This window comes from Serratia quinivorans (assembly GCF_946227985.1).
Lineage (GTDB): Bacteria > Pseudomonadota > Gammaproteobacteria > Enterobacterales > Enterobacteriaceae > Serratia > Serratia quinivorans_A.
The window spans coordinates 1-114,622 of the sequence record NZ_CAMKGL010000006.1; the positions used below are offsets into that span (position 1 = coordinate 1).

Annotated in this window: 108 protein-coding genes and 6 tRNA genes (2 of these 114 running past the window's edge); 74 read left to right on the forward strand and 40 right to left on the reverse strand. The window is 54.2% G+C overall.

The features are described from left to right. The first annotated feature begins 291 nt into the window (after positions 1–291). Positions 292–3,570, forward strand: coding sequence for a glucoamylase family protein (locus tag OCH02_RS15805; RefSeq protein ID WP_261432035.1), 3,279 nt, complete (start codon positions 292–294; stop codon positions 3,568–3,570). A 77-nt stretch (positions 3,571–3,647) separates the two neighbouring features. Here OCH02_RS15805 and actP read toward each other — a convergent pair whose 3' ends face one another. The 3 genes from actP to acs all read right to left on the reverse strand — a co-directional run bounded on the left by actP (position 3,648) and on the right by acs (position 7,659). Continuing rightward, the gene (gene actP / locus OCH02_RS15810) at positions 3,648–5,300 is read right to left on the reverse strand and encodes a cation/acetate symporter ActP (protein WP_153858318.1); all 1,653 of its coding nucleotides are present in this window, start codon (positions 5,298–5,300) and stop codon (positions 3,648–3,650) included. After that, a complete protein-coding gene (locus tag OCH02_RS15815) occupies positions 5,297–5,608 on the reverse strand; it encodes a DUF485 domain-containing protein (RefSeq protein ID WP_261432036.1) in 312 nt (103 codons plus the stop codon). Before OCH02_RS15815 ends, actP begins: the two co-directional genes overlap by 4 nt. A gap of 92 nt (positions 5,609–5,700) precedes the next feature. Next, positions 5,701–7,659 carry an acetate--CoA ligase gene (gene acs / locus OCH02_RS15820; RefSeq protein ID WP_261432037.1) on the reverse strand — a complete coding sequence of 653 codons (1,959 nt, stop codon included), beginning with the start codon at positions 7,657–7,659 and terminating at the stop codon, positions 5,701–5,703. A 792-nt stretch (positions 7,660–8,451) separates the two neighbouring features. Between acs and gltP the strand changes: the two genes are divergently transcribed. After that, on the forward strand, positions 8,452–9,768 hold the full coding sequence (gene gltP / locus OCH02_RS15825) for a glutamate/aspartate:proton symporter GltP (protein WP_261432039.1): 1,317 nt from the start codon (positions 8,452–8,454) through the stop codon (positions 9,766–9,768). Positions 9,769–9,836: 68 nt separating this feature from the next. Here gltP and actS read toward each other — a convergent pair whose 3' ends face one another. After that, positions 9,837–10,586, reverse strand: a complete 750-nt coding sequence (gene actS / locus OCH02_RS15830) for an amidase activator ActS (protein WP_261432040.1) — start codon at positions 10,584–10,586, stop codon at positions 9,837–9,839. Positions 10,587–10,750: 164 nt separating this feature from the next. Here actS and OCH02_RS15835 point away from each other — a divergent pair, with 164 nt between their 5' ends. Continuing rightward, positions 10,751–11,497, forward strand: coding sequence for a sulfite exporter TauE/SafE family protein (locus OCH02_RS15835; protein ID WP_261432041.1), 747 nt, complete (start codon positions 10,751–10,753; stop codon positions 11,495–11,497). A gap of 397 nt (positions 11,498–11,894) precedes the next feature. Here OCH02_RS15835 and OCH02_RS15840 read toward each other — a convergent pair. From OCH02_RS15840 to aspA, 6 genes are all read right to left on the reverse strand, one after another. Further along, positions 11,895–11,970 (reverse strand) — tRNA-Phe (locus OCH02_RS15840). Between the two features lie 160 nt (positions 11,971–12,130). Continuing rightward, complete coding sequence (locus OCH02_RS15845; RefSeq protein WP_261432042.1) at positions 12,131–12,706, reverse strand: transcriptional regulator; 576 nt, start codon at positions 12,704–12,706, stop codon at positions 12,131–12,133. Between the two features lie 40 nt (positions 12,707–12,746). Then, the gene (locus OCH02_RS15850) at positions 12,747–14,453 is read right to left on the reverse strand and encodes a protein-disulfide reductase DsbD (RefSeq protein ID WP_261432043.1); all 1,707 of its coding nucleotides are present in this window, start codon (positions 14,451–14,453) and stop codon (positions 12,747–12,749) included. After that, entirely contained in the window at positions 14,429–14,752 is a 324-nt protein-coding gene (gene cutA / locus OCH02_RS15855) for a divalent cation tolerance protein CutA (RefSeq protein ID WP_261432044.1), read from the reverse strand. The genes OCH02_RS15850 and cutA overlap by 25 nt, the downstream gene beginning before the upstream one ends. Before the next feature lie 119 nt (positions 14,753–14,871). Beyond that, complete coding sequence (locus OCH02_RS15860; RefSeq protein WP_261432045.1) at positions 14,872–16,173, reverse strand: anaerobic C4-dicarboxylate transporter; 1,302 nt, start codon at positions 16,171–16,173, stop codon at positions 14,872–14,874. A 125-nt stretch (positions 16,174–16,298) separates the two neighbouring features. Then, positions 16,299–17,735 (reverse strand): aspartate ammonia-lyase, encoded by a 1,437-nt coding sequence (gene aspA, locus OCH02_RS15865; RefSeq protein ID WP_261092176.1) that lies wholly within the window; start codon positions 17,733–17,735, stop codon positions 16,299–16,301. A gap of 345 nt (positions 17,736–18,080) precedes the next feature. Between aspA and OCH02_RS15870 the strand changes: the two genes are divergently transcribed. The 4 genes from OCH02_RS15870 to OCH02_RS15885 all read left to right on the forward strand — a co-directional run bounded on the left by OCH02_RS15870 (position 18,081) and on the right by OCH02_RS15885 (position 21,563). Beyond that, complete coding sequence (locus OCH02_RS15870) at positions 18,081–18,572, forward strand: FxsA family protein (RefSeq protein ID WP_261432046.1); 492 nt, start codon at positions 18,081–18,083, stop codon at positions 18,570–18,572. Between the two features lie 186 nt (positions 18,573–18,758). After that, positions 18,759–19,052: a co-chaperone GroES gene (locus OCH02_RS15875; RefSeq protein ID WP_135314811.1), complete on the forward strand. Its 294-nt coding sequence runs from the start codon at positions 18,759–18,761 to the stop codon at positions 19,050–19,052. A 44-nt stretch (positions 19,053–19,096) separates the two neighbouring features. Next, entirely contained in the window at positions 19,097–20,743 is a 1,647-nt protein-coding gene (gene groL, locus OCH02_RS15880; RefSeq protein ID WP_012004873.1) for a chaperonin GroEL, read from the forward strand. 475 nt (positions 20,744–21,218) lie between these two features. Then, positions 21,219–21,563: a DUF4156 domain-containing protein gene (locus OCH02_RS15885; RefSeq protein WP_012004874.1), complete on the forward strand. Its 345-nt coding sequence runs from the start codon at positions 21,219–21,221 to the stop codon at positions 21,561–21,563. 79 nt (positions 21,564–21,642) lie between these two features. Here OCH02_RS15885 and epmB read toward each other — a convergent pair whose 3' ends face one another. Beyond that, positions 21,643–22,671 (reverse strand): EF-P beta-lysylation protein EpmB, encoded by a 1,029-nt coding sequence (epmB, locus tag OCH02_RS15890; RefSeq protein ID WP_261432047.1) that lies wholly within the window; start codon positions 22,669–22,671, stop codon positions 21,643–21,645. Positions 22,672–22,713: 42 nt separating this feature from the next. Here epmB and efp point away from each other — a divergent pair, with 42 nt between their 5' ends. From efp to sugE, 4 genes are all read left to right on the forward strand, one after another. Next, positions 22,714–23,280, forward strand: coding sequence for an elongation factor P (gene efp / locus OCH02_RS15895; protein ID WP_004952647.1), 567 nt, complete (start codon positions 22,714–22,716; stop codon positions 23,278–23,280). 70 nt (positions 23,281–23,350) lie between these two features. Next, the gene (locus OCH02_RS15900; RefSeq protein ID WP_012004876.1) at positions 23,351–23,479 is read left to right on the forward strand and encodes an entericidin A/B family lipoprotein; all 129 of its coding nucleotides are present in this window, start codon (positions 23,351–23,353) and stop codon (positions 23,477–23,479) included. A gap of 122 nt (positions 23,480–23,601) precedes the next feature. Continuing rightward, a complete protein-coding gene (locus OCH02_RS15905) occupies positions 23,602–23,733 on the forward strand; it encodes an entericidin A/B family lipoprotein (RefSeq protein WP_135314814.1) in 132 nt (43 codons plus the stop codon). Positions 23,734–23,949: 216 nt separating this feature from the next. After that, a complete protein-coding gene (gene sugE, locus OCH02_RS15910; protein ID WP_017891350.1) occupies positions 23,950–24,267 on the forward strand; it encodes a quaternary ammonium compound efflux SMR transporter SugE in 318 nt (105 codons plus the stop codon). On the opposite strand, the gene blc is transcribed toward sugE, so the two are convergent. The 5 genes from blc to frdA all read right to left on the reverse strand — a co-directional run bounded on the left by blc (position 24,261) and on the right by frdA (position 28,183). Further along, on the reverse strand, positions 24,261–24,794 hold the full coding sequence (gene blc, locus OCH02_RS15915) for an outer membrane lipoprotein Blc (RefSeq protein ID WP_261432048.1): 534 nt from the start codon (positions 24,792–24,794) through the stop codon (positions 24,261–24,263). The two genes, sugE and blc, sit on opposite strands and share 7 nt — an antisense overlap. Before the next feature lie 86 nt (positions 24,795–24,880). After that, a complete protein-coding gene (gene frdD / locus OCH02_RS15920) occupies positions 24,881–25,240 on the reverse strand; it encodes a fumarate reductase subunit FrdD (protein WP_261432049.1) in 360 nt (119 codons plus the stop codon). A gap of 12 nt (positions 25,241–25,252) precedes the next feature. Beyond that, positions 25,253–25,645, reverse strand: a complete 393-nt coding sequence (frdC, locus tag OCH02_RS15925) for a fumarate reductase subunit FrdC (RefSeq protein WP_261432050.1) — start codon at positions 25,643–25,645, stop codon at positions 25,253–25,255. Between the two features lie 14 nt (positions 25,646–25,659). Further along, positions 25,660–26,394 carry a succinate dehydrogenase/fumarate reductase iron-sulfur subunit gene (locus OCH02_RS15930; protein WP_261432051.1) on the reverse strand — a complete coding sequence of 245 codons (735 nt, stop codon included), beginning with the start codon at positions 26,392–26,394 and terminating at the stop codon, positions 25,660–25,662. Further along, a complete protein-coding gene (gene frdA, locus OCH02_RS15935) occupies positions 26,387–28,183 on the reverse strand; it encodes a fumarate reductase (quinol) flavoprotein subunit (protein ID WP_261432052.1) in 1,797 nt (598 codons plus the stop codon). The genes OCH02_RS15930 and frdA overlap by 8 nt, the downstream gene beginning before the upstream one ends. Positions 28,184–28,569: 386 nt before the next feature. Here frdA and epmA point away from each other — a divergent pair, with 386 nt between their 5' ends. Further along, the gene (epmA, locus tag OCH02_RS15940) at positions 28,570–29,547 is read left to right on the forward strand and encodes an elongation factor P--(R)-beta-lysine ligase (RefSeq protein WP_012004883.1); all 978 of its coding nucleotides are present in this window, start codon (positions 28,570–28,572) and stop codon (positions 29,545–29,547) included. 69 nt (positions 29,548–29,616) lie between these two features. On the opposite strand, the gene mscM is transcribed toward epmA, so the two are convergent. The 3 genes from mscM to rsgA all read right to left on the reverse strand — a co-directional run bounded on the left by mscM (position 29,617) and on the right by rsgA (position 34,999). After that, the gene (mscM, locus tag OCH02_RS15945) at positions 29,617–32,964 is read right to left on the reverse strand and encodes a miniconductance mechanosensitive channel MscM (RefSeq protein ID WP_261432053.1); all 3,348 of its coding nucleotides are present in this window, start codon (positions 32,962–32,964) and stop codon (positions 29,617–29,619) included. A gap of 13 nt (positions 32,965–32,977) precedes the next feature. Continuing rightward, on the reverse strand, positions 32,978–33,874 hold the full coding sequence (gene asd / locus OCH02_RS15950; protein ID WP_261432054.1) for an archaetidylserine decarboxylase: 897 nt from the start codon (positions 33,872–33,874) through the stop codon (positions 32,978–32,980). A 75-nt stretch (positions 33,875–33,949) separates the two neighbouring features. After that, positions 33,950–34,999 (reverse strand): small ribosomal subunit biogenesis GTPase RsgA, encoded by a 1,050-nt coding sequence (rsgA, locus tag OCH02_RS15955; RefSeq protein WP_012004886.1) that lies wholly within the window; start codon positions 34,997–34,999, stop codon positions 33,950–33,952. A 183-nt stretch (positions 35,000–35,182) separates the two neighbouring features. On the opposite strand from rsgA, the gene orn reads away from it, so the two are divergent. From orn to OCH02_RS15975, 4 genes are all read left to right on the forward strand, one after another. After that, positions 35,183–35,728 carry an oligoribonuclease gene (orn, locus tag OCH02_RS15960; RefSeq protein ID WP_012004887.1) on the forward strand — a complete coding sequence of 182 codons (546 nt, stop codon included), beginning with the start codon at positions 35,183–35,185 and terminating at the stop codon, positions 35,726–35,728. 204 nt (positions 35,729–35,932) lie between these two features. Next, a tRNA-Gly gene (locus OCH02_RS15965) sits at positions 35,933–36,008 on the forward strand. 64 nt (positions 36,009–36,072) lie between these two features. Beyond that, a tRNA-Gly gene (locus OCH02_RS15970) sits at positions 36,073–36,148 on the forward strand. 55 nt (positions 36,149–36,203) lie between these two features. Beyond that, positions 36,204–36,279 (forward strand) — tRNA-Gly (locus OCH02_RS15975). A gap of 298 nt (positions 36,280–36,577) precedes the next feature. Here the strand turns inward: OCH02_RS15975 and queG are convergent. Continuing rightward, positions 36,578–37,717, reverse strand: coding sequence for a tRNA epoxyqueuosine(34) reductase QueG (gene queG / locus OCH02_RS15980; protein WP_261432055.1), 1,140 nt, complete (start codon positions 37,715–37,717; stop codon positions 36,578–36,580). On the opposite strand from queG, the gene nnr reads away from it, so the two are divergent. From nnr to OCH02_RS16060, 16 genes are all read left to right on the forward strand, one after another. Next, complete coding sequence (nnr, locus tag OCH02_RS15985) at positions 37,716–39,227, forward strand: bifunctional ADP-dependent NAD(P)H-hydrate dehydratase/NAD(P)H-hydrate epimerase (protein ID WP_261432056.1); 1,512 nt, start codon at positions 37,716–37,718, stop codon at positions 39,225–39,227. The genes queG and nnr overlap by 2 nt on opposite strands. Positions 39,228–39,241: 14 nt before the next feature. Next, a complete protein-coding gene (tsaE, locus tag OCH02_RS15990) occupies positions 39,242–39,712 on the forward strand; it encodes a tRNA (adenosine(37)-N6)-threonylcarbamoyltransferase complex ATPase subunit type 1 TsaE (RefSeq protein ID WP_261432057.1) in 471 nt (156 codons plus the stop codon). Between the two features lie 7 nt (positions 39,713–39,719). Then, complete coding sequence (amiB, locus tag OCH02_RS15995) at positions 39,720–41,522, forward strand: N-acetylmuramoyl-L-alanine amidase AmiB (RefSeq protein WP_261432058.1); 1,803 nt, start codon at positions 39,720–39,722, stop codon at positions 41,520–41,522. A 22-nt stretch (positions 41,523–41,544) separates the two neighbouring features. After that, complete coding sequence (mutL, locus tag OCH02_RS16000; RefSeq protein ID WP_261432059.1) at positions 41,545–43,419, forward strand: DNA mismatch repair endonuclease MutL; 1,875 nt, start codon at positions 41,545–41,547, stop codon at positions 43,417–43,419. After that, positions 43,412–44,353, forward strand: coding sequence for a tRNA (adenosine(37)-N6)-dimethylallyltransferase MiaA (gene miaA, locus OCH02_RS16005; protein WP_261432060.1), 942 nt, complete (start codon positions 43,412–43,414; stop codon positions 44,351–44,353). The genes mutL and miaA overlap by 8 nt, the downstream gene beginning before the upstream one ends. Before the next feature lie 113 nt (positions 44,354–44,466). Continuing rightward, complete coding sequence (hfq, locus tag OCH02_RS16010; RefSeq protein ID WP_153858294.1) at positions 44,467–44,775, forward strand: RNA chaperone Hfq; 309 nt, start codon at positions 44,467–44,469, stop codon at positions 44,773–44,775. Between the two features lie 95 nt (positions 44,776–44,870). Next, positions 44,871–46,151 carry a ribosome rescue GTPase HflX gene (gene hflX / locus OCH02_RS16015; RefSeq protein ID WP_012004895.1) on the forward strand — a complete coding sequence of 427 codons (1,281 nt, stop codon included), beginning with the start codon at positions 44,871–44,873 and terminating at the stop codon, positions 46,149–46,151. A gap of 68 nt (positions 46,152–46,219) precedes the next feature. Beyond that, a complete protein-coding gene (gene hflK / locus OCH02_RS16020) occupies positions 46,220–47,479 on the forward strand; it encodes an FtsH protease activity modulator HflK (RefSeq protein WP_017891359.1) in 1,260 nt (419 codons plus the stop codon). A gap of 3 nt (positions 47,480–47,482) precedes the next feature. Then, positions 47,483–48,490 carry a protease modulator HflC gene (hflC, locus tag OCH02_RS16025; protein WP_012004897.1) on the forward strand — a complete coding sequence of 336 codons (1,008 nt, stop codon included), beginning with the start codon at positions 47,483–47,485 and terminating at the stop codon, positions 48,488–48,490. A gap of 63 nt (positions 48,491–48,553) precedes the next feature. Then, the gene (locus OCH02_RS16030; protein ID WP_017891360.1) at positions 48,554–48,754 is read left to right on the forward strand and encodes a DUF2065 domain-containing protein; all 201 of its coding nucleotides are present in this window, start codon (positions 48,554–48,556) and stop codon (positions 48,752–48,754) included. Between the two features lie 97 nt (positions 48,755–48,851). Then, positions 48,852–50,150 (forward strand): adenylosuccinate synthase, encoded by a 1,299-nt coding sequence (locus OCH02_RS16035; RefSeq protein WP_012004899.1) that lies wholly within the window; start codon positions 48,852–48,854, stop codon positions 50,148–50,150. Positions 50,151–50,383: 233 nt separating this feature from the next. Beyond that, positions 50,384–50,809, forward strand: a complete 426-nt coding sequence (nsrR, locus tag OCH02_RS16040) for a nitric oxide-sensing transcriptional repressor NsrR (protein WP_012004900.1) — start codon at positions 50,384–50,386, stop codon at positions 50,807–50,809. A gap of 59 nt (positions 50,810–50,868) precedes the next feature. Beyond that, positions 50,869–53,355 (forward strand): ribonuclease R, encoded by a 2,487-nt coding sequence (rnr, locus tag OCH02_RS16045; protein WP_135314831.1) that lies wholly within the window; start codon positions 50,869–50,871, stop codon positions 53,353–53,355. Positions 53,356–53,414: 59 nt separating this feature from the next. Then, positions 53,415–54,146: a 23S rRNA (guanosine(2251)-2'-O)-methyltransferase RlmB gene (rlmB, locus tag OCH02_RS16050; RefSeq protein ID WP_012004902.1), complete on the forward strand. Its 732-nt coding sequence runs from the start codon at positions 53,415–53,417 to the stop codon at positions 54,144–54,146. Positions 54,147–54,275: 129 nt separating this feature from the next. Continuing rightward, a complete protein-coding gene (locus tag OCH02_RS16055) occupies positions 54,276–55,910 on the forward strand; it encodes an isovaleryl-CoA dehydrogenase (RefSeq protein ID WP_261432061.1) in 1,635 nt (544 codons plus the stop codon). Positions 55,911–55,997: 87 nt separating this feature from the next. Then, the gene (locus OCH02_RS16060; protein WP_012004904.1) at positions 55,998–56,396 is read left to right on the forward strand and encodes a DUF350 domain-containing protein; all 399 of its coding nucleotides are present in this window, start codon (positions 55,998–56,000) and stop codon (positions 56,394–56,396) included. Here the strand turns inward: OCH02_RS16060 and OCH02_RS16065 are convergent. Both OCH02_RS16065 and bsmA read right to left on the reverse strand, forming a co-directional pair. Beyond that, positions 56,393–56,668, reverse strand: a complete 276-nt coding sequence (locus OCH02_RS16065) for a DUF1471 domain-containing protein (RefSeq protein WP_261432062.1) — start codon at positions 56,666–56,668, stop codon at positions 56,393–56,395. The two genes, OCH02_RS16060 and OCH02_RS16065, sit on opposite strands and share 4 nt — an antisense overlap. Before the next feature lie 122 nt (positions 56,669–56,790). Beyond that, complete coding sequence (bsmA, locus tag OCH02_RS16070; RefSeq protein WP_261432063.1) at positions 56,791–57,099, reverse strand: biofilm peroxide resistance protein BsmA; 309 nt, start codon at positions 57,097–57,099, stop codon at positions 56,791–56,793. A 126-nt stretch (positions 57,100–57,225) separates the two neighbouring features. On the opposite strand from bsmA, the gene yjfP reads away from it, so the two are divergent. Next, positions 57,226–57,978 (forward strand): esterase, encoded by a 753-nt coding sequence (yjfP, locus tag OCH02_RS16075; RefSeq protein WP_261432064.1) that lies wholly within the window; start codon positions 57,226–57,228, stop codon positions 57,976–57,978. 92 nt (positions 57,979–58,070) lie between these two features. On the opposite strand, the gene OCH02_RS16080 is transcribed toward yjfP, so the two are convergent. Next, positions 58,071–58,337, reverse strand: coding sequence for a DUF1471 domain-containing protein (locus OCH02_RS16080; RefSeq protein WP_012004908.1), 267 nt, complete (start codon positions 58,335–58,337; stop codon positions 58,071–58,073). A 457-nt stretch (positions 58,338–58,794) separates the two neighbouring features. Between OCH02_RS16080 and rpsF the strand changes: the two genes are divergently transcribed. The 5 genes from rpsF (at position 58,795) to OCH02_RS16105 (ending at position 60,710) form a co-directional block, all read left to right on the forward strand. Further along, entirely contained in the window at positions 58,795–59,193 is a 399-nt protein-coding gene (gene rpsF / locus OCH02_RS16085) for a 30S ribosomal protein S6 (RefSeq protein WP_006317459.1), read from the forward strand. A 6-nt stretch (positions 59,194–59,199) separates the two neighbouring features. Further along, on the forward strand, positions 59,200–59,517 hold the full coding sequence (gene priB / locus OCH02_RS16090; RefSeq protein WP_261092195.1) for a primosomal replication protein N: 318 nt from the start codon (positions 59,200–59,202) through the stop codon (positions 59,515–59,517). A gap of 4 nt (positions 59,518–59,521) precedes the next feature. Further along, entirely contained in the window at positions 59,522–59,749 is a 228-nt protein-coding gene (gene rpsR, locus OCH02_RS16095) for a 30S ribosomal protein S18 (RefSeq protein WP_002210155.1), read from the forward strand. A gap of 39 nt (positions 59,750–59,788) precedes the next feature. After that, positions 59,789–60,241: a 50S ribosomal protein L9 gene (gene rplI / locus OCH02_RS16100; protein WP_012004910.1), complete on the forward strand. Its 453-nt coding sequence runs from the start codon at positions 59,789–59,791 to the stop codon at positions 60,239–60,241. A gap of 109 nt (positions 60,242–60,350) precedes the next feature. Then, entirely contained in the window at positions 60,351–60,710 is a 360-nt protein-coding gene (locus OCH02_RS16105) for a DUF488 domain-containing protein (RefSeq protein WP_261432066.1), read from the forward strand. Here OCH02_RS16105 and OCH02_RS16110 read toward each other — a convergent pair. Beyond that, positions 60,707–61,381, reverse strand: a complete 675-nt coding sequence (locus OCH02_RS16110; protein WP_261432067.1) for an OapA family protein — start codon at positions 61,379–61,381, stop codon at positions 60,707–60,709. The two genes, OCH02_RS16105 and OCH02_RS16110, sit on opposite strands and share 4 nt — an antisense overlap. A gap of 286 nt (positions 61,382–61,667) precedes the next feature. On the opposite strand from OCH02_RS16110, the gene fklB reads away from it, so the two are divergent. Next, on the forward strand, positions 61,668–62,288 hold the full coding sequence (gene fklB / locus OCH02_RS16115) for an FKBP-type peptidyl-prolyl cis-trans isomerase (RefSeq protein WP_012004913.1): 621 nt from the start codon (positions 61,668–61,670) through the stop codon (positions 62,286–62,288). A 46-nt stretch (positions 62,289–62,334) separates the two neighbouring features. Here fklB and OCH02_RS16120 read toward each other — a convergent pair whose 3' ends face one another. Continuing rightward, positions 62,335–64,287, reverse strand: a complete 1,953-nt coding sequence (locus OCH02_RS16120) for a bifunctional 2',3'-cyclic-nucleotide 2'-phosphodiesterase/3'-nucleotidase (protein ID WP_261432068.1) — start codon at positions 64,285–64,287, stop codon at positions 62,335–62,337. 381 nt (positions 64,288–64,668) lie between these two features. Here OCH02_RS16120 and cysQ point away from each other — a divergent pair, with 381 nt between their 5' ends. Continuing rightward, entirely contained in the window at positions 64,669–65,409 is a 741-nt protein-coding gene (gene cysQ / locus OCH02_RS16125) for a 3'(2'),5'-bisphosphate nucleotidase CysQ (protein ID WP_261432069.1), read from the forward strand. Between the two features lies 1 nt (position 65,410). Here cysQ and OCH02_RS16130 read toward each other — a convergent pair whose 3' ends face one another. Next, positions 65,411–65,968 (reverse strand): YtfJ family protein, encoded by a 558-nt coding sequence (locus OCH02_RS16130; RefSeq protein WP_261421457.1) that lies wholly within the window; start codon positions 65,966–65,968, stop codon positions 65,411–65,413. A 326-nt stretch (positions 65,969–66,294) separates the two neighbouring features. Between OCH02_RS16130 and OCH02_RS16135 the strand changes: the two genes are divergently transcribed. After that, a complete protein-coding gene (locus tag OCH02_RS16135; protein ID WP_012004917.1) occupies positions 66,295–66,501 on the forward strand; it encodes a DUF1107 domain-containing protein in 207 nt (68 codons plus the stop codon). 202 nt (positions 66,502–66,703) lie between these two features. On the opposite strand, the gene OCH02_RS16140 is transcribed toward OCH02_RS16135, so the two are convergent. Together OCH02_RS16140 and msrA are read right to left on the reverse strand one after the other, a co-directional pair. Next, entirely contained in the window at positions 66,704–68,035 is a 1,332-nt protein-coding gene (locus tag OCH02_RS16140) for a hemolysin family protein (protein WP_261432070.1), read from the reverse strand. Between the two features lie 176 nt (positions 68,036–68,211). Continuing rightward, the gene (gene msrA, locus OCH02_RS16145; RefSeq protein WP_410001262.1) at positions 68,212–68,853 is read right to left on the reverse strand and encodes a peptide-methionine (S)-S-oxide reductase MsrA; all 642 of its coding nucleotides are present in this window, start codon (positions 68,851–68,853) and stop codon (positions 68,212–68,214) included. Between the two features lie 291 nt (positions 68,854–69,144). Between msrA and OCH02_RS16150 the strand changes: the two genes are divergently transcribed. Genes OCH02_RS16150 through OCH02_RS16160 form a run of 3 tightly spaced genes read left to right on the forward strand, consistent with a single transcriptional unit; the run spans position 69,145 to position 75,046 of the window. Continuing rightward, positions 69,145–70,881, forward strand: a complete 1,737-nt coding sequence (locus OCH02_RS16150) for an autotransporter assembly complex protein TamA (protein WP_261432071.1) — start codon at positions 69,145–69,147, stop codon at positions 70,879–70,881. Further along, a complete protein-coding gene (locus OCH02_RS16155) occupies positions 70,878–74,696 on the forward strand; it encodes a translocation/assembly module TamB domain-containing protein (protein ID WP_261432072.1) in 3,819 nt (1,272 codons plus the stop codon). The genes OCH02_RS16150 and OCH02_RS16155 overlap by 4 nt, the downstream gene beginning before the upstream one ends. A gap of 2 nt (positions 74,697–74,698) precedes the next feature. Continuing rightward, entirely contained in the window at positions 74,699–75,046 is a 348-nt protein-coding gene (locus OCH02_RS16160) for a gamma-glutamylcyclotransferase (protein WP_061807503.1), read from the forward strand. A gap of 51 nt (positions 75,047–75,097) precedes the next feature. Here the strand turns inward: OCH02_RS16160 and ppa are convergent, their stop codons facing one another. Next, positions 75,098–75,628, reverse strand: coding sequence for an inorganic diphosphatase (ppa, locus tag OCH02_RS16165; protein WP_153858279.1), 531 nt, complete (start codon positions 75,626–75,628; stop codon positions 75,098–75,100). A gap of 256 nt (positions 75,629–75,884) precedes the next feature. On the opposite strand from ppa, the gene OCH02_RS16170 reads away from it, so the two are divergent. Continuing rightward, a complete protein-coding gene (locus OCH02_RS16170; RefSeq protein WP_261432073.1) occupies positions 75,885–77,438 on the forward strand; it encodes a methyl-accepting chemotaxis protein in 1,554 nt (517 codons plus the stop codon). Between the two features lie 37 nt (positions 77,439–77,475). Here the strand turns inward: OCH02_RS16170 and fbp are convergent, their stop codons facing one another. After that, complete coding sequence (gene fbp / locus OCH02_RS16175; RefSeq protein ID WP_012004925.1) at positions 77,476–78,480, reverse strand: class 1 fructose-bisphosphatase; 1,005 nt, start codon at positions 78,478–78,480, stop codon at positions 77,476–77,478. A gap of 168 nt (positions 78,481–78,648) precedes the next feature. On the opposite strand from fbp, the gene mpl reads away from it, so the two are divergent. After that, positions 78,649–80,028: a UDP-N-acetylmuramate:L-alanyl-gamma-D-glutamyl-meso-diaminopimelate ligase gene (mpl, locus tag OCH02_RS16180; protein WP_261432074.1), complete on the forward strand. Its 1,380-nt coding sequence runs from the start codon at positions 78,649–78,651 to the stop codon at positions 80,026–80,028. A gap of 296 nt (positions 80,029–80,324) precedes the next feature. Here mpl and yhcN (OCH02_RS16185) read toward each other — a convergent pair whose 3' ends face one another. The 3 genes from yhcN (OCH02_RS16185) to argR all read right to left on the reverse strand — a co-directional run bounded on the left by yhcN (OCH02_RS16185) (position 80,325) and on the right by argR (position 81,851). Then, the gene (gene yhcN / locus OCH02_RS16185; RefSeq protein WP_261432075.1) at positions 80,325–80,588 is read right to left on the reverse strand and encodes a peroxide/acid stress response protein YhcN; all 264 of its coding nucleotides are present in this window, start codon (positions 80,586–80,588) and stop codon (positions 80,325–80,327) included. A 123-nt stretch (positions 80,589–80,711) separates the two neighbouring features. Continuing rightward, positions 80,712–80,975: a peroxide/acid stress response protein YhcN gene (gene yhcN, locus OCH02_RS16190; protein ID WP_012004928.1), complete on the reverse strand. Its 264-nt coding sequence runs from the start codon at positions 80,973–80,975 to the stop codon at positions 80,712–80,714. 405 nt (positions 80,976–81,380) lie between these two features. Next, complete coding sequence (argR, locus tag OCH02_RS16195) at positions 81,381–81,851, reverse strand: transcriptional regulator ArgR (protein WP_004952803.1); 471 nt, start codon at positions 81,849–81,851, stop codon at positions 81,381–81,383. A 468-nt stretch (positions 81,852–82,319) separates the two neighbouring features. Here argR and mdh point away from each other — a divergent pair, with 468 nt between their 5' ends. Next, positions 82,320–83,258 (forward strand): malate dehydrogenase, encoded by a 939-nt coding sequence (mdh, locus tag OCH02_RS16200; RefSeq protein WP_261432076.1) that lies wholly within the window; start codon positions 82,320–82,322, stop codon positions 83,256–83,258. A gap of 68 nt (positions 83,259–83,326) precedes the next feature. On the opposite strand, the gene OCH02_RS16205 is transcribed toward mdh, so the two are convergent. Then, on the reverse strand, positions 83,327–83,587 hold the full coding sequence (locus OCH02_RS16205) for a helix-turn-helix domain-containing protein (RefSeq protein ID WP_261432077.1): 261 nt from the start codon (positions 83,585–83,587) through the stop codon (positions 83,327–83,329). A gap of 182 nt (positions 83,588–83,769) precedes the next feature. Between OCH02_RS16205 and OCH02_RS16210 the strand changes: the two genes are divergently transcribed. After that, positions 83,770–84,120: a DNA-binding protein gene (locus OCH02_RS16210; protein WP_261432078.1), complete on the forward strand. Its 351-nt coding sequence runs from the start codon at positions 83,770–83,772 to the stop codon at positions 84,118–84,120. Between the two features lie 49 nt (positions 84,121–84,169). Here OCH02_RS16210 and ispB read toward each other — a convergent pair whose 3' ends face one another. Then, the gene (gene ispB, locus OCH02_RS16215; protein ID WP_012004932.1) at positions 84,170–85,141 is read right to left on the reverse strand and encodes an octaprenyl diphosphate synthase; all 972 of its coding nucleotides are present in this window, start codon (positions 85,139–85,141) and stop codon (positions 84,170–84,172) included. Positions 85,142–85,410: 269 nt separating this feature from the next. On the opposite strand from ispB, the gene rplU reads away from it, so the two are divergent. From rplU to cgtA, 4 genes are all read left to right on the forward strand, one after another. Beyond that, positions 85,411–85,722, forward strand: coding sequence for a 50S ribosomal protein L21 (gene rplU, locus OCH02_RS16220; protein WP_012004933.1), 312 nt, complete (start codon positions 85,411–85,413; stop codon positions 85,720–85,722). 17 nt (positions 85,723–85,739) lie between these two features. Then, the gene (gene rpmA / locus OCH02_RS16225) at positions 85,740–85,997 is read left to right on the forward strand and encodes a 50S ribosomal protein L27 (protein WP_004933559.1); all 258 of its coding nucleotides are present in this window, start codon (positions 85,740–85,742) and stop codon (positions 85,995–85,997) included. 105 nt (positions 85,998–86,102) lie between these two features. Continuing rightward, positions 86,103–87,074, forward strand: coding sequence for a DMT family transporter (locus OCH02_RS16230; protein WP_017891378.1), 972 nt, complete (start codon positions 86,103–86,105; stop codon positions 87,072–87,074). 16 nt (positions 87,075–87,090) lie between these two features. Continuing rightward, a complete protein-coding gene (gene cgtA / locus OCH02_RS16235; protein ID WP_012004935.1) occupies positions 87,091–88,263 on the forward strand; it encodes an Obg family GTPase CgtA in 1,173 nt (390 codons plus the stop codon). Between the two features lie 41 nt (positions 88,264–88,304). Here cgtA and pmrB read toward each other — a convergent pair whose 3' ends face one another. Genes pmrB through dacB form a run of 3 tightly spaced genes read right to left on the reverse strand, consistent with a single transcriptional unit; the run spans position 88,305 to position 91,467 of the window. Then, entirely contained in the window at positions 88,305–89,366 is a 1,062-nt protein-coding gene (gene pmrB / locus OCH02_RS16240; protein WP_261432079.1) for a two-component system sensor histidine kinase PmrB, read from the reverse strand. Beyond that, complete coding sequence (pmrA, locus tag OCH02_RS16245; RefSeq protein ID WP_012004937.1) at positions 89,363–90,025, reverse strand: two-component system response regulator PmrA; 663 nt, start codon at positions 90,023–90,025, stop codon at positions 89,363–89,365. The genes pmrB and pmrA overlap by 4 nt, the downstream gene beginning before the upstream one ends. 8 nt (positions 90,026–90,033) lie before the next feature. Beyond that, a complete protein-coding gene (dacB, locus tag OCH02_RS16250; RefSeq protein ID WP_261092207.1) occupies positions 90,034–91,467 on the reverse strand; it encodes a serine-type D-Ala-D-Ala carboxypeptidase in 1,434 nt (477 codons plus the stop codon). 256 nt (positions 91,468–91,723) lie between these two features. Here dacB and greA point away from each other — a divergent pair, with 256 nt between their 5' ends. Beyond that, entirely contained in the window at positions 91,724–92,200 is a 477-nt protein-coding gene (gene greA / locus OCH02_RS16255) for a transcription elongation factor GreA (RefSeq protein ID WP_261432080.1), read from the forward strand. A 114-nt stretch (positions 92,201–92,314) separates the two neighbouring features. On the opposite strand, the gene yhbY is transcribed toward greA, so the two are convergent. Continuing rightward, a complete protein-coding gene (gene yhbY / locus OCH02_RS16260; protein ID WP_004933536.1) occupies positions 92,315–92,608 on the reverse strand; it encodes a ribosome assembly RNA-binding protein YhbY in 294 nt (97 codons plus the stop codon). Positions 92,609–92,752: 144 nt separating this feature from the next. On the opposite strand from yhbY, the gene rlmE reads away from it, so the two are divergent. The 19 genes from rlmE (at position 92,753) to yedF (ending at position 112,388) form a co-directional block, all read left to right on the forward strand. Next, positions 92,753–93,382, forward strand: a complete 630-nt coding sequence (gene rlmE, locus OCH02_RS16265; protein WP_012004940.1) for a 23S rRNA (uridine(2552)-2'-O)-methyltransferase RlmE — start codon at positions 92,753–92,755, stop codon at positions 93,380–93,382. Between the two features lie 56 nt (positions 93,383–93,438). Continuing rightward, on the forward strand, positions 93,439–95,370 hold the full coding sequence (gene ftsH / locus OCH02_RS16270; RefSeq protein ID WP_012004941.1) for an ATP-dependent zinc metalloprotease FtsH: 1,932 nt from the start codon (positions 93,439–93,441) through the stop codon (positions 95,368–95,370). A gap of 92 nt (positions 95,371–95,462) precedes the next feature. After that, a complete protein-coding gene (folP, locus tag OCH02_RS16275) occupies positions 95,463–96,296 on the forward strand; it encodes a dihydropteroate synthase (RefSeq protein ID WP_261432081.1) in 834 nt (277 codons plus the stop codon). Between the two features lie 7 nt (positions 96,297–96,303). Beyond that, the gene (gene glmM, locus OCH02_RS16280; protein WP_174354057.1) at positions 96,304–97,641 is read left to right on the forward strand and encodes a phosphoglucosamine mutase; all 1,338 of its coding nucleotides are present in this window, start codon (positions 96,304–96,306) and stop codon (positions 97,639–97,641) included. 251 nt (positions 97,642–97,892) lie between these two features. Then, positions 97,893–98,228, forward strand: coding sequence for a preprotein translocase subunit SecG (secG, locus tag OCH02_RS16285; RefSeq protein ID WP_012004944.1), 336 nt, complete (start codon positions 97,893–97,895; stop codon positions 98,226–98,228). Positions 98,229–98,305: 77 nt separating this feature from the next. Then, a tRNA-Leu gene (locus tag OCH02_RS16290) sits at positions 98,306–98,392 on the forward strand. A gap of 60 nt (positions 98,393–98,452) precedes the next feature. After that, positions 98,453–98,529, forward strand: a tRNA-Met gene (locus OCH02_RS16295). A 217-nt stretch (positions 98,530–98,746) separates the two neighbouring features. After that, positions 98,747–99,199, forward strand: a complete 453-nt coding sequence (gene rimP / locus OCH02_RS16300; RefSeq protein WP_012004945.1) for a ribosome maturation factor RimP — start codon at positions 98,747–98,749, stop codon at positions 99,197–99,199. 21 nt (positions 99,200–99,220) lie between these two features. Further along, complete coding sequence (gene nusA, locus OCH02_RS16305) at positions 99,221–100,729, forward strand: transcription termination factor NusA (RefSeq protein ID WP_012004946.1); 1,509 nt, start codon at positions 99,221–99,223, stop codon at positions 100,727–100,729. 24 nt (positions 100,730–100,753) lie between these two features. Then, positions 100,754–103,441, forward strand: coding sequence for a translation initiation factor IF-2 (gene infB / locus OCH02_RS16310; protein WP_261110114.1), 2,688 nt, complete (start codon positions 100,754–100,756; stop codon positions 103,439–103,441). 68 nt (positions 103,442–103,509) lie between these two features. After that, a complete protein-coding gene (gene rbfA, locus OCH02_RS16315; RefSeq protein WP_085119479.1) occupies positions 103,510–103,920 on the forward strand; it encodes a 30S ribosome-binding factor RbfA in 411 nt (136 codons plus the stop codon). After that, positions 103,920–104,864, forward strand: coding sequence for a tRNA pseudouridine(55) synthase TruB (gene truB / locus OCH02_RS16320; RefSeq protein WP_012004949.1), 945 nt, complete (start codon positions 103,920–103,922; stop codon positions 104,862–104,864). Before rbfA ends, truB begins: the two co-directional genes overlap by 1 nt. A gap of 123 nt (positions 104,865–104,987) precedes the next feature. Further along, positions 104,988–105,257, forward strand: coding sequence for a 30S ribosomal protein S15 (gene rpsO / locus OCH02_RS16325; RefSeq protein ID WP_012004950.1), 270 nt, complete (start codon positions 104,988–104,990; stop codon positions 105,255–105,257). 255 nt (positions 105,258–105,512) lie between these two features. After that, the gene (pnp, locus tag OCH02_RS16330) at positions 105,513–107,630 is read left to right on the forward strand and encodes a polyribonucleotide nucleotidyltransferase (RefSeq protein WP_261432082.1); all 2,118 of its coding nucleotides are present in this window, start codon (positions 105,513–105,515) and stop codon (positions 107,628–107,630) included. 128 nt (positions 107,631–107,758) lie between these two features. Continuing rightward, the gene (gene nlpI, locus OCH02_RS16335) at positions 107,759–108,643 is read left to right on the forward strand and encodes a lipoprotein NlpI (protein WP_012004952.1); all 885 of its coding nucleotides are present in this window, start codon (positions 107,759–107,761) and stop codon (positions 108,641–108,643) included. A gap of 122 nt (positions 108,644–108,765) precedes the next feature. Further along, a complete protein-coding gene (gene yrbN / locus OCH02_RS25495; protein ID WP_223499600.1) occupies positions 108,766–108,840 on the forward strand; it encodes a protein YrbN in 75 nt (24 codons plus the stop codon). Then, positions 108,830–110,791, forward strand: a complete 1,962-nt coding sequence (locus OCH02_RS16340) for a DEAD/DEAH family ATP-dependent RNA helicase (protein WP_261432083.1) — start codon at positions 108,830–108,832, stop codon at positions 110,789–110,791. The genes yrbN and OCH02_RS16340 overlap by 11 nt, the downstream gene beginning before the upstream one ends. Positions 110,792–110,937: 146 nt before the next feature. After that, positions 110,938–112,152 carry a selenium metabolism membrane protein YedE/FdhT gene (gene yedE, locus OCH02_RS16345; protein ID WP_261432084.1) on the forward strand — a complete coding sequence of 405 codons (1,215 nt, stop codon included), beginning with the start codon at positions 110,938–110,940 and terminating at the stop codon, positions 112,150–112,152. Beyond that, the gene (gene yedF / locus OCH02_RS16350) at positions 112,149–112,388 is read left to right on the forward strand and encodes a sulfurtransferase-like selenium metabolism protein YedF (protein WP_261432085.1); all 240 of its coding nucleotides are present in this window, start codon (positions 112,149–112,151) and stop codon (positions 112,386–112,388) included. The genes yedE and yedF overlap by 4 nt, the downstream gene beginning before the upstream one ends. Positions 112,389–112,422: 34 nt before the next feature. Here the strand turns inward: yedF and OCH02_RS16355 are convergent, their stop codons facing one another. Continuing rightward, a complete protein-coding gene (locus OCH02_RS16355) occupies positions 112,423–113,436 on the reverse strand; it encodes a luciferase-like monooxygenase (protein WP_261432086.1) in 1,014 nt (337 codons plus the stop codon). Between the two features lie 224 nt (positions 113,437–113,660). Here OCH02_RS16355 and OCH02_RS16360 point away from each other — a divergent pair, with 224 nt between their 5' ends. Further along, positions 113,661–114,622, forward strand: partial view of an HlyD family secretion protein gene (locus tag OCH02_RS16360; RefSeq protein ID WP_261432087.1) — the 5' portion only. Its footprint extends 10 nt past the window's final position; only the first 962 of its 972 coding nucleotides appear in the window; its start codon is at positions 113,661–113,663; the stop codon falls past the right edge of the window. Beyond that, a protein-coding gene (locus OCH02_RS16365; protein ID WP_261432088.1) for an ABC transporter permease crosses the window boundary here: on the forward strand, positions 114,614–114,622 show its 5' end (the start). It continues 1,146 nt past the right edge of the window; the window shows 9 of its 1,155 coding nt (coding positions 1–9); its start codon is at positions 114,614–114,616; its stop codon lies beyond the right edge, outside the window. The genes OCH02_RS16360 and OCH02_RS16365 overlap by 19 nt, the downstream gene beginning before the upstream one ends.

Genomic DNA, 114,622 nt, shown 5'->3' on the forward strand with positions numbered 1-114,622 from the left:
TCTTCGATTATGTAGAGATGTTTTATAATGCTAAACGCCGCCACAGTGCCTGTGAGGATCAACCCCCTGCAGTTTATGAAAGTGCCTGGTTCATGAGGCACGGAACCGTCTAGGAAATCCGGGTCTATTCACATCGCATAAATCACGCTATATTCTCGCCCGCTATTTTTCGGGTTGTTACATCGCTTCAGTTGTATGATTTATCACACTACATGGATAAAATTTTGCCTTGGCAAGCCCATGCTATTGTCCACCTGCTTTTAAATCTATTTAAAATTTAGGTGAATTAACATGTGCAGAGAATATAAAAAAATAGTTTTTTCAGGGAGTAAATATGATACGGCAGGCACTTTTTTTAAAAAAATAGACTTCAATTCAGACGTTGAATGTATATCGGGAAATAACAATAAAGATAAAGTTTCAGGTAATACTCTCCTGACTAAAAACTATATTGGTCAGGACGGTGACTTAGAGAATAGTACTATTTTTTTAGTAAAAGATAGTTTTCTAACTTCGGACTATCGTGATTTTAGTCTGTCATTCTGGATTAAAACGGGTACAGCGAGTAACGGGCTCATTATATCCAATAAAGACTGGTGGAATGATTCAAATATCGGTTGGTTGATTGGTGTCAATAAGGACTATCTGGTCTGCAACTGGAAAGACGAATCCAGGTCACGCCTGGATATTGGTGCCGAACAAAACATTAAGATTGCTGATAATCAATGGCACCATATTGCTATTACACAGGATAGACGTGGAGACGCTATTTTTTATCTGGATGGCAAGGAGCAAAAACGGATCTCCATCACTGGTAATGGTCATACCAAGACTCATCTGGATTTTAATATCGGCGCCAACGGGCTGGGTAAGTATAGCCTGGAAAATGCTTTACTCGACCGCGTTCAGATATCCAACAATATTATTCCCCCTCAGCAAGTTCAACAGGAATATGAAACCTATTACCAACAACTTGTTCCAGCGTTTAAAACTCGTCATTACTCGTTCGATGGCAGTTTGAATGAAAGCACAGATAAAGACTACCTTGTGATAGCTTATGGCAAAGAGGCGTACGCTGCCAGTTTTGCAGGCAGCGCATTCTCGTTTGACGACAAAACTTTCATCGCTGTTCCCAATGCAGAATTACAAAATGATTTAGCCAGTAATGTCTGTTTTTATAAGGACGGTGTAGACACCCAGAGGCACGGGGTAACCAATGGCGTTGCCGCTGAGGATTACTCCCCTGAGCACAGCGCCTATGCCAGCAATGAGCTCGGTTTACGCAGCATGTTTGTGTCGCAGGAGCGGTTATCAGATGCCAGCCTGGGGCAGGTATTATTTACCCTCAAAACGCGCAGGCATTTGCCCTTGCACGGTCTCCAGATTAAGGATGCGATGCTTGCTACCCGGCAAGGGCGTGAGATCTTGCCGAAATTGACAGAACAAACGCTGGTGCAAGAGGATCCATCAGGTATCACGCTAAATCAGGAGAGGGTTACGCTGGAAGTCGGCAAAGTCTTTACCTTGGTTGCCAGCATTAAAGCTGTGAATGCAGAGACACTAAACTGGGAAAATACGGATGCTGAAGTTGCCGGCTTGGAAGTCAAAGAAACGTCTTGCACTGTTAAAGCACTTCATCCGGGCAGGACGACAATTACGGTCACCAGCGCTGATGGTGCCTATTCCGCCTACTGTGACGTGACGGTGGTCGCGGCTTTCAGGCTGGAAAACCAGGGGTTCACCGATAAAAGCCGTTGGCTAATTGGGGCCGCAACACCGGGCAGCACGCTTGAGGTTTCCACTGACAGTGGGGTATCGCTGAGCGGTTTGGTGGCTGATGATGGACGTTTCAAGCTTGAACTGCCGCCATTGCTGGAACATTCCCAACTTTATATTCAGGAATGCTATCCGCATGGTATCCGCGGTGTTAAATATCAATTTGAAGTACGACCAAGCTATAACCTGCTGTGGGATATTAATGCCAAGGCCAGTGCCAGCAGCATATGGTTTAAACAGCCGCAGTATACGGCTGATAAATCCATCGATGGCGATAGTCAGAGCCGCTGGGCATCTCATAATGTTCCGCTTCCGGCATGGCTTACTGTGGATTTTGGGGCTGAGATTAATTTTGATCTGCTGCAGATCAACGAGTATAAGTCTCGGGTTAGCGCTTTTACCCTTGAAGTCCTGCAAAACGGGCAATGGCGACCGGTTTATCAGGGAACGACCATCGGCCCGAACGCCAAGCTTTATTTCCCTCGCGTTAAAGCATCGCAAATTCGGCTGAATATTACCGCGGCGAGTGACTTACCCTCGATCTACGAGCTACAAATTTTTGATACTGAAAAGCCGCCGGTTCGTGAGATAGGCGATTCCGCACTGATTGAGCTGGAAGCCAGAAAAAGTTTCGATTTCTTCTGGGAGATGGCAAATAGCGATCCTGCCAGCCCAGGCTACGGTCTGGTGAGTAACTCAGTGCAACCACGAGTCTGCAACGTGGCACAGGTCGGTTTTGCCCTGTCGGCGATTACGATTGGTATTGATAACGGCTGGATCACCAGAGAACAAGGCGCTGCCCGTACTCTGGGGACGTTGAATATGCTGTTAAATAATGCTGAGCAGCATAATGGCTTCTTCTACCATTTCCTGGATAAGTTGACTGCGAAACGAATCTGGACTTCCGAACTTTCAACTATTGATAGCACGCTGGCGCTAAACGGGGTGATTGTTGCGGGGGAATACTTTGGCGGCGAAATAAAAAAAATGGCCGACCAGATTTATCATAAGGTCGAGTGGCCATGGTTCCGTGATGAGAAGACCAATCGCTTTTATATGGCCTGGTTCCCGGAAAATGGCGGCGGGTTTCATGATAGCAAATGGGCAGGTCCTGTAGAGCAAGCCAGTATGTATGTGCTGGCGGCGGGTTCCCCGACGCATCCGGTCAACGGCGATATGTTCTACAGCATCGGCCGTGGCAAGCGATCCTATCGTGGCAGTAAGCCGGTATTTGATACTTACTTTGGCTCCAGTTTTACCAATCAGTTCTCAAATGCCTGGGTCGATTTCCGTGGCAAGGTTGATAAGGTGGGTGATGACTGGTTTAACGACGCGGTACTCAATTCGCAAATCAGTCGCCAATACAGCATTGATGAACAGGATAGCTTCAAGACCTTTGGTCCTGACTCATGGGGGCTGTCGGCGACCAAGGGTCCGGATGGTGACTACCATGGAGCCTATGGTGCACCACCGGCAATTGCCGCTAGTACCGATGGCACCATGGCGCTCTCCGGCGCGGTAGGGGCAATAGTGTTTACGCCAAAAGAATCACTGGCGGCAATGCAAAACTATTACCGGAATCACCCGTATACCTGGGGTAAATATGGATTTAACAGCAGTTATAACCTGGATGTTACACCGTACTGGTATGCGTCTTCGGTTAACGGACTGGAAAAAGGGATTAGTATCGTTATGCTTGAAAACTACCGTACCGGCATCATTTGGCGGTTGTATATGAACAATGAGGCAATTAAGCGCGGTATTGCCGCCATTGGCCTGATGGAAAAAGAATAACGTCAGCGGCAGTGAAGAACCTATTGGCTTGGATTCAGTAACAGTGGGTTCAGCATGCTGAACCCACTGGCTTATTTTTAATGCGAACTGCCCTGAGAAATCCCGAGTCCGGTTTGCGAACGAACAAACTGGGCACGGAAGCGTTCACGCTCCTGCTGCCCGGCCAGTGAGCTGTCGGTGACCGAGAACAGCCAGGTGCCGACAAAGGCAACCAGCATTGAGAACAGTGCCGGATACTCATAAGGGTAAATGGCTTTTTCGTGTCCCAGGATCTGTACCCAAATTGTCGGGCCAAGGATCATCAGGATCACCGCCGTCAACAGGCCTAACCAACCTCCAATCATGGCGCCGCGAGTGGTCAGGCGTGACCAGTACATCGAAAGAATGATAATCGGGAAGTTACAACTGGCAGCGATAGAGAAGGCCAGCCCGACCATAAAGGCGATATTCTGTTTCTCAAACAAAATCCCCAACGCAATGGCCACGATGCCCAGGATCACCACGGTAATTTTGGAAACCCGCAGTTCATCGCGTTCAGTTGCCTTACCGTTTTTAATCACGCTGGCGTACAAATCGTGAGATACCGCAGAGGCTCCCGCCAGCGTCAGGCCGGCAACCACCGCCAGAATGGTGGCGAAGGCGACCGCCGAAATAAAGCCGAGGAAGAAGTTACCGCCGACGGCGTTGGCCAAATGCACCGCTGCCATATTGGTGCCGCCCAACAGCGCTCCGGTAGCGTCTTTGAACGCCGGATTAGGGCCGACTAATAAAATTGCGCCGAAGCCGATAATAAAGGTCAGTATATAGAAGTAACCGATAAAACCGGTGGCATAGAACACACTCTTGCGGGCTTCTTTGGCATCGCTGACGGTAAAGAAACGCATCAGAATATGCGGCAGGCCGGCGGTACCAAACATCAGTGCCAACCCCAGCGAAAGCGCAGAAATAGGGTCCGAAACCAGGCCGCCCGGGCTCATGATTGCTATGCCTTTCGGATGCACCTTCACGGCTTCGGCAAACAGGGTATTGAAGTCAAAATTGACCGACTTCATCACCATCAGCGCCATAAAGCTGGCACCGGCCAGTAACAATACCGCTTTGATAATCTGTACCCAGGTGGTTGCCAGCATACCGCCGAACAAGACGTACAACACCATCAGGATACCGACCAGGATCACCGCCACATGGTAGTTGAGACCGAACAACAACTGAATGAGCTTACCGGCCCCAACCATCTGTGCAATCAGATACAGCGCGACTACCACCAGTGAACCGCAGGCCGAGAGTGTACGGATAGGTTTTTGCTTCAGGCGGTAGGAAGCCACGTCGGCAAAGGTATAGCGGCCCAGGTTGCGCAGGCGTTCCGCAATCAGGAACAAAATGATCGGCCAACCAATCAGGAAGCCGATGGAGTAAATCAGTCCGTCATAACCAGAGGTATACACCAGTGCGGAAATACCCAGGAAAGAAGCGGCTGACATAAAGTCGCCGGCAATCGCCAGACCGTTCTGCAGGCCGGTAATTTTGCCGCCGGCGGTGTAGTAATCCTGGCGTGAACGAGTGCGTTTGGAAGCCCAGTAAGTAATGTACAGCGTGGCGCCGACAAACAGCACGAACATCACGATCGCCTGAATGTTCAACGGCTGGCGATGTACTTCGCCACTAATAGCATCGGCAAAAGCCAGGCCCGGCAGCATCAACAGGGCGGCGACAGACAATAAAGGCTTCATTTATTCACCTCACGCAAAATTTCTGCAGTCAGGCGATCGAACTCGCCGTTGGCACGGAAGACGTAGATCCCGGTCAACACGAAAGAGATCACGATCAGGCCGACACCTACCGGGATCCCGCGGGTAATGGTCGATCCTTCAGCGATCGGCGTGCCCAGCCACTGTGGATCGAAGGCAATCAATAAAATAAAACTGACGTACAGCGCCAGTGTAATCAGTGAAAGCAGCCAGGCGAATCGGCTACGTTTTCGCACCAGTTCTATAAAGCGCGGGTTTTCCTCAATCCCTTGATAAATGGTGTCATTCATCAGAGCATCTCCAGTAGGTATTGATAGAGTACGCCGCGCTTGATGCCGATCACCGGGTTATTTTTCCGCTGATCGGCCTTAGGCGGCGGAAATTACGACGGAACTTTCATTGATTGTTTTTCTTCCAACAGCTTGTCGACTACGGCCGGATCCGCCAGCGTTGAGGTATCACCCAAATTGCTGGTATCACCGGCGGCAATTTTGCGCAGGATGCGACGCATGATCTTGCCTGAACGCGTTTTTGGCAGAGAGTCTGTCCAGTGCAGCACGTCCGGCGTGGCGATCGGTCCTATTTCTTTACGTACCCAGTTACGTACTTCGGTATATAGCTCAGGCGTTGGTTCTTCACCGTGGTTCAGCGTGATATAGGCGTAAATCGCCTGGCCCTTGATGTTATGTGGGATACCGACCACCGCCGCTTCGGCAATTTTCGGGTGGGAGACCAGGGCCGATTCGATCTCGGCGGTCCCCAAACGGTGGCCTGACACGTTAAGTACGTCATCGACACGGCCAGTGATCCAGTAATAGCCGTCTTCGTCACGGCGTGCGCCGTCACCGCTGAAATACATCCCTTTAAAGGTCGAGAAGTAGGTTTGCTCGAAACGATCGTGGTCGCCGAACAGCGTGCGAGCCTGGCCCGGCCAGGAGTCGGTGATCACCAGGTTGCCTTCACAGGCACCCTCTTGCACAGTGCCGATATTATCGACCAGCGCCGGTTGAACACCAAAGAACGGTCGCGTAGCGGAACCGGCTTTCAACTCGGTGGCACCGGGCAGCGGAGTGATCATAAAGCCGCCGGTTTCGGTCTGCCACCAGGTGTCGACGATCGGGCATTTGCCGTTGCCGATTTTATTGTAATACCACTCCCAGGCTTCCGGGTTGATCGGCTCGCCGACCGAGCCCATGATGCGCAGCGAGTCGCGTTTGGTGCCTTCAATAGCTTTGTCACCTTCGGCCATCAGGGCACGAATGGCGGTAGGGGCGGTATACAGGATATTGACCTGGTGCTTGTCGATCACCTGTGACAGACGGTTAACGCCAGGGTAGTTAGGCACCCCTTCAAACATCAGGGTTATGGCACCACAAGCCAGCGGGCCGTACAACAGATAGCTGTGGCCTGTGACCCAACCGACGTCGGCGGTACACCAGTACACGTCGCCGTCGTGGTAATCGAATACGTATTTAAAGGTCATGGCGGCATACACCAGATAACCGCCGGTGGTGTGCAACACGCCCTTGGGTTTACCGGTCGAACCGGAGGTATAAAGGATAAACAGCGGGTCTTCCGCATTCATCTCTTCAGGTGGACAGTCGGCTGAAACACCCTGGGTCAGTTCATGCCACCACAGATCGCGGCCTTCCTGCCAGTAACCCGGTTTGCCGGTACGCTGGAACACGACGACGTTGGTGACGCTTTTCACGCCTGGATTTTTCAGCGCGTCATCGACATTTTTCTTCAGCGGAACTGCGCGCCCGGCACGCAGGCCTTCGTCGGCGGTAATAACCAGTTTGGCGTTGGAGTCGATAATGCGCCCGGCCACGGCTTCCGGCGAGAAACCGCCAAAGATTACCGAATGTACGGCCCCGATGCGGGCGCAGGCCAGCATGGCGACCGCGGCTTCCGGCACCATTGGCATATAGATAGCCACGACGTCGCCTTTCTTGACGCCCAGTTTTTTCAGCACGTTGGCGAATTGGCAGACATCATGGTGCAGTTGTTTATAAGTCACCTGTTTTGACTGGGTGGGATCGTCACCTTCCCAGATAATGGCGGTTTGGTCGCCGCGTTCGGCCAGGTGGCGATCGAGGCAGTTGGCTGCCAGGTTCAGGGTGCCGTCTTCAAACCAGCGAATGCTGATATGGCCCGGATCGAATGAGGTGTTTTTTACCCGGGTATAAGGTTTTATCCAGTCCAGGATTTTTCCCTGCTCGCCCCAGAACGCTTCTGGGTCTTGCACAGATTGTTGATAATATTGTTGATATTGCGTTGGATTGATCAGGGCGTGTTCTGCAATTGCAGAAGGAATAGCGTGTTTATGCACTTGGCTCATGGCTTTTCTCCTTGAAGTTGTTAATGATATGTCAACTGAAGGTTAAGTATAGTTTGCTCCGATTCTTTGTTTCTTTTTTGGGCGGCAGATCACGCAACGAAGATATTGATTTGTAATAGTTCTGCCTCATTTGTGTGGGGCATCTGCCTGCTTGGCGGGAGAAAACGGTTAGATAGGAAGTTTTCGTCAGAAAACGCTATCTAAAGAACTAAAAAGAATAACCAACTCGGTCATTAATGTTCTTTTTATAGATAATAGTGAAGGTAAAAAAACGCATTAAATCGTTGTTAAACTCTTTACTAATACAGTTTGGCTAGCATTGCTATAAGTAAAGTGCCTGGGAGTTATTTTAATTAAATAGAGTATTGCTGCTCCAGACGATGACTATCATTATTTTTCATTTTAAAAACCTACGCGCAACATAATAGAAACATAATCATTAGACTAAATATGCAGGATTAACGAAAGTTAACGCACTTTTATCCGGTTTAAAACGCCGGATCTTGGGCGGTTCTGTGAGATATTCCACAGAAAATTATGCTTTTAATTACAATAAATTATGCCTTTTGCGCTTGATAATCAGATTTTGCATGGGTCGTGATTTACATAAAAGCCAGCTAAAACAAGGCTTGCAGACCATGCGGTCCAAATGGTACAGATTTAGGCAGCGTTGCACTAAGGGCAGGTGGGCGCCTCCTGGTTATTAACATAAGCCTGTATTAAATGATTAAGTATTCTTTTCGGTGCGTTATTATAAATGTGCCGAAAAGAGTCTTTGAGGACTTTTTTGGTATGAAGAGTGTAAAAATCAGTCTTGCCTGGCAAATTATGATTGCATTGGCGTTGGGTATTATCGTCGGGGCGGTGCTCCATAATCAAACTGAATCCCGAGAGTGGTTAGTCAGTAATATTCTTAGCCCGGCCGGTGATATATTTATCCGCCTGATTAAGATGATTGTAGTACCGATCGTTATTTCGACGCTGGTCGTTGGCATTGCCGGAGTGGGGGATGCGAAAAAGTTAGGCCGGCTCGGGTTGAAAACCATTATTTACTTCGAAGTAATCACCACTATCGCCATCGTGGTAGGGCTGACGTTGGCTAATGTTTTTCAACCCGGCCATGGCATCGATATGTCGACGCTGACAGCGGTGGATATCTCGCAGTATGAGAAAACCACGGAGCAGGTGCAAAGTGGCTCGCACAGCCTGGTTGCCACGATTCTGTCGTTGATCCCGTCAAATATCTTCGCCTCGATGGCGAAAGGCGACATGCTGCCGATTATCTTCTTCTCGGTGCTGTTTGGCCTGGGCCTGTCGTCACTGCCGAAAGAAACCAAAGAGCCACTGCTGAAGGTGTTTAAAGCGGTTTCCGAAAGCATGTTTAAAGTCACGCATATGATCATGCGTTATGCGCCGATTGGGGTGTTTGGTCTGATTGCAGTGACGGTTGCCAACTTTGGCTTCGCCTCGTTGTTACCCCTGGCTAAACTGGTACTGCTGGTGTACTTCGCGATTGTCTTCTTTGCGTTGGTGGTGCTGGGGGCGGTCGCCCGTCTTTGTAACCTGCGTATCTGGACGCTGATCCGTATCCTGAAGGATGAATTGATCCTGGCCTTTTCCACCGCCAGTTCGGAAACGGTGTTGCCGCGTATCATTGAAAAGATGGAGGCTTATGGCGCGCCGAAAGCGATCACCAGCTTTGTGGTACCGACCGGTTACTCCTTCAATCTGGACGGTTCAACGCTGTATCAGAGCATTGCCGCGATCTTTATTGCGCAGCTGTATGGGATTGAACTGTCCCTGGGCCAGGAGATTGTACTGGTGGTGACGCTGATGCTTACCTCCAAGGGGATTGCCGGCGTGCCCGGTGTTTCCTTTGTGGTGCTGTTGGCGACGCTCGGGAGCGTGGGGATCCCGTTGGAGGGCCTGGCGTTTATTGCCGGTGTAGATCGCATTCTGGATATGGCGCGTACCGCACTGAACGTGGTGGGCAATGCGCTGGCGGTGCTGGTGGTCGCTAAATGGGAGCATCAGTTCGACAGTAAAAAGGCGTTGGCCTTCGAGAAAGAGTTCTTGTCCGGCAAGGCCAGGCAGATGACAGACTCTTAACCGCTTTTGGGCGGGATTGATTTGACGTAAAAAACCCGCCTGATGGCGGGTTTTTTATCGTCTCGGGATCAGCAGGAGGGGGCAGAACCCTGAGCCGGCAGGAAGCGCAGCGGATCCAATGCGGTGGCACGATAACGGATCTGGAAGTGCAGCATCACCTTGTCGGTACCTGTGCTGCCCATGGTGGCAATCTTCTGCCCGGCTTTCACTTCCTGAGCGTTGCGAACCAACAGGGTATTGTTGTGGGCATAGGCACTGATGTACTCATCATTGTGTTTGATCATAATCAGGTTGCCATAGCCTCGCAGTTGGTTGCCGACATACACCACCCGTCCTTTGGCTGCGGCAAATACCGGTTGCCCGCGGTTACCGGCGATATCGATGCCTTTATTGCCCCCGTCGGCAGTGGAATACTTGCTGATAATGTTGCCCTGAGTCGGCCAGCGCCAACATTTGATACTGCTGCGGATCGGCGGTGCAACGGCTGCAATCTGACTGGTTGACTGTGTTTTACGTGTCTTGCCTTTCTTCACCGTCGCGTTATTTAACGCCAGCTTTTGGCCAATCTCGAGGTTGTAGGGTTTGGGGATTTTGTTGCGCCGTGCCAACTCGCTGACTTCGCTGTTGGTGATCCAGGCAATGTAGAACAGCGTATCGCCACGTTTAACGGTATAGGTGTTGCCGTTATAGCTGCCTCTGGCCAAGCGATCATAATCACGGTCATAGCTGTTTGATTTCTTTCCGGAGCCGCACCCCAGTAATCCCAGACTGATTAGGCACACGGCAATCAGCCGCCATACAGCGAATGTGCTTCCCATACTCAAATATCGTCCTTAAACGTCGTCGCGCTCTATTGTGATCTGCCTATAGTAACATCAACGCTCAGGTGGTCAAAAACGCCCCCGTGGACTAAATTTGCCGGGCCTAGGCCAAAGGTTTTGCCGTTTGGCTCAATAATGTTCATGGATTGGGAACTGCAAATATGCAAGAAACCTTAACGCTTTCCAGCTATTTGGTACTGGCAGCCACACTATTAGTGGCTTATGTGATCTTCGGTATCGCCGGTTTTGGTTCCGCGTTAGTTGCCAGTCCGATAATGGCGCTCTATATGCCGGTGGCGAAAATCGTCCCGTTGCTGGCACTGCTGGATATGTGCGCGGCTATTGTTAATGTCAGTCGCGACGGGCGGAACGCCCAATGGCCAGAATTAAAAAGACTAGTCCCACTGATGATTATCGGCAGCCTATTGGGGGCGGTGATCCTGCTGAAGACTCGACCAGAAATTCTGTTGCTGGCGCTGGGGATTTTTGTGGTGTTTTACGCGCTCTATTCACTCAGTGGTTTAAAGCCTGCTCGGCAATTCTCACCCAGGGCGGCGGTGCCCTTTGGTTTGGTTGGGGGGATATTCAGCGCGCTATTTGGCAGCGGTGGCTTTATTTATGCCATCTATCTCAGCGGCCGGATTGAGAAAAAAGAAGCTTTCCGCATAACCCAAACCACGTTGATTGGTATGAGTACCCTGACTCGGGTGGTCATTTTTGCTCTGGCCGGTGTTTATCTGGACGTTGACTTATTACTGCTGGCACTGGTGCTGGTGCCGGGCATGCTGGTGGGGATTACGCTGGGCCGTTACTTCACGTTGAAGATGTCGCGTGAGCAATTCCTCAAGCTCATCAATGTGATCTTGTTGGCTTCCGGCGCTATGTTGATTGTGAAGTACTTTAGTTAACGATGATGGAAGGCGAACGGGTTCGATGAAGAGTCCTACCCCTGAAAGCAAAAAAACCGCCATAGACGGGTTCTTCTAAATATGGTGCCCGGACTCGGACAACCGGCGTTTACGCCGGGTTGAACAACGCTTTAGCGTTGGCCCGCAGGGTGAGGCCTTTGGCCGAATAATCGAACGGGTTCGATGAAGAGTCCTATCTCTGAAAGCAAAAAACCCGCCATAGGCGGGTTCTTCTAAATATGGTGCCGGACTCGGACAACCGGCGTTTACGCCGGGTTGAACAACGCTTTAGCGTTGGCCCGCAGGGTGAGGCCTTTGGCCGAATAATCGAACGGGTTCGATGAAGAGTCCTATCCCTGAAAGCAAAAAACCCGCCATAGGCGGGTTCTTCTAAATATGGTGCCCGGACTCGGAATCGAACCAAGGACACGGGGATTTTCAATCCCCTGCTCTACCGACTGAGCTATCCGGGCAACGCGCAGCATTAAACCGTATTGGCCGAAGGCAGTCAACGGCTTTATGAGTGAAATCAGGTAAAACGCCTCTGGTTGCTGGCTTTTCGGTCAAAGGGCACAAAAAATGCGCCGGGTTGGCCAAAAATTCTGCGGCGGCAGTGCACCGCCGCACACTGAATTAACTTAACGCGCCGTTTCTGCGGCACTGAGCCACCTGCAAGATGTCTTCCGCGAGCCGCTTGGCCACGGATACGTCCTGTAGTTGGCGTTTTATCAGCAGTTTGCTCAGGCAACCTTCCTGAATCAGCTCCATCTGTTGTGCCACCATATCGGCGTCATCGGCATCCATTTCACGCAGCAAATCGCGGGTCAGATCCAGCGACGTCAGCTTCTGTTGCTCTGCCAACTGGTGGATCGGGTGATCCACCTCCGGGAAAAAGCTGCAGGCAGCGATAAACAAACAGCCGGGATAGCGATCGTGTTTGACGTACTCTGCCAAAACGTCATAGCGCGCCAACAGTTTTTGCTGTGGGCTCAGGGTCTCGTCCAGTAGCAACTGGCGACGCCAGGTATCAATTTGCTGACCATGATAGCGCAGGCAGTCATACAGCAGCGCTTCACGATCCGGCCAGAACCGTTTCAGGTCGCCCGGCTGTACATCGAGTTTCTCCGCCAGCATTTCCAGTGTGGTGGTCGCCAGGCCCTGTTGTTCCAACAGCCCCAGTGCCGTATCAAGGACGTGTTCACGTTGCACTTGTGCTTCCTCCAAATTCGGTTCCGATCCTCAGTGTTATTTATTGCACCGCTTTCTGCAAATGCGCGTTGAACGCCGCGGCATCCATAAATCCGGTAACCCGTTGGCTGGTTAATTCTTGCCCCGTATCGTTAAAGAACAGAATAGTTGGCAATCCCAGGACTTTCAGATGCTTAAGGAGCGCGACCTGCTCGTTATTGTTGGCCGTGACATCCGCCTGCAGCAGCACAGTGTTGGCAAGCGCCGCCTGAACGCGCGCATCGCTGAAGGTATACTTCTCGAACTCCTTACAGGCGACACACCAGTCGGCGTACAGATCCAGCATCACCGGCTTCCCCTGCGCCTGCTGTAATGCCGCATTGAGCTGTTCGACATTACTGATACGTGTGAAGTTCAGGTGTTGTACCGCTGCCTGCTGTGCGCTGCTGGTGCCAAAGGCCCAGTCTTGCAGCGGTCGCGCAGCAATGACGGCCGCCGCCAGCAGCAGTAATTGCAGTACCCGCACCCAGCCGCGGGAGGTCTTCAGGCTTAGCGCGAAGGCCCAGCCGAAGAACGCCAGGCCGAGGAGGCTCCATAACCGTAGCCCCCACACATCACCGATCACTCGTTCCAGCAGGAATACCGGCAGCGCCAGGATCACAAAGCCGAAAGCCTCTTTGACATACTGCATCCATGGGCCACTGCGTGGCAACAGACGGTTACCGAACAGGGTCACCAGCACCAGCGGGATGCCCATCCCCAGCGCATACAGATACAAGGTGCCGCCGCCGGCCCACATATTGCCGCTTTGGGCAATGTACAACAGAATGGCGCTAAGCGGCGCAGTGGTGCAAGGGGAGCAAATAAGCCCGGCCAGTGCACCCATCAGGAATACGCCAGGCAGCGAGCCGCCTTGTTGGCTATTGCTCCAGCCCGCCAGCCGGGTTTGCAGCGAAGAAGGTAACTGCAGCGAATACAAACCGAACATCGACAATGCCAGTGCGATAAACAGGACCGACAGGCCGATGAGCACATACGGATGCTGCAGCGCTGCCTGGAATTGCAAGCCGGCGGCGGCAACCACCAAACCCAGCAGGGTGTAGGTCAGCGCCATGCCCTGCACGTAAACCACCGCCAGTGCCAGGATACGGCCGCTGCTGTGCGGCTTTTCACGTCCAAGAATGATGCCCGAAATCAGCGGATACATCGGCAACACGCAGGGAGTGAAAGCAATGCCAATGCCAATCAGCAGTGCCCATAGGGGAGAGAACGGCAGACTGGCTGGCACCGGTTCTTCGGGTGCGCTGACTGGCAGTGCGGTTGTGGCACTTACTGCATCCAGCGGGATCACCCGCGTTTCCGGCGGATAACAAAAACCTGCTTCGGCGCAGCCCTGATAAGTCACGCTCAGGCTGGCGCCGCTGGCGGCCTGCTGCAGTGGGATTGGCAGATTAAGCCGTTGTTTGAAAATGGAGACTTCGCCGAAGAATTCATCCTTGTGGCTCAGCCCGGCCGGTAGCTCAAAGGAGCCTAACCTTGCCTGCTGCGGCACCAGTTTGATTTGCTGGCGATAGAGGTAATAACCGGGGCGAATTTGCCAGTTCAGCGTCAGCTGGTGGTCTTGCTGCTTAAAATCGAAGGCAAACGCCTGATCGACCGGCACGAATGCGTTGCCGCCGTTAGGGGCGAACAGCGATGCCTGAGCCGCCTGTGGTAACAAAAACAGGCTGCATAGCAGGAATATCAATTTAATGAGGCGTTGATCCATAACAGGTAGTCTTTATCTCCAGTCATCACCGGCAGCACCAGCAGCTCGGGCGTCTGATACGGGTGATGTTGTTTCAGGTAGTTGAGCAAGGCATCTTGATGGCGGCGTTCGCTTTTAAACAGCATCTGCACTTCGTATTCCTGTTCCAGTTTCCCTTCCCAGTAATATAGCGATGACGCGCCGGGCAGCAGCGTGACGCAGGCCGCCAGCTTTTCTCCCAAAACCCGGGCCGCCAGGTCTTGAGCCGTGGCTTCATCGGGTGCGGTGCAGAGTATGACGACAGCTTCGCAATCAGACATCTTCAGCCCTCTCATCGAGATTATCAGTGGGCACTATACCTTGAAGGAGGGTCGGCTAGAAGGCGAGTTTATCGCCAATGGGCGGGGGAGAAACCGGGGCCGCAGCCCCGGTGAAAGCATTACAGCATTAGGCTGCCCAGCAGGAAGCCGAACAGCACCGCCAATATCACCCCGATGGTGCCGGGAATAAAGAACGGGTGGTTAAACACAAAACGTCCGATGCGCGTGGTGCCGGTGTCATCCATCTGTACCGCGGCGACCAGCGTAGGGTAGGTCGGCAGGATGAACAGGCCGGAAACGGCGGCAAAGGACGCGACGGCGGTCAATGGCGAGACGTTCAGCGCCAGCGCCATTGGCATCAGTGCCTTGGCGGTAGCGGCCTGAGAGTACAGCAGTGCCGAGCAGAAGAAGAAAATCACCGCCAACAACCACGGGTGTGATTGGATCACGTTACCCGCGGTATCTTTGATCCAGTCGATGTTGGCCTGCACAAAGGTGTCACCCAGCCAGGCCACGCCCAAGATACAGATACAGGCGCTCATGCCGGCTTTAAAGGTGCTGGAGTTGAGTACCATATCGGTATCGACTTTGCACAGCAAGGTGGTCAGGGTGGCGACGCTCAGCATGATGATCAGAATCGCGTTGGTGGTGTTCATCAAGGGTTTTGCCACCAGGCCCAGACCCGGACTGTTGATAATGGCGTAGGCCACTACGCACAGCACACCCAGCAGGAACAGCAGTACCGAGACTTTGGCGCGAGGTTTGATTTCCACAAGCTTGTTGCCGCGCAGGGTGACCAGGCCTTCTTCAAGGCGTTTCAGGTAAACCGGATCGTCAGACAGTTTGGAGTCGAATAACCAGCTTACCAGCAGCGACATCAATACCACGGCGCAGAAGGTAGAAGGCATGACCACCATCAGCAGGTGCAGGTAGCTGACACCGTGGCCTTCCATCACTGAGGACATGTAGACTACCGCAGCGGAAATTGGCGAGGCGGTAATGGCAATCTGGGCGGATACCACGGCGGTAGACAGCGGGCGGCAAGGCTTGATGCCCTGTTCTTTCGCTACTTCTGCAATCACCGGCAGTGCGGAGAGAGAAATGTTGCCGGTACCGGCGAAGATGGTCAGAAAATAGGTGACGATCGGTGCCAGAATGGTGATGTGCTTAGGGTTCTTGCGCAGCAGTTTTTCCGTTTGCTGGACCAGATAATCCATGCCGCCGGCGACCTGCATCGCTGAGATCGCGGCAATGACTGCCATGATGATGGATATCACGTCGAACGGAATGCTGCCCGGCTTCACGCCAATCAGCGCCAGGACCAACACTCCCAGCCCTCCTGCAAATCCAATTCCGATACCGCCCAGCCTGGCCCCTAAAAAAATGGCCAGCAGAACGATAACCAATTCTACGGCTAACATAGTGTCTACTCCTTAAAATAAGTTTTTTTGAAAACGAAAAGTTAAAATTTTGTGGGCGATGGAAAGTAAAAAGGCACGCTATCCAGGGGATTTAGCGTGCCTTTTTGGGCTACCGGGTGTGTCTGTTATTGTTCATTTTCATCCGTATAGCGTTTGGCTTTATAGGCCGGGTGCATCAGGTTCTCCACGGAGAAGATGTCATCCAGCTCGGCTTCGGTCAACAGACCGCGTTCCAGCACCACTTCGCGTACGCTCTTGCCGGTTTCAGCACAGATCTTCCCGACGATGTCACCATTGTGGTGGCCAATGAACGGGTTCAGATAGGTGACGATACCGATGGAATTGAACACATAGTGCTCGCACACTTCTTTGTTCGCGGTGATGCCGTTAATGCATTTTTCCAGCAGGTTATAGCAGGCGTTGGTCAGGATGTGAATGGACTCGAACATGGCCTGGCCAATCACCGGTTCCATCACGTTCAACTGCAGCTGGCCTGCTTCGGCCGCCATGGTAACGCAAGTGTCGTTGCCAATCACCTTGAAACACACCTGATTGACCACTTCCGGGATCACCGGGTTGACCTTGGCAGGCATGATGGAGGAGCCAGCCTGCAGTTCCGGCAGGTTGATTTCGTTCAGACCGGCACGTGGGCCTGAAGACAGCAGGCGCAGGTCATTACAGATTTTGGACAGTTTGACCGCCAAACGTTTCAGTGCGCTGTGCACCATGACGTAGGCACCGCAGTCGGAAGTGGCTTCGATCAAATCTTCGGCCGGCACGACCGGCAGGTTGCTGACTTCAGCCAGTTTCTGTACCGCCAACTGCGAGTAGCCTTCCGGCGTGTTCAGGGCAGTACCGATAGCGGTGGCGCCCAGGTTCACCTCCAGCAGCAGTTCGGCGGTGCGATGCAGGTTACGGGTTTCTTCTTTCAGCAACACGCTGAACGCATGGAATTCCTGGCCCAGAGTCATAGGCACTGCATCCTGCAATTGGGTACGACCCATTTTCAGGATGGTTTCGAACTCTGTGGCTTTGCGGTCAAAGCCTTCGCGCAGTTGGTTAATCGCGTCGATCAGTTTTTGGTTGGAAGCGTAAACCGCAATGCGGAAACCGGTAGGATAGGCATCGTTGGTGGACTGGCATTTGTTGAGGTGATCGTTAGGGTTCAGGTATTGGTATTCGCCTTTCTGATGACCCATCAGCTCCAGACCGATATTCGCCAGCACTTCGTTGGTGTTCATGTTCAGCGAAGTGCCTGCACCGCCCTGGAACACGTCCACCGGGAACTGGTCCATGCATTTGCCTTTATCCAGCACTTCATCACAGGCCTGGATGATGACATCGGCAATTTTGCGTGGGATGGTTTTGAGTTCTTTGTTCGCCAGCGCAGCGGCTTTTTTTACCATCACCATGCCGCGGACAAACTCGGGCACGTCGCTGATTTTACTGTTGCTGATATAAAAGTTTTCAATCGCACGCAGAGTGTGAACACCGTAATAGGCTTCTGCGGGGACTTCACGTGTTCCTAACAGGTCTTCTTCGATACGAATGTTATTTGACATGAGAACCTTCTTTGTATTGCTGCCGAATTAATTAATTGTCAGGTAACCAAATTATGTTGCCGAAGGCTTCAGGCGTGAAACGATTAACCACCGTGCCCGTTGCTGCCCAGATCATATGCTGGTTAGTAATAAATGACTGAATCCAGATCACCTTATGAGCCTTCTAAAATCACGTGTTTCCCGTTCTGTGATCTCATTCACGTTTACTAACTTTAGCAATAAAAAAGGGCCTTTGGTTGAAATGGCCGTCGGCTGACCCCATTGTATTTAGGTCGGCCGTTTACCGGCCCCTTTTTCGCGTTGTCGCCACCTTGCGGCAACGTAGATCTGCCAGAGGAGAACCAGGTGCGCTGGTTACCGTTACTGCTGATATTTTTATTGGCTTACATAGAAATATCGCTATTTATCAAAGTCGCCGCCGTCATGGGCGTGGCGATCACCCTGTTGTTGGTGGTGTTTACCTCCTGCGTCGGCATTTCGCTGGTGCGTAATCAGGGCATGAAAACTTTCATGCAGATGCAACAGAAGCTGGCCGCGGGTGAAAGCCCGGCGGCGGAAATGGTGAAGAGCGTTTCACTGGTATTGGCGGGCTTCCTGCTGCTGGTGCCGGGATTCTTTACCGACTTCCTTGGCCTGTTGTTGCTGCTGCCGCCGGTACAGAAATCGCTGACGCTGAAGCTGATGCCGCATCTTTCCGTCTACCGTCCTGGCGGTTGGGGAACGGGGGGGGATGCTGCCAGCGGCAACACCTTTGACGGTGAGTTTCAACGTAAGAGTGACGATCGTTATACCCTGGGAAGCCAGCCTGAAGATCGTGACAAACCTAACGATAGATAAAGAAACGCGGCCCAGGCCGCGTTTCTTGCATCGGTAGCTCAGTATTGCCATCAAAAGCGAAAATTTTTTTTGGCTGCCCCCTTGAAGGGGGATGGAATGCCCCCATTTCAAATCCCACGAGGCCGGTAATCATAATCCGGTGACAACCCTAAATCTGATAGAGACCTTCTTACAGGAGAGCGTTCAATGAGTATTCGTCCATTGCATGACCGCGTTATCGTCAAGCGCAAAGAAGTTGAATCAAAATCTGCTGGCGGCATCGTTCTGACTGGCTCTGCAGCGGGTAAATCTACTCGTGGTGAAGTAGTGGCAGTGGGTAAAGGCCGTGTGCTGGAAAACGGCAACGTCCAACCACTGGATGTGAAAATTGGCGATATCGTTATTTTCAACGACGGTTACGGCGTGAAAGCAGAGAAGATCGACAATGAAGAAGTGTTGATCATGTCCGAAAGCGACATTCTGGCAATTGTTGAAGCGTAATAACGCTTTATCTTCTGAACTGAACGAGTTGAAGGGAAATACCAATGGCAGCTAAAGACGTAAAATTCGGCAATGACGCTCGCGTGAAAATGCTCCGCGGCGTGAATGTTCTCGCTGATGCAGTAAAAGTGACCCTGGGCCCGAAAGGCCGTAACGTAGTGCTGGATAAATCCTTCGGTGCTCCTACCATCACTAAAGATGGCGTATCTGTTGCTCGTGAGATCGAACTGGAAGACAAGTTCGAAAACATGGGCGCGCAGATGGTGAAAGAAGTTGCCTCTAAAGCGAACGACGCTGCGGGCGACGGTACCACCACTGCAACCGTACTGGCTCAATCCATCATCACCGAAGGCCTGAAAGCAGTGGCTGCCGGCATGAACCCGATGGATCTGAAGCGCGGTATCGACAAAGCGGTTATCGCCGCTGTTGAAGAACTGAAAAAACTGTCCGTACCTTGCTCCGACTCCAAAGCCATCGCTCAGGTAGGCACCATCTCTGCAAACTCCGACGAAACCGTGGGTAAACTGATTGCAGAAGCGATGGAAAAAGTGGGCAAAGAAGGCGTTATCACCGTTGAAGAAGGCACCGGCCTGCAAGACGAGCTGGACGTTGTTGAAGGGATGCAGTTCGACCGCGGTTACCTGTCTCCGTACTTCATCAACAAGCCAGAAACCGGTTCTATCGAGCTGGAAAGCCCGTTCATCCTGCTGGCAGACAAAAAAATCTCCAACATCCGTGAAATGCTGCCAGTACTGGAAGCCGTGGCGAAAGCCGGCAAACCACTGCTGATCATTGCTGAAGATGTTGAAGGCGAAGCCCTGGCTACCCTGGTGGTTAACACCATGCGCGGCATCGTGAAAGTGGCTGCGGTTAAAGCACCTGGTTTCGGCGACCGTCGTAAAGCCATGCTGCAGGACATCGCTACCCTGACTGGCGGTACCGTTATCTCTGAAGAGATCGGCCTGGAGCTGGAAAAAACTACCCTGGAAGATCTGGGTACGGCCAAACGTATCGTTATCAACAAAGACACCACTATCATCATCGATGGTAATGGTGAAGAACCTGCGATTCAGGGCCGTGTGTCCCAGATCCGTCAGCAGATCGAAGAAGCAACTTCTGATTACGACCGTGAAAAACTGCAAGAGCGCGTAGCAAAACTGGCTGGCGGCGTTGCGGTAATCAAAGTCGGTGCTGCTACCGAAGTTGAAATGAAAGAGAAGAAAGCTCGCGTTGAAGATGCTCTGCACGCAACCCGTGCTGCAGTAGAAGAAGGCGTGGTTGCCGGTGGTGGTGTTGCACTGATTCGTGCAGCGTCCAAACTGAGCGAACTGCGTGGCGTGAACGAAGATCAGAACGTGGGTATCAAAGTTGCGCTGCGCGCAATGGAATCACCACTGCGTCAGATCGTCCTGAACTGCGGCGAAGAGCCATCTGTTGTTGCCAACACCGTGAAAGCGGGCGAAGGTAACTACGGATACAACGCAGCAACTGAAGAATACGGCGACATGATCGCGATGGGTATCCTGGATCCAACCAAAGTAACCCGTTCTGCTCTGCAGTACGCGGCTTCTGTGGCTGGCCTGATGATCACCACCGAGTGCATGGTAACCGACCTGCCAAAAGGCGACGCACCTGATTTAGGCGGCGCTGGCGGCATGGGTGGCATGGGCGGCATGGGCGGCATGATGTAATCATCCCCCACACGTTTGTGTGCCAAGAACCCCGGCCAATCGGCCGGGGTTTTTTTATGGTGTGCAGGTTCAGTCTTCTGCGAATGAGCCCATAAAACAGAATGAAAAAGAAAAGGGATCTTTGGCGTCAAGGTGGCACAAAAATGCGATGGGGCAGTCATCAAATTCGATGAATATAAGTTTTTTAAGGCATTCGTTTTTTATTAACCCGGAAAATTTCGTTACTGGGATAGGCTAATAACGAAAGCTATACTTGGCCGGACGGTGATAAACAGCTGGCGGTGGGGATTTGCGTGCTTAGCGGCACGGTATTTGATGATATTTTTGCAGACCAGACTGATTTAGCTGGTAAACTGATCGCTCATTAGCCGTCGCTCAAGACGTTGGCCAGGCACCAGTGGCAACGGATGCTTAAGAGATGGCATCGCTTTCTGATAAGCTTTTGCGGAATTCTCAATATCATATGGGGAACAAGATGCGGATTAAAGCCTTACTGGGTCTTTCGGCAGCCGTGCTGCTGGCAGGTTGCAGCAGCACCAATGAACTGTCCGCCGCAGGTCAGCAGGTTAAATTTACCGACACCAAACCGGCTGCGGAATGCCAGCTGGTGGGTGAAGTGACTGGCACCCAGAGCAACTGGTTGTCCGGTAACGGTGGTGAAGGCAGCTCCATGCGCGGCGCGGCAAACGATCTGCGTAACAAGGCAGCGGCGATGGGCGGCAATGTCATTTATGGTGCCACCAGTCCAAGTCAGAACCTGCTTTCAAGCTTTGCCCCGCTGGACAGCAAAATGGCCGGTCAGGTTTATAAGTGCCCGTAACGGCCTAATGAATAACGCGTAACATAAAAAAGAGGCATGCCCCGGCATGCCTCTTTTTGTATCTGCAATATACCGGTAATCAGTCTTGCATCAGGTGCAGATCGAGAGGGGTTTTGCTTGGCTTACCGCCGACCTCTCGGGTCAAACGTGGCACCATATAGCCGGAGATCTTGCCCAGCAGCGCCTGCATGATAGTGCGAGCTTCATCATCACTGACCATAAAGTGTGCAGCCCCCTGCACTTTATCCAGTACGTGGATGTAATAAGGCAGAATGCCCGCGTCAAATAACGCGTTGCTCAGTGTCGCCAGCGTATCGGCATCGTCATTGATACCGCGCAACAGCACGCTTTGATTCAGCAAGGTGACGCCAGCCAGACGCAGTTGCGCCATGCTGGCCTGCAGTTCGCGGTCAATCTCATTGGCATGGTTGATGTGCGTGACCATCAGTACCTGCAGGCGTGATGCCGACAGCCGCTGGCACAGCTCCGGTGTAATTCGCGCTGGGATAACCACCGGCAAGCGGGTGTGAATACGCAGACGTTTTAGATGCTCAATGGCTTCCAGTTCACCGATTAGCCAGTCCAGCTCATGGTCTTTTGCCATCAGCGGATCGCCACCCGAGAAAATAATCTCATCGAGTTCCGGGTGTTGGCGGATATAATCCAGCGCCTGACGCCAGTTGGCCTTATTGCCCTGGTTGTCCTGATACGGAAAATGGCGGCGGAAGCAGTAGCGGCAGTTGACCGCACAGCCGCCCTTAACCAGCAGCAAAGCACGATTACGGTATTTATGCAGCAGCCCCGGCACTACGCTGCGCTGTTCATCAAGCGGATCGGTGGTGAAGCCAGGCGCATTGATGAATTCTTCGCTGGCAGTCAGTACCTGGCGCAGCAGCGGGTCATTGGCATCGCCAGGCTGCATGCGGGCTACGAAAGAGCGGGGGACGCGCAGCGCAAACAACTTGCGTGCTTCACGGCCCTGCGGCAATTCCGGATGCGTATTCAGTGACAAAAGCTGCAGTAATTCATCGGGATCGGTAATAACATCGGCGAGTTGATGCAACCAATCTTCTCTATATGCCGTATTTTGGGTTATAATGTGTGCCATTTTTTTGGCTAAGCTACCAGTTTAAATATTCAGAGGGCCATCATGGCGACTTATTCTAGCAACGATTTCCGTCCGGGTCTTAAAATCATGTTCGAGGGCGAGCCTTACGCTATCGAATCCAGTGAGTTCGTTAAGCCGGGCAAGGGCCAGGCGTTTGCGCGCGTTAAAATGCGTCGCCTGCTGACCGGCAGCCGTGTAGAGAAAACCTTTAAATCTACAGACTCTTGCGAAGGTGCAGACGTTGTAGATACCAACATGAACTACCTGTACAACGACGGTGAGTTCTACCACTTCATGCACCCTGAGACTTTCGAGCAGCACGGTGTTGAAGAAAAAACCGTATCTGACGCGGCAAAATGGCTGCAAGATAACGCAGAATGTATCGTTACCCTGTGGGACGGTCGTCCTATCGCTGTTCAGCCACCGAACTTTATCGAAGCTGAAATCACTGATACCGATCCAGGCCTGAAAGGCGATACTGCCGGTACTGGCGGCAAGCCTGCGACCCTGAGCACCGGCGCCGTGGTTAAAGTGCCATTGTTCGTACAGATTGGCGAAGTTGTCCGTGTTGACACCCGCTCTGGCGAATACGTATCACGCGTAAAATAAGTTTCAATACAAAGGAGCCTCGTTGGGCTCCTTTGTTTTATCCCCGCAAATTGTTGGCAGAATCTGCATAATGAAGAAAACTCTGTTGGCCGTTATCTCCCTGTTGCTACTGATGTCCCTTAGCGGATGTAATACTTTCCGTGGATTCGGTGAAGACGTTCAGCATCTTGGCGGCGCTATCTCGCGTACGGCCAGTTAATAAGTATCAAATGCACTAATGTATTAGTGCGAAATAAGACCATTCTAAACAGCAACTCTCGCTGATATTTACTAAGCTTAGAAAGCCGTACTTTTTCATCACTGACAAATAAGGGCTTTCATATGCTGAAGAAAAGTATTATCGCGATTTTCTCTTTGATGTTCTTGGCCTCATTGACCGCATGCAATACTACTCAAGGCGTGGGCGAAGATATTCAGGCTGGTGGTAAGGCCATTCAGCGTAGCGCGCAATAACCCATCTTGCTGATTTCTGCGGTATTCTGCGAATGGCCGCAAAAGGGCATCGCCGCGGGATACCGCTTTCTCTGCTGAGCCTTTCTCTGCAGGCACCTTTATGCTGTTATCCTCCCAGGCTGCAGGTATAATCTTCGGGATATCACAACGCTGAACGGGACGACCTGTTTACGCATCTGTACTCGGGGACGACCCCAACGTAATGGAGCCTGTTTCATGGCTTGGATTATTCTGCTTATTGCCGGTTTGCTTGAGGTGGTGTGGGCTATCGGTTTGAAATATACCCACGGCTTTACCCGTCTGACCCCCAGCCTTATCACAATTGCCGCTATGGTGGTCAGTATGCTGTTGCTGGCGCATGCCATGAAAACGCTGCCGGCCGGCACCGCCTACGCGGTATGGACCGGTATTGGTGCGGTAGGTGCCGCGATTATGGGGATGGTGCTACTGGGCGAATCAACCAATATCGCCCGCATTCTCAGCCTGTGCCTGATCGTGGTCGGGATATTAGGGCTGAAGTTCAGCAGTCACTGATTCTGCGACTGTTTTACCCAAATCAGCTTATCGATATCAAAGCCGTTGTTCTTCGCGGTTTGTAATAACCTGTCGCGAGTGGCCGCGTCCAGCTCTGGCGTTCGCGACAGGATCCACAGGTAATCACGGTTCGGGCCACAGACCAGCGCGTAGCGGTAATCTGCATCCAACTCAATCACGTTATACCCGCCATAGAAAGGCCCAAAAAAAGACACTTTTAGTGCGGCCACCTGCGGTGAGTCGATAAAATAGGCTTTGCCGGTGCTTTCCTGCCACTGCTGTTTTTGCGGATTAAAGCCACGGTTAATCACTCTCAGACCGCCATCTTCCCGCGGGCTGTAATTGGCAGTGACCTGTTCCAGACCACGTTCAAAGCGGTGGTCAAGGCGAGCGATTTCGTACCAGGTTCCAAGATAGCGCTGGCTGTCGAAATGACTCACTACTTTGACGTCCTTCGGCGGGGAAACGCTACAGGCGACAGAGAGCACGGCGGAAAGCATCACACAAAGTTTTGACCAGAAATGCATGGCTGACTCCTGTTTACCTGATTGAGTTAAACAGTGTAGCCCAAAGGCAGAGCTGGCGACCAACGGAAGTGGCCGCCAGAAGGGGTTTACAGGGTGACTACGCCGATCACTGTCACTACGCTGAGGATCGCCGCCAGGCCGTAGAAGACCCATTTGCCAGCCGGCACATGGATTTTCAAGTCGTGCATCGCATGGTGGATACGGTGCAGACCGCACCACAGCGGCAGGATAATCATCAGCAACAGGAACAGGCGGCCAATCAGGCTCTGGCAGAAGGCCAGTACGCGATCATAGCCCAGTGCATCGCCTGGGAATAACCCCAATGGCAGCAGAATGCCGACCAGCAGCACTATGGCGGGGGCGATAATGGCTCCCCACATGCCGCCGGCGCCAAATAATCCCCAGAAAACCGGTTCGTCTGAGCGTTTAGGTGCAAGATTTATCATGTTTCCTCCGGATTACATCAAGGCCACGGCCAGAATGACCACGCTGGCAACTATCGTCACCGCCCACAGCGTTTTCACTATTGGCCCCGGACCCATTTTCTCGCTGTTGACCACAATATTGGCGGCTTTCGGCGCCAAATCGAACCAGGTCTTGGTATGCAGCAGTGCGGCCAGCAGCGCGATGACGTTAATCAGCAGCACCAGGGGGTTTTGCAGAAAACCGACGAAACTCGCCCAGCTATCCACCCCTCCTTTCAGCGAAAAGACGCCGTAGATCAGCAGGATACTGAACCAGACTGCCGGCACCGAGGTGCTTTCGCGCAGCATATAGAAACGGTAGAAGCCGAGTTTTTGCCACCAGGTCGGCGTCATGGGGCGCACATAGGGCTTACGTTGTGTTGTCATTACTGTTTTCTCCCTTATTGCGGCTTCAGCATGGCGATCATGAAGTCTTTGGCACTTTCTACCTTGCCCTGCTGGATGGCAGCGGCCGGGTCGACGTGCTTCGGACAAACTTCAGAGCAGTAGCCGACAAAGGTACAGCTCCAGACGCCGTTTTCACCATTGAGCTGCGCCATACGCTGTTTCTGGCCGTGGTCGCGGTTATCCAGGTTATAGCGGTGTGCCAGGGTGATCGCCGCCGGGCCGATAAACTCTGGGTTCAGGCCGAACTGCGGGCAAGCGGCATAACACAGGCCGCAGTTGATGCAGCCAGAAAACTGGTGATACTTGGCCATCTGCGCCGGAGTCTGCACGTTAGGGCCATCTTCCGGCTTGCGGTTATTGCCGATGATGTAAGGCTTAATCGCTTCCAGACTCTCGATAAAATGGGTCATATCGACCACCAGATCGCGCTCAATCGGGAAATTGCCCAGTGCTTCTACCTTCATGCCGTCGGTGTACTCGCGCAGGAAAGTTTTACAGGCCAGCTTCGGCACCCGGTTGACCATCATGCCGCACGAGCCGCAGATCGCCATACGGCATGACCAGCGGTAGGAAAGGTCGGGCGCCAGGTTATCCTTGATGTAGCCCAGGGCGTCGAGCAACGAGGTTTGCTCATCATAAGGCACCGCGAAAGTCTCGAAATGCGGCTCAGAGTCGCGTTCCGGGTTATAGCGCATGACCTCGATTTTCAGGGTGTTCATCTCAGCCATTTGCCTGCTCCTTATCCTTTTTATCCTGCGCTTCGGCTTCAGCGCCGTAAACACGTTTGGCCGGTGGCAGTTTGGTGATCTTCACGTCGCTGTATTCCAGGCGTGGTGCGCCGTTCGGGTTATGGAACGCCAGCGTATGCTTGAGGAAATTCACGTCGTCACGCTCGGTGCAGCCTTCGTCCAGACGCTGGTGGGCACCGCGAGATTCTTTACGGTTTAATGCGGAGTGCGCCATGCACTCGGCCACGTCCAGCCCGTAACCCAGCTCGATGGTGTACAGCAGATCGGTATTGAACACGCTGGAGCTGTCGGTAATTTTGACGCGCTTGAAGCGTTCTTTCAGCTCAGCCAGTTTATCGACGGTTTTCTGCATCAGTTCCGGGGTACGGTAAATACCGCAGCCTTCTTCCATCGACATGCCCATCTCGTCGCGGATTTTGGCCCAGTTCTCGTTGCCTTCCTGTTTCATCAGGTTGCTCAAGCGGGTTTCCACGTCGCGCCCCTGTGCATCCAGAATACTGCCGTTAGCCGGGCCGGTTTCCAACGCGCGGCGAGCGGCATGCTCACCCGCCACCCGGCCGAAGACCACCAGTTCCGCCAACGAATTGGAACCCAGACGGTTGGCACCGTGCAGGCCGACGGAGGAACATTCACCGACGGCAAACAGCCCTTTGATACGAGTTTCGCAATTTTGATCGGTTTCGATGCCGCCCATGGTGTAGTGCGCAGTCGGACGCACCGGGATCGGCTCTTTCACCGGGTCGACGCCGACGTAGGCCTTGGCCAGCTCACAGATGAACGGTAGACGTTCCAGCAGTTTCTTTTCGCCCAGGTGGCGCAGGTCGAGATAAACCACGTCTCCGCGCGGGGTAGCCACGGTGCGGCCGGCACGCCATTCATGCCAGAAAGCCTGCGAAACCTTGTCGCGTGGGCCCAGTTCCATGTATTTGTTCTTGGGCTCGCCCAGCGGGGTTTCCGGCCCCATGCCGTAGTCCTGCAGGTAGCGATAGCCGTCTTTGTTGACCAGAATACCGCCTTCACCACGGCAACCTTCGGTCATCAGGATACCGGAGCCCGGCAGGCCGGTAGGGTGATATTGGACGAATTCCATATCACGCAGCGGTATGCCATGGTGGAATGCCATGCCCATGCCATCACCGGTGACGATACCGCCGTTGGTGTTGTAGCGGTACACGCGCCCGGCACCGCCGGTAGCCATAACGACCGCATTGGCGCGGATCTGCACGCGGGTGCCTTCCATCATGTTCATCGCCACCAGGCCGCGGACCTGGCCGTCATCCACCAGAATATCCAGCACAAAGTGCTCGTCGAAACGCTGGATTTGCGGGTATTTGAGTGAGGTCTGGAACAGGGTGTGCAGCATGTGGAAGCCGGTCTTGTCGGCGGCGAACCAGGTGCGTTCAATCTTCATGCCGCCGAAGCGACGTACGTTGACTGAACCGTCCTCTTTACGGCTCCATGGACAACCCCATTGTTCAAGCTGGGTCATTTCGCGCGGGCAGTTGTGGACGAAATGGTCGACCACGTCCTGTTCACACAGCCAATCGCCACCGGCAACGGTGTCGTTGAAGTGATAGTCGAAGCTGTCGTGAGCCTGAGTGACGGCGGCGGAGCCTCCTTCAGCGGCTACCGTATGGCTGCGCATCGGGTAGACTTTTGAGATTAGCGCGATTTTCAGTTGGGGGTTGGCTTCCGCTGCGGCTATTGCTGCGCGTAAACCAGCACCCCCGGCCCCAATAATGGCAAGATCGGCGTTAAAGGTTTGCACTGCATTCCTCCAATATTCTTGTTAAGAACGGCAAATTAAATATCTATGCTTAATATTTATAAAAAAACTTCGGGTGCTAACTAACTGAGTTTATTGTCGTTGCATTAATACTAAGGGTAGATATCTCCCACCAATCATGTGGAATTAACTATACCTAAAGTTAAGTAGAAGAAATTTGATGTGATCGATTGTTTTGCCTTTTAACCGCAGGCCGGGAGGATAATTTATCGCAGGCAGGATTTAACGTTTATTCACCTTTTATTAACCTTATTACTAACTATTTATCAGGTAATGTCGCGGTTAAAAGTCCAGGGCCTGTTAAGAATTTGTTTGCATGCCGGGATACGAGTAGACTGCATCCCCTGTTTGATTTCGGAGTAATTACCATGAGCGAAACGGCAAGCTGGCAGCCAAGTGCACCCATCGCCAATTTGTTGAAGCGCGCAGCGATCCTGACTGAGATCCGGCGTTTCTTCGCCGATCGTGGCGTATTGGAAGTTGAGACGCCAACCATGAGCCAGGCGACGGTCACCGATATCCACCTGTTCCCGTTCCAGACGCGTTTCGTCGGGCCCGGTGCGGCGGATGGCCTGACGCTGTACATGATGACCAGCCCGGAATACCACATGAAGCGGTTGTTGGCGGCGGGCAGCGGTCCGATCTATCAGATGGGGCGCAGCTTCCGTAATGAAGAAGCCGGCCGTCACCACAACCCGGAATTCACCATGCTGGAGTGGTACCGTCCGCACTACGACATGTACCGGTTGATGAATGAGGTGGACGATCTGCTACAGCAGGTGCTGGATTGCGACAGCGCGGAAACCCTGTCCTATCAGCAGGCTTTCCTGCGCCATCTGGATATCGATCCGCTGTCAGCGGAGAAGGCACAACTGCGTGAAGCGGCGGCCAAGCTTGATCTGAGCAACATTGCCGATACGGAAGAAGATCGCGATACGCTGTTGCAGTTGCTGTTCACCGTCGGCGTGGAGCCGCACATTGGCCGTGACAAACCGGCGTTCGTTTATCACTTCCCGGCCAGCCAGGCGTCGTTGGCGGAGATCAGTACCGAGGATCACCGGGTGGCGGAGCGTTTCGAGGTTTACTTCAAAGGCATTGAACTGGCTAATGGCTTCCGTGAACTGACGGACAGTCGCGAACAAGGACAGCGTTTTGCCCAGGACAACCGCAAGCGTGCGGAACGCGGCTTGCCACAGCACCCTATTGATAACAACCTGCTGGACGCTTTGCAGCACGGTATGCCTGAATGCTCTGGTGTGGCATTGGGGGTTGACCGCTTGGTGATGCTGGCGCTGGGCGCCGAGAGCCTGAGTGAAGTGCTGGCGTTCCCGGTCGATCGCGCATAACTCTCGACGCGGCACTATCACTATAAGAAAAGGGTTCGGCCATGGCCGAACCCTTTTTGCATTCTGCGCTTACAGACTGCCTGATTCGCGTTTGGTGTTCGGCGGCGGAGTGGACGGCGGCGTACGGCCATTGCTGGTCAAGCGTGAGAGCGTCTCGCTGCGCACCTGGAACGGTGGGTATGGCAACGTAATGCCGTGCTCGCGGTAGCCGGCCAGAATCAACTGATGGATCTCGTGGCGTAGCGGCATGCGGTGGCCCATCTCGGCGGCATAGATACGCAGCTCAAAGATCTGGATGCCCTGCTGCAGATCGACCAGATACACTTCCGGTGCGGGGGTATCGAGCACTAACGAACAGCGTTCGGCAGCGTTGGTCAGGATCTTGGTCACCTCTTCGCTGTTGGCGTCCGCTGGTGCCGGCACGGTCAATACCACACGGGTCAGGTTATCCGACAGCGACCAGTTAATGAACTGCTCGGTGATAAAGGCCTTATTCGGCACGATGATCTCTTTACGATCCCAGTCCGAAATGGTGGTGGCACGGGTGTTGATCTTGGTGACGCTGCCGGTCAGATTACGGATCGTCACGGTATCGCCAATGCGGATCGGCTTTTCGAATAAAATGATCAGACCGGAGATAAAGTTGGAGAAGATCTCCTGCATACCAAAGCCCAACCCCACGCTGAGCGCGGTCACGACCCACTGCAGTTTCGACCATTCAATACCAATCCACGAGAAGCTGAGCAGGGCGCCGAACAGCAGTAGCAGATACTTGGTGATGGTGGTAATGGCATAGCCGGTGCCTGGCGTCAGATCCAGGTGCTGCAGTACCGCCAGTTCCAGCAGCGCCGGCAGGTTACGTACCAACTGCATGGTGACTATCAGCACCAGAATGGCGATTAGCACTGCCCCTAGGGTAATGGGGTGGGCGGTATCGACCCCATTGACTGTCGAACTGACGTTCCACAGGGTGATATTTTCCAGGAAGCTGAAGGCGGAATGGATCTCTGACCACAGCACAATCACCGACACCAGCGCGATCATGGTCAGGATCGAGCGTACCAGCCGCAGTGACTGCGCACTGATGGTATCGAGATCGATTTCCGAATCATCCAGGTCCGTCGAGCCTTCGGTGCTGTTAGGCGTGTGTGAGCTTTCTTCTTCCCCGCGTGCACGCTGGGCCAGGATATCGGCGCGGCGCTGCTTGGCACGGTCAAAGGCAATACGGCGGCGCTGGATCAGCATCCAGCGACGGATAATATGGTAAATCACCAGCAGGAAGAACCAAATGGCTACCGAGGTTTCCAGACGCGCCAGCAGCGCCTGTGAAGTGGTCAGGTAGCCCACGGCCGAGGCCAGCGCCGCCAGCACCGGTGCCGACAGCAGCAGCCCCCACAGCGCGGTGTTGACCATGTTGTCGCCAGAGCCTTTCTTGTCCAGATACAGCGGGATGCCGGCACGTTTCAGGCTGTTGGTCACCAGGGCCAATGCCAGACACAGCAAGATAAAGCACAGCCGGCCGAGGGTGTTGGCAAATTCGCGCTCTTTCAGGCTGTCGAAGGTAATTAGCGCCATGATCAGCGGCACGATCAACCAGATCGACATCTTGTAGTAACGCATGGCGCGTGAAACCTGCTTCACCGGCCAGCGGAAGTGCACGATAAACAGCCCCTGAGGGTGGGCAAAGGCGGCGCAGATCATACACACCCACAAGATCGGCAGCGTAGCGGTGACACCCTTGCCGATGGCTTCGGCTACCGGATAGTTCCAGGCACTTTGCAGGCCAAAACCGAGCGCCGCCCACAGCACCGGCAGCGGCAGCGCCACCAGAATCGACCAGAACACGGTGCGTACCGTCAGGAAAAACTCATCCTGGGTAACTTTGCCGACCCGGCTGCTAGCCCGGGTCAGGAAGGCGTGGTAGTGCTTGCGGGAACTGATGCTGAAAATCACCAGCAGCAGGGCACCGAAAATCGGGATTAGCGTTTCCTTGCTGGTCACCATCATCATAAAGGCGCCGCCAAGTTGCGACAGCGTATCCAGTGACAGTAACAGAGTGAGGTCGTGCGCCACGTTAATCGGGTAGGACAGGTTGATCGGATTAATGTCCGGCACCCAGAACAGATAACGGTGGGTGGCGTCCCGGATTTCGTTCAGGGCCTCAATCAGCTGGGTGTTGGCCACTTTCAGCTTGGTCAGCTCGAGAATTTGGGTATCGCAGCCGGAAAGCAGTGAATTGAGCAGTTCGCGCTGGGTACGTAACTGGGCGTCGACGATACGCCGTTCCGCGCTGGTCAGTTCGCTACCGTCGTCGCGTTTAAACTCCCGCTGTGGGAGTTTCTCCAGTTGGCTTTCAAACTGCAGCCGCTGTACGCGCAGCTTGGCCATATCGCCGTCCAACTGCTGTGGCTTGGGCATTTCCGGCAGTGTGGCCACCTGGGCACGCAGGGTCTCTCCCAGTGCGGACGAGGAACCAAGCCATTGGGCCTGTTCGATGATGGTGCTTAATGCCTGGCGCACCTGCAGCGTTTGCGCGGCGGCCTGGCGTTGTTGGGATGAGATCAGATCCATGCGCTGGGCCTGATTGTTCAACGCGGCGGAAAGCTCACGGTTGATCTGTAGCTGCTGGCTGATGCTTTTTGGCAGGTCGCCGTTCTGTTCGGCCAACTGCTCGGTTTTTTCCAGTGCCAGTTCGGCTTCACGTTGCCGCTGGGCATTGAGGTTATTGCGCAGTGCCTGCAGCTGGATGTCAATTTTCTCGTGGCGCTTTTTGTAGATCTCAGCGCGCATTCGCGCCAGTTCCTGGCGATTGTTGGCCGACAGCTGCGCCAGCTCGAGTTCATCGACCTTGGCTTTGCGCGCAGCGGCCTCAGTTTGTAATAACGCCAGCGCGGCCTGAGCATGTGGCGTAGTCGGGTTGGCGGGCTGTGCCTGCAGACGGCGCTGTACTTCCGTCAGCGCCCGGCGAGCATCGGTCTGCTGCTGTGGCAACTGGCCGAGGGAGTCGCTGATTTCCCGCGTGCGTTCTTGTTCCTGCTGCAGCAGACGAGCCTGTTCCAGCAGCAGGCTGCTGGTTTGCAGGATCTGCTGCTCCAGATCGCTGGCCGGCAGGTTATCGCCATTCGGCAGGATCTTACTGTCTTCAATCACCAGTTGACGGCGCAGTTCCTGCGTCATCTTTGGGAAGTCGTCAATCACCCGCTGATACTGTTCAACACGCGTCAGCGACTCTTTGCGCTCCGATAACCAGTTGAGGGCGCTTTGCAGCGCCTCAGTGGTTTCCGCCTGATTAGGCGCGTTTTTGTTGCCTTCCGCCTGTTTCAGCTCTTGCTTGAGCTGTGTTTCGGTAGGCACCGCGGCGGCCAGCACCGGTTGAGACAGTAAACAACCGAGCAATAGCGTGATAATCAGGCGCACAGTATCAATTCCCTTAGATCTGCGTTGTTTCAGCGGCGGCAGGTGCAGCCGGGATTTCTGCGAAGGCTTCGCCCATACGGGTTACGGTACCGTTGTTCAACTGCGGGGCAAACTGCACGCTGCCTGGAGCAAACAGGTTGATGACCGTGGAGCCGAGCTTGAAGCGGCCCATTTCTGCCCCCTTCTCCAGCGCGATAGCGCCTTCAGTGCCTTCTGCCGGATAGGTCCAGCGCTTGATGACGCCTTCGCGCGGTGGTGTAACGGTACCGGCCCAGACGGTTTCGATGCTGCCGACGATGGTGGCACCCACCAGGATCTGCACCATAGGCCCAATAGCGGTATCGAATACGCAGATCACACGCTCATTGCGGGCAAACAGGTTTGGCACGTTGGCCGCGGTCAGCGGGTTGACAGAAAACAGGTCGCCCGGAACATAAATCATTTCGCGCAGTACGCCATCGCATGGCATATGCACACGGTGATAGTCGCGAGGTGCCAGGTAAGTGGTGGCGAACAGGCCGTTGCGGAACGACTCGGCCAGTATGTAGTTGCCGGCCAGCAGTGCTTCCAGGCTGTAGTAATGACCTTTAGCCTGGAAAATCTGGTCGTCGTTGATCGGGCCGAGTTGGCTTATCGCGCCATCTGCAGGCAGCGCCAGCCAGTTGGTGCCATCGACGATCGGACGTGCGTCGTCACGCAGGGGGCGAACAAAGAAATCGTTGAAGGTCGCATAAGAGGTCAGGTCAGGATTCTGTGCTTCCTGCATATCCACGCGGTAATAGCGGGCGAAGCTCTTCACCACTAGCTGGGTCAGCCAGCCGGCTTGTTTATCTGCGCCCCAGCCGGCCAGGCGCGTCAGCGCCAGCTTGGGTAACCAATACTGCAATTTAATTTTGATGCTATCCAGCACATTAACCTCGTGAATCGGGGTAAAGGGCGCGCATTGTAACCGTGGCTCCGCCACAGTCAACGCCGCCCGGTATTATCAGCCTGCAGCGTCGGTGAAGTTCTTGCGAACCTTCACTGAGGCCATGCTTTCCAGAATGCGATGGTAGTTTTCGAAACGCTCTTTCGCGATATCGCCTTTCTCCATTGCCCCGCGGATGGCGCAGCCTGGATCGGTATCGTGGCGGCAGTCGCGGAATTTGCAACCGCCCAAATAGTCACGGAATTCGACATAGGCTTGAGTCACTTGTTCCGGCTCCAGATGCCACAGACCAAACTCACGCACACCCGGTGAATCGATCACATCGCCGCCGTGCTGGAAATGGTACAGCCGCGCAGCGGTGGTGGTATGTTGCCCGAGGCCAGAGACATCGGAAACCTGATTTACCAGAATTTGCTTATCGCTCGGTGGCAGCAGGGCGTTCAGCAGGCTGGATTTACCCACCCCGGACTGGCCGGCAAAGATACTGATACGATCGGCCAGCGCTTGTTCAAACGCCTCCATGCCTTCACGCGTCTGGCTGGAGACTTCCAGCACCCGGTAGCCGATATGGCGGTAGATATCCATCATCCCGTCGACGGTCTTGCGTGCTTCGGCATCCAGTAAGTCGATTTTGTTCAGTACAATCAGCGGCTCGACTTCCAGCGTTTCACAGGCCACCAGATAGCGGTCGATCATATTCAGCGACAGCTCTGGCAGGATTGCGGAAACGATGACGATCTGATCGATATTGGCGGCGATGGGCTTCACGCCGTCGTAGATGTCGGGGCGGTTCAGTACGGAAGTGCGTTCATGCACGGCCTCTACGATACCTTTCACCCCTGCATGGGTGCCGACGCCAGGGCGCCATACCACACGATCGCCGGTCACCAGCGAACGTAACGTACGGCGGATATTACAGCGGTGCTGAGTGCCATCCGCCGCTTCAACGTCGGCGTGCATGCCGAAACGACTGATGACGATGCCGTCCTGCGGCTCACCCAGTTGGGAATCATCCAGTTCCGGTTTGTTGTCAGTGCGCTTCAGGCGACGTTGATGGTTCGCCTGCACGCGGCGTTCTTGACCTTTGGACAGTTTGTTCTTGCTCACTGCGCCTCACTTGAATCCGCTTTATCGCTCATGGCGACCAAAAAGACTATGATACACGCTATTTTATATTAAATAACCGTTGTTAGCCGCCACGTGCAGCCTACTACCGTCGGCAAACAGCCAGCGTCGCTCGCCGCGTTGCCTATAGTTTGTTTATCTTTTGGCTTTTATGCAGGAAATATCATGACAGGAAACGAAAATAACCTGATTTGGATCGATCTGGAGATGACCGGGTTGGATCCAGAACGCGATCGCATTATCGAGATCGCTACCCTGGTCACCGACGCCAATCTGAATATCCTCGCGGAAGGGCCAGTGATCGCCGTGCATCAGTCCGACGAACAGCTTGGCCTGATGGATGACTGGAACGTGCGGACTCATACCGGCAGCGGGCTGGTGGAAAGGGTGAAGGCCAGTCAGTACGACGACCATGCCGCCGAGTTGGCCACTATCGCCTTCTTGCAACAGTGGGTACCGGCGGGCAAATCACCGATCTGCGGCAACAGTGTGGGCCAGGACCGCCGTTTCCTGTTCCGCTATATGCCGGAACTGGAAGCCTACTTCCATTACCGCTATCTGGATGTCAGCACTTTGAAGGAGTTGGCGCGCCGTTGGAAACCGGAAATCCTCAGCGGCTTTAAAAAGCAGGGCACTCATCAGGCTATGGATGATATCCGTGAATCAGTGGGTGAATTGGCCTATTACCGTGAACATTTCATCCAGCTATAATGGGCGTACGGCCCCTGAACAGGGGCCTGAGGACGACAAGCGACCAATTCCGCCGCTTAATTAACCAGTTTGGCGCTTTAATCGGCAAACAAACAAAAAACGCGTTTTTTTGCTTTCAGGGGCTTGCGGCAGAAAGGATTTCTCGTATAATGCGCACCCCGTACCGATGAAGAATTTCGTTTAGTTCCGACATCGTTACGTAGGGCGGGAATAGCTCAGTTGGTAGAGCACGACCTTGCCAAGGTCGGGGTCGCGAGTTCGAGTCTCGTTTCCCGCTCCAAATTCAACAATGCTGCTTAGGTGGCGTGATGAATAAAAAAAGTATCAAGTAGTACCCATGCGACGCGGGAATAGCTCAGTTGGTAGAGCACGACCTTGCCAAGGTCGGGGTCGCGAGTTCGAGTCTCGTTTCCCGCTCCAAAAAATTCATAGGCCATGTTGTTGTTTGATGGCCGGATGCCGAAAGCATCTCAATGCGGGAATAGCTCAGTTGGTAGAGCACGACCTTGCCAAGGTCGGGGTCGCGAGTTCGAGTCTCGTTTCCCGCTCCAATTTTATCTTCGATTTAACTCAGTCCAACGCCTTTACCGGCGCGGCTTCTTGTCTTGTTGTACATACCCTGTCGAAATGTTGTGAACAGACTTATCCACAGGTAGCGTACATAATACCCTCAGCTCAAAAAATCAACGCCACACAAATGAAATATTTATTCGTTTGATTTATAACGATATTTATTTATCGGAAAACGTTATGCCGATCACTTGCTCTTTTTGTTGCAGTTGAAAGACAAAGCATTTTTATTTTTATGCACAAATCCACAGAGTGACTATTGGGCCTGAACCTAAGGTTTTAGGCATCCCTCGGTAATCCTTTTTCCACAGCCCGTATCAATCGTTTTTTCTGCATTGTCTGCACTTCTATACCTTGCGCCTCACGCCGCCCCAATTGCTGCTTCAGTGCCCAGTGGATATGTTCATCCAGCATAGCGTCCTGTTCCAGCCGGGAGCGCAGCGCGATCACTATGGCATCCTGATAGGGGGCATTACCCAGCGCCACGGCAATATTACGCAACCAGCGTAAATGGCCAATTCGCCGAATGGCAGAACCTTCAGTGATGCGCAGGAATTTCTCTTCCGTCCAATCGAACAGTTCAATCAGTTGCGGCGCATGCAGTGCGGCACGCGGGCTGAAATCATCTTCGTCAGTGAGCTGTGAGAAGCGATTCCAGGGGCAGATAAGTTGGCAATCATCACAGCCGTATATACGGTTGCCTAACAACGGCCGAAATTCTTCCGGAATGGCACCTTCCAGCTCGATGGTGAGATAGGAGATGCAGCGCCGGGCATCCACGGTATAGGGCGCGACGATGGCTCCGGTCGGGCAAGTGGTGATACAGGCGACGCAGCGGCCGCATTGTTCCTGCTGCGGTTCATCCACTGGCAAGGGCAGATCGATCAGCAGTTCGCCAAGAAAGAACCAGGAGCCGGCTTCGCGATTGAGAATAAGTGAGTGTTTACCAACCCAGCCAATCCCGGCCTTGGAGGCCAATGCGCGTTCCATTACCGGAGCGGAGTCGACAAAAGGGCGGAAATTCAGTTCGCCGCAGTAGGCCTGGATCTGATCGCCGAGTTTTTTCAGCCGTTGGCGCAGCAGTTTGTGATAATCACGCCCCAACGCATAGCGGCTGACATAGCCCAATTCGGGGTTCTGCAGCGTGCTGGCAAAGGCCGCTTTGGCCGGCAGATAGTTCATGCGCACGCTGATCACCCGCAGGGTGCCGGGCAGTAGCTCATGGGGCCGGGCGCGCAGCATACCGTGGCGCGCCATCCACTCCATTTCGCCGTGGTATTGTTTGTCCAGCCAGGCCTGCAGTTTAGGCTCTTCCGCGCTAAGATCGGTGTCGCAGATGCCTACCTGCTGGAATCCTAGCGATTGGCCCCATTGCTTGATATGTTGGGCGAGTTGATTGAGATCGAGGGGGTGAGTCATGACGGGCCACAGTGAAAAACAATACTCCGGTAGTTTATCACACTCTGTCTGGTCTGCAGACTGGATCCGGCGGGCTGAAGCCAGCGCCGCTGTCTCGCTGGGGATTTCACTCTACCAACTGATGCAACGTGCCGGTGAGGCTGCTTACACCCTGGCACGCGACCAGTACCCGGCCGCTCACCACTGGCTGGTGCTGTGTGGCCATGGTAACAATGGCGGCGATGGTTATGTGGTCGCCCGACTGGCTGCGGCGGCCGGTGTAAAGGTCAGTCTGATCGCCTGCGAAGGCGCACGGCCACTTCCGCCAGAGGCCGCAGAAGCGCGACAGGCCTGGTTGGCCGCCGGTGGTGAAATTCATCCCGCTGACAGTCGTTGGCCGGAAGATATTGATCTGATCATCGACGGCTTGCTTGGTACCGGGCTGAGTAGTGCGCCGCGTGGGCCATACGATGCGCTGATTGAAGCCGCGAACCGCAGCTGCGCACCGGTTATCGCACTTGATATTCCCTCGGGCTTGCTGGCTGAAAGCGGTGCTGTGCCAGGCGTGGTGATCCGCGCTACGCACACTATGACGTTTATTGCCCTCAAACCGGGCTTATTAACCGGTCAGGCCCGTGATTGGGTCGGGCAACTTCACCAGAGTACGCTAGGATTATCGGGTTGGCTGGCGAAGCAACCGACACAGATTCAGCGGCTTACTGCCGAGTCCCTGCCTCTGTGGCTGACACCGCGTCGCCCCTGCTCGCATAAGGGTGAACAAGGGCGTTTGTTGGTGGTCGGCGGCGATCATGGTTTTGGCGGTGCGATACGCATGGCGGCAGAGGCGGCACTGCGCAGCGGCGCTGGGTTGGTGCGAGTGCTTACTCACAAAGAGCATGTCGGGCCGTTATTGACCGCCAGACCTGAGCTGATGGTACAGCCTTTAAGTGACGAAGCATTGCAGCAGGCGCTCGACTGGGCAGATGTCCTGGTGGTGGGGCCGGGGCTGGGTCAGGGCGAATGGGGTAGGAATGCGCTGAAAGTATTGCAAGCCAGTGATAAACCGGCGTTATGGGACGCGGATGCGTTGAACTTGCTGGCATTAAATCCCGAGAAGCGTCAGAATCGTGTGATTACCCCGCATCCTGGGGAGGCGGCACGCCTGCTGGGGTGCCGTACCGCAGAGATTGAGAGTGATCGCTTACTTGCAGTGCGTAAGCTGGTGGCGCAATACGGTGGCATAGCCGTGCTGAAAGGTGCGGGCACGCTGATTGCCGACCAGTACGGCCAGATGGCGATCGCCGACGTCGGCAATGCCGGCATGGCCTCCGGCGGAATGGGCGATGTTCTGTCTGGTATCATTGGCGGTTTGCTGGGGCAAAAGCTCTCGCTGTATGATGCAGCCTGTGCCGGATGTGTGGCGCATGGCGCAGCCGCCGATCGCGTGGCGGCAAGACAAGGAATCAGGGGGATGCTGGCAAGCGACTTACTGCCGGAAATTCCTTATTACGTTAATCCTGAGTTGGCATAAATAGAAACTATCGAATGAAAGAACTCGTTTTACCCCTGCCGGATGAGGCAGCGACTGTCGCACTGGGTGCCGTCTTGGCTAAGGCGTGCGATCGTGCCAGCGTAATTTACCTTTACGGTGACCTGGGCGCCGGTAAAACCACCTTCAGCCGTGGTTTCCTGCAGGCATTGGGTCATCAGGGCAATGTTAAAAGCCCAACTTACACGCTGGTTGAGCCTTATGCGTTGCAGCCGCTGGCGGTATACCATTTTGATCTGTACCGCCTGGCCGATCCGGAAGAACTCGAATTTATGGGCATTCGCGATTATTTTGCGCAGGATGCTATTTGCCTCGTGGAATGGCCACAGCAGGGCACGGGCGTATTGCCGGAGCCGGATCTGGCGCTGCATCTCAGCTATCAGGATCAGGGCCGAGAAGCAAAAATTCAGGCGGTTTCTGCCTACGGCAGCCAGCTTTTAGACCGTATTCACGGGCCACAGGAATGACGCCGCAATGACGTATGCGTTGAGAAAATTATTCGTAATCGCCCTGATCGCCGTATTGGGGCCTTTGGGTGCGGCCAGTGCGCTGGCCGCATCGTCGCTGTCTGATATTAAAGTCACCAATGCCCAACGCGAAGCCACCGTCTCGGTGAGCTTCAACGGCCCGCCGGATTATGCCTTTTTCCCACTGCACGGCCCGGACCGCGTGGTCCTGGACGTTAACCAGAAAGGCAAGGTTGGTGGTCTGCCGCTGAATTTTAGCGGTCAAAACCTGGTGAAAAGCATTCGCTCCAGTACGCCGAAAGATGCCCAGAGCGTGCGTCTGGTGTTTGACCTGACCCAGCGTTCGAAGACCCGGGTGGCCACACGACAAAGCGGCAGTATCTATACCGTGGTGTTTACCATTGCCGCCGAGGGCAGCGCTAATACCAACGTAGTGCGTAAAACTCCGGTGTCGGTGCCTGCACCGGTGGCCGTCAGCCAGCCAACGCGTAAGGCGCCGCTTGTGGTGAGTGAGCCTGATGAGCCTGCACCGATGCGTAAAGCGCCGAGCGGTTCGAATCCGTTCACCAACAAGCCAACCGTAGTTGCGGGTACCGCATCGGAGGTTACGCCGCGCAGCAGCCGCGTGTCCGCAGGTTCCGGCGATCGGGTGGTAGTGGCCATTGACGCCGGTCACGGCGGGCAGGATCCGGGCGCTATCGGCCCGAACGGTCTGAAAGAGAAAAATGTCACTATTGCTATTGCTCGTCGCCTGCAGGCGTTGCTGGATGCCGATCCTCAGTTCAAACCGGTCTTGACGCGCAATGGCGACTACTTCATCTCGGTGATGGGACGTTCCGACGTAGCGCGCAAGCAGGGCGCCAACGTGCTGATCTCCATTCACGCCGATGCCGCGCCAAACCGCAGTGCCAATGGGGCCTCGGTTTGGGTTCTGTCCAACCGCCGTGCCAACAGTGAAATGGCGGGCTGGCTCGAACAGCATGAGAAACAGTCGGAACTGCTGGGCGGTGCGGGCGATTTGCTGGCCAACAGCCAGGCTGATCCTTACCTGAGCCAGGCGGTGCTGGATCTGCAGTTCGGTCACTCGCAACGTGTGGGCTACGATGTTGCGGTCAAAGTCTTGCAGCAGTTGCAGAGCGTCGGTTCATTGCATAAACGGCGTCCGGAACACGCCAGCCTTGGTGTGCTGCGTTCGCCGGATATTCCATCATTGCTGGTGGAAACAGGATTTATCAGTAATAGCACGGAGGAGCGGCTGCTCGGCAGTAGCGCGTATCAGGAAAAAATTGCCAGGGCGATCCACAACGGCCTGCGTAGTTATTTCCTGGCGCATCCGCTACAAGCCGACCCAAAGGTGGAAAACCGACCGCTGGACGTCGCAGCGGCGGTTAACTCCTCAACACCAGACGTCAGTCAGCCAACCCCGGTCGTCAGTTCGGCTGGCAGCAGCCGTATTAGCGGTAAAACGCAGATTCACGTAGTGAAGCGGGCGGAAACGCTCTCCGGGATCGCCGACAACTATGGCACTACCATGGCGGCGTTGCGTGACCTGAACAAGCTGAAGAAGGATGGCGTATGGGTCGGCCAGCGCCTCAAGGTGCCGGCGGGTAAATCCGCTGCCGCAGTCAGCACGGTCGCCAAAGCGAAACCCAGCGTGAAGAAGCCGTCGAAGCATAAAGTGGCCCGCGGTGATACTTTGACATCTATTGCCAGTCGTTATGGTGTCAGCGTCAGCGACCTGAAACGCGTGAATAAACTGAAGTCGGACGTCGCGCCGCTGGATCGGACGCTTACCATTCCGCAGGCCTAGCGCCCACATTACAGGAGTCAGCATGCCTATCCAGGTGTTACCACCCCAGCTTGCCAACCAGATTGCCGCCGGTGAAGTGGTCGAGCGGCCCGCGTCTGTGGTCAAGGAACTGGTGGAAAACAGTCTGGATGCCGGGGCGACGCGCATTGATATCGATATTGAGCGCGGTGGCGCCAAGCTGATCCGCATCCGCGATAACGGCAGTGGTATTGGCAAGGACGACCTGGCTCTGGCGTTGGCCCGCCATGCCACCAGTAAAATCAGCACGCTCGACGATTTGGAAGCCATTGTCAGCCTCGGCTTTCGCGGTGAGGCATTGGCTAGCATCAGTTCGGTTTCTCGCTTAACCCTCACTTCACGTACCGCAGAACAAAACGAAGCCTGGCAGGCTTATGCCGAAGGCCGCGAGCAGGCGGTGACGGTCAAGCCAGCGGCACACCCGATAGGCAGCACGCTGGAAGTGCTGGATCTGTTCTACAACACCCCGGCGCGGCGCAAATTTATGCGCACCGAGAAAACCGAATTTGGCCATATCGATGAAGTGGTGCGACGTATTGCACTGGCGCGTTTCGATGTGGCGATCAACCTTAGTCACAATGGCAAGCTGATGCGTCAATATCGCGCTGCGAAAGACGAGAGTCAGTATGAGCGCCGCCTGGGGAGTATTTGCGGCCCGGCCTTTTTGCAGCATGCGCTGAATATCTCTTGGCAGCACGGTGACCTGACCATTCGCGGTTGGGTGGCCGATCCCGCCGGTGCCCGGCAACTGGGCGAAATGCAGTATTGCTACGTCAATAGCCGCATGATGCGCGATCGTTTGATCAATCACGCTATCCGCCAGGCTTATCAGGATCAACTGAAAGACGACCAGCAGCCTGCCTATGTGCTGTATCTCGAGGTAGACCCGCATCAGGTGGATGTGAATGTTCACCCGGCCAAGCATGAGGTGCGTTTCCATCAGGCTCGGCTGGTGCACGACTTTATCTATCAGGCGGTAACCACCGTGTTGCAGCAGGTCGGCAATGCGCCGCTGCCGTTGACCGATGAAACCGAGCCGCAACCGGCACCGGTCTGGCAGCAGGAAAACCGTGTCGCCGCTGGCGGCAACCATTTTTCGCAGGCTGCACCGCGTCGGGAAACACCACCAACCGAGCCTGCCGTCGCGCGTGAGCGTGCACCGCAACCGGCCTATCAGTCGGGAATGGGTTATCAGAAGCGAGAAGGCGAACTGTACGGCAAGCTGTTACAGGCCACGCCAGTGGCTGAGCCACGGCAAGAAGCACCGAAGCAGCCGCCGTTTCCGCCGGTAAAAACCGAGCAGGGAACGCCACTGGCCGGGAGTCAGCATAATTTCGGTCGTGTGCTGATGATCTACCCGCCGTGTTATGCGCTGATTGAAAACCGTCAGCAGTTGATGTTGCTTAACCTGCCGGTGGCCGAACGCTGGTTACGTCAGGCGCAACTCAATCCTTCGCAAGAAGGTCTGCGGCCACAGCCGCTGTTGATCCCAATCAAGCTGACGTTGAATAAACAGGAGGCGGCAGCCTGTGTACATCATCAGCCGCTATTGGTAAAAATGGGGCTGGATCTGCAAGTAGATCACGGGCGTGTGACGCTGCGCGCGGTACCTTTACCATTACGCCAACAAAATTTACAAAAACTGATACCCGAACTGTTAGGCTATCTGGCCGAGCATCAGGAGATGTCGCCCGCGGTATTAGCCACCTGGTTTGCCCGCCATTTAGGTAGCGAGCATGAACAGTGGAACGCCTCGCAAGCGATACAATTGCTGACCGATGTTGAACGACTTTGCCCGCAGTTGGTCAAATCACCACCCAGCGGACTTTTACAACCTGTTGATTTACAGGCTGCACTGACAGCACTTAGGCATGATTGAAACTGAAATGACACCACGTCCCCCGGCTATTTTTATCATGGGGCCGACCGCCTCAGGCAAGACTGCATTGGCGATCGCGCTGCGTGAACGCCTGCCTGTGGAGTTGATCAGCGTGGATTCCGCGCTGATTTATCGCGGCATGGATATCGGCACGGCCAAACCGAGCGCTGAAGAACTTGCGCAGGCACCGCATCGGCTGATTGATATTCGCGATCCCGCCGAAGCTTACTCCGCAGCGGACTTTCGCGCTGACGCACTGAAAGAGATGGCCGCCATTACCGCCGCCGGGCGTATCCCGTTGCTGGTGGGGGGCACCATGCTTTATTTCAAGGCGTTGCTGGAAGGATTATCGCCGTTGCCGCCTGCCGATCCCATGGTGCGCGAACGCATCGAACAGCAGGCAGCGGAGCAGGGTTGGGACGTTTTACACCGTCAGTTGCAAGAGATTGACCCGGTTGCGGCATTGAGAATTCATCCGAATGATCCGCAGAGACTGTCCAGAGCACTGGAAGTTTTTTTTATTTCGGGTAAAACTTTAACGGAACTGACTAAAATTTCGGGTGAATCGTTGCCGTATCATGTGCACCAATTTGCGATAGCGCCGACCAGCCGTGAGTTGATCCATCAACGCATCGAGCTGCGGTACCATCAAATGTTGGCAGCAGGTTTTGAGACGGAAGCGCGTGCACTTTTTGCACGGGGTGATTTGCATACGGATTTGCCTTCCATTCGCTGTGTCGGTTATCGCCAGATGTGGTCATATTTGTCTGGCGAGATTAGTTACGATGAGATGGTTTATCGTGGTATTTGCGCAACGCGTCAATTGGCCAAGCGCCAAATGACCTGGTTACGAGGCTGGGACTCGGTACATTGGCTGGACAGCGAGAAGCCGGGAGAGGCTTTGGACTCGGTAATACAGGTTGTTAGTGCATAGGTTGAGTGATTGTGTACAATTGATGAGTATTCAGCGCGCAAATTTTTTAGGTCGTTTATTTTGAGCCGACAGGTTCTTAGTTAAAAACAACAAGCAAATAAGGAAAAGATAGAATGGCTAAGGGGCAATCTTTGCAAGATCCGTTCCTGAACGCATTGCGTCGTGAACGTGTTCCGGTTTCTATTTATTTGGTGAATGGTATTAAGCTGCAAGGCCAGATTGAGTCTTTTGACCAGTTTGTCATCCTGTTGAAAAACACGGTGAGCCAGATGGTTTATAAGCACGCTATCTCTACCGTTGTCCCGTCTCGCCCGGTTTCGCACCATAGCAATACGCCGAGCGGCGGCACCAATAACTATCACCATGGTAACAACCCGTCTGCGCCGCAACAGCCGCAGCAGGAAAGCGATGACGCTGAATAAAGCGCGTTGCGAGTCAACCATGACGGGGAGCATAAGCAGCCGTGGGCTGTTTATGTCCCCCAAACTCACGGGTTCCCGTTTGAGAGGTTGCACGCTTGTTTGACCGTTATGAAGCCGGTGAGCAGGCCGTCCTGGTTCATATCTATTTCTCGCAAGACAAAGATACAGAAGATCTCAGTGAGTTCGAATCCCTGGTGTCCTCTGCGGGTGTCGAAGCTTTGCAAGTGGTGACTGGTAGCCGCAAAGCCCCACATCCCAAGTACTTTGTCGGTGAAGGAAAGGCCGAAGAAATTGCAGATGCGGTAAAAGCCAGTGGCGCATCTGTTGTCCTGTTTGATCACTCCCTTTCCGCGGCGCAAGAGAGAAACCTTGAACGCCTGTGCGAATGCCGGGTGATCGATCGCACCGGGTTGATTCTAGACATCTTTGCCCAGCGTGCCCGTACCCATGAAGGTAAGCTGCAGGTAGAGTTGGCGCAGTTGCGTCATATCGCCACGCGTTTAGTTCGTGGCTGGACGCACCTTGAGCGCCAAAAAGGGGGGATTGGCCTGCGCGGGCCTGGGGAAACCCAATTAGAAACCGACCGTCGTCTGTTACGCGATCGCATTAGCCTGATTCTACGCCGCCTGGAGCGGGTAGCTAAGCAGCGTGAACAGGGCCGACGTGCGCGTACCCGTGCTGAAGTGCCAACCGTATCGCTGGTGGGATACACCAACGCCGGCAAATCTACCCTGTTTAATCGAATAACGTCTGCCGATGTGTACGCGGCCGACCAGCTATTTGCCACCCTGGATCCTACCCTGCGGCGTATCGACGTGGCCGATGTGGGCGATACCGTGTTGGCGGATACCGTAGGCTTTATCCGGCACCTGCCGCACGATCTGGTGGCCGCCTTCAAGGCAACGCTGCAAGAAACGCGTCAGGCATCTTTGCTGTTACATGTAATCGACGCCGCGGATACCCGTGTCGATGAGAACATTGAAGCGGTAAATACCGTGCTGGCAGAGATTGAATCGGATGAGATCCCTACACTGTTAGTGATGAACAAAATAGATATGCTGGATGATTTTGTTCCGCGTATCGACCGCAACGATGAAAACTTACCGATCCGGGTGTGGCTGTCCGCCGCCAGCGGTGAAGGTATCCCGTTGCTGTATCAGGCGTTGACGGAGCGCTTATCGGGGGAAATCGCGCATTATGAGCTGCGCTTACCGCCAGAGGCAGGCCGTCTTCGTAGCCGTTTTTACCAGCTTCAGGCAATTGAGAAAGAGTGGAACGAAGAAGACGGCAGCATTGGCGTGGTGGTTCGTATGCCCATCGTCGAATGGCGTCGCCTCTGCAAACAGGAACTGGATCTGATTAACTTTATAGTATGATCATATCCTGTTACATTTGAGCTTCGCGTAAGCCTGAAGTACCCAATCACAGAATATGGAGCTAAAACATGGCGTGGAATCAGCCCGGTAATAACGGACAGGACCGCGACCCGTGGGGGAGCAGCAATAACAATGGCGGCAACTCTGGCGGTAATAACAAAGGCGGTCGCGATCAAGGGCCACCTGATTTGGACGATATCTTCCGCAAGCTGAGCAAGAAACTGAGCGGCTTGGGCGGGGGCAAAGGCTCCAACAACAATAACGACGGCGGTACTGGCACTTCGGGGCCGGGCTTTAGCGGTCGTATTATCGGTATCGCTGCGGTTGCGGTGGTGGTGATTTGGGCCGCCAGCGGTTTCTACACCATCAAAGAAGCCGAGCGCGGTGTCGTGACTCGTTTCGGCAAGTTCAGCCACCTGGTGCAGCCGGGTCTGAACTGGAAGCCGACCTTCATCGATGAAGTGCGTCCGGTCAACGTGGAGTCGGTGCGTGAACTGGCCGCTTCTGGCGTGATGCTGACTTCCGATGAAAACGTGGTGCGCGTAGAAATGAACGTGCAGTACCGCGTGACCAACCCGGAAGCCTATCTGTTCAGCGTGACCAACGCCGACGATAGCCTGAGCCAGGCTACTGACAGCGCTCTGCGTGGCGTTATCGGCAAGTACACCATGGACAAGATCCTGACCGAAGGCCGTACTATCGTGCGTAGCGATACCCAACGCGTACTGGAAGAGACTATTCGTCCGTACAACATGGGTATCACTCTGCTGGACGTGAACTTCCAGGCCGCTCGTCCGCCGGAAGAAGTGAAAGCCGCATTTGATGATGCGATTGCCGCACGTGAGAACGAGCAGCAGTACATCCGTGAGGCAGAAGCTTACGCCAACGAAGTTCAGCCACGCGCTAATGGCCAGGCACAGCGTCTGTTGGAAGATGCCAAAGCCTATAAAGACCGTACCGTCCTGGAAGCTCAGGGTGAGGTTGCGGGCTTTGCCAAACTGTTGCCGGAATACAAATCTGCACCGCAAATCACCCGCGAGCGTCTGTATATCGAAACCATGGAAAAAGTCCTGAGCCACACCCGTAAAGTGTTGGTGAATGACAAAGGCAACAATCTTATGGTGTTACCGCTGGATCAAATGCTGCGTGGCCAAACCGGCGCGGCGGCGGAAGGCAGTAAAGACACCAGCCTGATTCGTCTCAACCCCGCTCCGTCTGCCAACAGCGGCGCCAGCTCCAGCAGCCAGCGCACCAGCAACGGCTCGGTCATGGACCAACGCCGGGCGAATGCGCAGCGTGACGACACCACTCGCGTAGGGAGAGAATAATCAATGCGTAAGTCTTTTATAGTAATTATCCTCGCGGTGCTGGTGGCGTTGTATGCATCTTTGTTCGTGGTTCAGGAAGGTCAGCGCGGCATCGTGCTGCGTTTCGGCAAGGTACTGCGTGACAGCGACAACAAACCGCTGGTGTATGCGCCGGGCCTGCACTTCAAGATCCCGTTCATTGAAACAGTGAAAACGCTGGATGCACGTATTCAGACCATGGACAACCAGGCTGACCGCTTTGTTACCAGCGAGAAGAAAGACCTGATCGTCGACTCATACCTGAAATGGCGTATCAGCGATTTCAGCCGTTACTATCTGGCAACCGGCGGCGGTGATGTTTCACAGGCCGAAGTGTTGCTGAAACGTAAGTTCAGTGACCGTCTGCGTTCCGAAATTGGTCGTCTGGATGTTAAAGACATCGTGACCGACTCGCGCGGTAAACTGATGTCCGACGTGCGTGACGCGCTGAACACCGGTACCGTCGGTGACGATCAGGAAGTGGCGACCACCGAAGCCGATGACGCTATTGCTTCTGCAGCAGCGCGTGTTGAAAAGGAAACCACCGGCAAACTGCCGAAGGTTAACCCGAACAGCATGGCGGCATTGGGTATCGAAGTGATCGACGTGCGTATCAAGCAGATCAACCTGCCGGCAGAAGTGTCTGATGCAATCTACCAGCGTATGCGCGCCGAGCGTGAAGCGGTAGCCCGTCGTCACCGTTCACAGGGTCAGGAAGAGGCTGAGAAGCTGCGCGCTACCGCAGACTACGAAGTGACTCGTACCCTGGCGGAAGCTGAACGTACTGCGCGTATCACCCGTGGTGAAGGTAATGCCGAAGCGGCCAAACTGTTTGCTAACGCATTCAGTCAGGATCCGGACTTCTATGCCTTTATCCGTAGCCTGCGTGCTTATGAAACCAGCTTTAGCAGCAATAACCAGGACGTGATGGTACTGAGCCCGGACAGCGATTTCTTCCGCTACATGAAGTCGCCTGATTCCGTACGCAAGTAACCGCGATCGGTTAATGATAGAGGGCCCGTTTAAACGCGGGCCCTTTCTTTTTGGGAGTCACTGATGAATTCAACGATCTGGCTGGCACTTGGGCTGGTTTTGGTGCTGGAAGGGTTGGGCCCGATGCTGTTCCCGCAGGCCTGGCGCAAAATGATACTGGCAATGACCCAGTTTCCTGACGCGACACTGCGTCGATTTGGCGGTGGAATAGTGGTTGCGGGCTGTGTGATCTACTACATGTTGCGTACACACGCAGGCGTTTAAAGTTTAGCCTAAAAAATATGCAACCCTATGCTAAAAGTGCTGAAACTCACGAATTACGGTGGTAGAATCCATTTTTAAGCAACCGGTGATTTTTAAAATGGGTAAGAACGTCGTCGTACTGGGCACTCAATGGGGTGACGAAGGTAAGGGCAAGGTCGTAGACCTGCTGACCGAACGGGCTCAATATGTAGTGCGCTACCAAGGGGGCCATAACGCTGGCCACACTCTGGTTATTAACGGTGAAAAAACCGTCCTTCATTTGATTCCATCAGGTATTCTGCGTGAAAACGTGACCAGCATCATCGGCAACGGTGTGGTTCTGGCTCCAGACGCATTGATGAAAGAAATGGGTGAGCTCGAAGCGCGCGGCATCCCGGTACGCGAACGTCTGTTACTGTCCGAAGCCTGCCCGTTGATCCTGCCTTATCACGTTGCGCTGGATAACGCGCGCGAGAAAGCACGTGGCGCGAAGGCTATCGGTACCACCGGTCGCGGTATCGGCCCGGCTTACGAAGATAAAGTGGCTCGTCGCGGTCTGCGCGTTAGCGACTTGTTCAACAAAGAAACCTTCGCCGTTAAGCTGAAGGAAATCGTTGATTACCATAACTTCCAGTTGGTCAACTACTACAAAGTTGAAGCCGTTGATTACCAGGCGACTCTGGATTATGTGCTGTCTATCGCCGACATCCTGACGGCAATGGTTGTTGACGTGTCCGAACTGCTGGACGGCGCGCGCAAGCGTGGCGACCTGATCATGTTCGAAGGCGCACAAGGCACCCTGCTGGATATCGACCACGGTACCTATCCGTACGTGACCTCTTCAAACACCACCGCTGGCGGCGTTGCTACCGGTTCAGGTATTGGTCCGCGTTACGTGGATTACGTATTGGGCATCGTTAAAGCCTACTCTACCCGTGTGGGTGCAGGTCCGTTCCCAACTGAACTGTTCGACGAAACCGGTGAATTCCTGTGCAAGCAGGGTAACGAGTTCGGCGCCACTACGGGTCGTCGTCGTCGTACCGGCTGGCTGGACGCGGTAGCCGTTCGCCGTTCTGTACAGATCAACTCCCTGTCTGGCTTCTGCCTGACCAAGCTGGACGTGTTGGACGGCTTGAAAGAAGTGAAGATCTGCGTGGGTTACCGCATGCCTGACGGCCGCGAAATGACCACTACGCCACTGGCGGCTGAAGGTTGGGAAGGTATTGAACCAATCTACGAAAGCATGCCGGGCTGGAGCGACACCACTTTTGGCGTGAAAGAACACAGCAAACTGCCACAGGCGGCGCTGAACTACATCAAGCGTATTGAAGAGCTGACTGGCGTGCCGGTAGACATTATCTCTACAGGTCCAGACCGTAGCGAAACCATGATCCTGCGCGACCCGTTCGACGCATAATCTGGCTTTAGTGCAATAAAACAAACCGGGCGTGTCCCGGTTTGTTTTTATCCTGATTTTCCCCGATTGCGGTTTCACGTCCCAAAATCCTTTCTTTAACCTGTCCCAGAGCCAGACATACGCTAAATAATTAGCGGCGAACTCTCTGGCTGGTTTATTATCCAATAAGTAATCTTTTGAATAATGCCGGAAATCGGCGTATCAGACGGGTAAAATGATACCCAGAGGTAGATGTGCAGTTAACAAGTTTTACTGATTACGGCCTGCGGGCGTTGATCTACATGGCCTCGCTGCCACCGGACAAAATGACCAGTATCTCGGAAGTCACCGAGGTCTACGGCGTGTCCAGAAACCATATGGTAAAGATCATCAATCAGTTAAGCCGGGTTGGGTTTGTGACCGCAGTGCGCGGTAAGAACGGCGGCATCCGTTTAGGCAAACCGGCCGAAACCATTCGCCTCGGCGACGTAGTCAGGGCGCTAGAGCCGCTTTCGCTGGTTAACTGCAACAGTACTTTCTGCCACATAACCCCTGCTTGCCGCCTGAAACAGGTGCTCCAACAGGGCGTACAGAATTTCCTTGAAGAGCTGGACAGCCACACGCTGGCCGATATGGTCGAAGACAATCCATCGCTCTACAAGCTATTGCTTGTCGAATAAAGCGTCGCTGAGAAGACAAGGCTCAGCGGCACCCTGCTGATGACAACGGAGGAACCGCAATGTCACAAGATCCATTCCTGGAACGAGAAGCAGAAAAATATGAATCCCCAATCCCGAGCCGTGAATTCATTCTGGCCCATCTGGCGAAAAGAGAAACGCCGGCCAGCCGCGAAGAGCTGGCCAAAGAGCTGAATTTAACCGGTGAAGAACCGTTAGAAGCGTTGCGCCGCCGTCTGCGTGCGATGGAACGTGACGGTCAGTTAATATTTACCCGCCGCCAGTGCTATGCGCTGCCGGAACGTCTCGATCTGCTGCGCGGTACCGTTATCGGCCACCGTGATGGCTTTGGTTTCCTGCGTATTGAAGGCAGCAAAGACGACCTGTATCTGTCAGCTGAGCAGATGAAAATGGCAATCCATGGTGATGTGGTGCTGGCACAGGCAATGGCTGCAGACCGCAAGGGGCGTCGTGAAGCGCGTATCGTCCGTGTGCTGGTGCCGAAAACCAGCCAAATCGTCGGCCGCTTCTTTATGGATGCCGGTACCGGTTTTGTGGTGCCGGACGACAGCCGTCTGAGCTTCGATATCCTGATCCCGGCCGAAGCCGCCAGCGGCGCGCGCATGGGCTTTATGGTGGTGGTTGAGCTGACCCAACGTCCGACCCGCCGTACCAAGGCTGTGGGCAAGATCGTTGAGATCCTCGGCGATAAAATGGGCACCAGTATGGCGGTGGATATCGCTCTGCGCACCCATGAGATCCCGCATGTTTGGCCGCCACAGGTGGAAAAACAGGTTGCCGATCTTAGCGAACAGGTACCGGAAGCCGCCAAGAAAGGCCGTGTCGATCTGCGTCAGCTCCCTTTGGTGACCATTGACGGCGAAGACGCACGCGATTTCGATGACGCAGTCTACTGTGAGAAAAAACGCGGCGGCGGTTGGCGCCTGTGGGTGGCCATTGCCGACGTCAGCTACTACGTGCGTCCACGCACTGCGCTGGATGACGAAGCGCGCAACCGTGCTACCTCGGTCTACTTCCCATCGGAGGTCATCCCGATGCTGCCGGAGGTGCTGTCCAACGGCCTGTGTTCGCTTAACCCGCAGGTTGACCGCCTGTGTATGGTGTGCGAGATGACCATCTCCGCCCAGGGGCGCCTGTCGACGGCCAAATTCTATGAAGCGGTAATGAGCTCTCACGCCCGCTTAACCTACAACAAAGTCTGGCACATCTTGCAGGGCGATCAGGAGCTGCGTGAGCATTATCACCCGCTGGTCAAGCACCTGGAAGAACTGCATACGATGTACAAGGTGTTGGATCAGGCGCGCGCCGAACGTGGCGGTATTGCCTTCGAAACTGAAGAAGCCAAGTTTATCTTCAACGCCGAGCGTCGTATTGAACGTGTTGAGCCAACGGTGCGTAACGACGCCCATAAGCTGATTGAAGAGTGCATGATCATGGCGAACGTCGCCGCGGCACGCTTCGTTGAGAAGAATAACGAGCCGGCGTTGTTCCGCGTGCATGACCGTCCAAGTGACGATCATATTACTGCCTTGCGCAGCGTGTTGAGCGAACTGGGCCTGACGCTGGGCGGCGGTAACAAGCCGCAGCCGAAGGACTACGCCACTTTGATGGATGAAGTGTCCGAACGTCCTGACCATGAAATGCTGCAAACCATGCTGCTGCGTTCCATGAAACAGGCCGTCTACGATCCGGAAAACCGGGGCCACTTTGGCCTGGCGCTGGCTTCTTATGGCCACTTCACCTCACCGATCCGTCGTTATCCGGATCTGGCGATGCACCGCGCAATCAAATACCAGCTGGCTAAAGAGCACGGCGAGCCGAAAGAGCGCTGGACGCCAACCGGTGGCTGGCACAGCGAGTTTGAAGAAATGCTGCAGCTGGGTGAGCACTGTTCGATGGCCGAGCGCCGCGCTGATGAAGCGACGCGTAACGTTGCCGACTGGCTGAAATGCGACTTTATGCAGGATCACGTCGGGGAAGTGTTCAGCGGTATCATTGCCAGCGTGACCGGTTTTGGTTTCTTCGTCCGCCTGAACGATTTATTTATCGACGGCCTGGTGCACGTATCATCGCTGGATAATGACTATTATCGCTACGATAATATCGGCCAGCGTCTGATTGGCGAATCCTCCGGCGTGGTTTATCGCCTGGGCGATACGGTGGAGATCCGCGTTGAAGCGGTGCATATGGACGAGCGTAAAATTGACTTCGCTCTGGTCTCCAGCACTCGCAAGCCGCGTGGTGAAGGCAAAACTGAACGCGATCGCGCCAAGAATGGTGGCCAACGAACCCTGCGTGGCGGGGCTGGTGCAGGCCGCACTTCAGCGCCACGCAAACGTCGTGGTGGCAAAGCGCCTGCCAATTTTGAGCCTGACAGCGCCTTCCGTAAAGACGAAGCCAAACCCGCTGACAAGGTGAAGAAAGACAAAAAGGCGAAAGCCAAGAAAGTGTCCGACAAAACCCGGAAAATAGCGTCGGCGACCAAGGCCAAACGCGCCGGCAAGAAGAAAGGTGCTGAGCAGGCTTAAGCTGCCACACGTCATTATCACCGGCTGGCATACGCCAGCCGCACAGTTAAAAGAGCATCATGAGCGAAATTATTTACGGTATTCATGCCGTCAAGGCCCTGTTAGATAACGATCCGCAACGCTTCCTTGAAGTGTTTATTCTCAAAGGGCGTGACGATCGCCGCTTGCAGCCGCTGATCGCGGAGCTGGAAGCGACCGGGATTGTTATCCAGGTGGCGAACCGCCAGTGGCTGGATGAGAAGGTCGAGGGCGCGGTGCATCAGGGGATTATCGCCCGGGTGCGCGAAGGGCGTCAGTATCAGGAAAACGATTTGCCGGCACTGTTGGAAAGCGTGGATACGCCTTTCCTGCTGGTGTTGGACGGCGTGACTGACCCGCACAACCTCGGTGCCTGCCTTCGCAGTGCCGATGCGGCCGGTGTACACGCGGTGATCGTCCCGCGCGATCGATCTGCCCAGTTGAATGCGACTGCCAAGAAAGTGGCCTGCGGCGCGGCGGAAAACGTTCCGTTGATTCGCGTCACCAACCTGGCGCGTACCCTGCGTTTACTGCAGGAAATGAACGTCTGGGTCGTCGGCACTGCCGGCGAAGCCGATCACACTTTGTTCCAGAGCAAAATGACTGGCCCAATGGCGCTGGTGATGGGGGCAGAGGGCGAAGGTATGCGTCGTCTGACTCGTGAGCACTGTGATGAGTTGATCAGCATCCCAATGGCCGGGACGGTGTCTTCACTGAATGTTTCAGTCGCCACCGGCATCTGCCTGTTTGAAGCAGTACGTCAGCGCAGCTGATTTACCGATAAGGGCGCAGAATTTTGCGCCCTTATTACTTTCTCAATTCCCACCCTGTGATCTCACCTGCGGCAGAAATCCCCCTGACGACCATACTTACTCCTGACGCTTTTATCAGGGAGCAAGCCGATGGTCTGGAATACACACACCGTTTTTAATCAGCCGAAGCCGTTGGGGAACAGCAATCTTTTCCTGTCCGATACGCCACTGCATGAGGCGATACAGCGCGAGCAATCCGGTTGGGATGTGGAAGTGCTGGCTTCGTTGGGGCAGCAGTTGGGGACTCAGGAATCGCTGGAGCTGGGGCGATTGGCCAATGCCAACCCACCGGAGCTGCTGCGTTATGATGCCACCGGCCAGCGGTTGGACGACGTCCGTTTCCATCCCGCCTGGCACATCCTGATGCAAGGCTTGATCGCCAACCGTGTGCATAACCTGCCGTGGCAGGAGGATGCCCGTATTGGTTCCTTCGTGGCGCGCGCCGCGCGTTTTGTGCTGCATGCTCAGGTTGAAGCCGGCACCTTGTGCCCGGTGACCATGACCTTTGGCGCTATCCCACTGCTGCAGCGTTCTCTGCCGGCAGAGTTCCAATCCTGGTTAACGCCGCTGCTCTCCGATCGTTACGATGCGCATGTGCTGCCCGGTGGGCAAAAGCGCGGCTTGCTGATTGGCATGGGCATGACAGAAAAGCAGGGGGGTTCCGACGTGTTGAGTAATACCACCACGGCAACGCCGCTGGCTGCTCGTGGCCCGGGGGAGGCATACCGACTGGTGGGGCATAAATGGTTCTTCTCGGTACCGCAAAGCGATGCGCATCTGGTGTTGGCACAGGCCGAAGGGGGGCTGTCGTGCTTCTTCCTGCCGCGCATACTGCCGGACGGCACCCGCAATGCAATACGACTGGAGCGGCTGAAGGATAAGCTGGGCAATCGTTCCAATGCCAGCGGTGAGGTTGAGTTTCAGGACGCCAGCGCCTGGCTGGTGGGCGAGGAAGGGGATGGCGTGCGGCATATCCTGAAAATGGGCGGCCTGACGCGCTTTGACTGTGCATTGGGCAGCCACGGTTTGATGCGACGTGGGCTATCGGTAGCCTTGTACCATGCTCTGCAACGGCAGGCGTTCGGCAAACCCTTGATCGAACAACCGATGATGCGTCAGGTGTTGGCACGGATGGCACTGCGGCTGGAGGGGCAAACGGCGGCCTTGATGCGCCTGGCGCGAGCCTATGACAGCACGGGGGCCACGGCCCCCTTGGAGCAGGGGCTGTGTCGGGTGATGACCCCGGCGGCGAAGTTTGAAGTCTGCCGACAGGGCATTCCTTTTGTCGGCGAAGCGATGGAGGCACTGGGCGGTATCGGCTACTGCGAAGAGAGTGAGCTGCCGCGGCTGTACCGCGAAATGCCGGTGAACAGCATTTGGGAAGGTTCTGGCAATATCATGTGTCTGGACGTGATGCGAGCCTGGGGGAAGCTGCCGGTGGTACAGGAAGCCCTGGAGCTTGAATTTGGTGAGGTCAGGGGACAGAACCGTCACTTTGATCGCCAGTGGCGGCAGATGCTCCAGTTGATGCGCAAACCACAGGAGGAGCAGGGACGGGCAGTCACTGGCGTGTTATTCAATCTGTTCGCCGCGGCGCAGCTTCTGCGCTACAGTTCACCGCCGTTAGCGGAAGCCTGGTGCCAAATGATGCTCGATACCCGTGGTGAGCGGATATTACCAGACCGTCTGTGCGAGACGTTGTTTGCCCGAGCGATGGGAGGCTAGGGAAAACAGTAGCGCTACAGCGGAAAAAGCTTTTTAATTCAGCACTTGGCCCGTAAGGGATACTGACCTCTGACCAGGAAACATGACATGGATATTCTCAGCGCGTTGGCGGCATTCGCCTCTTATTTCTTCAGTGGCTTTGCCATGGTTCTGGTGTTCTTGTTTGTTTATACCCGCATTACACCGCATGACGAATGGGCGTTGATCAAGGCCGACAATCAGTCAGCCGCTTTTGGATTCGTTGGTGCCTGCCTGGGTTATGTGATCCCGCTGGCCAGCGCGGCGATCAACTCGGTCAGCCTGCTGGACTACCTGCTATGGGGCGTGGTGGCGTTGGTGGTACAACTGCTGCTGTTTGCGGCGGTGAAAATCTATATGCCGCGTATCAGCGACAAGATTGAGTCCAATCACGTCGCCGCCGGGATTTTCCTGGGGGGCGTGTCAATCAGCGGCGGCATACTGAATGCGGCCTGCATGACCTACTAAAGATAGAGTATTGCAAAGGCGCGCCAGCCGGGCTGATGCGCCTGTTCTTCCATCCGCAGGATCCGGTAATAGCTCGCCCCATGCTCATCTGCCTTGCGGGCAATCAATTGTTCTACATCCTGAGGCGAACCGGACAGGTTATTCAGGGTGATTTGTGCAATTTCGCTGAGTGGCGTAACGCGGTCTGCGGGTGCCAACTCAGCGGACTGGGCGTTGGCGCTGAGTAACCCCATTGAGAGCAGGAGGGCGGTGAGTGCGGCGGAGCGTGTCATGGCGTTCCCCTTGGTCGGATCCTGGACTCACGCCCGCAGGCTGCGGCGCGCTGACCGCCAGTGTGCAACAGCCAACTTCAGTCTGTGCAAAGCCAATGTAAATCTTATTAAAACTCCAGAGTTTACCGGTAAAGGATCGCCTGCGAATACCACTGGCCGGGAACCACGGTTTCACTGTTCATCATGATCATGTAATAGCGTGCGCCGCTGGCGTTGGCTTTCTTCTGAATTTCCGCTTCCACATCCATCGGACTGCCGCGAACCAGGGCGCTGGTGGTGCCCATTTTCACCAGACTGCCGGTTTGTGCCCGGGTTACCTCTTGTGCCTGCCCATTGGGTGCAGGCGGGGCTTTTGGCGTCGTGGTCATCATGCCACAGGCACTAAGCAGCGTGACCAGCGTCAGGGGCAGAAGCAGATGGGACAGTTTCATAGGGACCTCGACAAAACGGATAGCATGATTTCAGTGTAACTCATTATAAATTGGAACAGATTGAGCTAATGCTATTAAGCTCAAGTTTGCCATTATGAAGGCAAACAGCGACGCGGAGAAAAACGGATGATTGAAATCTATGACGAGCGGGTGGGCGACACTGCGGTGATCCACGCGGTGCCTGCGGGGCAATATCACCGACCATTGCCGACGGTATTTTTCTACCATGGCTATACCTCGTCGAAAGAAGTGTATGCCTACTTTGCCTATGCATTAGCCAGGGCAGGGTTTCGTGTGGTGCTGCCGGATGCCGATTTGCACGGCGAGCGTTTTGATGGCAATGAAGCAAAACGGCTGGCCGGTTTTTGGGAGATCCTTCGACGCAATATTGATGAGTTACCGGCGCTGAAGGCGCACTTTGAACAGCTCGGTCTGATTGCCGAGGGGCGCATTGGCGTGGGCGGTGCGTCAATGGGTGGCATGACGACATTGGGCAGCTTTGCCCGCTATCCGTGGGTGAAAGCGGCGGCCAGCCTGATGGGGGCCGGTTACTACACCTCTCTGGCACAAACGCTGTTCCCACCGCTGGATGAGCAGGGAAATCCTTTGCCGAGCGAGGATTTTGATGCGCGCATTGCTATGCTGGCGGATTACGGCCTGGAGCAGCAGTTGGAGAAAATTGCCGATCGTCCTTTGCTGCTTTGGCACGGTGAGGCGGATGACCTGGTGCCGGCGGCGGAAAGCCTGCGGCTGGCGACCGAACTGCGCCAGAGTGGCTGGGACCGTCAATTGACGTTACTCACTGAGCCCGGAGTCAAACACCGCATTACGCCACAGGCACTCAGTGCCACCGCCGATTTCTTCGTGCAATCGCTGTAAAAAAGCCCCCTGCAGGCAGGGGGCCGATGGTGACTTTCGCATTTTAATTTACTGTTTTAGGCGCGAGTTGCTTCCCTGGTACTGCATTTTCCTTAACGATACAGTTCGGCGCTGACGTGGATGGTGCTGTTGTTTTCAGGCTCATGCAGGGCAATAATCCGATAGGCGGTGGCGCCGCGCTGGTCGGCTATTTTGCTCACCTGGCTGGTGGCGTCATCCGGAGAAACCACATTCTGGTTCAGCGTGACGAAGCCAACGCTCTGACGTTGATCTGCCTGGTGTGAGGTGATCTCTGTCGCGGCCATGACGTTGGCAGAAAACAGTAAAGCAATGGCGGTAGCGATGGTGATGTGTTTCATAATTGCCTCTCTTAACTGTTTGCTTCAACGGCCTGACAGCCGGTGCCAGTGCAGCAAAAAGTTATTTATATGTATTGAATAACCTCAAATCTTTTTCGTCGCGCTGTCTGCGGCGGATAACTACAATTTTAGACCTTCCGGCAGGATTAAAAAGGCCGTCATTTTGATGACCTCTTTCAAAAAAAATGAACGAAATTCATGCGGCAGTGATGATTTTATTGAGAGATTTTTTCAACTGATGGATTTGTGTACATAGGTTTTACTGACAGCAAATCGTGCTATTTACGCATCCGCTTCGCATTACCGATAATAAGCCCCCTTCGCCCCTTGAGTTTTTCAGCCTGCGCAAGTATGATTACGCGTCATTTTTTCAGCCGCACACACATACACGTTCCTTGCTTCCATGGGCCGCGGTTGACCCTGACAGGAGGCTGAATAATCCGTAAGGAGCAATTCGATGCGTCATTACGAAATCGTTTTTATGGTCCACCCTGACCAAAGCGAACAGGTTCCGGGCATGATCGAGCGTTACAGTGCTACCATCACTAACGCTGCTGGTCAGATTCACCGTCTGGAAGACTGGGGCCGCCGTCAACTGGCTTACCCGATCAACAAACTGCACAAAGCCCACTACGTTCTGCTGAACGTTGAAGCTCCGCAGGAAGCGATCGATGAGCTGGAAACAAACTTCCGCTTCAACGACGCCGTTATCCGTAGCATGGTTATGCGCGTTAAGCACGCGGTAACTGAAGCATCTCCGATGGTTAAAGCGAAAGACGAACGTCGTGGCGATCGCCGCGAAGACTTCGCTAACGAAACCGCAGATGATGCTGATGCTGGGGATTCTGAAGAGTAATTTACCGTGACGGCTAATCGGCTGACGTTGTCTGGCACCGTGTGCAAGACGCCGACGCGTAAAGTGAGCCCGTCAGGTATTCCACATTGCCAGTTCGTGCTTGAGCACCGTTCAGTGCAAGTGGAAGCCGGTTTTACCCGGCAAGCCTGGTGTCGTATGCCGGTGATTATCAGCGGCAAGGCCCATCAGGTCATTACTCAAAGTATAACGGTCGGCACGCCTCTCACCGTTTCCGGTTTCATTAGCAGCCATCAAGGGCGCAATGGACTGAACAAAATGGTGTTGCATGCCGAGCAGATTGAATTGATAGATTCTGGAGACTAGCCTAATGGCACGTTATTTCCGTCGTCGCAAGTTCTGCCGTTTCACAGCGGAAGGCGTTGTTGAGATCGATTACAAAGATATCGCAACGTTGAAAAACTACATTACCGAAAGCGGTAAAATTGTCCCGAGCCGTATTACCGGTACTCGTGCAAAATACCAGCGTCAGCTGGCTCGCTGCATCAAGCGCGCTCGCTACCTGTCCCTGCTGCCATACACTGATCGTCATCAGTAATCGGCCGCCGTCTATTAACGACTTTAAGAGGATAAGGTAATGCAAGTTATTCTGCTTGATAAAGTAGCAAACCTGGGCAGCCTGGGTGATCAAGTTAACGTTAAAGCGGGCTACGCCCGTAACTTCCTGGTACCACAGGGCAAAGCTGTTCCTGCTACCAAGAAAAACGTAGAGTTCTTCGAAGTACGCCGTGCAGAACTGGAAGCCAAACTGGCTGAAATTCTGACTGCTGCTGAAGCTCGCGCAACCAAGATCAACGAACTGGGTTCAGTCACCATCGCGTCTAAATCAGGCGACGAAGGTAAACTGTTCGGCTCTATCGGCACCCGCGACATCGCTGACGCAGTTACTGCGGCAGGCGTTGAAGTTGCCAAGAGCGAAGTTCGTCTGCCGAATGGCGTTCTGCGTACCACTGGTGAACACGAAGTTCAGTTCCAGGTACACAGCGACGTATTCGCACAGCTGAATGTAGTTGTGGTAGCAGAAGCTTAATCGCTGCTGCTCACCAAGTTAAAACGCCAGCCTTGTGCTGGCGTTTTGCTTTTCTGCGTCAGGTAAATCGCGTTACCCTGTTATCACCTTGAGTGATGAGCAGCGGCAAATGGCAGAGATTAACTTACAGCGTGTGTATGATTTTACTGGCCCGGCGCCAGTGAACTGCTATCTGATAGATCGGCTGTGGCCGCGAGGCGTCAGCAAGCAACGGCTACAGGGCGTGCAGTGGTTAAAGCAGGTGGCACCGGATAACGCACTGCGGCAGTGGTTTCATCAGCACCTTGAGCAGTGGGAAGAGTTTGAAAGCCGCTACCGACGGCAGCTGGCGGAAAATGACGCCTGGCAGCCGCTGGTGGCATTATTACGGCAAGGTCAGCCCCTGACCCTGCTTTATGGTAGTAAAGACACACAGCACAACCAGGGCGTCGTGCTGCGCGACTTTCTGTTGGCGCAGTTAGCCGATTAACGCTCGCGGCGATAGCTGCCGTCTGCCTGACGGCGGAATAACACCTGCGTATTATCAGCGGTGGTGACGGAGAGCGCGGTGATCACGCCGTTAGTATCACGTTCAATCCGCACTTCCTGGCCGGCTTTCATGTTACTGAGCGGCTTGTCATTACCCTCCACCTGCGCCATGGCGAAGACTTCGTTCACCGGCAGGCTGTTGTCGCGGAACAGTTGCGCCAGTGTCTGGCCCGGCTGGATCTGGAAGCGTTGCCAGTTGCCCGCCGGTTCAGGTTCGGCAGCGTGCTGTTGCAGAGAATCATTTTGCAGATCGGCCCGCAATGGCACGCTGTTATCCTGCTGGGTAACCGGGAAAGGCTGCCCGCTGTTCTGTGAAGAGTAAGGCCATAGCAACGCCAGCAGCAGGATGATGCCGAAAATCAGGGTCCAGCGGCGGTGAAAATAGGGTAATGGCTCCATCCAACTGAAACCGTCCGGCAGATGCCAGATCTTCAGCAGTAACGCTTTGATACTTTGCCCCTTACCGTTTCCCGGTGGTTGTTCTGAATCCGGATCTTCTACCGCCTCTGGTGCGGAGCCTGGTTTCAGGCGCTGGCTGAAATTCAGCCAGGTGCGCAGCAATGGCTGGTAGATACGGGTGGTTTTCCTTCTCCTGGGCGAGATTCTGCCCATGGTGACCTCTCTTCAACGGCGTAAAATATCAGGGTACAAAAGTCTGTACCGACGTCCCGATGCTCTTGTTTCAGTATAGTCCGCTAACTGATTGAAGTGAAAGGCAGCAGCAAACCCATGCCTGTTGCGGCAGGCAATTCGCCTGGGGCGCGGGAGCGGGCGTTAACAGGAGGTTATTGTTTCTTTTTCTACGACAAAAGTCATCATTCTCCACACAAGATTTTACCCGGCTTTACGGCGCTGTTATGCTGCGCTTTCGACTTTTTAAAGACTAAAGGAAAACCCCATGACAACCCCTTCTTTTGACAGCGTTGAAGCTCAAGCGAGTTACGGGATTGGTTTACAGGTCGGCCAGCAGTTGCAAGAGTCCGGTCTGGAAGGTTTACAACCGGAAGCTTTGCTGGCAGGTTTGCGTGACGCGCTGGAAGGGAATGCCCCGGCGGTTCCGGTAGACGTGGTTCACCGTGCGCTGCGTGAAATTCACGAACGTGCCGATGCTGTGCGTCGCGATCGTCAGCAGGCGATGGCCGTTGAAGGTCAGAAATTCCTGGAAGACAACGCCAAGCGTGACGAAGTGACGCTGACCGAATCCGGTCTGCAGTTCTCCGTGTTGGAGCAGGGCGATGGCCCGATCCCGTCCCGTCAGGATCGCGTACGTGTGCATTACACCGGTCGTCTGATTAACGGCGACGTGTTTGACAGCTCTGTAGAGCGTGGCCAGCCGGCAGAATTCCCGGTCAGCGGCGTGATCCCAGGCTGGATCGAAGCGCTGACTCTGATGCCGGTCGGCTCCAAATGGCAGCTGTACATCCCACACGACCTGGCCTACGGCGAACGTGGTGCAGGCGCATCCATCCCGCCATTCAGCGCGCTGGTGTTTGACGTAGAACTGCTGGAAATTCTGTAAGTCACCGCAGCATTTTTCAAGGGCGCCTTAACGGCGCCCTTATTGTTTATTTCTTCTGCAAATCAATCTGGTAAACGGCAAAGCCGATGCTGTCTGTCCCTTCTGCTTTCATCGGGTACTGGGCATGCGCTTTGATAAACGCGGTGGCTTTGTCACTCGGTGAGGTTTCGAAGCGGATATCCAACGGCTGCGGGCTGCTGAACGTCGCCAGGCGCCAGTTATTATCCACCTGTGGCTTCACTGCGCCGTGTTGCCTGGTTTCAGCGCTGATATAAGCCGCCAGTACCGAACGGTTCTCATCCGGTGAGGCGAAGGCAATGTGTTGATCGCCGGTACCGGCAAACTTGCCGCCGTAGGCGCGGTAGTTATTGGTGGCAACCAGGAAGGTGGCGTTTGGATCGATCGGTTTGCCTTTGAACGTCAGCTCCTTGATGCGTTCCGCCTTGTCGTTAATTAACTGGCATTCGCCGTCGTAACGCGCCGGCTGGCTGACATCGACCTGATAATTAACCCCATCAATGACATCGAAGTTATAGGTGCGGAAACCGTCCCAGTTGATTAGGCCCTGTGGTTTGCTGCTGTTGATGTCGATTTGGTTGAACTGCCCGGCGGAACATTCCAGCCATTCCTTCACTTCTTTGCCGCTGGCTTTCACCACCACCAACGTATTGGGATAGAGGTAGAGGTCTGAAGCGTTACGGAAGGTGAGTTGGCCTTTTTCCACCTCAACGAAGCTGGCCGGATCGTTTTTGCGCCCCCCCACCTTGAACGGTGCCGCGGCTGACAGCACCGGCAGGTCAGCCAGATCCGGATCGCCCTGAATATAATGCTCGACGTAGGCCTTTTGCGCGTTATTCACGATCTGCACCGTCGGATCATCCTGCACCAGCGCCAGATAGCTGTACATGTTGTCGTCGGCCTTTCCGACAGGCTTGCTGACGAAGTCGCGCGTGCCTTTGTGATCTTCCGCCAGCACCTTCAGCAGGGTGGCGTCTTCCGCCGCCAGCGATTTTTTGTTCTCTTTGTCGTAAATCGGTCGAGCTTGCGCCTTGGCCGCCGTGACTTTCCAGGTGCCGCTGTCGTTATTCAATTGCAGATCGACCACGCCGAGGTGATCGCCCCACTGGCCCGGCATCACTGCCGGGATGCCGTTCAGCGTACCCTGTGCGATGTCAGCCCCTTTGATATTGGCGAAGTCCTTGCTGGGGAACACGGCGTGAGCATGGCCGAACATGATGGCATCGATGCCCGGTACCTGGCTGAGGTAGTACACCGAGTTTTCCGCCATGGCCTTGTACGGCTCGCTGGACAGACCGGAGTGCGGGATAGCCACAACCAGATCGGCGCCCTGTTTGCGAATTTCCGGCACGTAACGTTTAGCGGTTTCGGTGATGTCGTTGACGGTGACCTTGCCCTGCAAATTGGCTTTATCCCAAACCAGGATTTGCGGCGGCACAAAGCCGATATAACCGATGCGCAAACTATGTTCTTTGCCGTCACGGTCTTTTACCGGCGTATCGACGATAATGTAAGGAGTGAACAGGGGTTTTTGTGTTTTAGCGTCGATCACGTTGGCATTGATATACGGGAATTTGGCTCCGGCAATGGCATTCTTCAGATAGTCGAGCCCGTAGTTGAATTCATGGTTGCCGATATTACCGACCACATAATTCAGGGTATTCATTGCCTTATACACCGGGTGTACATCACCGGGTTTCAGGCCCTTGGCCGCCATATAATCGCCGAGCGGGCTGCCCTGAATAATGTCGCCGTTGTCTACCAGCACCGTATTGGCAGCCTGCTGGCGGGCTTGTTCAATCAGGCTGGCGGTACGCACCAGACCGAATTTATCGGTCGGTTTATCCTTGTAGTAATCGAAGTCCATCATGTTGCTGTGCAGATCGGTCGTTTCCAGCACGCGCAGATCGACCGTTGCCGCCTGTGCTGAGGCGCACACCAGCATAGCGAGGGCAGACAACGTCAGCGGACGCTTCATCATTTTTAGTTTTCTCCATTCCATTTTTCGAGTTTTATCGCAGAGGAACATGTAATTAACATTGGTTGTCTCACCAAACTGTGAAGTGTGGCAGAAAATAAGCCAGAGTAGGGCAGTAAATGTCACAGTTGTGACGGCAAAGACTCGAGCAATTACCGCGGGTTAAATCGTTGTGATGGATATTCCATGCAAAAAAAACTAGGCTGCTAGCAATGAGAAAGGGGAAATGACCCATGGAACCGTATACCCGTCATACTTGAAGCTGCCTCATTGTTGGCTGCGTCTACTCACCCCGGTCACATAGTGGACCAGGCTCCCGGGGATTCGTAGGCTTGCCGCCGCGATGCAGCTCCAATTATTTAGGGTATTTATCTGAGGTGAATGATGTTAGAGCAAATTTGCCAACTGTCCCGCGAGGCGGGCGCGGCGATCATGGCGGTATATGACGGTAAACAACCGCTTGATGTCGCACAGAAAAAAGATGATTCCCCGGTGACGGCGGCCGATCTGGCAGCGCACCACATTATCCAACGCGGCCTGGCGGCGTTAACGCCGGACATACCTTTATTGTCAGAGGAAGATCCGCCGAGCTGGGAAGTGCGGCAGAACTGGACGCGTTACTGGCTGGTCGATCCGCTGGATGGCACCAAGGAATTCCTCAACCGTAACGGCGAATTCACGGTAAATATTGCGCTGATTGAAGGCGGTGAAGCGGTGATGGGCGTGGTTTACGCCCCGGCAATCGACGTGTTGTACCTGGCCGAACGCGGCAAAGCCTGGAAAGAAGAAAAAGGCCAACGCCAGGCGATTGGCGTCAGTAATGCCAATCCGCCGTTGGTGGTGGTTAGCCGCTCGCACAGTGACGAAGAGCTGAGGGATTACCTGAATCAGTTAGGTGAGCATCAGACCGTATCTGTCGGTTCCTCGCTGAAGTTCTGCCTGGTGGCGGAAGGTAAAGCGCAGCTTTACCCACGTTTTGGACCGACCAATATCTGGGATACCGCCGCCGGACACGCGGTCGCGGTGGCGGCCGGAGCGCAGATCCACGACTGGCAGGGCAGGCCGCTGCTCTACACGCCGCGTGAGTCTTTCCTCAACCCCGGTTTCCGGGTTTCGCTGTTCTAATTCAGTTTGCCAGGAGTTGGTGCAGTTGGCTCATGACCTGCTGCACCTCTTCCGGCGTCAGTGCGCCGTCTTTGGCGAACTGGATCCTGCCTTGCTTGTCCAGCACCACAATGGCCGACCCCTTCGGCTGCAAATCCCAGGCTTTGCGCACGTTGCCGTTGCTGTCGACCACAAACTGCGACCAGGGGAACTCTTTCTTGCTGTCTTCAATGCTGCTGCGGACAAACATCGCTGTGCCGAGCAGGGCATCATCGGTATTTACGATTGTCGTCGTTTGGTAACGATCGTGCGGTAGCTTGGCTTTCTTAATCGCTTCAATCAGTGGGTCGTTCATGTCTTTGGCAGAGCTGCGGCCGGCAATATGCTGGATGACTCGCACTTTTCCACTGAGCTGCGCGCTATTCCAGTTTTGATAGCTAAACTTATCATTAGCGTAGTTCAACTCCCCTTTGTCGCTGACGCCAATTGGCGCTACGCGTTGCTGGAGCTGGAAGTTATGCGCAGAGGCAAAAAGAGGTGCAAACAGCAGGGATGCAATGAGCATGTGACTTTTTTTCATGCCTTCTCCTTGAAGGGGGAATGGTGCCGACAGCACCCGACAGCCTAAAGCATAGGTGGTGATCGGAGGTCTGTCCTGTTAGCCGGATCTCAGTTCTTTCTTCTGACCGCTAATACCCGGTTTTTGAAGGGATATACTGAAAAAGTTATATATAATCATATACAATTCTGTCAAAAAGTGTAAATCCAGTGAAGATCTCCGGGCGGAAATGAACGATATAGTCTTTACTAGGTCTACTACATGGCAATCAAGTTGCGTTCTTACTTTAGAGGCTGCCACCTTGGCGGCTCGCTGAACGCATGGACCAAACGGAGGAAAGTAATAGAATGAGAATCTTCCAGCGTTATAATCCGTTGAAAGTGGCGAAGTATGTTAAGACCCTGTTTCGTGGCCGGCTGTATATCAAAGATGTAGGCGCGTTCGAATTCGATGAAGGGAAAATTCTGCTGCCAAAAATTCGCGATCGGCGTCACTTCAGCGTGATGTCAGAGGTTAACCGTCAGGTGTTGTTGTTGCAGACCGAGATGGGTTGATCAACTACCCGTCGCCTTTCAAGCTGCAGCGTTGTTACCTGCCCCCCATCACTCCAGTTACTTACTAAAGTAAGCGCCTGGGGATGAGTGAGCTGGCCGCCTAGCTGCAACTCGAAATTCATAGGGTAATAGTTAGAGCACCTGCAAAAGCTAAAATAATTGCGGCCCCGTTTGGGGCCGCTGACGTTTTTATCGATTGAGATCAGGCCGCGGAGTTTTCTTCCGGTGTCTTCGGCAGTACCGATGCCGGTTTGTCGCTCAGCCTGGTTACCAACAGTTGGTCAATCTTGTAGCTGTCGATATCCACCACTTCAAACTTGTAGCCGGCGTATTTGACGAAGTCGGTTCGTTTCGGGATCTTGCGCAGCATATACATCATAAAGCCGCCGATGGTTTCGTAGTTGCCCGCCTGCGGGAACTCATCAATGTGCAGCACGCGCATTACATCGTCGATCGGCGTACCGCCCTCAATCAGCCATGAGCTTTCATCACGCGCCACGATCTGCTCTTCCTGGCCCTGGCCTACCAGATCGCCCATCAGCGTGGTCATCACGTCATTGAGTGTGATGATACCCACGACCAGCGCATATTCATTGAGAATAACCGCAAAGTCTTCACCGGCGGTTTTAAAGCTTTCCAGCGCTTCAGATAGCGTCAGGGTATCCGGCACGATCAGCGCCGAGCGGATCTGCACGCCGCTGCTCAGCACCAGGCTCTGATTGCCCAGCACGCGGTTCAACAGGTCTTTGGAGTCAACGTAGCCGACGACCTGATCGATATTGCCATCACACACCAGGAACTTGGAGTGCGGATGGGTTGAGACCTTCTCGATAATGCTTTCTTCGGTCTCACGCAGGTCGAAGTAAACCACGCTTTCGCGAGAGGTCATCGACGAAGGTACGGTGCGAGACTCCAGTTCGAAGACGTTTTCGATCAGCTCATGTTCCTGTTTGCGCAGCACACCCGCCAGGGCACCGGCTTCAACCACCGCATAAATATCGTCGGAGGTGATGTCGTCTTTGCGCACCATCGGCAGTTTGAACAGGCGGAAGATCAGGTTTGCCATGCCGTTGAAGAACCACACCAACGGCCGGAAAATCATGATCGAGAAACGCATCGGGTTGATGATCCGGACGGCAAACGTCTCTGGTGCAATCATACCGATGCGCTTCGGGGTCAAATCTGCAAACAGGATAAACAGGCTGGTTACCAGCACGAACGAACAGATGAAGCTGGCCTGCTCTGCCAGTTCAGGTGACAAAAAGCGATCGAACAATGGTTGGAATGTAGGAGAAAAGGCTGCATCACCGACGATACCGCCGAGAATAGCCACGGCGTTCAGGCCAATCTGCACCACGGTAAAATACAACCCCGGAGTTTCCTGCAGCTTGAGGACTTTGGCGGCATTGACGTTACCTTCGTCAGCCATCATTTTCAGTTTAATCTTGCGTGACGCGGCCAGAGATATTTCCGACAGTGAGAAGAACGCACTCACTGCGATCAGAAAAAGAATCAGTAAAATACTGTTTAACATAATCTATCCATACGTGCCGACGGGATGACGGCGCTCTTGAGGAAGGGTAGTACATTGTAAAAAAAGTAGCGATAACAACCAGAAAGGAGGCTATCAGGCCGCAGATGCGGCCCGCACAGTATAGCAGCAGCCCTACCGGGGCCGCCAGTGGTTAAAAATTACCGCCAATCTGCGGCTTAGCTCTGTGGGGGTAAGCAAACACCTATGCCGCCCAGGCCACAGTATCCTTCAGGATTCTTGTACAGGTACTGCTGGTGGTCGTCCTCGGCATAGTAGAACGGAAGTGCCGGTGCGACTTCGGTGGTGATGGTGCGTTTATCGCCGGCCTGCTCCATTGCCTGTTGGAAACGCTGCAGGCTGCTTTCCGCTTCGGTCTGCTGCTCTGGCGTCAGCGTATAAATCGCCGATCGGTACTGGGTACCGACGTCGCCGCCCTGACGCATGCCCTGAGCCGGGTCGTGGTTCTCCCAAAATACCTGCAGCAACTGCTTATAGCCGATGATTTTCGGATCGAATACCACTCGCACCACTTCCGTGTGGCCCGTTTGGCCGCTGCACACTTCGCGATAAGTCGGGTTTGGCGTATAGCCACCGCTGTAGCCTGCGGCGGTGCTGTAAACCCCTTGCTGCTGCCAGAACAGGCGTTCCACACCCCAGAAACACCCCATGGCGAAGATCGCTACTTCCATGCCGTCCGGCACTTGAGTCATTGAGTGATCGGTGACCACGTTAAGCGTGGCAACCGGCATGGGAGTGGTGCGGCCAGGCAATGCGTTTGCCTGGTCGACGGTTTGTGTTTTATCAAAAAATGGCACCACGGTTGACTCCTGTTGTCACAGTAAGAATTGGCCCAAGAGGCGGCAGTTAAGTTGTATCTAACCGCAACTTTGCCCACAATAAGCTACATATTGAGATTATGTCTCAGATTAACGCAGTATTTAGAGCGCCAAAAGATAAGAATGCGCCAGTTCACTGCGGCAGTAAAACCGTAACATGCAGCGTCTGGAAAAATGCTGAAAAGGGCCGCCGTCCTGATAGCGCGGAGTAGGCCCTGGCCCCAGAGCGAGTGTTATTACAGGAAAGTAAAATAAATTAATTAAGGAGAACACGTGCCACGATACCGTGCCCTGTGCTTTGTGTGTGCGCTGCTCGCCACGCCTGCGGCCTATTCGGCGAATGTGCGACTGCAGGTTGAAGGACTTAGTGGGGAACTGGAAAAGAACGTCCGGGTGCGTTTGTCATCCATCGCGCCGGAAGAGGTCAGTACGGATGGCCGTTTTCGCGCCCGTGTTGATGAAGCGGTCCGCCAGGGGCTGCGGGCACTCGGCTATTATCAGCCGACCATAGACTTTACGCTCGATGACCGGCCAGGGCTGGCTCGCCCGGTGCTGCACGCCAAGGTTAACCCTGGCGAACCGGTGCGAATTGCCGGTGCCAATATCGTGCTGGAAGGCGGTGCGAAAACCGATGACGACTATCTGGCGTTAGTCAAAAAAGGCAAGCCGACGATAGGCGAGATCCTCAATCACGGCAAATACGACAGTTTTAAAGGTTCGCTGACCGGTCTGGCGCTGCGTAAGGGCTATTTCGATGCCGATATGACCAAAAGCCAGCTCGGTGTGGCCGAAGATCTGCACAAGGCCTATTGGGACATCGATTTCAACAGTGGGCAGCGTTATCGCTTCGGCCAGGTGAAATTCACCGGCTCGCAAATTCGTGAAGACTATCTGCAAAATCTGGTGCCCTTTCATCAGGGGGATTATTACAGTTCGGAAGATCTGGCCGAGCTGAACCGCCGTTTATCCGCCACTAACTGGTTTAACTCGGTGGTGGTGTCCCCTGATTTCAACGATGCCAAAGAGAACAAGATTTTGCCGTTAGATGCGTTGGTATCGCCGCGCACGCGTAACACCATCGAAACCGGGGTCGGTTATTCCACCGACGTCGGTCCCCGAATCAAAGGCACCTGGAAAAAGCCCTGGCTTAACGACCGTGGTCACAGCCTGGAAACCAGTGCCAGTATTTCGGCTCCGGAACAGCAGCTCGATTTGACCTATAAAATCCCGTTATTGAAGAATCCACTGGAGCAGTACTACCTGCTGCAGGGTGGTTTCAAGAACGTTGATCTCAACGATACCAAGTCCGTCACGTCGAAAGCGGTGGTTTCCCGCAACTGGGATCTCTCCAGCGGTTGGCAGCGGGCGCTCAACCTGACCTGGCGTCTTGACCACTTTACTCAGGGTAACGTCACCAACACCACCATGCTGCTGTATCCCGGCGTTAGCGTTAACCGCACCCGTTCACGCGGTGGTCTGATGCCCACCTGGGGGGACAGCCAGCGCTATTCTATTGATGTGTCTGACAGCACCTGGGGGTCTGATGTGGACTTCGCGCTGATGCAGGCGCAGAACGTTTGGATCCGCACCCTGGCCGACAAGCACCGTTTTGTTGCACGTGGGCAGGTGGGTTGGATTGAAACCAACGACTTTGAAAGAGTGCCGCCAGACCTGCGATTCTTCGCCGGTGGCGATCGCAGCATTCGTGGCTACAAGTACAAGGGTATTTCACCCCGCGATGGCGACGGTAAGCTGACGGGTGCTTCCAAAATGCTGACCGGCTCGCTGGAGTATCAATACAACGTGACCGGTAAATGGTGGGGCGCGGTGTTTGTCGATTCAGGCGAAGCAGTGAACGATATCAAGCAGAGCGACTTTAAGACCGGCGCCGGCTTCGGCGTGCGCTGGCAGTCACCGGTTGGGCCGGTGAAGCTGGATATCGCCGCCCCGGTTGGGGATAAAGACACCCACGGGGTGCAGTTCTATATTGGCTTGGGGCCTGAACTATGAGCCTGATAAAAAAGATTTGCCTGGGTTTCCTGATTGTCTTGCTATTGCTGATCGGCGGCGTTGCGTATCTGCTCGGAACCACCAGTGGTCTGCATTTGGTTATCAACAGTGCGGCACGCTGGGTGCCGGGGCTGGACATTGCCAGCGTCACCGGCGGCTGGCGCGACCTGACGCTGAAAGGTGTGAAATACCAGATGCCGGGCGTGACGGTAAATGCCGGGCAGTTCCATCTGTCGCTCGATCTGGCCTGTTTTAAAAACAGTTCACTGTGCGTTAACGCCCTGACTGCGCAGGACGTGGACGTGGTGGTGAAAACCAAAGAAATGACGCCGTCCGCACCGGTGGCAGAAACCAGTGAGCCCACTACCAACCTGAGCACGCCGTACCCCATCACTTTGCGCATGCTGGCGCTGAACAACGTTAAGGTCAGCGTCGACGATACGGCCATTTCTCTTGGCGAATTCCGGACTGGCGCACAGTGGCAAGAACGTGCTCTGACCCTGCTGCCAACCAAAATCAGCGGCTTGCTGATAGCCCTGCCGAAAACGCCGCAGAACCCACTGCCGGAGGCGGTGCAACCGGTGGTTGAGGTGGCGAAAAAGGTCGAGGAAAAAGCCAATCAGAGCGCGAAGCCGGCTCCTCAGCCGGAAGAGAAGCCGTTGGGCGAAACCTTGAAAGAACTGTTTGCCAAGCCGTTGCTGCCGGATCTGCCGGACATTCGCCTGCCGCTGGATATCACCGTCAAGGAGATCAGCGGTGAACAACTGCGATTGACCGGTGATACCGACGTGCTGATCACCAGCCTGCTGCTGCAGGCCAGTACTCTGGATCAACATATCCAGCTGGACAATTTTGATGTGAAATCCCCCCAGGGCACGCTGTCGGCTCAGGGGCAAGCTACGCTGACCGGCAGTTGGCCGGTGGAAATGGTGGCCAACAGCACGTTGAACATCGAGCCTTTGAAAGGCGAAAAGGTGAAGCTGAACATTGGCGGCGGGCTGCGTGAAGAACTCAAGGTAGCGCTCAACCTGTCCGGTCCAGTCGGTGCGCAGCTTGATCTGCAAACCCAACTGGCTGAAGCAGGTTTACCGCTAGCGCTGACGCTGCAAAGCAAACAGCTGAAATGGCCGCTAAGCGGTGAGTCGCAATACCAGATCAACGATTTCCGCCTGCGCTTCAATGGCAAGGCAACCGACTATGCGTTGTCGACCCGCGCCAATATCAAAGGCAAGGACTTGCCTCCGGCGGTGCTGACGCTGGACGGCAAAGGCAACATTGAACAGTTCAAACTGGATCGCCTGCGGTTGGCGGCCTTGCAGGGTAATACCGATCTGACTGCGCTGGTGGACTGGAGCAAGGCCATCAGTTGGAATTCACAGCTGACGCTGAGCGGCATCAATACTGCCAAACAGTGGCCTGAGTGGCCGGCGAAGCTGGACGGCAAAATCACCACCCGCGGCAGTCTGCACGGCGGCAGTTGGCAATTACAGGTGCCGGTGCTGCAGCTCGACGGTAACGTGAAGCAAAACAAGGTCACTGCGCGCGGTACGCTCAGCGGCAACGCTGCCGGGCAGTGGAAAATTCCAGGTATCGATTTGACGCTGGGACGCAACCAGCTGAACGTCAAAGGCCAACTGGACGAGAAGAGTTGGAATCTGGATGCAAATATCGACGCACCGCGCCTCGACGGCGCTTTGCCAGGACTGGGCGGTACGGCGAAAGGCCTGCTTAAACTACGTGGCAACCTGCAGGCGCCTCAGTTGCTGGCAGACCTGACCGCGTCTGGCCTGCAGTGGCAGGCATTGCGTATCAACCGAGTAAAAATTGACGGCGACGTGCGCTCCAGTGACCAGATTCAGGGGCAATTGGCGGTACGCGTCGAACAGCTGAAGCAAGATGCGTTGGATATCAACCTGCTTCAGCTTACTGCCAAAGGCAGTGAAAAACAGCACCAACTGCAGCTGAAAATTGACGGCAAACCGGTGTCTGGCCAATTGGCGCTGCAGGGCAGTTTCGATCGCGAGCAGCAACGCTGGCGCGGCAACCTGAATAATACTCGCTTTGATACCCCGGTGGGTGAATGGCGGTTAAGTCGAGCCATCGCGCTAGATTATCTGAATACCGCACAGAAAATCAGTATCGGGCCGCACTGCTGGCAGAACCCGAATGCCGAGCTCTGCGTACCAAAAACCATTGAAGCCGGACAAAGCGGTCAGGCCAGCGTGGTGTTGAACCGCTTTGATCTGGCGATGATCAAGCCTTTCCTCGGTCCCGAGACGGCGCTGAGCGGCGTGTTCACCGGGCGGGCGGACGTTAGCTGGAAACCGGGCGGTGCGCTGCCGGAGGCGAAAGTTTCGCTGGTGGGCAATGGGGTGAAGGTGGTACAGCAGGTACAGGGTAATGCGCTGCCGATTGCCTTTGACAAGCTGAACCTTAACGCAGGCCTCGCCAATGGTCGGGCGCAGGCCGACTGGTTGATCAAGTTGACCAATAATGGCCAATTTGACGGTAACGTTCAGGTTGTCGATCCTCAGGTGCGTCGCAATATCAGCGGTAACGTCAACATTACCAATATTTCACTGGCGATGATTAACCCGGCGCTGATGCAGGGGGAAAAAGCGGCGGGCATGTTGAATGCCAACCTGCGGCTGGGTGGTAACGCGCAGAAACCTTTGGTGTATGGCCGTATGGCGTTGGACAAGGTCGATATTGACGGTCACTGGATGCCGTTCGACATGACCGAAGGTCGGCTGGCGATGAACTTTGACGGTATGACCTCGACGCTGGAAGGCCTGGTCAGCACCACCCACGGTCAGCTTAATCTGTCCGGCGACGCCGACTGGCGTGATATCAACGCCTGGCGTGCCCGCATTGCCGCCAAGGGCGATAAATTGCGGGTGACGGTACCGCCGATGATCCGCATCGACGTTTCACCGGATCTGGTATTTGAAGCCACGCCGCAGCTGTTCTCACTTAATGGTTCGGTAGATATTCCGTGGGCGCGTATTACGGTACAAGATCTGCCTGAAAGCGCGGTCGGCGTTTCTTCCGATGAAGTGATGCTGGATGACCAACTTAAACCGATACAGCCGAAAACGGCTTCGATCCCGATCAACAGCAACCTGATGATCCACGTTGGCAACGATGTGCGACTGGATGCCTTTGGCCTGAAAGCGCGGTTGAAGGGCGATCTGAAAGTGGTGCAGGATAAGAACGGTCTGGGCCTGAATGGTCAGATTGACATCCCTTCCGGTCGCTTCCATGCTTATGGTCAGGATTTGATTGTCCGCAAGGGCCAGTTGATGTTCTCGGGTCCGCCGGACCAGCCGTTGCTGAATCTTGAGGCGATCCGTAATCCGGACTCGACCGAAGATGGCGTCACCGCTGGAGTACGCGTCACCGGGTTGGCGGATGCACCTAAGCTGGAAGTATTCTCGGATCCGGCCAAATCTCAGCAGGAAGCGCTGTCTTATCTGCTGCGCGGCCAGGGATTGGGCAGTTCCGGTGCTGATGGCAACGCAATGACCTCAATGTTAATTGGGATGGGGGTTGCACAAAGTGGTCAACTTGTGGGTAAAATCGGCGAGGCATTTGGCGTAAGCAATTTGGCCCTGGATACTCAGGGGGTTGGCGACAGTTCCCAGGTTGTCGTCAGCGGTTATGTTCTCCCAGGCTTACAAGTAAAATATGGGGTGGGCATTTTCGACTCATTGGCCACACTGACGTTGCGTTACCGCCTGATGCCTAAATTGTATCTTGAAGCGGTGTCTGGTCTCGACCAGGCATTAGATTTGCTCTATCAGTTTGAGTTTTAGCGATGCGAATAATTGTCTACGGCAGTTTACGACGCAAACAGGGAAACAGCCATTGGATGACTAACGCCCAATGGTTAGGCGAGCATGAGCTCGAAGGCTATCAGATTTATAATCTGGGTCATTACCCGGCGGCGATCCCTGGAGAGGGCACGGTACATTGTGAGGTGTACCGCATCAACTCATCGATTTTGGCTGAGCTGGACGAACTGAAAAGCAACACCAAGGACTATAAGCGCGAGCTGATTCAGACGCCTTATGGAAGTGCGTGGATCTACCTGTATAAACACAGTGTGGACGGTTACCCGCGGATTAACAGCGGTGACTGGCTGAGGCGTCTCGACGAAAAGTAAAAAAAACACCGCTCACTGAGCGGTGTTTTTTTATCGGCCGGCGGCTAAGAATTACTTCTTGGCAGCACGTTCGAAAGAGGCAACGATTTCAGCTTTGGCAGCGGCAGCGTCTGCCCAGCCTTCCACTTTCACCCATTTGCCCTTCTCCAGATCTTTGTAGTGCTCAAAGAAATGAGAGATCTGTGCTTTCAGCAGTTCCGGCAGGTCGTTCACATCTTTGATGTGATCGTACTCTTTGCTCAGTTTGCTGTGTGGAACGGCAACCAGTTTCGCATCTTCACCGGCTTCGTCGGTCATCTTCAGTACGCCCACCGGACGGCAGCGGATCACTGAGCCAGGCTGCAGCGGGTATGGCGTTGGTACCAGCACGTCAACCGGATCACCGTCCAGAGACAGGGTGTGGTTGATGTAACCGTAGTTGCACGGATAGAACATCGCGGTGGACATGAAACGGTCAACAAACAGCGCGCCGGTGTCCTTGTCGATTTCATATTTGATCGGATCGGCATTGGCCGGGATTTCGATAACTACGTAGATGTCTTCTGGCAGGTCTTTGCCAGCAGGGACGTTAAGCAAGCTCATGTCGGTTTCCTTTAATCAAACCAGAAATGGAGTGGCGGCTATTATAGCGGACTCTTTTGCGATTTCCTGCCCTTTTCATCACCCAAACCCCGGCAGACAGTCATCCACTGAATTTCCAGATTAATCCTCCAGCGACGTTAAGTTTTTCCCAGGGTTGCCGATAACTTCATCAAATAATAATGAGTCGGCGAAGTCTGGCTCCGCGTTTTACCTCCTCTACGTTAGAACTCACTATTTCTGAAGCCGGGAAGAACTCATGTTAAAAAAGATTACGGTCAAGGCCGGGCTGATTGCCTTGCTGAGCCTGATGACGCTGCTGTTGATTATGGTCAGCACCATCGGCGTCAACGCCATTAACGAAGGGTCGCGATCGTTGCACACCCTGAACCAGATTTTAGGGGAAGAACTGGGGTCGTTGGCCAGTAGCTCTAACCTGACGCTACGCGCCAGAACGGCCGCCTCATTGGCGGTGCGCCAGCGTGAAATCGGCCAGATCGAGGTGTCCGACGCCACTGTGGGTCGTATTTATGACTATCTTGCACAGTCGAAGCAGGAAATGGCGCGCTTTGTCAGCGTCGGCACCGTGACCGAACGTGGGCGCGAACTGTCCACTCGCCTGCAAAACAGTTACCGCGCCTACCTGGAACAGGGCGTCAGACCGATGGCCGACGCCATCAAGGCCGGCAAAGTTGATGACTATTACGACATCCAGGAAACCAAAATCTCTGCCCTGAGCATCGCTTTCGAAAAAGACCTCAGCGACTTCCGCAGCTTTGCCATGAAGATCGGCCAGCAACGGGTGCATGAAGCGGAAAGCAACGCCAGCACCAAGATTACCCTGATCCTGATCGCCGGCCTGCTCAGTGTGTTACTGGCGGTATTGGCCTGGTTCGCGCTGCGGGTGATCATTCTGCGCCCACTCGATGAGTCCATCGCCCAGCTGGAACATATCGCCGGGGGCGACCTGACGCACGACATCACCGGCGAAGGGGAAACCGAAATGGGTCGTCTGATCCGTGCGATGCAGCGGATGCAACAGGCGCTGGTCAGTTCGGTCAGCAAGGTTCGTGATGCCAGCAGCCAAATTGACACCGGCTCACGCGAGTTGGCCGCCGGCAACCTTCATCTGGCGCAGCGCACCGAAGAGTCGGCGGCTTCGCTGGAGGAAACCGCCGCCAGCATGGAACAACTGACCTCGACGGTGAAAATGAACGCCGAGAATTGCGAGCAGGCCAATCAGCTGGCGCTCAGCGTCTCCGATATTGCCAATCAGGGCAGTGAGGTGGTTAGCCAGGTGATGGACAAGATGCAGGCCATTACCGATAGCTCGCGGCGTATCGCCGATATTATCAGCGTGATGGACGGTATTTCCTTCCAGACCAATATCCTGGCGCTGAATGCGGCGGTAGAGGCGGCGCGCGCAGGTGAGCAAGGCCGTGGCTTCGCCGTGGTGGCGGGCGAGGTACGCAGCCTGGCTCAGCGCAGTGCGCAATCGGCCAAGGAGATCAAAGGGTTGATCGAAGCGTCGCAGAGTCGGGTGCAGGAAGGTGAGCAGATGGCCGAATCCGCGGCGAGAACCATGAATGGTATTAGCGGTGAGGTCGGGCGTGTGACGGCGTTGATGCGGGAAATTTCTGCGGCTACGCGTGAGCAAAGTAGCGGTATTGAACAGGTCAATCTGGCGGTGGCGCAGATGGATCAGGTGGCGCAGCAAAATGCGGCCTTGGTCGAGGAGTCGGCGGCGGCAACGCGCTCGCTGGAGGATCAGGCTCAGTTGCTGGCCCAGAGTATGGCGGCGTTCAAACTATAATGCAGGGGGGCGACAGGCGCCCCCCGCATAGAACCTGTTATTCGTCCGGGTTCTCGGCGATAAAACGCTCGGCGTCTTCCACCATGGATTTGGTGCCGACGAAGAACGGTGCACGCTGGTGCAGTTTCACCGGGGTAATGTCCAGAATACGGTTTTTACCGTCACTGGCTTTACCGCCGGCCTGTTCCGCCAGGAACGCCATCGGGTTGCATTCATACAGCAGGCGCAGCTTGCCTTGCGGGTGGCTGGCGGTGCTTGGATAAATATAGATGCCGCCTTTGAGCAGGTTGCGGTGGAAGTCGGCAACCAGCGAACCGATGTAGCGTGAGGTATAAGGGCGCTGAGTGGCTTCGTCCTGTTCCTGACAATATTTGATGTATTTCTTCACACCGCGCGGGAACTTGATGTAGTTACCTTCGTTGATGGAATACATATTGCCGGTAGCCGGGAAGCGGACTTTCTCGTGGGAAAGGCAGAACACACCCAGAGAAGGATCGTAGGTAAAGGCATGCACGCCATAACCGGTGGTGTACACCAGCATGGTGGATGAACCATAAACGACATAGCCGGCGGCGACCTGAGCGCTGCCTGGCTGCAAGAAGTCTTCTTCGGTCACAGGAATGCCGACCGGGGTAATGCGACGATAGATAGAGAAAATCGTACCGACCGAGACGTTGACATCGATGTTGGACGAACCGTCCAACGGATCCATCAGCACCACGTACTTGGCATTCTCAGCCCGCTCGCCGTCGAATATCACGATTTCATCTTCTTCTTCAGAAGCGATACCCGCAACTTCACCGCGTGCTTTCAATGCCGCTTTCAGCTTTTCATTGGCGTACAGGTCCAGTTTCATCTGGACTTCTCCCTGTACGTTGGAAACGCCGCTGGTGCCGAGAATATCAACCAGGCCCGCTTTGTTGATATCGCGGTGGATGATTTTGGCGCCCAGTTTAATTGCAGAAAGTAACGCTGTCAGCTCGCCGGTGGCGTGAGAGAAGTCGTGCTGTTTCTCGACGATAAATTCGCCTAACGTTTTCATGACACAATCCCTGAATCTACGGATGGGTAGCGGTTTGTTAACAAACCGCCAACGTATTCGCGAGCAGTGTAGCCCAAAGATGAACGCTATTCATAGGCAATTCCATTTCTTCTGGACGATTCTGAGCGTTAGAATATGCCAACATTCGACGTACTCTATGAGAAAACTATGCGCATTCACATTCTTGGGATCTGTGGCACCTTTATGGGCGGGCTGGCGGTGCTGGCACGTTCGCTAGGGCATGAGGTGACCGGCTCTGACGCTAATGTCTATCCGCCGATGAGCACGCTGTTGGAGAAAGAAGGGATCGAACTGATCCAGGGTTACGATCCGGCTCAGTTGGATCCAGCACCGGATCTGGTGATCATCGGTAACGCCATGACGCGCGGTAACCCGTGTGTTGAAGCAGTACTGGAGCAGGGCATCCCTTACGTTTCCGGCCCACAGTGGTTACATGATTATGTGCTGCGCGATCGCTGGGTGCTGGCCGTTGCCGGGACACACGGCAAGACCACTACCGCCGGCATGGCAACCTGGATCCTGGAAGCCTGCGGCTACCAGCCGGGCTTTGTTATCGGTGGTGTGCCGGGCAACTTTGACGTTTCTGCTCGTCTGGGTGGCAGCCCGTTCTTTGTCATCGAAGCCGACGAGTATGACTGCGCGTTCTTCGACAAGCGTTCCAAATTTGTGCATTACAGCCCGCGTACGCTGATCCTGAATAATCTGGAGTTTGATCACGCCGACATCTTCGACGATCTGAAAGCGATCCAGAAACAGTTCCACCATCTGGTGCGTTTGGTGCCAGGCAAGGGCAAAATTATTTTGCCTGACAACGACAGCCACCTGAAGCAGGTGATGGCGATGGGCTGCTGGAGTGAGCAGGAGCTGGTTGGGGAAGAAGGCGCATGGCGCGCACAGAAGCTGACGCCGGACGCCAGCCATTATGCGGTATTCCTTAATGGTGAGCAGGTGGGCGAAGTTAAGTGGTCGTTGGTCGGTGAACACAACATGCATAACGGTTTGATGGCCATTGCCGCCACGCGTCATGTTGGCGTGTTGCCTGAGGATGCCTGCCGCGCGCTCGGTGACTTTATCAATGCCCGTCGTCGTCTGGAGCTGCGTGGTGAAGCCAATGGCGTCACGGTATATGACGATTTTGCCCATCATCCAACGGCAATTCTGGCGACGCTGGCCGCGTTGCGTAGCAAGGTTGGCGGCACTGCCCGCATTCTGGCGGTGCTTGAACCGCGCTCCAACACCATGAAAATGGGCATCAGCAAGAACGACCTGGCCCCATCGCTGGGCCGTGCCGATGAAGTCTTCCTGTTCCAGCCGCACCATATCCCCTGGCAGGTGGCGGAAGTGGCGGAAGCCTGCGTACAGCCGGCTCACTGGAGCGCCGATCTGGACACGCTGGTGGAGATGATTGTGAAAACGGCCCAGCCGGGCGACCATATTCTGGTGATGAGTAATGGCGGCTTTGGGGGGATTCACGATCGGCTGCTGGAGGCTTTGGCCAACAAACCCGATCCGAAAGCAATCTATTGATTTTGATGACAAAGTCGTCTTTGAACCCGAGATACTCGGGCCTAGCGCACCGAGGGGCGCTCCGGCGGACAAGCCGCTACGACCCCATCGGCACGCTCTCCCTAATAACGGGCTTTGCCAGCGTCTAAGGGCCGATAGCGGCCCTTTTTTACGCCCATAAAAAAGCCCTCGCGAGCGAGGGCAACGGGGTCCGTCGGATAGGACGACGAATTTCTTCAGAGAATCAATACTTACGACAGAACTCGGCAGTGGCAGTGACGAGGGTAATCAGTTCGGTAAGCACGTCCTCTGAATTGTTATTTATAGATTTCGGCGGTCGCGTGCCAGTTGCCGTTTTCGTAGGCTTCGATCACGCGGTAGGCTTTAGCACCTTGTTTGTCGGCCTTGTCAGACAGCGCCTGACGAATATCGGAAGGTGCGCCGGTAATGCCGCTGGCGGTAATAGTACCGACAGACTGAAGATTGGTCGCTTGGTCATTAGTGATTAACGTAGCGGCAGAGGCCCCGAAGGAAACGACTGACAGCAGGCCAAGTGCGGCGAGAGTAGTTTTCATGCTCATGATATTAAGTCCTGTTGTGATAACCGCCTGGAAGGGCTTTTTCAGCGTTTTTATACTTGAAGGCCGTTATCGGGGTACTGGGTTCCAGAGTTTTATTGCCCGTTGCCGGGTATCGTCTTGTACTTATTTATAAATTTCTGCGGTAGCGTGGAAGTTGCCTTCGTTGCGCGCTTCGATCACACGGTAAGCGGTTGCCCCTTTGGCATCGGCTTTTTCTGACAGTGCCTGACGGATGTCTGAAGGTGCACCGGCAACACCGCTGACGGTGATAGTGCCTGCAGACTGCATATTTGCAGCCTGATTTGCATCAACAGATTGTGCTGCAAATGCTCCGAAAGAAAGCATGGATAGAACGCTCATTGTTGCGATGGTAGCTTTAATTTTCATGTTCTCACCTTATCGTATTCTTTTATCAGTTCCTATGAACTGTGATTTACGTCACGGAAATGAGTATACATCTAGTAACCCTAAAAATTAATAGTTAGCTAACAGTTTCTTGTGAAACTTTAATATGGCGTTCCTTATTTTTAATAACCAGATGGAATAAAAAACGCTTATAAAACGATCTTTCAATGTTAAATTTATGTAATTTCAATAAGGTAAGTGCTTTTGACCAAAAGTGCGGAAGATCACAGCAGCTATCACTGGTTACGTACCAATGTCATTGAAATGTGCTGCAGCGCGACGGGATTCTGGTTTTAAACGTGGTAAGGAATGAGGGAAGGGTAAGGACAGGGTTAAAGAAGCGCTAACAAAACGCGACTGTTAGCCGCATTTTGTTAGCGCACTGCATCATAACTCTTGTTCGAACAGCGACAGGATGGCTTCGTATAACTGACGAGCGGTAAAGCTGCTGGCCGGGGTAACGAAAATAGTGTCGTCACCGGCGATGGTGCCGAGAATGCCTTCCGATTTACCCAGCGAGTCCAGCAGGCGGGCAATTAACTGTGCGGCACCGGGGCTGGTGTGGATCACCACTACGGCATCGTTATGATCGACGTCCAGCACCAGGTTCTTCAGCGGGCTGGTCGTGGTAGGCACGCCGAGCTCGGCCGGAAGGCAATACACCATTTCCATTTTGGCATTACGCGTCCGCACCGCGCCGAACTTGGTCAGCATGCGCGATACTTTGGATTGGTTGATGTTTTCGAAGCCTTCTTCTTGCAGCGCCAAAACGATCTCGCCTTGAGAACTGAATTTTTCTTCTTTCAATAACGCTTTAAACGCTTTGATCAGATCTTCCTGCTTTGCGGGATTACGCATTTTGCACCGTGGAATGTTGACAATAGACGTGATTATTATGCATATAAATGAATTTTTATGCAATAAAAGGACGCCCGGAAAAAATAATAATGGCCGGACAATGGGGAAAGGGCGGCATTTTAACAAAATCTGTATCCCATGAATATGCCCTTTCCATGACCGAAGGATCCGTCCGAGGTGGTAAAGAAAATGTTATTAAAATGATGTTGTTCTGATGTTATGTAAGGGTGTAATGTAACCGCCGGTTAACTTGCTCGTGAATAACCTCGCAGTATTTTTGATTAGTGTGCGCTATGCCCTTCATGAGTAAGCGATTTAATCTAAGATATGCGCTCGATATCGGCCGTTTTATTGCACCAGCTCTCAAATGGACTGTTAAGAGATTGTTTTTAAAGGTGTAATAATTTAAGGTCCGTACCCAACATATTCACGGCGCTTTATATATTTAAGATAATAAAGGAGTATAGGATGAAAGTTGCAGTTCTCGGTGCTGCTGGCGGTATCGGCCAGGCCCTCGCCCTTCTACTCAAAACCCAGCTTCCTTCAGGTTCTGAACTCTCTCTCTACGACATTGCCCCCGTTACCCCAGGCGTTGCCGTCGACTTAAGCCACATCCCAACCGCAGTTAAAATCAAAGGCTTCAGTGGCGAAGACGCTACTCCAGCTCTGCACGGTGCAGACGTGGTACTGATCTCTGCTGGCGTTGCACGTAAACCAGGCATGGATCGTTCAGACCTGTTCAACGTGAACGCGGGCATTGTGCGTAATCTGATCCAGCAAGTGGCAACAACCTGCCCGAAAGCCTGCATCGGCATTATTACCAACCCGGTTAACACCACCGTGGCTATCGCAGCAGAAGTGCTGAAGAAAGCCGGCGTGTATGACAAAAACAAACTGTTTGGCGTGACCTCGCTGGATATTATCCGTTCCAACACCTTCGTGGCCGAGCTGAAAGGCAAACAGCCGGAAGAGTTGAACGTACCGGTTATCGGCGGGCACTCTGGCGTGACTATCTTGCCGCTGTTGTCACAGATCCCGGGCGTGAGCTTTACCGAGCAGGAAGTCGCTGATCTGACCAAGCGTATTCAGAATGCAGGTACCGAAGTGGTTGAAGCTAAAGCCGGTGGCGGGTCTGCAACTCTGTCAATGGGGCAGGCCGCGGCGCGTTTCGGTTTGTCTCTGGTTCGTGCGCTGCAGGGCGAAAAAGGCGTGGTGGAGTGTGCATACGTGGAAGGCGATGGCAAATATGCCCGCTTCTTCGCACAACCTCTGGTGCTGGGCAAGAACGGCGTTGAAGAACGTAAAGACATCGGTACTCTGAGCGCATTCGAGCAGAAAGCACTGGACGATATGCTGGATGTTCTGCACAAAGATATCGAACTGGGCGAAAAGTTTATCAATAACTGATCATTCAGTGGTGCATGAGTATGCATAGGCCGCCGGACAGCGTACCGGCGGTTTTTTTATGCCTGAAGCTATGTGCGGATGCGGGCTTTCCGATCCAGCAGGTTATGGGTATATGGGTCGAAATAACGGCTTGGCCAGATCTCCGCAGGATGAATGTTAAGGGCTTCAGCAATTAACCATTCCCCTTTTGGCCAGGGGCGCGACAGCGCGTTCGCCAGCGTTGACGAGCTAAGCCCCGCCTTGCGCGAAAGTGCCGCCAGTGTTGTTCCCTTCTTACGTAAAGCCGCAATGATATCCGCAGGATGCCAATCCTTGTTCCTTGAGTTCATGTTTGCATTCCTTTTTTGATTAGCGAAAGTTCTGTTAGTGGTATAACTAACAGGTCAAGATTAATCGTTTGAACAACATGAAACGCTTATACGGAAACTAGGATACCACTAAATTTCTTAAAAAATATCCCATAAATTTCCCAAAAAATGATATTTGCCGACTTTCCCCAGAGAACATGGCTATGAAAAAAGAGTGGTTTGCCGCCAAGGAACTGACAGGCGTGGCAGGATTACCTTCCTCACCACAGGGAATCAATTTAATGGCACGTCGTGAAGGCTGGATCAGCCGTCGGCGTAAAGGCATACAGGGGAAAGCGCTGGAATACCATATTGACAGCCTACCCGCAGGGATGCGTAATTTACTGGTTTTAAAAGAAGAATCTGCTAGCTATCAGGTCGAACGCAAAGATCCGCTGGCCGTATGGATTGAGTACTACTACCACCTGACAGAGAGTGAACGTGAGAAGGTATTGACGTTCCTGCTACGAGAAGGGATCGGTAGTTTGCTGGCGCGTATTTCAGCAGAGAAATGATCAGACCCGCTGTGCGGGTCTGTAGAAACAGCAAGATGCTTATTGTTTCTTAAAAATCGCGTTGGACCGCAAGATGCGCTAATCCTTCCAGTGCGGAGCGATGTGGCGACTCCGGCAGAACCTGCAACGCGGCAATGGCTTTGTCAGCCTCTTCTTCAGCCCGTTGGCGGGTATATTCCAGTGAGCCGCATTGCTGCATGGCTTGCAACACCGGTTCCAGCAAATGACGGCCGTTACCCTGTTCAATTGCCCCGCGGATCATGGCTTTCTGCTCGCCTTCGCTGTTATGCATGGCGTGCAGGAGCGGCAATGTCGGCTTTCCTTCATTGAGGTCGTCACCGGTATTTTTACCCAGTGTACTGCCGTCGGCACTGTAATCGAGCAGATCGTCGATCAACTGGAAAGCGGTGCCGAGATAGCGACCGTAATCTTGCAGTGCTTTCTCTTCAGCAACGCTTGCGTCCGACAGGATCGCCGAAGATTGCGCAGCCGCTTCAAACAGACGTGCGGTTTTGCTGTAAATCACCCGCATGTAGCTTTCTTCGGTAATGTCCGGATCGTTGACGTTCATTAACTGCAGCACTTCACCTTCGGCAATCACGTTGACCGCCTCAGACATCAGTGCCAGCACGCGCAGCGATTCCAGACTGGTCATCATCTGGAAAGCACGCGTATAGATGAAGTCGCCGACCAGGACGCTGGCGGCATTGCCGAAGGCGGCATTGGCGGTGGCCTTGCCGCGGCGCATATCTGATTCATCCACCACGTCATCATGCAGTAGGGTCGCGGTGTGAATGAATTCGATCAGCGCAGCAACGGTAATGTGTTTATCACCCTGATAATGCAATGCCCGCGCCGCCAGAACGGCGATCATTGGGCGGATGCGTTTACCGCCACCACTGATAATGTAATAGCCAAGCTGATTGATGAGCGTGACATCGGAATTCAGCTGTTCGAGAATTGTTGCGTTCACGGCCGCCATATCTTGCGCGGTTAACTCGGTAATTTGCTCTAGGTTCATTGTATTTTTTTCAGCTGTGTTTCTCTTCACCGCGTTGAGATCGCTGCTCACATCGGTACATGGCGGTAACTGTCCCCCTGATTGTACTTGAAAAACGGCTCAGATAAACGCCATGAAAGAAACTGTGCTTTTTTTCTTCTTTTTTCTGCTTCTGGTCTTATTCTGCTCTTGTCATACGCTGGATTATTGCGTAGAATTCGCGCCCTATTGTGAATATTTATAGCGCGCTCTGTACTGAACAGTTGGGCACGCGGAAAGCGGAGTTTTATATGTACGCGGTTTTCCAAAGTGGTGGTAAACAACACCGAGTAAGCGAAGGTCAAACCATTCGCTTGGAAAAGCTGGACATCGCAACTGGTGAAGCAGTTGAGTTTGACCAGATTCTGATGATCGCTAATGGCGAAGATATCAAAATCGGCGTTCCTTACGTCGATGGCGGTAAGATCAAAGCTGAAGTCGTTGCTCACGGTCGTGGCGAGAAAATTAAGATCGTTAAGTTTCGTCGTCGTAAGCACCATCGTAAGCAGCAGGGCCACCGTCAGTGGTTCACTGACGTTAAAATCACCGGCATCAGCGCTTAAGTTAGGGGAGCAGATTAATGGCACACAAAAAGGCTGGCGGCTCGACTCGTAACGGTCGCGATTCAGAAGCTAAACGTCTGGGCGTAAAACGCTTTGGCGGCGAAGCAGTACTGGCAGGCAGCATCATCGTTCGTCAGCGCGGCACTAAATTCCACGCTGGTACCAACGTGGGTTGCGGCAAAGACCACACTCTGTTTGCTTTGAAAGACGGTAAAGTCAAATTCGAAGTTAAAGGCCCGAGCAATCGTAAATTTATCAGCATCGAAGCTGAATAATTTTTCGAGCCTTACTAAATAGATGTAAGCCCCGCAATTCGTTGCGGGGCTTTTTACATTTATGGGCTGCTTATGCATCGGCCCGTCAGCGTCGGCAAAGGTAAGATGGAAACAAAACAGCAGGTCGGAATTGGCATTTCTCTGGCGGTAACTACGGCAGTTTGCTGGGGTGCATTGCCGATTGCGATGAAAGAAGTGCTGGTAGTGATGGATCCGTTTACCATCGTTTGGTATCGATTTACCATGGCTGCACTTGGGTTGGGGCTTATTTTGGCCGTGCGTGGCAAGTTGCCGCCGGTGACCCTGTTCCGTCAACCACGCTGGTTGTTGATTCTGGCCATTGCCACCGCGGGCCTGCTGGGGAATTTTATTTTCTTCAGCTCTTCGCTGCAGTATCTCAGCCCGACAGCATCACAGGTGATCGGCCAGTTATCGCCGGTCGGCATGATGTTTGCCAGCGTGCTGATTTTAAAAGAGCGGATGCGTATCACCCAGGTGATTGGCGCGCTGATGCTGATCTGCGGGTTGCTGCTGTTTTTCAACGTCAGCCTGATTGAGATTTTCACCCGCCTGACAGATTACACCCTTGGGGTGTTGCTGGGTGTGTGTGCGGCAATGGTCTGGGTTACTTATGGCGTAGCGCAGAAAGTGTTGCTGCGTCGATTAGCCTCGCCGCAAATTCTGGTAATGTTGTACACTTTATGTGCGGTGGCGTTATTTCCTCTGGCCAGGCCGGAGGGAATTTTCCAGCTCAGCGGCTGGCAATTAGCCTGTTTGCTGTTCTGTGGTGCCAACACGCTGATTGGTTATGGTGCGCTGGCTGAAGCAATGGCGCGCTGGCAGGCGGCACAGGTGAGTGCGTTAGTTACGCTGACACCGCTGTTTACCCTGCTTTTTTCAGATTTATTGGCGCTGGCCTGGCCACACGTATTCGCCGCCCCGACCTTAAATGTCGTCGGCTATGTCGGTGCTTTCGTGGTGGTAGCGGGCGCCATGTTTTCCGCAATTGGTCACCGTTGGTGGCCGCGACGGGCAGAACCCCGCCTGGTTGCTCCTTTGAAGCAGCCCGGTGAATGATTTACGGAGACGGTAAATGAAGTTTGTAGATGAAGCAGCGATCTTGGTCGTTGCAGGTGACGGTGGTAATGGTTGCGTCAGCTTCCGTCGCGAAAAATATATCCCGAACGGCGGGCCTGATGGTGGTGACGGCGGCGATGGCGGCGACGTCTATCTGTTGGCGGACGAAAACCTCAACACGCTGATCGACTACCGCTTTGAGAAATCTTTCCGCGCCGAACGCGGCCAGAATGGTCAGAGCCGTGACTGTACCGGTAAGCGTGGCAAAGATATTACCATCAAGGTTCCGGTCGGTACTCGCGTGCAGGATCAGGGCACCGGCGAAATCCTCGGCGACATGACCCGCCATGAGCAGCGTCTGATGGTGGCGAAGGGCGGTTGGCACGGTTTGGGCAACACCCGTTTTAAATCATCCGTTAACCGTGCTCCGCGCCAGAAAACTCTGGGCACCGCCGGTGAGGCTCGTGACATCCTGCTGGAGCTGTTGCTGCTGGCGGATGTAGGTATGCTAGGCCTGCCGAACGCGGGCAAGTCGACCTTTATCCGCGCAGTGTCTGCCGCCAAGCCGAAAGTTGCCGACTATCCGTTTACCACTCTGGTGCCAAGCCTGGGTGTAGTACGTATGGATCACGAGCAAAGCTTCGTGGTTGCCGATATCCCGGGGCTGATCGAAGGTGCCTCCGACGGCGCTGGCCTGGGTATTCGCTTCCTGAAGCATCTGGAACGTTGCCGCGTGCTGTTGCACCTGGTGGATATTGCCCCGATCGATGAGTCTGATCCGGTAGAAAATGCCAAAGTCATCATCAACGAGTTGAATCAGTACAGTGAAAATCTGTCGCAGAAGCCACGCTGGCTGGTTTTCAACAAGATTGATGTGATTGGTGAAGAAGAAGCTGCCGAACGTGCCAAGGCGATTGCAGAGGGCATGGGTTGGGAAGGCAAGTACTACATGATCTCCGCGGTCAATCGTGAAGGTGTCAATGCGCTGTGCTGGGATGTGATGAAGTTTATCAATACCCAACCGAAAGCCATGGCCATCGAAGAAAGCGCGCCGGAGAAAGTCGAGTTCATGTGGGATGATTACCACCGTGAACAGATCGCTGAAGTGGAAGCTGAAGCGGATGACGACTGGGATGACGACTGGGATGAAGAAGACGACGAAGGCGTCGAAATCATTTACCAGAAGTAATCTTGTGAAGAGAGGGGCTCAGTTAACACTGGGCCCTTTTTTTATTTCAGGGCGTTTTCCGGTAGCCAGCATTGTGCATTGAGCCCGCTGGTGTCCTGGCGGTTTTTCAGTGTTAAACGCCCCTGATGCAGCTGCACAATGCGAGTTACGATATTCAATCCCAACCCACTGCCGCCATAGCGTTGATCCATACGGCGGAAGGCCTGAGTGAGTTCACCCGCTATTTTCTCTTTGACGCCCGGACCTTCATCGATCACCTGTAGTTGGTAACCGTGTTCCTGCGTAGAAAGTTGTACCTGGATCCTGCTGCCCTCGGGGCTATAACGATGGGCATTCTCCACCAGGTTACGCAGCAGCAGGCGTAACAGTACCGGGTCACCATGCACCGGGGCGGTGGCCGGAAGCTGCCATTGCAAACTTTGCCCGCGTTGTGCGGCCAACTCCTCGAGTTCTTCCCGCAGCGGTTGGATCACGTCGCTCACCCAATCGAAGCGTTGATAATGGCCACTGGCAAAATCTTGCCCGGCGCGTGCAAGCATCAGCAATTGTTCGACGGTGTGCATCAGTTGGTCAATGCGGCTAATCAGCGGCCCGCTTTGTGGAACCCCCTGTTTTTCCATTAATTCCAGATGCAGGCGGATCCCCGCCAGAGGCGTGCGAAGCTCATGGGCTGCGTCGGCAGTAAACAGCCGTTCCTGCTGGATGGTGTTATCCAACCGTGAGAACAATTGGTTGAGCGTAGTGGTGACCGCCATGATTTCGAGGCTGTCGCTGTTGAGCGGCAGCGGTGTCAGGTTATCGGCAGAACGCTTTTCCAGCCGTTGCTGCAGCTGATTCAGCGGGCGGATAATCCAGCTTATGGCCCAAAATGAGGCGAGCAAAGTCACGATCATCATGATCAGCGAAGGGGCGAGCAGTGAGGCTATTGCTTCGGCGATTTCCGTATCGACACGCTCGGAGCGGACCTTGGCCGACAGGGTCTCATCCACCAGGAAGCTGATTTGCTCCTGGCTTTCATGCCACAACCAAAAGGCACTGATAAGCTGGGTGACCAAAAGGATCAGCGCCAGCATCAACAACAGACGACGGCGCATGCTGATCATGATGAGGACTCCAGGCGATAGCCGATACCGCGAACGGTGCGGATGCGATCTTTACCCAATTTGCGGCGCAGATTATGGATATGTACTTCCAGCGTGTTGGAGCCCAAATCGTCCTGCCAGGTATAGAGATCCTGCTGCAGCAGTTCACGATTGACCGTTTGTCCGGCGCGCATCATCAGACGTGACAGAATGGCGAACTCTTTCGGGGTAACTTCCACCGGCTGTTGTTGAACATAAACCTGCTGGCTGGAGAGATTGAGTTGGAGATCATCCAACTGCATGAGATTGTCACTGTGGCCCTGATAGCGACGGATCAGCGCCCGCACGCGCGCCTGCAGTTCAACCAACGCGAAGGGTTTCACCAGGTAATCGTCGGCGCCGGCATCCAGCCCATCAACACGGTCTTCAAGCGCATCGCGTGCGGTCAGGATCAGCACCGGCAACTCGACTTGCTGACGGCGCCACTGCCGAAGCAGGCTGGCACCGTCCATGTCAGGCAGGCCCAGATCGAGGATAATCATGCTGTACTGACTGGTGAGGAGCAGAGCATTGGCCTCCGCGGCCGTAGCAGCGCAGTCGCAGGCATAACCCTCCCCAGCTAATGCCAGGGCCAGGCCTTGCTGCAGCAGCTCATCGTCTTCAACAATCAGCAGTTTCATCGTAACCCTCAGTTATTCTGATAAATATCCCGGTACAGACGGCTTTCGAAACGCACCAGTGGAGCGCGGCGCTGTTTCTGATCTTCCGGTGGTACGGCATAACCCGAAAGATACTGTACGAATGCAAAACGCTGACCACTGGCGGTGGTGATAAACCCGGCCAGGTTGTACACGCCTTGCAGCGCCCCGGTTTTAGCGGAAACCTTCCCGTCGACACCGGCTTCATGCAGGCCTCCACGGTAACGTAAGGTCCCGTCGTAGCCAGACAGCGGCAGCATTGAAATAAAGTTCAGCTCACTGTCATGCTGCGCGATGTATTGCAACGCTTGCATCATGGTTGCCGGGGCCAGCAGGTTATGGCGTGACAGGCCTGAGCCGTCCACTACGATGCTGTTGCCCAAATCGACACCGGCTTTCTGCCGAAGTACCTGACGCACGGCATCGGCACCGGCACGCCAGGTGCCCGGCACGCCAAAACGTTCATGGCCGATAGTACGAAATACGGTATCGGCGATCATGTTGTCCGATTTCTTCAGCATGATCTTCAGCAACTCGTGCAGCGGTGCTGATTGAGCCTGCGCGATCACCGTTCCCTTCAGGCCAGGTTGGGTCTGACGCTTCAGGTGGCCGTCGATCTGAATACCGGCCTGCTTCAGCTCATCTTTCAAAATAGCCCCGGCATAGCTGGCACCATCCTGAATGGCGAAGGCCAGCGGTAGTGGATCGCTGCGTTGAGTCAGACAGCCGGTCAGGGTAAAGCGATTCAACTCGCCCGGCACCACATCCAGTTCACAATATTGGGCATCTGCGGAGCCTTTCGCCAGCGTACGTACCTGGCTGAACATATTGACCGGGTAATACGAGGCCACGCGAATAAAGGCCATATCGCCCGGATTTGGCGCGCTGTACAACGACACAGAGAAACAGTTGCGATCGACTATCGCCGCCGCCGGCGGTGCGCTGAAGCACTGGGTCAGGTCGTTCCACGGCCAGCCGGGGGCTTTGTCATGACTGGCGAATACCGAAGTATCGACCAGCACATCGCCGGTGATCTGGCGGACGCCCTGCTTTTTCAGGATCGCCACCATGTTACGCAGGCTTTGGCGCTTAAAGGTCGGATCGCCGCTGAAGCGGGCAATCAGGTTGCCTCGCAGCACGCCGTCACTGATATCACCCTGGCTTTCCAGCGTGGTGGTGAAGCGATAGTCGGGGCCGAGCTGCAATAATGCAGCCAGCGCGGTCAGCACTTTCTGGGTACTGGCCGGCAACGCCATTTGCTGAGAGTGATAATCGATGGTCGGTGCGTCTGCGCCGATCTTCTGAACTACCAGGGCAAGGTTGGCCCCATCAGGCAAATATTGTGTGTAATCTTCAACCGGGGCCGCATTCGCATTTAGAACAAATGCGCAAGCCAATGCACTGACAATTCGTGAAAAACGCATAATCTCGGGATAACAGCTGGATAACGTGCCGTCATACTACGGTGCATTCAGGGAAAAAGTAAACGATGACCCTCAAGGAACTCTAGGCTAAAATGCGTATCAAAATGCAAAATCGATCCTGACTTGGGCAACTGTTCCGAGTCAGGCTTCTTTTGTTTGTCGCCTGGAGGCGGGGGGCATGTAGCCACCGTTTTTTCATTCGAACACGTCAGGATGACGGTTATTTGAACAGGAAAGATTTAGAGGTATTTAGATTATGAAACAGATTCCGATGACCTTGTTTGGCGCTGAAAAACTGCGCGAAGAACTCGAATTTTTGAAAGGCGTGCGCCGTCCGAAAATCATTGCGGATATCGCTGACGCCCGTGAACACGGCGATTTGAAAGAAAACGCAGAGTACCACGCCGCTCGTGAGCAGCAGGGTTTTTGCGAAGGGCGTATCCAGGAAATTGAAGCCAAGTTATCCAACGCGCAGGTGATCGATATCACCAAGATGCCCAACAATGGCCGCGTGATTTTTGGCTCCACCGTATCGGTGATGAACCTGGATAGCGAAGAACAAGTGACCTACCGCATCGTTGGCGACGACGAGGCCGATTTCAAGAAAAATCTGATTTCGGTGAATTCGCCTATGGCACGTGGCCTGATCGGTAAAGAAGTGGATGACGTGGTAGTGATAAAAACCCCGGGTGGCGATGTCGATTATGAGATCTTGAAGGTTGAATATCTCTGATTGTTCTGCAATCGTTCAGAAAATCGCCAGGGTTTTGTAAAGAAAGGAAAAAGGCCGCACGCGGCCTTTTATCTGAATCAGGTGCATGGCACCTTTTCGTTAACCCAATGCTTATTAACGCGGTAGACTGATCTTGCGCTCTTTAGACGGGCGGTAAAGAATAAGCGTACTGCCGATGACTTGCACGTTGCAGGCACCCGTTTCACGCACGATAGCGTCGGCGATCAGGGTTTTGGTTTCGCGATCTTCAGCAGCGATTTTTACCTTGATCAGCTCATGATGCTCCAGAGCCTGTTCAATTTCAGCCAGCACCCCTTCGGTGAGACCGTTATTACCCAGCATGACAACCGGTTTTAACGGATGCGCCAGGCCTTTCAGGTGCTGTTTTTGTTTATTATTCAGATTCATTGTCTTTTTTGCTTAAGTTGGGATTGAAAACGGTACATTCTACCGCCATCTCATGTATATCACCAAATCGGTCTTCACCGGTGCGAGTCTACGTGAGCTGCGAACCTGACATTAAGATTCTTTTTATGATAGTTGGAAAACGAGATGGCTAATAAAAAGCGTTCTGCTAGCTCCAGTCGCTGGTTACAAGAACACTTTAGCGATAAATATGTTCAACAGGCGCAGAAAAAAGGGCTGCGTTCGCGCGCCTGGTTTAAACTTGATGAAATACAGCAGAGTGACAAACTGTTTAAACCCGGCATGACCGTAGTGGACTTAGGTGCGGCACCGGGTGGTTGGTCGCAATATGTCGTGACCCAGATCGGCGGTTCCGGCCGCATTATCGCCTGTGATATTTTGCCAATGGATCCTATCGTTGGCGTCGATTTCCTTCAGGGCGATTTTCGTGATGAACTGGTGCTCAAGGCTCTGTTGGAACGTGTAGGTGAAAGCAAGGTTCAGGTGGTTATGTCTGACATGGCCCCGAATATGAGTGGCACTCCGGCCGTCGATATTCCAAGATCGATGTACCTGGTGGAATTAGCACTGGGAATGTGTCGTGATGTCCTCGCACCAGGCGGAAGTTTCCTGGTGAAGGTGTTCCAGGGAGATGGTTTTGACGAGTACCTACGGGAAATTCGCTCCCTGTTTACGAAGGTTAAGATTCGTAAGCCAGACGCTTCCCGCGCACGTTCGCGTGAAGTGTACATTGTAGCGACAGGGCGCAAGCTGTAGTACCCTAACGCTGTTTGTTAACACAGTTGTAATATGAGGTTAATCCCTTGAGTGACATGGCGAAAAACCTAATTCTCTGGTTAGTCATCGCGGTAGTGTTGATGTCTGTATTCCAGAGCTTTGGGCCCAGCGAGTCGAATGGCCGTAGGGTGGATTACTCTACCTTCATGTCCGAACTGACCCAGGACCAGGTTCGCGAAGCGCGAATCAACGGACGTGAAATTAACGTTACCAAGAAAGACAGTAACAAATACACGACCTACATCCCTGTCAACGATCCGAAATTGCTGGATACGTTGTTAACCAAGAATGTGAAAGTTGTTGGTGAACCGCCTGAAGAGCCGAGCTTGCTGGCTTCTATCTTTATTTCGTGGTTCCCAATGCTGTTGCTGATCGGGGTTTGGATCTTCTTTATGCGGCAAATGCAGGGCGGCGGCGGCAAGGGCGCGATGTCCTTCGGCAAGAGCAAGGCCCGTATGTTGACGGAAGACCAGATCAAAACCACTTTTGCCGACGTTGCTGGTTGTGACGAAGCAAAAGAAGAAGTAAGCGAACTGGTGGAATACCTGCGTGAGCCGAGCCGTTTCCAGAAGTTGGGCGGCAAGATCCCTAAAGGCGTGCTGATGGTTGGCCCTCCAGGGACCGGTAAAACGTTGTTGGCGAAAGCTATCGCCGGCGAGGCAAAAGTGCCGTTCTTCACCATTTCCGGTTCCGACTTCGTGGAAATGTTCGTGGGTGTTGGTGCTTCTCGTGTGCGTGACATGTTCGAACAGGCCAAGAAAGCGGCACCGTGCATCATCTTTATCGATGAAATCGACGCCGTCGGTCGCCAGCGTGGCGCAGGTCTGGGTGGCGGTCACGATGAACGTGAGCAAACGCTGAACCAGATGTTGGTTGAGATGGACGGCTTTGAAGGCAACGAAGGCATTATCGTCATCGCTGCGACCAACCGTCCGGACGTGCTTGACCCGGCATTGCTGCGTCCAGGCCGTTTCGACCGTCAGGTTGTTGTTGGTCTGCCAGACGTACGTGGTCGTGAGCAGATCCTGAAAGTGCACTCCCGTCGCGTGCCTTTGGCGCCGGATGTTGATGCTTCAGTACTGGCACGTGGTACCCCGGGCTTCTCCGGTGCTGACCTGGCTAACCTGGTCAACGAAGCGGCACTGTTTGCTGCCCGTGGCAACAAACGCGTCGTGTCGATGGTTGAGTTCGAAAAAGCCAAAGACAAGATCATGATGGGTGCGGAACGTCGCTCCATGGTGATGACCGAAGCGCAAAAAGAGTCGACCGCGTATCACGAAGCAGGCCACGCCATTATCGGCCGTCTGGTTCCTGAGCACGATCCGGTACACAAGGTAACCATTATTCCTCGTGGCCGCGCGTTGGGTGTGACCTTCTTCCTGCCGGAAGGTGATGCAATCAGCGCCAGCCGTCAGAAGCTGGAGAGCCAAATCTCTACTCTGTACGGTGGTCGTCTGGCTGAAGAGATCATTTACGGGCCAGAGAAAGTCTCTACCGGTGCGTCGAACGACATTAAAGTGGCGACCTCGATTGCTCGCAACATGGTGACCCAATGGGGCTTCTCCGAGAAGCTGGGGCCATTGCTGTATGCGGAAGAAGAGGGCGAAGTGTTCCTGGGCCGTTCCGTGGCCAAGGCGAAACACATGTCGGACGAAACCGCGCGCATCATCGACCAGGAAGTTAAATCTCTGATCGAACGCAATTACATCCGTGCGCGTGCGTTGTTGATGGAAAACATGGACATCCTGCATTCGATGAAGGATGCACTGATGAAGTATGAAACCATCGATGCGCCTCAGATAGACGATCTGATGAACCGCAAAGACGTGCGTCCGCCAGCAGGTTGGGACGATGCGAGCAAAGGCAGCAACTCCGACAACGGCGGCACACCGAAAGCCCCTACGCCGGTAGATGAGCCACGCACGCCAAACCCAGGCAATACCATGTCTGAACAGCTAGACAAGTAACTTTGGCTGTGTAATAACATCGAACCCCGGCATGCCGGGGTTTTTTATTGTCCGGCGGGCAGTGAACCAGGCAACAGTAAGGTGGATTAGTAATGCAGTTAACCGTGCGAGACACGACTTTCGATCTTTCCCATCCGCGGGTGATGGGGATCCTCAACGTAACCCCGGATTCTTTTTCTGACGGCGGCCAACACAACACGCTAAATCAGGCGTTGCTGCATGCCCATGCCCTGATTTCGGCTGGTGCGACCATGATTGATGTGGGGGGCGAGTCGACCAGACCGGGAGCGGCAGAGGTTAGTGAAGACGAAGAGATCGCACGCGTAGTGCCTGTGGTGGAAGCCATCGCCCGACGTTTTGAAGTCTTTATTTCGGTAGATACTTCGAAGGCCGGGGTGATCCGCGAGTCGGCTCTGGCCGGGGCGCATTTGATCAATGACGTTCGCTCGCTGCAGGAGCCGGGCGCGCTGGCTGCCGCCGCGGACAGCGGGCTACCGGTGTGTCTGATGCACATGCAGGGCGAACCGCGCACCATGCAGCAGGCGCCGCACTATGATGACCTTATTGGTGATGTTAACGCCTTTTTCCAGCGACATATTGAACGCTGTAATGCCGCCGGGATTACAAATCAGAAATTGCTGCTCGACCCAGGATTCGGTTTCGGTAAGAATTTAGCGCACAATTATCAGCTTCTGGCCAGATTGTCAGAGTTTCATCACTTCGGCCTGCCGTTGTTGGTGGGGATGTCGCGTAAGTCGATGATTGGACAACTGCTGAACGTGCCCCCCGATCAGCGGGTTATCGGCAGCGTGGCTTGTGCGGTGATCGCCGCCATGCAGGGCGCACAGATTGTCAGAGTGCATGACGTTAAAGAAACCGTCGAGGCGATGCGTGTCGTCGAGGCAACACTTTCAGCTAAGGGATGATAGAGACATGAGCGAACGCAAATATTTTGGTACCGACGGCATTCGTGGCAAGGTCGGTGATAGTCCTATTACCCCTGAGTTCGTTTTGAAGCTGGGCTGGGCGGCGGGTAAGGTACTGGCACGTCACGGCTCTCGTAAAATCATTATCGGTAAAGATACCCGTATTTCCGGCTACATGCTGGAGTCTGCGTTGGAAGCCGGGCTTGCCGCTGCGGGGTTGTCAGCGTCGTTTACTGGCCCGATGCCGACGCCGGCGGTAGCCTATCTGACGCGCACCTTCCGTGCTGAAGCCGGAATTGTGATCTCGGCATCACATAACCCATTTTACGACAACGGCATCAAGTTTTTCTCTATTGATGGGGCCAAGCTGCCGGATCATGTTGAAGAAGCTATTGAAGCCGAAATGGAAAAGCCGCTGACCTGCGTGGAATCATCAGAATTGGGTAAAGCCAGCCGGATCATCGATGCCGCCGGCCGCTATATCGAATTCTGCAAAGGCACCTTCCCGAGCGAATTGAGCCTGAAGGGCCTGAAAATTGTGGTGGACTGCGCCAACGGTGCGACCTATCACATTGCGCCAAGCGTACTGCGTGAGCTGGGCGCCACGGTGATTGCCATTGGTGTTGAGCCGGACGGCATGAACATCAATGAAAAGTGCGGCGCGACGGATGTTCGTCAACTGCAGGAACGCGTACTGAAGGAAAAAGCCCATGTCGGCCTGGCATTTGATGGCGACGGCGACCGCGTGATGATGGTTGATCACCTTGGCAACAAGGTCGATGGCGATCAAATCCTGTATATCATCGCTCGTGAAGGGCTGCGTCAGGGCCAGTTGCGCGGTGGTGCGGTTGGCACGCTGATGAGCAATATGGGGCTGGAACTGGCGCTCAAGCAGTTGGGCATCCCATTTGCACGTGCGAAAGTCGGCGACCGCTACGTGCTGGAGAAGCTGCAGGAACTGGGGTGGCGTATCGGTGCGGAAAACTCCGGCCACGTAATTCTGTTGGACAAAACCACTACGGGTGACGGCATCGTTGCCGGTCTGCAGGTGCTGACTGCGATTGTTCGTAACAGTATGAGTCTGCACGACCTGTGCAGCGGCATGAAATTGTTGCCGCAAATTCTGGTCAACGTGCGCTTTGCCGGCGAGCATAACCCGCTGGAATCTGAAGAAGTGCGTAAAATCACCGAGCAGGTTGAGGTAGAATTGGCCGGTCGCGGCCGCGTTCTGCTGCGCAAATCCGGTACCGAACCGCTGATCCGCGTGATGGTGGAAGGTGAGGATGAGCAACAGGTGACTGCGTTGGCACATCGCATCGCCGATGCGGTGAAATCCGCTGGTTAATTGACCGTTGATGAGTTCGGGGGCGGCAGTTGCCCCCTAAAATCACAGCCTGCGAATTTTATTGGTGTTTTTTTCCGCAAACGCGCCGGTGGCTGCAAATTGCCCTTGCGCGGTTTGGCACCTTTGGTTAGTATTCACACCCGCTTCAGTGGGCAGTTTGATATAACGCCTGCGACTTCTTGTTAGAAAAGAAGCCTATGGGGTGTGAAGCATTTGGCACGCGGTGAAGCCGCAAGGATACGGGTACAACTATGTACGAAGCTCTTCTGGTAATTTTCCTGCTGATCTCAATCGGGCTGGTAGCTCTGATTATGCTGCAGCAAGGTAAAGGCGCTGATATGGGAGCCTCATTCGGAGCAGGTGCATCTGGCACATTGTTCGGTTCGAGTGGTTCCGGCAACTTCATGACCCGCATGACGGCTGTGCTGGCGACGTTGTTCTTCGTCATCAGTCTGATCCTTGGCAATCTGAGCACCAACCAGACCAAGAAGGGCAGCGAGTGGGAAAACTTGGGTCAGCCAGTGAAATCTGAGCAGACTACCGCGCCGGCGGCACCAACCAAGCCGAGCAGCGATATCCCACAGTAAGCGCAAGCAGTAACAGAGTTTGAAAACGGTTGTTGTTACCTCGATATAAATAACAGCCGTTAGCAGTAAGAATCAGTACCGAGGTGGTGGAATTGGTAGACACGCTACCTTGAGGTGGTAGTGCCCTAACGGGCTTGTGGGTTCGAGTCCCATCCTCGGTACCAAATCCCAGAGATAACTTGCTATTTTGCGATTATCGGCGTAATATTTGCCACGTTTTCGGACGCGGGGTGGAGCAGCCTGGTAGCTCGTCGGGCTCATAACCCGAAGGTCGTCGGTTCAAATCCGGCCCCCGCAACCACTTTCCTTTAAGTGTTTATTTTCAAATACACTTTTCGATTGAATTCCGCTTTTCTCGATCAACATTTGAAAATGACACTTGCTAGAAAGTTGCACCGAAGCCGCTTAGCGGCAAACAGGGTCCAGTTGCATAAAGCCCCGAATTTTCGGGGTTTTTTGTTATTTGGCAACAGAATCACTGGGCTATTAGGCCCTTTTTTTATGTCTTGGGGGTGGGCTTGTCCACATTAGAGCAAAAATTAACAGAGATGCTTTCGGCACCGGTAGAAGCGTTGGGCTTTGAACTTGTAGGCATCGAATTTATTCGTGCGCGCCAATCGACGCTCCGTATCTATATTGATAGTGAAAATGGCATCAATGTTGACGATTGTGCTGATGTCAGCCACCAGGTCAGCGCTGTATTGGACGTTGAAGAGCCAATCACAGTCGCTTACAACTTGGAAGTCTCCTCTCCTGGCCTTGATCGCCCGATGTTCACCGCCGAGCACTATACTCGTTTCCTCGGTGACGAAGTCAGCCTGGTCTTGCGCATGGCCGTACAGAACCGTCGCAAATGGCAGGGCATTATCAAGTCTGTCGATGGCGAGATGATCACGGTTGCTGTGGAAGGGAAAGATGAAGTGTTCGCGCTGAGCAATATCCAGAAAGCGAACCTGGTACCCCACTTTTAAAGTTTGGATGAGGCAACTAGGATGAATAAAGAGATTCTGGCTGTTGTTGAAGCTGTTTCCAATGAAAAATCCCTTCCGCGTGAGAAGATTTTCGAAGCGCTGGAAACCGCATTAGCCACCGCCACCAAGAAAAAATACGAGCAGGAAATCGAAGTTCGCGTCAGCATTGACCGCAAAACTGGCGATTTCGACACCTTCCGCCGTTGGGTCGCTGTAGATGAAGTGACTCAGCCAACGCGTGAAATCACGCTGGAAGCTGCACAGTATGAAGAGCCAGGTATTGAGCTGGGCGGTTATATCGAAGATCAGATTGAGTCTGTGACCTTCGACCGTATCACCACTCAGACCGCGAAACAGGTTATCGTACAGAAAGTACGTGAAGCCGAGCGCGCGATGGTTGTTGACGCTTTCCGCCAGCACGAAGGTGAAATCGTCACCGGCGTGGTGAAGAAAGTTAATCGTGACAGCATTGCGCTGGACCTGGGTAGCAACGCTGAAGCGGTCATTGGCCGTGAAGACATGCTGCCTCGCGAAAACTTCCGTCCGGGCGACCGTATCCGCGGTATCCTGTACGCCGTTCGTCCTGAAGCCCGTGGTGCGCAGCTGTTCGTCAGCCGCTCCAGCGCTGAGATGTTGAAAGAACTGTTCCGCATTGAAGTACCGGAAATCGGCGAAGAAGTCATCGAAATTAAAGCGGCAGCCCGCGATCCTGGCTCCCGTGCAAAAATTGCAGTGAAAACCAACGACAAACGCATCGACCCGGTCGGCGCTTGCGTAGGTATGCGCGGTGCGCGCGTTCAGGCCGTTTCGAGCGAGCTCGGCGGTGAACGTATCGACATCATCCTGTGGGATGATAACCCTGCGCAGTTCGTCATCAACGCCATGGCACCGGCAGACGTTGCCTCAATCGTGGTTGATGAAGATAATTGCACTATGGATATCGCCGTTGAAGCCAGCAATCTGGCACAGGCGATCGGCCGTAATGGCCAAAACGTGCGTTTGGCATCCCAGCTGTTAAAACAGCATCGTGACGATGATCGTTGGGAACTGAACGTGATGACGGCGGACGATCTGCAGGCCAAGCACCAGGCCGAAGCTCATGCCGCCATTGATACCTTCACCAAACATCTTGATATTGACGAAGATTTCGCCACCGTACTGGTTGAAGAAGGCTTCTCTACTCTGGAAGAGTTGGCTTACGTGCCAATCAAAGAGCTGCTGGAAATCGACGGTCTGGATGAAGATATGGTTGAAGCGTTGCGCGATCGCGCCAAAGCTGCATTGACCACGCTGGCCCTGGCACAAGAAGAAAGCCTGGGCGACCAAAAACCTGCTGACGATTTGCTCAACCTGCCGGGTCTTGAGCGCAGCATGGCCTTTAAACTGGCCGCGCGTGGGGTTTGTACGCTGGAAGATCTTGCCGAGCAGGGTGTTGACGATCTGGCTGATATTGAAGGGCTTAGCGATGAGCAAGCCGGCGAGCTGATTATGGCCGCACGTAATATCTGTTGGTTTGGCGACAACGCGTAATAAACTGTAGCAGGAAGGAACAGCATGACGACAGATGTAACCGTAAAATCACTGGCAGCAGAGATTCAGACTCCAGTTGATCGCCTGGTACAGCAGTTTGCTGATGCAGGGATTAACAAGTCTGAGACAGACTCTGTAACCCAACATGAGAAAGAAGCCTTACTGGCGCATCTGAACCGTGAACACGGTAGTGCGCCGGGTAAGCTCACGTTGCAGCGCAAAACGCGCAGCACCTTGAATATTCCGAGCACCGGCGGTAAAAGTAAATCGGTGCAAATCGAGGTCCGCAAGAAACGCACTTATGTAAATCGCGATACGCCAGAAGCCCAACAGGCTGAAGCGGCAGAGCAGGCACAGCGTGAAGCGGAAGAGCAGGCACAGCGCGCAGCAGAAGAGCTGGCGAAACGCGAAGCAGAAGCAAAGCGCGCAGCCGAAGAGCAAGCCAAACGTGAGGCCGCGGAGATTGCTAAGCGTAATTCAGCGGAAAAAGAAAAAGTGACGAATCAACATACCGACGAAATGACCAAGCCAGCTCAGGCAGAAAAAGCACGCCGTGAAGCCGAAGCCGCTGAACTGAAACGTAAAGCGGAAGAGGAAGTACGACGCAAGGTTGAAGAAGACGCCAAACGCGTAGCGGAAGAAGCGCGCCGCATGGCCGAAGAGAAAGGCGAAGAATGGGCTGCTGCTGAGAAAGCCAGCGCAGCGGTTGAAACTGCCGATTATCATGTAACCACTTCACAGCACGCCCGTGCTGCCGAAGACGAAAACGACGCCAAAGTTGAAGGCGAACGCCGCACCCGCACTCGTGGCGGTAAAGCGACCAAGCAGAAAAAAGGCAACAAACTTTCCGAGTCTAAAGCAGACCGTGAAGAAGCGCGCGCCGTGACCCGTGGTGGTAAAGGCAAACGTAAGCCAAGTACTCTGCAGCAGGGCTTCAACAAGCCGGCTCAGGTGGTTAACCGTGACGTTGTGATCGGCGAAACCATCACCGTAGCCGAACTGGCTAACAAGATGGCGGTTAAAGGCTCTCAGGTCATCAAAGCGATGATGAAACTGGGCGCAATGGCTACCATCAACCAGGTCATCGACCAGGAAACCGCGCAGCTGGTTGCCGAAGAGATGGGCCACAAAGTTATCCTGCGTCGTGAGAACGAGCTGGAAGAAGCGCTGATGAGCGACCGTGATACCGGTGCTGCGGCTGAGCCACGTGCGCCAGTTGTGACCATCATGGGCCACGTTGACCACGGTAAAACTTCTCTGCTGGACTACATCCGCTCCACTAAGGTGGCAGCAGGCGAGGCCGGTGGTATCACCCAGCATATCGGTGCTTACCACGTAGAAACCGAAAACGGCATGATCACCTTCCTGGATACCCCAGGCCACGCAGCCTTTACTTCAATGCGTGCTCGTGGTGCTCAGGCGACAGACATCGTTGTTCTGGTGGTTGCTGCCGACGACGGCGTGATGCCGCAAACCATCGAAGCTATCCAGCATGCGCAAGCAGCGAAGGTACCTTTGGTGGTTGCAGTAAACAAAATTGACAAGCCGGAAGCCGATCCGGACCGCGTTAAACAGGAACTGTCCCAGTACGGCGTTATGCCGGAAGAGTGGGGCGGCGAAGCACAGTTCGTTCACGTATCTGCGAAAGCCGGTACCGGTATCGACGAACTGCTGGAAGCTATCCTGCTGCGTTCTGAAGTTCTCGAACTGAAAGCGGTACGCAGCGGCATGGCCAGCGGCGTAGTTATCGAATCCTTCCTGGATAAAGGTCGTGGTCCGGTTGCTACCGTGCTGGTACAGGAAGGTACGCTGAATAAAGGCGATATCGTTCTGTGTGGCTTCGAATACGGCCGTGTGCGTGCGATGCGTGATGAACTGGGTCACGAAGTGACCTCAGCAGGTCCTTCTATTCCGGTTGAGATCCTGGGCCTGTCCAGCGTTCCTGCTGCCGGTGATGAAGTGACTGTAGTGCGTGACGAGAAGAAAGCGCGTGAAGTTGCTCTGTACCGTCAAGGCAAGTTCCGCGAAGTTAAACTGGCGCGTCAACAGAAATCCAAACTGGAAAACATGTTTGCGAACATGACCGACGGTGAAGTTTCTGAGCTGAACATCGTACTGAAATCCGACGTACAGGGTTCTTGTGAAGCGATTATGGATTCACTGCTGAAACTCTCTACCGACGAAGTGAAAGTGAAGATTGTTGGCTCTGGCGTAGGTGGTATCACTGAAACCGACGCCACGCTGGCAGCGGCTTCCAACGCTATCATCCTGGGCTTCAACGTCCGTGCCGACGCTTCAGCGCGCCGCGTGATTGAAGCAGAAAGCCTGGATCTGCGTTACTACTCCGTGATCTATAACCTGATCGACGAAGTGAAGCAGGCGATGAGCGGTATGTTGGCGCCTGAGTACAAGCAGCAGATTATCGGCCTGGCCGCCGTGCGTGACGTGTTCAAATCACCTAAATTCGGCGCCATTGCAGGTTGTATGGTTACCGAAGGGAACATCAAACGTCACAACCCAATCCGCGTTCTGCGCGACAACGTGGTTATCTATGAAGGCGAGTTGGAATCCCTGCGCCGCTTCAAGGATGACGTTAACGAAGTCCGTAACGGCATGGAATGTGGTATCGGCGTTAAGAACTACAACGACGTGCGCGTCGGCGACATGATCGAAGTATTCGAAATCATCGAGATCCAACGCACCATCGCTTAACGCTAGCACATCTGCTTAAGTCTGTTCTGGGGGGCCTTGTGCCCCCCGATTTGTCTGGAGAATCCATAATGGCAAAAGAATTCAGCCGCGGTCAGCGCGTGGCACAAGAGATGCAAAAAGAGATTGCTATCATTCTGCAGCGTGAAGTCAAAGATCCGCGTGTCGGCATGGCTACCGTTTCTGGTGTAGAAGTTTCTCGTGATTTGGCCTATGCCAAAGTTTACGTCACCTTCCTGAACGTATTGACCGAAAACGCCGATCCGGATTTGGTGCCTAAAGGCATTAAAGCTCTGGAAGACGCTTCCGGCTACATCCGCACGCTGCTGGGTAAAGCCATGCGCCTGCGCGTAGTACCTGAGCTGACCTTCGCTTACGACAACTCCCTGGTTGAAGGCATGCGCATGTCAAACCTGGTGACCAACGTAGTGAAGAATGACGCCGAACGCCGTTCCGCATCAGGCGATGACGAGGAGGCTTAATGAGTCGCCCTCGTCGCCGCGGCCGTGATATCCACGGTGTCCTGTTGCTGGACAAACCGCAGGGCCTGTCATCCAACGATGCCCTGCAAAAAGTAAAGCGCCTCTATAACGCCAATCGTGCGGGCCATACCGGCGCGCTCGACCCGCTGGCGACCGGCATGCTGCCGATTTGCCTCGGTGAGGCGACCAAGTTTTCACAGTTCCTGCTCGACTCCGACAAACGCTATCGCGTGATTGCCAGACTGGGTCAGCGTACCGATACCTCGGATGCCGATGGCCAAATTGTGCAGGAGCGGCCGGTGAGTTTCACCCAGGCGCAGCTCGATGCGGCGCTGGACAGCTTCCGTGGCGATATCAAGCAGGTGCCTTCGATGTACTCGGCGCTGAAATACCAGGGCAAGAAGCTCTATGAGTATGCTCGCCAGGGTATCGAAGTACCGCGTGAAGCTCGCAGCATTACCGTGTACGAACTGCAGTTTATTCGCTGGGAAGGGGATGAACTGGAGCTGGAAATTCACTGCTCAAAAGGCACTTACATTCGCACCATCACCGATGATCTCGGCGAGCTGCTGGGATGTGGCGCGCACGTGATTTACCTGCGTCGTCTGCAGGTGGCGACCTACCCGACCGAGCGCATGGTCACGCTGGAGCAGTTGAACGAATTGCTGGAGCAGGCCCATCGGCAGGAAATCGCCCCGGCCGAGCTGCTCGATCCATTGTTGATGCCGATGGACAGTCCGGTGGAGAACTACCCGGAAGTGAATCTGCTGCCAGTGGTAGCGGGTTACGTTAAGCAAGGGCAACCGGTTCAGGTTGCCGGTGCACCGGCCTCGGGCATGGTTCGTATCACCGAAGGTGAAGAGCGTAAATTTATCGGCGTGGGTGATATTGCCGATGACGGTCGTGTGGCGCCGCGCCGCCTGGTAGTTGAATATTTCGACTAAGGGTAGAAAACGCACTGCCTTGCGATCGCACTGCGCTAAGGGTAGAATGGCGCAGCTTATGCATTGGGTTGCTGAATTAGAGATCGGCGCCTGTATTTATTATCTATAATCTGGAGTAAGACAATGTCTCTAAGTGTTGAAGCTAAAGCTAAAATCGTAGCTGATTTCGGTCGTGGTACTAACGACAGCGGTTCTTCCGAAGTTCAGGTTGCCCTGTTGACTGCGCAGATCAACCATCTGCAAGGCCACTTCTCAGAGCACAAAAAAGATCACCACAGCCGTCGTGGTCTGCTGCGTATGGTTTCTCAGCGTCGTAAGCTGCTGGACTACCTGAAGCGTAAAGATGTAGCACGTTACACCAGCCTGATCGAGCGTCTGGGTCTGCGTCGCTAATCAAGCGAGTTTCAGTGGAAAGGGGCCTATTTTGGCCCCTTTCTTCTAGGAAGCATAAGCAAATCAGGTTAATGTATTACTGATGTTTCCAAACAGGATCTTCCGTTACAGAGGTTCGCGCGGCTAATGAGAGGCTTTGTCTCAGGCTTGAGATAAGGATTGTCATTAGTCGCGAGGATGTAGTGAGAAGGCAAACCGAGTCACTGGCGTGTCGAGTCGACAATACGATTGCGCGCCTAATCTAAGGATATAATTTTGCTGACACCGATCATTCGCAAATTCCAGTATGGCCAGCATACCCTCACTATTGAGACCGGTATGATGGCTCGTCAGGCCACTGCCGCCGTTATGGTGAGCATGGATGACACCGCAGTATTCGTTACCGTGGTTGGCCAGAAAAAAGCCAAACCAGGCCAGAGCTTCTTCCCACTGACGGTTAACTATCAGGAGCGTACCTACGCTGCTGGTCGTATCCCGGGTAGCTTCTTCCGTCGTGAAGGCCGTCCGAGCGAAGGTGAAACCCTGACCTCCCGTCTGATTGACCGTCCGATCCGTCCACTGTTCCCAGACAGCTTCCTGAACGAAGTTCAGGTTATCGCGACCGTTGTTTCCCTTAACCCACAGGTTAACCCGGACATCGTGGCGATGATCGGTGCCTCTGCCGCCCTGAGCCTGTCCGGTATTCCGTTCAATGGCCCAATCGGTTCTGCGCGCGTGGGTTACATCAACAATCAATACGTGTTGAACCCAACCAGCGACGAACTGAAAGAAAGCAGCCTGGATCTGGTGGTTGCCGGTACCGCTGGCGCAGTACTGATGGTTGAATCCGAAGCGGACGTTCTGAGCGAAGATCAGATGCTGGGCGCGGTGGTCTTTGGCCACGAGCAACAGCAAATCGTTATCGAGAACATTAATTCCCTGGTTGCCGAAGCCGGCAAAGCCAAGTGGGACTGGCAGGCACCTGCAGTCAACGAAGCGCTGCACGCGCGCGTTGCAGAACTGGCAGAAGGCCGCCTTGGCGACGATTATCACATCACCGAAAAACAAGAGCGTTACGCTCAGGTCGATGCGATCAAGAGCAGCGTTGTTGAAACCCTGTTGGCACAGGACGAAACCCTGGACGTGTCTGAAATTCAGGACATCCTGGGTAGCGTTGAGAAAAACGTCGTTCGTAGCCGTGTGCTGCGTGGCGAGCCGCGTATCGACGGCCGTGAAAAAGACATGATCCGTGGTCTGGACGTACGCACAGGCGTACTGCCGCGCACCCACGGTTCCGCACTGTTCACCCGTGGTGAGACTCAGGCACTGGTTACCGCAACGCTGGGTACCGCCCGTGACGCGCAGAACCTGGATGAGCTGATGGGCGAAAAGACCGACAGCTTCCTGTTCCACTACAACTTCCCTCCGTACTCCGTTGGTGAGACCGGGATGGTAGGTTCGCCAAAACGTCGTGAAATTGGTCACGGTCGCCTGGCGAAACGCGGCGTATTGGCTATGATGCCTAAACCAGAAGATTTCCCGTACACGGTGCGTGTGGTTTCTGAAATCACCGAATCCAACGGTTCTTCTTCCATGGCTTCCGTCTGTGGTGCTTCTCTGGCATTGATGGATGCAGGTGTGCCAATCAAGGCAGCCGTTGCCGGTATTGCAATGGGCCTGGTGAAAGAACAAGATAACTTTGTTGTTCTGTCCGACATTTTGGGTGACGAAGATCACCTGGGCGACATGGACTTCAAAGTAGCCGGTAGCCGTGACGGTATTACTGCGCTGCAGATGGACATTAAAATTGAAGGCATCACCCGCGAAATCATGCAGGTTGCACTGAACCAGGCCAAGGGCGCGCGTTTGCACATCCTGGGCGTGATGGAACAGGCTATCAGCACCCCGCGTGGCGATATCTCTCAGTTCGCACCACGTATTCACACTATCCGAATCAACCCGGACAAGATCAAAGACGTGATTGGTAAAGGCGGTTCAGTCATCCGTGCGCTGACTGAAGAGACCGGCACTACCATCGAAATCGAAGATGATGGTACAGTTAAAATCGCTGCTACCGACGGTGAGAAAGCGAAATTCGCTATCCGCCGCATCGAAGAGATCACTGCCGAGATCGAAGTGGGCCGTATTTACCAGGGTAAAGTTACCCGTATCGTTGATTTCGGCGCATTCGTGGCGATCGGCGGCGGTAAAGAAGGTCTGGTGCACATCTCTCAAATCGCTGACAAGCGCGTTGAGAAAGTGACCGACTATCTGCAGATGGGTCAGGAAGTACCGGTTAAGGTACTGGAAGTTGACCGTCAGGGCCGTGTGCGTCTGAGCATCAAAGAAGCGACCGCACCAGAAGCAGGTTCACCTGCGCCTGAAGCAGAATAACTGTATAGATAGATTTACAGCTCCCAGCCATGGGGTTGGGAGCTGTTCGTATCGCGCGGGCAGGATGCCTGCGTATTAGCAAACGGATGAAAGGATGTTCATCCAATGTTTGTCTTCGGGAGTGGGAAATGAAGCCTTTCTTGCGCTGGTGTTACGTTGCGACAGCACTCATGCTGGCAGGATGCAGCAACCATGATTGGCGTAAAGACGAAGTTTTGGCGATCCCGTTGCAGCCAACACTGCAGCAGGAAGTGATCCTGGCACGCATGGAACAAATACTTGCCAGCCGGGCACTGACGGACGATGAGCGTGCGCAGCTTTTATATGAGCGCGGTGTGCTGTATGATAGCCTCGGGCTACGTGCTCTGGCGCGCAATGATTTCTCGCAAGCGCTGGCGATACGTCCTGATATGCCAGAAGTTTTCAACTACCTGGGCATTTACTTAACGCAGGCAGGCAATTTTGATGCTGCCTATGAAGCGTTTGATTCTGTACTAGAGCTTGATCCAACTTACAATTACGCGCGTCTAAACCGGGGCATCGCACTTTATTATGGCGGCCGCTTCCCGTTGGCGCAGGATGATCTGCAGGCGTTTTATCAAGACGACCCAAACGATCCCTTCCGTTCGTTGTGGCTGTATCTTGTGGAAAGAGAAATCGATCCCAAGAAGGCTGACGTAGCGCTCCAGCAGCGTTATGACAAAGCGAACCGAGGGCAATGGGGATGGAATATTGTCGAATTCTACCTGGGCAACATCAGTGAAAAAACGCTGATGGAAAGGCTCAAGGCAGATGCAACGGATAACACTTCGCTCGCTGAGCATCTCAGTGAAACTGACTTCTATTTGGGTAAACACTACCTGAGTCTGGGGGACAAGGACACCGCTTCGGCGCTGTTCAAACTGACGGTTGCTAACAACGTTCATAATTTCGTTGAGCACCGCTATGCATTGTTGGAATTGGCGCTGTTGGGCCAAGAACAAGACGACCTATCGGAATCGGACCAGCAATAGCTGACGAACAACTATCAGCCTGATATACATTGGTTTTTTGCCAAAGTTATCGCCTTTACGGGCGAGGGCTTTTTTGTTCGTTTTATAATCTAATTTGAGCCGGTTCACACTTTTCAATGAAAATGACTGAAAATTTTCTCGACGAGTTATGTAGACTGGCTGCCATTATTAATGAGGCACGTGTACATGACTACTGAGCTTGAAACCTCTTTTGCTGACCTGGGGCTGTCTGCTCCAATCATTTCTGCCCTGACCGATCTGGGCTATGAAAAACCGTCACCGATCCAGGCTGAGTGTATTCCTCACCTGTTGAACGGCCGTGATGTGCTGGGCATGGCACAGACCGGTAGCGGTAAAACTGCAGCATTCTCGCTGCCACTGTTGCACAACCTGAAAGCCGATCTGAAAGCACCACAGATCCTGGTATTGGCACCGACCCGCGAACTGGCGGTTCAGGTTGCTGAAGCAATGACTGATTTCTCTAAACACATGCATGGCGTTAACGTTGTGGCCCTGTACGGCGGCCAGCGTTATGACGTGCAGCTGCGTGCTCTGCGCCAGGGCCCGCAAATCGTAGTGGGGACTCCAGGCCGTCTGCTGGACCACCTGAAGCGTGGCACCCTGAACCTCTCCAGCCTGAGTGGCCTGGTGTTGGATGAAGCCGACGAAATGCTGCGCATGGGCTTTATCGAAGACGTAGAAACCATCATGGCGGAGATCCCGGCTGAACATCAGACCGCGCTGTTCTCTGCAACCATGCCGGAAGCTATCCGTCGCATTACCCGTCGCTTTATGAAAGATCCACAGGAAGTGCGCATTCAATCCAGCGTTACTACCCGTCCGGACATCAGCCAGAGCTACTGGACTGTGCAGGGCATGCGTAAAAACGAAGCCTTGGTACGTTTCCTGGAAGCTGAAGATTTTGATGCGGCGATTATCTTCGTTCGCACCAAAAACGCGACCCTGGAAGTGGCTGAAGCGCTGGAGCGCAGTGGTTACAGCAGCGCGGCACTGAACGGTGACATGAACCAGGCCCTGCGTGAGCAGACCCTGGAGCGTCTGAAAGATGGTCGTCTGGACATCCTGATCGCGACCGACGTTGCTGCCCGTGGCCTGGACGTTGAACGTATCAGCCTGGTTGTGAACTACGATATCCCTATGGATTCCGAGTCTTACGTTCACCGTATCGGCCGTACTGGCCGTGCTGGTCGTGCTGGCCGTGCGCTGCTGTTCGTAGAGAACCGCGAACGTCGCCTGCTGCGTAACATCGAACGCACCATGAAGCTGACCATTCCAGAAGTTGAACTGCCAAATGTAGAACTGCTGGGTGAGCGTCGTCTGGCCAAGTTCGCAGCTAAAGTACAGCAACAGCTGGAAAGCAGCGATCTGGACATGTACCGTGGCCTGCTGGCTAAACTGCAGCCGGGTGAAGAAGAGCTGGAAATGGAAACGTTGGCCGCAGCACTGCTGAGAATGGCACAGGGCGAACGTCCTCTGATCCTGCCACCGGATCCAGTGTTCAAGCCGCGTCAGCGTCGTGAATTCAATGACCGTGACGATCGCGGTAGCGACCGTCGTCGTGACGCACGTCCAGATAGCCGTGACGGTGGCGCTGAGCGTCCACGTCGTGAACGTCGTGACGTTGGCGAAATGCAGCTGTACCGCATTGAAGTGGGCCGTGATGATGGCGTTGAAGTTCGTCATATCGTTGGCGCGATCGCTAACGAAGGCGACATCAGCAGCCGTTACATTGGTAACATCAAGCTGTTTGCCGGCCACTCTACTATCGAGCTGCCAAAAGGTATGCCGGGCGAGATCCTGTCTCACTTCACCCGTACCCGCATCCTGAACAAACCGATGAACATGCAACTGCTGGGCGATGCACAGCCGCACGAACGTCGTGAGCGTCCTGCACCTGCCGGTAACGGTGAGCGTCGTGGCGGTGGTCGTCCATTCAACGGTGAACGTCGTGAAGGGGCAAACCCGGGTCGTCGTTCTTTCGGTGATCGTCGTGAAGGCGGTGCTGCTGCACCTGCCGGCAACGGTGGCGAGCGTCGTGGCGGTAACTTCAACCGTGACGGCCAGCGCGCACCACGTCGTGATGACGCCGCTCCGGCTGCACCACGTCGTCGCTTCGGTGATGCATAACATCTAATTTGACCGTTCGCGGTTAATTGGATTAAAAACCAGCCTTCGGGCTGGTTTTTTTATGCCTGAAATTCGCCGTTAAGTGAGGAAAAATGGCGTATCATTTATAAGGTTTTTTCTTATGGATACTACGCACGGGAGATGCCATGAGTTGGCAGCAGTTCAAGTCTCAATATCTGGTGCGCTTTTGGGCACCTTTACCCGCGGTGATTGCCGCCGGGATCCTCTCCACCTACTATTTCGGTTTGACCGGGGCCTTCTGGGCGGTGACCGGTGAATTCACCCGCTGGGGCGGCCATATATTGCAACTGTTTGGGTTACACCCTGAGCAGTGGGGTTACTTCAAGGTTATCGGGCTTGAGGGGACGCCGCTGCAGCGTATCGACGGCCGGATGATCATCGGCATGTTTGCCGGGTGTATTGCCGCCGCTCTGTGGGCTAACAACATCAAGCTACGCCAGCCGCAGAATCGCATCCGCATTGTGCAGGCGCTGCTGGGCGGTATCATCGCCGGTTTCGGCGCGCGTCTGGCGATGGGCTGCAACCTGGCGGCATTCTTTACCGGTATTCCGCAGTTCTCGCTGCATGCCTGGTTCTTTGCGCTGGCGACTGCCGCCGGCTCGTATTTTGGTGCCAAATTTACCCTGTTGCCGATGTTCCGCATTCCGATCAAATTACAGAAGGTGAAGGCTGCCGCACCGCTGACCCAAAAGCCGGAGCAGGCGCGTCGCCGCTTTCGTTTGGGCATGGTGGTGTTCTGTCTGGCGATCGCCTGGTCGCTATGGACGCTGTTTGACGCACCGAAGCTGGGTATCGCCATGTTGTTTGGCATTGGTTTTGGCCTGTTGATTGAACGGGCACAAATTTGTTTCACCTCGGCGTTCCGCGATCTATGGATCAGCGGGCGTACCCATATGGCAAAGGCCATCATTCTCGGTATGGCCGCCAGCGCCATCGGCATTTTCAGCTACGTTCAACTGGGCGTGGCGCCCAAAATCATGTGGGCTGGTCCCAATGCGGTGCTTGGCGGGCTGTTGTTTGGTTTCGGCATCGTGTTGGCCGGTGGTTGCGAAACCGGCTGGATGTACCGCGCGGTCGAAGGTCAGGTGCATTACTGGTGGGTAGGCTTGGGCAACATCATCGGCGCTACGCTGCTGGCCTATTTCTGGGATGATTTGGCCCCGACGCTGGCCACTGACTATGACAAGGTCAACCTGCTGGAAACCTTCGGCCCGATCGGTGGCCTGCTGGTGACCTACCTGCTGCTGGCATTGGCGTTTGGCGCCATGCTGTGGTGGGAAAAACGCTTTTTCCGCGCCAAGCCCGACGCGCAGGTGGTTAATTTAAGGAGTGTGTCATGAAGCCAACGGCTATAGTGCCGGATTACCGGTTGGATATGCTGGGTGAGCCTTGCCCTTACCCGGCGGTGGCGACGCTGGAGGCGATGCCGCAGTTGAAGCCAGGGGAAATCCTTGAGGTGATCAGCGATTGCCCGCAGTCAATCAACAACATCCCGCTTGATGCGCGCAACCATGGCTACAAGGTACTGGATATCCAGCAGGATGGTCCCACCATCCGCTACCTGATCCAGCGCTGATAAAATGAGGGCGCCGTAAAGGCGCCCAAATAGTTTAACCCTTCACCAAATCGCCTTTCACCCCGGCGACAATTTCAAACGAATGTAATCGCGCCTGATGGTCAAAGATCTGGCCGTTAACCATGATTTCATCCGCGCCGGTTTCGCTGAGCAGCGTCTGTAACCCATTACGCACGGTAGTCTCATTGCCGATGACTGACATGCGCAGCGCCTGGTCGACCCCGTATTGTTCCCCGGCAGTCCACAGCGCGTGGATATTGTCCACCGGTGCCGGCAGCGGGCCCGGCGAGCCGCGGCGCAGATTGATAAACTGCTGCTGCATCGAGGTAAACAGGAAACGTGCATCGGCATCGCTGTCGGCGGCCACCACGTTAACGCATACCATGGCGTGCGGCCGCTGGCATTGCTCGGAAGGCTTGAAGTTGTCGCGATACAGGTTAAATGCCTGGAACAGCATCTCAGGGGCAAAGTGGGAAGCGAAGGCAAACGGCAGGCCAAGCTGTGCCGCCAATTGCGCGCTGTACAGGCTGGAGCCCAGTAGCCAGATTGGCACGTGTAGCCCCTGGCCGGGCACGGCCTGTACCGCCTGGCCCGGTTGAACTTCACCAAAGTAATGTTGCAGTTCCTGCACGTCGCGCGGGAAATTATCCACTTCACCGGACAGATGACGACGTAACGCCATCATGGTGCGTTGGTCGGTGCCAGGCGCACGGCCCAGACCCAGATCGATACGCCCAGGGTACAGCGATTCGAGCGTACCGAACTGCTCGGCGATCACCAACGGCGCATGGTTGGGCAGCATCACGCCGCCGGAGCCGAGACGGATACTTTGGGTACCGGCGGCCAGATAGCTCAGCAGAACCGAGGTTGCCGCACTGCCAATGCCGGTCATATTGTGATGTTCTGCCAGCCAATAGCGTTGATAGCCCCATTTTTCGGCATGTTGTGCTAAATCTAAAGAGGCATGAAAGGCGTCGCGTGGTTTGGCCCCTTGCGGAATGGGGGATAAATCCAGTACCGAAACCGGCACCGCAGTTTTTTCAGTCATGATATCGTCCATCAAAGAGTTGATCGCTTAAAGGGCGATTGCAGGGTTCTGCAAACTACAAAGCAAAATGTGCTTTTAGTGTTAAAAGCATAATCCAATTTATGGTTATAAAAGAGGATATATGTGCTTGCTATATCCTTATTGGGAAAAAGGTTTTTTGGGAGCCGATTGAAATATGGACGTGATGATTCCACCTGCCGCTTATCGCTCAGGGAGCTGAGAGAATGAAGAAAAAAACGTTGTTTACCTTATTGCTGATGGTGGTGGCGATCGCCATGGCGATCTTGTTCCGGGCACATAATCAGGATTTGTTATTGCAGGGGGAAGTGGACGCGCCGGAGGTGATCGTGGCTTCCAAGGCCAAGGGACGAGTGATTGAACGCCTGGTTGAGCGTGGTGACGACGTGAAAGCCCAACAGGTGATGATCCAACTCGATAGCCCGGAACTGATGGCTCAGCTGCGTTCCGCCCAGGCGTCGCGCGATGAAGCCAAGGCGCAGCTCGACCAATCGCTGCACGGCACGCGTGAAGAAAGCATCCGTAATCTGCGTGCCAACCTGGCGCAGGCCGAGGCGCAATACCGCAACGCGCAGAATGACTACAACCGTAACCTGAGCGTATCCGGCAAAGGTTATATTTCGAAGTCCGAGCTGGACAGCTCGCGCCGGGCGCGTGACATCGCATTCCAACAGGTGCAGGCGGCCAAGGCCAACCTGGACGAAGGCACGAATGGCGACCGTATCGAACTGCGGCAACAGTACGCCGCAGCGCTGCGGGCGGCAGAAGAAAACCTGCTGCAAGTGAAGGCTCAGACTGATGACCTGCGGGTTTTAGCCCCGGTAGCTGGTGAAGTCGGGCCGATCCCGGCGGAGGTCGGGGAATTGTTGAATGCCGGCAGCCCGTTGCTGACGCTGATCCGCGTGCCGGACGCCTACTTCGTCTTTAACCTGCGCGAAGACATTCTGGCTCATGTGCGTAAGGGCGATAAGGTGCAGATGCGGGTACCGGCGCTGAAGGACAAAATGATCGAAGCGGAGGTGCGGTATATTGCGCCGCTGGGCGATTACGCCACCAAACGCGCCACTCGTGCTACCGGTGACTTCGACCTGAAAACCTTTGAAGTGCGGCTGTATCCGTCACAGCCGGTGGAAGGCCTGCGTCCAGGGATGAGCAGCTTATGGCTATG

What these genes read in the sequence shown, in the direction of transcription:
- OCH02_RS15805 (WP_261432035.1), top strand. Translation starts at nt 292, where the DNA reads ATGTGCAGAGAATATAAAAAAATAGTTTTTTCAGGGAGTAAATATGAT.
- actP (WP_153858318.1), bottom strand. Translation starts at nt 5,300, where the DNA reads ATGAAGCCTTTATTGTCTGTCGCCGCCCTGTTGATGCTGCCGGGCCTG.
- OCH02_RS15815 (WP_261432036.1), bottom strand. Translation starts at nt 5,608, where the DNA reads ATGAATGACACCATTTATCAAGGGATTGAGGAAAACCCGCGCTTTATA.
- acs (WP_261432037.1), bottom strand. Translation starts at nt 7,659, where the DNA reads ATGAGCCAAGTGCATAAACACGCTATTCCTTCTGCAATTGCAGAACAC.
- gltP (WP_261432039.1), top strand. Translation starts at nt 8,452, where the DNA reads ATGAAGAGTGTAAAAATCAGTCTTGCCTGGCAAATTATGATTGCATTG.
- actS (WP_261432040.1), bottom strand. Translation starts at nt 10,586, where the DNA reads ATGGGAAGCACATTCGCTGTATGGCGGCTGATTGCCGTGTGCCTAATC.
- OCH02_RS15835 (WP_261432041.1), top strand. Translation starts at nt 10,751, where the DNA reads ATGCAAGAAACCTTAACGCTTTCCAGCTATTTGGTACTGGCAGCCACA.
- OCH02_RS15850 (WP_261432043.1), bottom strand. Translation starts at nt 14,453, where the DNA reads ATGGATCAACGCCTCATTAAATTGATATTCCTGCTATGCAGCCTGTTT.
- cutA (WP_261432044.1), bottom strand. Translation starts at nt 14,752, where the DNA reads ATGTCTGATTGCGAAGCTGTCGTCATACTCTGCACCGCACCCGATGAA.
- OCH02_RS15860 (WP_261432045.1), bottom strand. Translation starts at nt 16,173, where the DNA reads ATGTTAGCCGTAGAATTGGTTATCGTTCTGCTGGCCATTTTTTTAGGG.
- aspA (WP_261092176.1), bottom strand. Translation starts at nt 17,735, where the DNA reads ATGTCAAATAACATTCGTATCGAAGAAGACCTGTTAGGAACACGTGAA.
- OCH02_RS15875 (WP_135314811.1), top strand. Translation starts at nt 18,759, where the DNA reads ATGAGTATTCGTCCATTGCATGACCGCGTTATCGTCAAGCGCAAAGAA.
- groL (WP_012004873.1), top strand. Translation starts at nt 19,097, where the DNA reads ATGGCAGCTAAAGACGTAAAATTCGGCAATGACGCTCGCGTGAAAATG.
- OCH02_RS15885 (WP_012004874.1), top strand. Translation starts at nt 21,219, where the DNA reads ATGCGGATTAAAGCCTTACTGGGTCTTTCGGCAGCCGTGCTGCTGGCA.
- epmB (WP_261432047.1), bottom strand. Translation starts at nt 22,671, where the DNA reads ATGGCACACATTATAACCCAAAATACGGCATATAGAGAAGATTGGTTG.
- efp (WP_004952647.1), top strand. Translation starts at nt 22,714, where the DNA reads ATGGCGACTTATTCTAGCAACGATTTCCGTCCGGGTCTTAAAATCATG.
- OCH02_RS15900 (WP_012004876.1), top strand. Translation starts at nt 23,351, where the DNA reads ATGAAGAAAACTCTGTTGGCCGTTATCTCCCTGTTGCTACTGATGTCC.
- OCH02_RS15905 (WP_135314814.1), top strand. Translation starts at nt 23,602, where the DNA reads ATGCTGAAGAAAAGTATTATCGCGATTTTCTCTTTGATGTTCTTGGCC.
- sugE (WP_017891350.1), top strand. Translation starts at nt 23,950, where the DNA reads ATGGCTTGGATTATTCTGCTTATTGCCGGTTTGCTTGAGGTGGTGTGG.
- blc (WP_261432048.1), bottom strand. Translation starts at nt 24,794, where the DNA reads ATGCATTTCTGGTCAAAACTTTGTGTGATGCTTTCCGCCGTGCTCTCT.
- frdD (WP_261432049.1), bottom strand. Translation starts at nt 25,240, where the DNA reads ATGATAAATCTTGCACCTAAACGCTCAGACGAACCGGTTTTCTGGGGA.
- frdC (WP_261432050.1), bottom strand. Translation starts at nt 25,645, where the DNA reads ATGACAACACAACGTAAGCCCTATGTGCGCCCCATGACGCCGACCTGG.
- OCH02_RS15930 (WP_261432051.1), bottom strand. Translation starts at nt 26,394, where the DNA reads ATGGCTGAGATGAACACCCTGAAAATCGAGGTCATGCGCTATAACCCG.
- epmA (WP_012004883.1), top strand. Translation starts at nt 28,570, where the DNA reads ATGAGCGAAACGGCAAGCTGGCAGCCAAGTGCACCCATCGCCAATTTG.
- orn (WP_012004887.1), top strand. Translation starts at nt 35,183, where the DNA reads ATGACAGGAAACGAAAATAACCTGATTTGGATCGATCTGGAGATGACC.
- nnr (WP_261432056.1), top strand. Translation starts at nt 37,716, where the DNA reads ATGACGGGCCACAGTGAAAAACAATACTCCGGTAGTTTATCACACTCT.
- queG (WP_261432055.1), bottom strand. Translation starts at nt 37,717, where the DNA reads ATGACTCACCCCCTCGATCTCAATCAACTCGCCCAACATATCAAGCAA.
- tsaE (WP_261432057.1), top strand. Translation starts at nt 39,242, where the DNA reads ATGAAAGAACTCGTTTTACCCCTGCCGGATGAGGCAGCGACTGTCGCA.
- amiB (WP_261432058.1), top strand. Translation starts at nt 39,720, where the DNA reads ATGACGTATGCGTTGAGAAAATTATTCGTAATCGCCCTGATCGCCGTA.
- mutL (WP_261432059.1), top strand. Translation starts at nt 41,545, where the DNA reads ATGCCTATCCAGGTGTTACCACCCCAGCTTGCCAACCAGATTGCCGCC.
- miaA (WP_261432060.1), top strand. Translation starts at nt 43,412, where the DNA reads ATGATTGAAACTGAAATGACACCACGTCCCCCGGCTATTTTTATCATG.
- hfq (WP_153858294.1), top strand. Translation starts at nt 44,467, where the DNA reads ATGGCTAAGGGGCAATCTTTGCAAGATCCGTTCCTGAACGCATTGCGT.
- hflK (WP_017891359.1), top strand. Translation starts at nt 46,220, where the DNA reads ATGGCGTGGAATCAGCCCGGTAATAACGGACAGGACCGCGACCCGTGG.
- hflC (WP_012004897.1), top strand. Translation starts at nt 47,483, where the DNA reads ATGCGTAAGTCTTTTATAGTAATTATCCTCGCGGTGCTGGTGGCGTTG.
- OCH02_RS16030 (WP_017891360.1), top strand. Translation starts at nt 48,554, where the DNA reads ATGAATTCAACGATCTGGCTGGCACTTGGGCTGGTTTTGGTGCTGGAA.
- OCH02_RS16035 (WP_012004899.1), top strand. Translation starts at nt 48,852, where the DNA reads ATGGGTAAGAACGTCGTCGTACTGGGCACTCAATGGGGTGACGAAGGT.
- rnr (WP_135314831.1), top strand. Translation starts at nt 50,869, where the DNA reads ATGTCACAAGATCCATTCCTGGAACGAGAAGCAGAAAAATATGAATCC.
- rlmB (WP_012004902.1), top strand. Translation starts at nt 53,415, where the DNA reads ATGAGCGAAATTATTTACGGTATTCATGCCGTCAAGGCCCTGTTAGAT.
- OCH02_RS16055 (WP_261432061.1), top strand. Translation starts at nt 54,276, where the DNA reads ATGGTCTGGAATACACACACCGTTTTTAATCAGCCGAAGCCGTTGGGG.
- OCH02_RS16060 (WP_012004904.1), top strand. Translation starts at nt 55,998, where the DNA reads ATGGATATTCTCAGCGCGTTGGCGGCATTCGCCTCTTATTTCTTCAGT.
- OCH02_RS16065 (WP_261432062.1), bottom strand. Translation starts at nt 56,668, where the DNA reads ATGACACGCTCCGCCGCACTCACCGCCCTCCTGCTCTCAATGGGGTTA.
- bsmA (WP_261432063.1), bottom strand. Translation starts at nt 57,099, where the DNA reads ATGAAACTGTCCCATCTGCTTCTGCCCCTGACGCTGGTCACGCTGCTT.
- yjfP (WP_261432064.1), top strand. Translation starts at nt 57,226, where the DNA reads ATGATTGAAATCTATGACGAGCGGGTGGGCGACACTGCGGTGATCCAC.
- OCH02_RS16080 (WP_012004908.1), bottom strand. Translation starts at nt 58,337, where the DNA reads ATGAAACACATCACCATCGCTACCGCCATTGCTTTACTGTTTTCTGCC.
- rpsF (WP_006317459.1), top strand. Translation starts at nt 58,795, where the DNA reads ATGCGTCATTACGAAATCGTTTTTATGGTCCACCCTGACCAAAGCGAA.
- rpsR (WP_002210155.1), top strand. Translation starts at nt 59,522, where the DNA reads ATGGCACGTTATTTCCGTCGTCGCAAGTTCTGCCGTTTCACAGCGGAA.
- rplI (WP_012004910.1), top strand. Translation starts at nt 59,789, where the DNA reads ATGCAAGTTATTCTGCTTGATAAAGTAGCAAACCTGGGCAGCCTGGGT.
- OCH02_RS16105 (WP_261432066.1), top strand. Translation starts at nt 60,351, where the DNA reads ATGGCAGAGATTAACTTACAGCGTGTGTATGATTTTACTGGCCCGGCG.
- OCH02_RS16110 (WP_261432067.1), bottom strand. Translation starts at nt 61,381, where the DNA reads ATGGGCAGAATCTCGCCCAGGAGAAGGAAAACCACCCGTATCTACCAG.
- fklB (WP_012004913.1), top strand. Translation starts at nt 61,668, where the DNA reads ATGACAACCCCTTCTTTTGACAGCGTTGAAGCTCAAGCGAGTTACGGG.
- OCH02_RS16120 (WP_261432068.1), bottom strand. Translation starts at nt 64,287, where the DNA reads ATGATGAAGCGTCCGCTGACGTTGTCTGCCCTCGCTATGCTGGTGTGC.
- cysQ (WP_261432069.1), top strand. Translation starts at nt 64,669, where the DNA reads ATGTTAGAGCAAATTTGCCAACTGTCCCGCGAGGCGGGCGCGGCGATC.
- OCH02_RS16130 (WP_261421457.1), bottom strand. Translation starts at nt 65,968, where the DNA reads ATGAAAAAAAGTCACATGCTCATTGCATCCCTGCTGTTTGCACCTCTT.
- OCH02_RS16135 (WP_012004917.1), top strand. Translation starts at nt 66,295, where the DNA reads ATGAGAATCTTCCAGCGTTATAATCCGTTGAAAGTGGCGAAGTATGTT.
- OCH02_RS16140 (WP_261432070.1), bottom strand. Translation starts at nt 68,035, where the DNA reads ATGTTAAACAGTATTTTACTGATTCTTTTTCTGATCGCAGTGAGTGCG.
- OCH02_RS16155 (WP_261432072.1), top strand. Translation starts at nt 70,878, where the DNA reads ATGAGCCTGATAAAAAAGATTTGCCTGGGTTTCCTGATTGTCTTGCTA.
- OCH02_RS16160 (WP_061807503.1), top strand. Translation starts at nt 74,699, where the DNA reads ATGCGAATAATTGTCTACGGCAGTTTACGACGCAAACAGGGAAACAGC.
- ppa (WP_153858279.1), bottom strand. Translation starts at nt 75,628, where the DNA reads ATGAGCTTGCTTAACGTCCCTGCTGGCAAAGACCTGCCAGAAGACATC.
- OCH02_RS16170 (WP_261432073.1), top strand. Translation starts at nt 75,885, where the DNA reads ATGTTAAAAAAGATTACGGTCAAGGCCGGGCTGATTGCCTTGCTGAGC.
- fbp (WP_012004925.1), bottom strand. Translation starts at nt 78,480, where the DNA reads ATGAAAACGTTAGGCGAATTTATCGTCGAGAAACAGCACGACTTCTCT.
- mpl (WP_261432074.1), top strand. Translation starts at nt 78,649, where the DNA reads ATGCGCATTCACATTCTTGGGATCTGTGGCACCTTTATGGGCGGGCTG.
- yhcN (WP_261432075.1), bottom strand. Translation starts at nt 80,588, where the DNA reads ATGAGCATGAAAACTACTCTCGCCGCACTTGGCCTGCTGTCAGTCGTT.
- yhcN (WP_012004928.1), bottom strand. Translation starts at nt 80,975, where the DNA reads ATGAAAATTAAAGCTACCATCGCAACAATGAGCGTTCTATCCATGCTT.
- argR (WP_004952803.1), bottom strand. Translation starts at nt 81,851, where the DNA reads ATGCGTAATCCCGCAAAGCAGGAAGATCTGATCAAAGCGTTTAAAGCG.
- mdh (WP_261432076.1), top strand. Translation starts at nt 82,320, where the DNA reads ATGAAAGTTGCAGTTCTCGGTGCTGCTGGCGGTATCGGCCAGGCCCTC.
- OCH02_RS16205 (WP_261432077.1), bottom strand. Translation starts at nt 83,587, where the DNA reads ATGAACTCAAGGAACAAGGATTGGCATCCTGCGGATATCATTGCGGCT.
- OCH02_RS16210 (WP_261432078.1), top strand. Translation starts at nt 83,770, where the DNA reads ATGAAAAAAGAGTGGTTTGCCGCCAAGGAACTGACAGGCGTGGCAGGA.
- ispB (WP_012004932.1), bottom strand. Translation starts at nt 85,141, where the DNA reads ATGAACCTAGAGCAAATTACCGAGTTAACCGCGCAAGATATGGCGGCC.
- rplU (WP_012004933.1), top strand. Translation starts at nt 85,411, where the DNA reads ATGTACGCGGTTTTCCAAAGTGGTGGTAAACAACACCGAGTAAGCGAA.
- rpmA (WP_004933559.1), top strand. Translation starts at nt 85,740, where the DNA reads ATGGCACACAAAAAGGCTGGCGGCTCGACTCGTAACGGTCGCGATTCA.
- OCH02_RS16230 (WP_017891378.1), top strand. Translation starts at nt 86,103, where the DNA reads ATGGAAACAAAACAGCAGGTCGGAATTGGCATTTCTCTGGCGGTAACT.
- cgtA (WP_012004935.1), top strand. Translation starts at nt 87,091, where the DNA reads ATGAAGTTTGTAGATGAAGCAGCGATCTTGGTCGTTGCAGGTGACGGT.
- pmrB (WP_261432079.1), bottom strand. Translation starts at nt 89,366, where the DNA reads ATGATCAGCATGCGCCGTCGTCTGTTGTTGATGCTGGCGCTGATCCTT.
- pmrA (WP_012004937.1), bottom strand. Translation starts at nt 90,025, where the DNA reads ATGAAACTGCTGATTGTTGAAGACGATGAGCTGCTGCAGCAAGGCCTG.
- dacB (WP_261092207.1), bottom strand. Translation starts at nt 91,467, where the DNA reads ATGCGTTTTTCACGAATTGTCAGTGCATTGGCTTGCGCATTTGTTCTA.
- greA (WP_261432080.1), top strand. Translation starts at nt 91,724, where the DNA reads ATGAAACAGATTCCGATGACCTTGTTTGGCGCTGAAAAACTGCGCGAA.
- yhbY (WP_004933536.1), bottom strand. Translation starts at nt 92,608, where the DNA reads ATGAATCTGAATAATAAACAAAAACAGCACCTGAAAGGCCTGGCGCAT.
- rlmE (WP_012004940.1), top strand. Translation starts at nt 92,753, where the DNA reads ATGGCTAATAAAAAGCGTTCTGCTAGCTCCAGTCGCTGGTTACAAGAA.
- ftsH (WP_012004941.1), top strand. Translation starts at nt 93,439, where the DNA reads ATGGCGAAAAACCTAATTCTCTGGTTAGTCATCGCGGTAGTGTTGATG.
- folP (WP_261432081.1), top strand. Translation starts at nt 95,463, where the DNA reads ATGCAGTTAACCGTGCGAGACACGACTTTCGATCTTTCCCATCCGCGG.
- glmM (WP_174354057.1), top strand. Translation starts at nt 96,304, where the DNA reads ATGAGCGAACGCAAATATTTTGGTACCGACGGCATTCGTGGCAAGGTC.
- secG (WP_012004944.1), top strand. Translation starts at nt 97,893, where the DNA reads ATGTACGAAGCTCTTCTGGTAATTTTCCTGCTGATCTCAATCGGGCTG.
- nusA (WP_012004946.1), top strand. Translation starts at nt 99,221, where the DNA reads ATGAATAAAGAGATTCTGGCTGTTGTTGAAGCTGTTTCCAATGAAAAA.
- infB (WP_261110114.1), top strand. Translation starts at nt 100,754, where the DNA reads ATGACGACAGATGTAACCGTAAAATCACTGGCAGCAGAGATTCAGACT.
- rbfA (WP_085119479.1), top strand. Translation starts at nt 103,510, where the DNA reads ATGGCAAAAGAATTCAGCCGCGGTCAGCGCGTGGCACAAGAGATGCAA.
- truB (WP_012004949.1), top strand. Translation starts at nt 103,920, where the DNA reads ATGAGTCGCCCTCGTCGCCGCGGCCGTGATATCCACGGTGTCCTGTTG.
- rpsO (WP_012004950.1), top strand. Translation starts at nt 104,988, where the DNA reads ATGTCTCTAAGTGTTGAAGCTAAAGCTAAAATCGTAGCTGATTTCGGT.
- nlpI (WP_012004952.1), top strand. Translation starts at nt 107,759, where the DNA reads ATGAAGCCTTTCTTGCGCTGGTGTTACGTTGCGACAGCACTCATGCTG.
- OCH02_RS16340 (WP_261432083.1), top strand. Translation starts at nt 108,830, where the DNA reads ATGACTACTGAGCTTGAAACCTCTTTTGCTGACCTGGGGCTGTCTGCT.
- yedE (WP_261432084.1), top strand. Translation starts at nt 110,938, where the DNA reads ATGAGTTGGCAGCAGTTCAAGTCTCAATATCTGGTGCGCTTTTGGGCA.
- yedF (WP_261432085.1), top strand. Translation starts at nt 112,149, where the DNA reads ATGAAGCCAACGGCTATAGTGCCGGATTACCGGTTGGATATGCTGGGT.
- OCH02_RS16355 (WP_261432086.1), bottom strand. Translation starts at nt 113,436, where the DNA reads ATGACTGAAAAAACTGCGGTGCCGGTTTCGGTACTGGATTTATCCCCC.